The 81,176-nt window shown below is 71.9% G+C and carries 80 protein-coding genes and 1 pseudogene; 49 read left to right on the top strand and 32 right to left on the bottom strand.

Annotated features, from left to right (window positions below; all coding sequences use genetic code 11):
* Window positions 1–52: 52 nt before the first annotated feature.
* Together ACWGH1_RS24500 and ACWGH1_RS24495 are read right to left on the bottom strand one after the other, a co-directional pair.
* Window positions 53–532, bottom strand: coding sequence for a hypothetical protein (locus ACWGH1_RS24500; RefSeq protein ID WP_453352302.1), 480 nt, complete (start codon window positions 530–532; stop codon window positions 53–55).
* A 1,443-nt stretch (window positions 533–1,975) separates the two neighbouring features.
* On the bottom strand, window positions 1,976–3,301 hold the full coding sequence (locus ACWGH1_RS24495; protein WP_453408997.1) for a helix-turn-helix transcriptional regulator: 1,326 nt from the start codon (window positions 3,299–3,301) through the stop codon (window positions 1,976–1,978).
* A 163-nt stretch (window positions 3,302–3,464) separates the two neighbouring features.
* On the opposite strand from ACWGH1_RS24495, the gene ACWGH1_RS24490 reads away from it, so the two are divergent.
* On the top strand, window positions 3,465–3,662 hold the full coding sequence (locus ACWGH1_RS24490) for a hypothetical protein (RefSeq protein WP_453352300.1): 198 nt from the start codon (window positions 3,465–3,467) through the stop codon (window positions 3,660–3,662).
* A 320-nt stretch (window positions 3,663–3,982) separates the two neighbouring features.
* Here ACWGH1_RS24490 and ACWGH1_RS24485 read toward each other — a convergent pair whose 3' ends face one another.
* From ACWGH1_RS24485 to ACWGH1_RS24475, 3 genes are all read right to left on the bottom strand, one after another.
* Window positions 3,983–6,979 carry an AfsR/SARP family transcriptional regulator gene (locus ACWGH1_RS24485; RefSeq protein WP_453352299.1) on the bottom strand — a complete coding sequence of 999 codons (2,997 nt, stop codon included), beginning with the start codon at window positions 6,977–6,979 and terminating at the stop codon, window positions 3,983–3,985.
* A 272-nt stretch (window positions 6,980–7,251) separates the two neighbouring features.
* Window positions 7,252–8,856 (bottom strand): BTAD domain-containing putative transcriptional regulator, encoded by a 1,605-nt coding sequence (locus tag ACWGH1_RS24480; protein ID WP_453352298.1) that lies wholly within the window; start codon window positions 8,854–8,856, stop codon window positions 7,252–7,254.
* Window positions 8,857–8,951: 95 nt separating this feature from the next.
* A complete protein-coding gene (locus ACWGH1_RS24475; protein ID WP_453352297.1) occupies window positions 8,952–9,413 on the bottom strand; it encodes a DUF4258 domain-containing protein in 462 nt (153 codons plus the stop codon).
* 165 nt (window positions 9,414–9,578) lie between these two features.
* Here ACWGH1_RS24475 and lanKC point away from each other — a divergent pair, with 165 nt between their 5' ends.
* The 3 genes from lanKC to ACWGH1_RS24460 all read left to right on the top strand — a co-directional run bounded on the left by lanKC (window position 9,579) and on the right by ACWGH1_RS24460 (window position 12,634).
* Window positions 9,579–12,284: a class III lanthionine synthetase LanKC gene (gene lanKC / locus ACWGH1_RS24470; RefSeq protein WP_453352296.1), complete on the top strand. Its 2,706-nt coding sequence runs from the start codon at window positions 9,579–9,581 to the stop codon at window positions 12,282–12,284.
* 58 nt (window positions 12,285–12,342) lie between these two features.
* On the top strand, window positions 12,343–12,444 hold the full coding sequence (locus ACWGH1_RS24465) for a class III lanthipeptide (protein ID WP_389664836.1): 102 nt from the start codon (window positions 12,343–12,345) through the stop codon (window positions 12,442–12,444).
* A gap of 67 nt (window positions 12,445–12,511) precedes the next feature.
* Entirely contained in the window at window positions 12,512–12,634 is a 123-nt protein-coding gene (locus tag ACWGH1_RS24460; RefSeq protein ID WP_453352295.1) for a class III lanthipeptide, read from the top strand.
* A 597-nt stretch (window positions 12,635–13,231) separates the two neighbouring features.
* Here ACWGH1_RS24460 and ACWGH1_RS24455 read toward each other — a convergent pair.
* From ACWGH1_RS24455 to ACWGH1_RS24445, 3 genes are all read right to left on the bottom strand, one after another.
* Window positions 13,232–13,702 (bottom strand): hypothetical protein, encoded by a 471-nt coding sequence (locus ACWGH1_RS24455; RefSeq protein ID WP_453352294.1) that lies wholly within the window; start codon window positions 13,700–13,702, stop codon window positions 13,232–13,234.
* Between the two features lie 191 nt (window positions 13,703–13,893).
* On the bottom strand, window positions 13,894–14,226 hold the full coding sequence (locus tag ACWGH1_RS24450; protein WP_453352293.1) for a hypothetical protein: 333 nt from the start codon (window positions 14,224–14,226) through the stop codon (window positions 13,894–13,896).
* A gap of 317 nt (window positions 14,227–14,543) precedes the next feature.
* Entirely contained in the window at window positions 14,544–15,335 is a 792-nt protein-coding gene (locus ACWGH1_RS24445) for an alpha/beta fold hydrolase (RefSeq protein ID WP_453352292.1), read from the bottom strand.
* Window positions 15,336–16,144: 809 nt separating this feature from the next.
* Between ACWGH1_RS24445 and ACWGH1_RS24440 the strand changes: the two genes are divergently transcribed.
* Complete coding sequence (locus tag ACWGH1_RS24440) at window positions 16,145–16,294, top strand: hypothetical protein (protein ID WP_453352291.1); 150 nt, start codon at window positions 16,145–16,147, stop codon at window positions 16,292–16,294.
* 134 nt (window positions 16,295–16,428) lie between these two features.
* Here ACWGH1_RS24440 and ACWGH1_RS24435 read toward each other — a convergent pair whose 3' ends face one another.
* The 6 genes from ACWGH1_RS24435 to ACWGH1_RS24410 all read right to left on the bottom strand — a co-directional run bounded on the left by ACWGH1_RS24435 (window position 16,429) and on the right by ACWGH1_RS24410 (window position 22,144).
* Entirely contained in the window at window positions 16,429–17,859 is a 1,431-nt protein-coding gene (locus tag ACWGH1_RS24435; RefSeq protein WP_453352290.1) for a phytoene desaturase family protein, read from the bottom strand.
* Window positions 17,860–17,886: 27 nt separating this feature from the next.
* Window positions 17,887–19,386, bottom strand: a complete 1,500-nt coding sequence (locus ACWGH1_RS24430; protein WP_453408996.1) for a serine hydrolase domain-containing protein — start codon at window positions 19,384–19,386, stop codon at window positions 17,887–17,889.
* Window positions 19,387–19,397: 11 nt separating this feature from the next.
* Window positions 19,398–20,468, bottom strand: a complete 1,071-nt coding sequence (locus tag ACWGH1_RS24425) for an HTTM domain-containing protein (protein WP_453357013.1) — start codon at window positions 20,466–20,468, stop codon at window positions 19,398–19,400.
* Window positions 20,469–20,479: 11 nt separating this feature from the next.
* Window positions 20,480–21,097, bottom strand: coding sequence for a DUF5819 family protein (locus ACWGH1_RS24420; protein WP_453357014.1), 618 nt, complete (start codon window positions 21,095–21,097; stop codon window positions 20,480–20,482).
* A 175-nt stretch (window positions 21,098–21,272) separates the two neighbouring features.
* On the bottom strand, window positions 21,273–21,686 hold the full coding sequence (locus tag ACWGH1_RS24415) for a hypothetical protein (protein WP_453354896.1): 414 nt from the start codon (window positions 21,684–21,686) through the stop codon (window positions 21,273–21,275).
* A 203-nt stretch (window positions 21,687–21,889) separates the two neighbouring features.
* Window positions 21,890–22,144: a hypothetical protein gene (locus tag ACWGH1_RS24410; protein WP_453354897.1), complete on the bottom strand. Its 255-nt coding sequence runs from the start codon at window positions 22,142–22,144 to the stop codon at window positions 21,890–21,892.
* Window positions 22,145–22,477: 333 nt separating this feature from the next.
* Here ACWGH1_RS24410 and ACWGH1_RS24405 point away from each other — a divergent pair, with 333 nt between their 5' ends.
* Both ACWGH1_RS24405 and ACWGH1_RS24400 read left to right on the top strand, forming a co-directional pair.
* Window positions 22,478–22,840: a hypothetical protein gene (locus ACWGH1_RS24405; protein ID WP_453354906.1), complete on the top strand. Its 363-nt coding sequence runs from the start codon at window positions 22,478–22,480 to the stop codon at window positions 22,838–22,840.
* Window positions 22,837–23,541: a nucleotidyl transferase AbiEii/AbiGii toxin family protein gene (locus tag ACWGH1_RS24400; protein WP_453354898.1), complete on the top strand. Its 705-nt coding sequence runs from the start codon at window positions 22,837–22,839 to the stop codon at window positions 23,539–23,541. The genes ACWGH1_RS24405 and ACWGH1_RS24400 overlap by 4 nt, the downstream gene beginning before the upstream one ends.
* 109 nt (window positions 23,542–23,650) lie before the next feature.
* Here the strand turns inward: ACWGH1_RS24400 and ACWGH1_RS24395 are convergent, their stop codons facing one another.
* The gene (locus ACWGH1_RS24395) at window positions 23,651–24,526 is read right to left on the bottom strand and encodes a helix-turn-helix domain-containing protein (RefSeq protein ID WP_453354899.1); all 876 of its coding nucleotides are present in this window, start codon (window positions 24,524–24,526) and stop codon (window positions 23,651–23,653) included.
* A 76-nt stretch (window positions 24,527–24,602) separates the two neighbouring features.
* On the opposite strand from ACWGH1_RS24395, the gene ACWGH1_RS24390 reads away from it, so the two are divergent.
* Window positions 24,603–25,460 carry an alpha/beta fold hydrolase gene (locus ACWGH1_RS24390; protein ID WP_453354900.1) on the top strand — a complete coding sequence of 286 codons (858 nt, stop codon included), beginning with the start codon at window positions 24,603–24,605 and terminating at the stop codon, window positions 25,458–25,460.
* An 18-nt stretch (window positions 25,461–25,478) separates the two neighbouring features.
* Window positions 25,479–25,727 (top strand): FAD-dependent oxidoreductase, encoded by a 249-nt coding sequence (locus ACWGH1_RS24385; RefSeq protein WP_453354901.1) that lies wholly within the window; start codon window positions 25,479–25,481, stop codon window positions 25,725–25,727.
* 282 nt (window positions 25,728–26,009) lie between these two features.
* Here the strand turns inward: ACWGH1_RS24385 and ACWGH1_RS24380 are convergent, their stop codons facing one another.
* Both ACWGH1_RS24380 and ACWGH1_RS24375 read right to left on the bottom strand, forming a co-directional pair.
* Entirely contained in the window at window positions 26,010–26,336 is a 327-nt protein-coding gene (locus ACWGH1_RS24380; RefSeq protein WP_453354902.1) for a putative quinol monooxygenase, read from the bottom strand.
* A 2-nt stretch (window positions 26,337–26,338) separates the two neighbouring features.
* Complete coding sequence (locus ACWGH1_RS24375) at window positions 26,339–26,740, bottom strand: VOC family protein (protein WP_453354903.1); 402 nt, start codon at window positions 26,738–26,740, stop codon at window positions 26,339–26,341.
* A gap of 62 nt (window positions 26,741–26,802) precedes the next feature.
* On the opposite strand from ACWGH1_RS24375, the gene ACWGH1_RS24370 reads away from it, so the two are divergent.
* A complete protein-coding gene (locus ACWGH1_RS24370) occupies window positions 26,803–27,780 on the top strand; it encodes a helix-turn-helix transcriptional regulator (RefSeq protein WP_453354904.1) in 978 nt (325 codons plus the stop codon).
* 11 nt (window positions 27,781–27,791) lie between these two features.
* Here ACWGH1_RS24370 and ACWGH1_RS24365 read toward each other — a convergent pair whose 3' ends face one another.
* From ACWGH1_RS24365 to ACWGH1_RS24355, 3 genes are all read right to left on the bottom strand, one after another.
* Entirely contained in the window at window positions 27,792–28,577 is a 786-nt protein-coding gene (locus ACWGH1_RS24365) for a PIG-L deacetylase family protein (protein WP_453354905.1), read from the bottom strand.
* A 146-nt stretch (window positions 28,578–28,723) separates the two neighbouring features.
* A complete protein-coding gene (locus ACWGH1_RS24360) occupies window positions 28,724–28,996 on the bottom strand; it encodes a hypothetical protein (RefSeq protein WP_453354608.1) in 273 nt (90 codons plus the stop codon).
* Between the two features lie 155 nt (window positions 28,997–29,151).
* Window positions 29,152–29,748, bottom strand: coding sequence for a Tat pathway signal protein (locus ACWGH1_RS24355; protein ID WP_453354609.1), 597 nt, complete (start codon window positions 29,746–29,748; stop codon window positions 29,152–29,154).
* Between the two features lie 160 nt (window positions 29,749–29,908).
* Here ACWGH1_RS24355 and ACWGH1_RS24350 point away from each other — a divergent pair, with 160 nt between their 5' ends.
* Complete coding sequence (locus ACWGH1_RS24350; RefSeq protein ID WP_453408995.1) at window positions 29,909–31,060, top strand: hypothetical protein; 1,152 nt, start codon at window positions 29,909–29,911, stop codon at window positions 31,058–31,060.
* Between the two features lie 62 nt (window positions 31,061–31,122).
* Here ACWGH1_RS24350 and ACWGH1_RS24345 read toward each other — a convergent pair whose 3' ends face one another.
* On the bottom strand, window positions 31,123–31,974 hold the full coding sequence (locus ACWGH1_RS24345; protein ID WP_453354611.1) for a GNAT family N-acetyltransferase: 852 nt from the start codon (window positions 31,972–31,974) through the stop codon (window positions 31,123–31,125).
* 74 nt (window positions 31,975–32,048) lie between these two features.
* Here ACWGH1_RS24345 and ACWGH1_RS24340 point away from each other — a divergent pair, with 74 nt between their 5' ends.
* From ACWGH1_RS24340 to ACWGH1_RS24315, 6 genes are all read left to right on the top strand, one after another.
* A complete protein-coding gene (locus ACWGH1_RS24340) occupies window positions 32,049–32,396 on the top strand; it encodes a GntR family transcriptional regulator (RefSeq protein WP_453354612.1) in 348 nt (115 codons plus the stop codon).
* Window positions 32,393–33,391 (top strand): DUF1648 domain-containing protein, encoded by a 999-nt coding sequence (locus ACWGH1_RS24335; protein WP_453354613.1) that lies wholly within the window; start codon window positions 32,393–32,395, stop codon window positions 33,389–33,391. The genes ACWGH1_RS24340 and ACWGH1_RS24335 overlap by 4 nt, the downstream gene beginning before the upstream one ends.
* A 212-nt stretch (window positions 33,392–33,603) precedes the next feature.
* Entirely contained in the window at window positions 33,604–34,275 is a 672-nt protein-coding gene (locus ACWGH1_RS24330) for a sporulation delaying protein family toxin (RefSeq protein ID WP_453354614.1), read from the top strand.
* Between the two features lie 82 nt (window positions 34,276–34,357).
* Window positions 34,358–34,957, top strand: coding sequence for an SdpA family antimicrobial peptide system protein (locus tag ACWGH1_RS24325; protein WP_453354615.1), 600 nt, complete (start codon window positions 34,358–34,360; stop codon window positions 34,955–34,957).
* Window positions 34,957–35,895: a sporulation-delaying protein SdpB family protein gene (locus ACWGH1_RS24320; protein ID WP_453354616.1), complete on the top strand. Its 939-nt coding sequence runs from the start codon at window positions 34,957–34,959 to the stop codon at window positions 35,893–35,895. The genes ACWGH1_RS24325 and ACWGH1_RS24320 overlap by 1 nt, the downstream gene beginning before the upstream one ends.
* Before the next feature lie 441 nt (window positions 35,896–36,336).
* On the top strand, window positions 36,337–36,642 hold the full coding sequence (locus tag ACWGH1_RS24315; protein ID WP_453354617.1) for a hypothetical protein: 306 nt from the start codon (window positions 36,337–36,339) through the stop codon (window positions 36,640–36,642).
* A gap of 84 nt (window positions 36,643–36,726) precedes the next feature.
* On the opposite strand, the gene ACWGH1_RS24310 is transcribed toward ACWGH1_RS24315, so the two are convergent.
* Window positions 36,727–37,143: a hypothetical protein gene (locus ACWGH1_RS24310; RefSeq protein ID WP_453351578.1), complete on the bottom strand. Its 417-nt coding sequence runs from the start codon at window positions 37,141–37,143 to the stop codon at window positions 36,727–36,729.
* 51 nt (window positions 37,144–37,194) lie between these two features.
* Window positions 37,195–37,899 carry a hypothetical protein gene (locus ACWGH1_RS24305; protein WP_453351577.1) on the bottom strand — a complete coding sequence of 235 codons (705 nt, stop codon included), beginning with the start codon at window positions 37,897–37,899 and terminating at the stop codon, window positions 37,195–37,197.
* 1,866 nt (window positions 37,900–39,765) lie between these two features.
* Here ACWGH1_RS24305 and ACWGH1_RS24300 point away from each other — a divergent pair.
* The 3 genes from ACWGH1_RS24300 to ACWGH1_RS24290 all read left to right on the top strand — a co-directional run bounded on the left by ACWGH1_RS24300 (window position 39,766) and on the right by ACWGH1_RS24290 (window position 42,941).
* Entirely contained in the window at window positions 39,766–40,791 is a 1,026-nt protein-coding gene (locus tag ACWGH1_RS24300; protein WP_453351579.1) for a bifunctional DNA primase/polymerase, read from the top strand.
* A complete protein-coding gene (locus ACWGH1_RS24295; RefSeq protein WP_453351576.1) occupies window positions 40,788–42,347 on the top strand; it encodes a DNA primase family protein in 1,560 nt (519 codons plus the stop codon). Before ACWGH1_RS24300 ends, ACWGH1_RS24295 begins: the two co-directional genes overlap by 4 nt.
* Before the next feature lie 216 nt (window positions 42,348–42,563).
* Window positions 42,564–42,941: a DUF6009 family protein gene (locus ACWGH1_RS24290; protein WP_190187537.1), complete on the top strand. Its 378-nt coding sequence runs from the start codon at window positions 42,564–42,566 to the stop codon at window positions 42,939–42,941.
* A 168-nt stretch (window positions 42,942–43,109) separates the two neighbouring features.
* Here ACWGH1_RS24290 and tpg read toward each other — a convergent pair whose 3' ends face one another.
* The 4 genes from tpg to ACWGH1_RS24270 form a co-directional block, all read right to left on the bottom strand.
* A complete protein-coding gene (tpg, locus tag ACWGH1_RS24285) occupies window positions 43,110–43,670 on the bottom strand; it encodes a telomere-protecting terminal protein Tpg (RefSeq protein ID WP_453351575.1) in 561 nt (186 codons plus the stop codon).
* 6 nt (window positions 43,671–43,676) lie between these two features.
* On the bottom strand, window positions 43,677–45,866 hold the full coding sequence (tap, locus tag ACWGH1_RS24280) for a telomere-associated protein Tap (RefSeq protein ID WP_453351574.1): 2,190 nt from the start codon (window positions 45,864–45,866) through the stop codon (window positions 43,677–43,679).
* Between the two features lie 124 nt (window positions 45,867–45,990).
* Window positions 45,991–46,959 carry a ParB/RepB/Spo0J family partition protein gene (locus ACWGH1_RS24275; RefSeq protein ID WP_453351573.1) on the bottom strand — a complete coding sequence of 323 codons (969 nt, stop codon included), beginning with the start codon at window positions 46,957–46,959 and terminating at the stop codon, window positions 45,991–45,993.
* Window positions 46,956–48,239, bottom strand: a complete 1,284-nt coding sequence (locus ACWGH1_RS24270; RefSeq protein WP_453351572.1) for a ParA family protein — start codon at window positions 48,237–48,239, stop codon at window positions 46,956–46,958. The genes ACWGH1_RS24275 and ACWGH1_RS24270 overlap by 4 nt, the downstream gene beginning before the upstream one ends.
* A gap of 303 nt (window positions 48,240–48,542) precedes the next feature.
* On the opposite strand from ACWGH1_RS24270, the gene ACWGH1_RS24265 reads away from it, so the two are divergent.
* The 4 genes from ACWGH1_RS24265 to ACWGH1_RS24250 all read left to right on the top strand — a co-directional run bounded on the left by ACWGH1_RS24265 (window position 48,543) and on the right by ACWGH1_RS24250 (window position 53,849).
* Window positions 48,543–49,460, top strand: coding sequence for a DUF6891 domain-containing protein (locus ACWGH1_RS24265; protein ID WP_453351571.1), 918 nt, complete (start codon window positions 48,543–48,545; stop codon window positions 49,458–49,460).
* Window positions 49,461–50,166: 706 nt separating this feature from the next.
* Window positions 50,167–51,612: an argininosuccinate synthase gene (gene argG, locus ACWGH1_RS24260; RefSeq protein ID WP_453351570.1), complete on the top strand. Its 1,446-nt coding sequence runs from the start codon at window positions 50,167–50,169 to the stop codon at window positions 51,610–51,612.
* A 157-nt stretch (window positions 51,613–51,769) separates the two neighbouring features.
* Window positions 51,770–52,504, top strand: a complete 735-nt coding sequence (locus tag ACWGH1_RS24255; protein ID WP_453351569.1) for a TetR/AcrR family transcriptional regulator C-terminal domain-containing protein — start codon at window positions 51,770–51,772, stop codon at window positions 52,502–52,504.
* A 115-nt stretch (window positions 52,505–52,619) separates the two neighbouring features.
* Window positions 52,620–53,849 carry a cation:proton antiporter domain-containing protein gene (locus ACWGH1_RS24250; RefSeq protein ID WP_453351568.1) on the top strand — a complete coding sequence of 410 codons (1,230 nt, stop codon included), beginning with the start codon at window positions 52,620–52,622 and terminating at the stop codon, window positions 53,847–53,849.
* A gap of 194 nt (window positions 53,850–54,043) precedes the next feature.
* On the opposite strand, the gene ACWGH1_RS24245 is transcribed toward ACWGH1_RS24250, so the two are convergent.
* On the bottom strand, window positions 54,044–54,814 hold the full coding sequence (locus ACWGH1_RS24245; RefSeq protein ID WP_453351567.1) for an SDR family NAD(P)-dependent oxidoreductase: 771 nt from the start codon (window positions 54,812–54,814) through the stop codon (window positions 54,044–54,046).
* Between the two features lie 249 nt (window positions 54,815–55,063).
* Between ACWGH1_RS24245 and ACWGH1_RS24240 the strand changes: the two genes are divergently transcribed.
* The 4 genes from ACWGH1_RS24240 (at window position 55,064) to ACWGH1_RS24225 (ending at window position 58,312) form a co-directional block, all read left to right on the top strand.
* Window positions 55,064–55,651 (top strand): ScbR family autoregulator-binding transcription factor, encoded by a 588-nt coding sequence (locus ACWGH1_RS24240; RefSeq protein WP_453351566.1) that lies wholly within the window; start codon window positions 55,064–55,066, stop codon window positions 55,649–55,651.
* A gap of 206 nt (window positions 55,652–55,857) precedes the next feature.
* Window positions 55,858–56,724: an AfsR/SARP family transcriptional regulator gene (locus ACWGH1_RS24235; protein ID WP_453351565.1), complete on the top strand. Its 867-nt coding sequence runs from the start codon at window positions 55,858–55,860 to the stop codon at window positions 56,722–56,724.
* Between the two features lie 102 nt (window positions 56,725–56,826).
* Window positions 56,827–57,543, top strand: a complete 717-nt coding sequence (locus ACWGH1_RS24230; RefSeq protein ID WP_453351564.1) for a ScbR family autoregulator-binding transcription factor — start codon at window positions 56,827–56,829, stop codon at window positions 57,541–57,543.
* A gap of 262 nt (window positions 57,544–57,805) precedes the next feature.
* Window positions 57,806–58,312: a DinB family protein gene (locus ACWGH1_RS24225; RefSeq protein WP_453351563.1), complete on the top strand. Its 507-nt coding sequence runs from the start codon at window positions 57,806–57,808 to the stop codon at window positions 58,310–58,312.
* A gap of 12 nt (window positions 58,313–58,324) precedes the next feature.
* Here ACWGH1_RS24225 and ACWGH1_RS24220 read toward each other — a convergent pair whose 3' ends face one another.
* Window positions 58,325–58,867 carry a flavoprotein gene (locus ACWGH1_RS24220; RefSeq protein ID WP_453351562.1) on the bottom strand — a complete coding sequence of 181 codons (543 nt, stop codon included), beginning with the start codon at window positions 58,865–58,867 and terminating at the stop codon, window positions 58,325–58,327.
* Between the two features lie 59 nt (window positions 58,868–58,926).
* Here ACWGH1_RS24220 and ACWGH1_RS24215 point away from each other — a divergent pair, with 59 nt between their 5' ends.
* The 3 genes from ACWGH1_RS24215 (at window position 58,927) to ACWGH1_RS24205 (ending at window position 60,316) form a co-directional block, all read left to right on the top strand.
* Entirely contained in the window at window positions 58,927–59,343 is a 417-nt protein-coding gene (locus ACWGH1_RS24215; protein WP_453351561.1) for an SgcJ/EcaC family oxidoreductase, read from the top strand.
* A gap of 116 nt (window positions 59,344–59,459) precedes the next feature.
* Window positions 59,460–60,107 carry a dihydrofolate reductase family protein gene (locus tag ACWGH1_RS24210; protein WP_453351560.1) on the top strand — a complete coding sequence of 216 codons (648 nt, stop codon included), beginning with the start codon at window positions 59,460–59,462 and terminating at the stop codon, window positions 60,105–60,107.
* Window positions 60,104–60,316 carry a DUF4287 domain-containing protein gene (locus tag ACWGH1_RS24205; protein ID WP_453351559.1) on the top strand — a complete coding sequence of 71 codons (213 nt, stop codon included), beginning with the start codon at window positions 60,104–60,106 and terminating at the stop codon, window positions 60,314–60,316. Before ACWGH1_RS24210 ends, ACWGH1_RS24205 begins: the two co-directional genes overlap by 4 nt.
* A 25-nt stretch (window positions 60,317–60,341) precedes the next feature.
* On the opposite strand, the gene ACWGH1_RS24200 is transcribed toward ACWGH1_RS24205, so the two are convergent.
* Window positions 60,342–60,818 (bottom strand): GNAT family N-acetyltransferase, encoded by a 477-nt coding sequence (locus ACWGH1_RS24200; protein ID WP_453351558.1) that lies wholly within the window; start codon window positions 60,816–60,818, stop codon window positions 60,342–60,344.
* Window positions 60,819–60,870: 52 nt separating this feature from the next.
* Between ACWGH1_RS24200 and ACWGH1_RS24195 the strand changes: the two are divergent.
* Window positions 60,871–61,443 (top strand): annotated as a pseudogene (locus ACWGH1_RS24195) (NAD-dependent epimerase/dehydratase family protein); the annotation flags it as partial.
* Between the two features lie 407 nt (window positions 61,444–61,850).
* Here ACWGH1_RS24195 and ACWGH1_RS24190 read toward each other — a convergent pair.
* A complete protein-coding gene (locus ACWGH1_RS24190) occupies window positions 61,851–62,906 on the bottom strand; it encodes a ScbA/BarX family gamma-butyrolactone biosynthesis protein (RefSeq protein WP_453351557.1) in 1,056 nt (351 codons plus the stop codon).
* Between the two features lie 610 nt (window positions 62,907–63,516).
* On the opposite strand from ACWGH1_RS24190, the gene ACWGH1_RS24185 reads away from it, so the two are divergent.
* From ACWGH1_RS24185 to ACWGH1_RS24160, 6 genes are all read left to right on the top strand, one after another.
* Window positions 63,517–64,218, top strand: a complete 702-nt coding sequence (locus ACWGH1_RS24185; RefSeq protein WP_453351556.1) for a ScbR family autoregulator-binding transcription factor — start codon at window positions 63,517–63,519, stop codon at window positions 64,216–64,218.
* Between the two features lie 104 nt (window positions 64,219–64,322).
* Window positions 64,323–64,985, top strand: coding sequence for a ScbR family autoregulator-binding transcription factor (locus ACWGH1_RS24180; protein ID WP_453351555.1), 663 nt, complete (start codon window positions 64,323–64,325; stop codon window positions 64,983–64,985).
* A gap of 304 nt (window positions 64,986–65,289) precedes the next feature.
* A complete protein-coding gene (locus ACWGH1_RS24175) occupies window positions 65,290–66,123 on the top strand; it encodes an AfsR/SARP family transcriptional regulator (protein WP_453351554.1) in 834 nt (277 codons plus the stop codon).
* A 143-nt stretch (window positions 66,124–66,266) separates the two neighbouring features.
* On the top strand, window positions 66,267–67,088 hold the full coding sequence (locus ACWGH1_RS24170; protein ID WP_453351553.1) for an AfsR/SARP family transcriptional regulator: 822 nt from the start codon (window positions 66,267–66,269) through the stop codon (window positions 67,086–67,088).
* A gap of 168 nt (window positions 67,089–67,256) precedes the next feature.
* Window positions 67,257–67,520 (top strand): acyl carrier protein, encoded by a 264-nt coding sequence (locus ACWGH1_RS24165; protein ID WP_453351552.1) that lies wholly within the window; start codon window positions 67,257–67,259, stop codon window positions 67,518–67,520.
* 85 nt (window positions 67,521–67,605) lie between these two features.
* On the top strand, window positions 67,606–68,577 hold the full coding sequence (locus ACWGH1_RS24160; RefSeq protein WP_453351551.1) for a cyclase: 972 nt from the start codon (window positions 67,606–67,608) through the stop codon (window positions 68,575–68,577).
* Window positions 68,578–68,647: 70 nt separating this feature from the next.
* Here ACWGH1_RS24160 and ACWGH1_RS24155 read toward each other — a convergent pair whose 3' ends face one another.
* A complete protein-coding gene (locus tag ACWGH1_RS24155) occupies window positions 68,648–69,247 on the bottom strand; it encodes a ScbR family autoregulator-binding transcription factor (protein WP_453351550.1) in 600 nt (199 codons plus the stop codon).
* Between the two features lie 249 nt (window positions 69,248–69,496).
* Between ACWGH1_RS24155 and ACWGH1_RS24150 the strand changes: the two genes are divergently transcribed.
* The 11 genes from ACWGH1_RS24150 to ACWGH1_RS24100 all read left to right on the top strand — a co-directional run bounded on the left by ACWGH1_RS24150 (window position 69,497) and on the right by ACWGH1_RS24100 (window position 81,083).
* The gene (locus ACWGH1_RS24150; protein ID WP_453351549.1) at window positions 69,497–70,267 is read left to right on the top strand and encodes a response regulator transcription factor; all 771 of its coding nucleotides are present in this window, start codon (window positions 69,497–69,499) and stop codon (window positions 70,265–70,267) included.
* A gap of 52 nt (window positions 70,268–70,319) precedes the next feature.
* Window positions 70,320–71,156 carry a hypothetical protein gene (locus ACWGH1_RS24145; RefSeq protein ID WP_453351548.1) on the top strand — a complete coding sequence of 279 codons (837 nt, stop codon included), beginning with the start codon at window positions 70,320–70,322 and terminating at the stop codon, window positions 71,154–71,156.
* A gap of 203 nt (window positions 71,157–71,359) precedes the next feature.
* The gene (locus ACWGH1_RS24140) at window positions 71,360–72,829 is read left to right on the top strand and encodes an FAD-dependent monooxygenase (RefSeq protein WP_453351547.1); all 1,470 of its coding nucleotides are present in this window, start codon (window positions 71,360–71,362) and stop codon (window positions 72,827–72,829) included.
* Between the two features lie 71 nt (window positions 72,830–72,900).
* Entirely contained in the window at window positions 72,901–73,566 is a 666-nt protein-coding gene (locus ACWGH1_RS24135; protein ID WP_453351546.1) for a TetR/AcrR family transcriptional regulator C-terminal domain-containing protein, read from the top strand.
* 29 nt (window positions 73,567–73,595) lie between these two features.
* Entirely contained in the window at window positions 73,596–73,928 is a 333-nt protein-coding gene (locus tag ACWGH1_RS24130; RefSeq protein WP_453351545.1) for a TcmI family type II polyketide cyclase, read from the top strand.
* Window positions 73,929–73,965: 37 nt separating this feature from the next.
* Entirely contained in the window at window positions 73,966–75,234 is a 1,269-nt protein-coding gene (locus ACWGH1_RS24125) for a beta-ketoacyl-[acyl-carrier-protein] synthase family protein (protein ID WP_453351544.1), read from the top strand.
* Window positions 75,231–76,448, top strand: coding sequence for a ketosynthase chain-length factor (locus ACWGH1_RS24120; protein WP_453408994.1), 1,218 nt, complete (start codon window positions 75,231–75,233; stop codon window positions 76,446–76,448). Before ACWGH1_RS24125 ends, ACWGH1_RS24120 begins: the two co-directional genes overlap by 4 nt.
* A gap of 109 nt (window positions 76,449–76,557) precedes the next feature.
* Entirely contained in the window at window positions 76,558–76,833 is a 276-nt protein-coding gene (locus ACWGH1_RS24115; RefSeq protein ID WP_453408993.1) for an acyl carrier protein, read from the top strand.
* Window positions 76,834–76,927: 94 nt separating this feature from the next.
* The gene (gene fabG, locus ACWGH1_RS24110) at window positions 76,928–77,713 is read left to right on the top strand and encodes a 3-oxoacyl-ACP reductase FabG (protein WP_453356402.1); all 786 of its coding nucleotides are present in this window, start codon (window positions 76,928–76,930) and stop codon (window positions 77,711–77,713) included.
* A gap of 44 nt (window positions 77,714–77,757) precedes the next feature.
* Window positions 77,758–78,705 carry an aromatase/cyclase gene (locus tag ACWGH1_RS24105; protein ID WP_453356401.1) on the top strand — a complete coding sequence of 316 codons (948 nt, stop codon included), beginning with the start codon at window positions 77,758–77,760 and terminating at the stop codon, window positions 78,703–78,705.
* Between the two features lie 2 nt (window positions 78,706–78,707).
* Window positions 78,708–81,083 carry an SDR family oxidoreductase gene (locus tag ACWGH1_RS24100; protein WP_453356400.1) on the top strand — a complete coding sequence of 792 codons (2,376 nt, stop codon included), beginning with the start codon at window positions 78,708–78,710 and terminating at the stop codon, window positions 81,081–81,083.
* Window positions 81,084–81,176: the final 93 nt, after the last annotated feature.

Genomic DNA, 81,176 nt, shown 5'->3' with positions numbered 1-81,176 from the left:
GCATGGATGCCCTGCCCCCAGGAGGGGGCAGGGCATCCATGCAGTGGGGGGATCAGCCGATGTGGTAGACGGTGACGGTCACCTCTCCGTCTGGACCGGGGATGGTGTACGCACCGGGGCCGTGGAAGGGCTCGCAGCCCTCGGCGAGGACATCGTCGGCGTTGATGCCGGTGTCGTCCTCACCCACGAAGGCACACACCTCGCTGATGAACTGGTCGGCGAACCTGTGCGTGAAGCCGGACTCCGGGTAGCGCGGCACGGTGGGGGTGTTGATGTCCAGGTCCGGGTGCTCCCACAGGGTGGTCTGCCGGAGGCCGCCATCCGTCACGAAGACCTTGCCGTAGGGCTCGGGCAGGTCGTTGTCGTCCTTCTCCTGGGGGTTGGAGAACTCGATCGAGTAGGTGATGAGCCCACCGGGATACCTTGCCTGAGCAGCGGACTGCGCCTGAGCCGATCCGGCACTCACCACACCGGCCAGCAGCAGGGCCGTCGAGGCGATGGCCGCCAGTCGGCCCATGGACGTCGGACGCATCACTGTCCCCTTTCACTGAAAGTAGCCGTGCGACTACTCTTTGAATATAGGTGGGGATATACGGCCGATCGAAGGGTGCACCGGTCAAACCACCCGGGCGTATGGCGCTGAGGCACTGGGCACGGTGAGTGCGCGGGCGGCCACCCTGGCAGCGCAGAGAAGGGCCTGATGCTGTCAGCGGCGTCGGCCGTCACTGGCTTCCTCGGCCAGCTCGGAGTGGCGCCTGCCCGTCTGAAGTCTTGCAAGATTTATTGTTCGATCGGCTGCTTTGGCGAGATCGAGAGTCAAAGCCCGTGTTGCGACCAGCCGGAGGCACCTTGATCACTGACGCTCCGGCGACTCGGACGAGGTAGCGCAAGGTGAAGGCCCCGCAGTCGGCAGCAGCACGCCGCTGACGGTCAGCGCAGCCCAGCCGCTCCCGCGCATCCTGGAAATCGAGCAGTTCGTCCACGACTGGGACGGCCCGGTCACGTTCCTCCAGGCCGGCGCGCCCGGCCTGGTGACCATCCCCGCGGACCCCCGCCGCGTGTATCGCACCGAGTGGCTGCCGACCGAAGCATCCGGAGCGGGCATGAACATCGAGCAGGAGCTCATACTGCCGGACGGCAGCCGCAAGGTGGGGCTCTCGATTCCACTTGATGACGAATCCGGCCTGGTCAGGGCGGTGGGCGCACTCAAGGCAGCAGCTGTCGGCAAGGAGACCGCCATCCACTCCTTCAGCGACGCCGCCGGCCTCCGGCCCGGCCGGCAGCCGTCCCGACCGCGCTGCTCGGCTCGTGGTCAGCCCCGCTGCTCACGGGAGAACGCATCACCTCAGTGCACCTGGACCAGTTGCGCGCCGAGGCCAGAAGCATCCATCGCCGACTCAGCCCGATCTGGCATCGCAAGGTCGGGGGAGAACGGCTGTGGAGCCTGGACCGTGACTTCGGTGACGGGCTTACGACTTACGACGTTCTGAGCGCGGGCCCCGACCCATGCGTCAACGCCGTCCTCGCACATCTCACTCTCCTCGAACGGGCAGTGGCCGTCGCCCACGCCAGTCCCTCGATGCCGACCTGGACCGAGGCCGTGGCCGCTGTCACCGCTACGGCCCCTCACTTGCCAGGTGACATGGACGCAGCCGCACTGGGTGAACGGGTACGCCGCAGACCGCGCCGCCTCGGCATCCGGCATACCGCCCGCAAGGAAGCTGCCGCGGCTCACTACGCCGAGCGGCGCCCAGGGGTGGCCGCGCATGGCGAGCTGTCTGCTGCTGAGGGAGGCCGGTCGTGAAACTGCTCATCGCCGCGCTGCCCGCTTCTGAGGAAGCTCCGCGGTCGATACGAAGCACGCGGCCGGGATTCAGCCGAGTAACAGCGCCTGCCAGTCGTTGATGTGAGGCGAGCATCGACCCCCGTAAGTCAGTGCCGCGGTCCCGGCGGGCGGCTGGCGGTGGAGCGGGGGTTACGTGATGCGGTCGGTGGGTTTCGTGACGCCCGTCGGGGCCGGCCCCGCGCCCTGGCCCTTCATCCGCGCCCGGTAGGCGCGGGAGCGGCAGCGGGGCGAGCAGTGGCGGGGCGGACGGCCTGCGGACCGGCCCGGGGCGGCGGCAGGTGCGCGTACCGGCCCGCCGCAGCCGGGACAGTCCGCCGGCGTCCCGGACCCGGCGTCGTCGGCGGGCGGGCCGGGTGCGGGTCCGTCCGGAGCAGTGGCGGCGGGGGCGGGGGCGGGCAGGTCCGGGTGGGCGGTCAGGCCCTGGCGCTCGGCGATGACCCCCGCCTGGAAGCGGCTGTGCGCACCGAGCACCTCCAGGAGTTCGGAGACGTGACGGCGGCAGGTGCGCAGGGAGATGCCCAGGCGGCGGGCGATGGATTCGTCCTTGAGCCCCTTGGCGAGCAGCACGAGGATGCTCTGCTTCATCGTCTTGGACACGTCGTGCGCGGCCTGCGGCCCCGTCGCGAACGGCGCGGCGTTCTCCCAGTCCCGCTCGAAGACGTCCAGCAGGTAGGCCAGCAGGTCCGGCTCCCGGATCAGCAGCGCACCGCCCGACCGGGCCGGCAGCAGGGCCAGCGACCCGTCCACGATGATCATCTGCGGCAGTACCTCCGGCAGCGTCCGGATCTCGGCGCCCGCCCCGATCAGCTGCTCCGCGTGCAGCCGGGTGGGCTGGTCGAACCGCGTCGCGTGCTGGTACAGGCTCCGCATCCTGATTCCCCGTCCGAGCAGCGCCAGGTCGCGTGGCAGTGCCTCCCGAAGCGCCGCTGGCGGGAACGCCCCGCCGTGCTTGGAGACCAGCACCTCGCTACGGCAGGAGTCGATCACGTCCGACAGCAGCGAGCGGACCGCCAGCTTGTCCGGCAGGTGGTCGATCGTGCCCTGGGGAAAGGCGTGGCGGCGGGCCTGGAGGTAGACCGGCGTCAGCGCGGCCAGCCCGTCGCGCTGCAGTTGGATGCGCCGGCGCTGTTCGCGCAGCGCCTCCTCCTGCGCGCGCAGGGCCGTGTCGCGGTCCGACAGTAGTTGCGCGGTGGCGGCCTGGGGGCTGACCGGCCGCCAGCCGGCCGGCTCCCCCGCCCCGCCGTCGGCGGGGAGTTCCGTGAGGAGGCAGGAGTCGGTCAGCGCCCGCACCGCGGACAGGCACGCCCGCGGGCTGACTCCGGTCTCGGCCGCGGCCTGCGCGAGGGTCGCCGGGGTGAGGCGTTCGTGGACGACCGCCCACCGGTAGAGCATGACCGCAGTGCTGTCGAGGCCGGGCACCGTGACCGCCGTGCCGGGTCCGCCGTCCGTCTCCATCACATGCCTCCTAAACGTGCGTGGCAGGATCATGATCCACCGTCGGGTATGTGTGTACCGTCAAGCGACTGGCAGGCTGGTGCCCACGGCAGGAGCGGCTCCCCGACCAGGACCACCGCCCCGCCGTGGCCGGACTGTCGCATAAACGAGGGGAATTCAGACCATGCGCGCAATCGTGGTGCGGATGCTGTTCGCGGTCGTGCTGGGCACCGGGATGCTGGGGGGCGCAGCCGCTGCGGCCTCCGCCTCCGGGCACGGGACGACCACCACACCGCCGTGGGCCGGCGGCCACGACGACAAGCAGTGCATCGTGACGACGGCTTGGGGCGACGCCTTGTGCCCCGGCCGGCCGCTCAACTGAGCCGCCCGGGAGACCGGGTGCGGGGGCAGCGGACTCCATCCGCTGTCGGTTGGGTGGCTGTGGGCCCGACCCGGTCGTCATACGGGCACGTCGAAGAGCGTCTGGTTTCTCGCGCGGCGCTGTGGACGGCGTACTGATCCGATCGACCACCGGTACCGGCCCTGGCGGATCCGCCGGGTGCCCGGAGCGTGTCGCCCCGTACGGGAATCCGTGCGGGGCGGTGTCGTGCGGTGACGCGGTGGTGATGCGCGCGGGGACGGGTGGGACGTCGGTGCGGGAGGGGCGGCCCGGGGCGGGCCGCTCTCCTGCGTTCCGGAGCTTCAGGAAGCCGACGGGGGACGGTGCGGGTGCCGGGGGTGGGCGGGCGAGGTGAGCGGTTCCCCGGGCCCGACGGGCGGGCGGTCGCCGGCCGTCGCCGCCAGGGCGGTGTCCAGGAGCCGGCGGGCCCGGGCCTCGGCGGCCTGCCAGCCGAGCCGGCCGGTCGCCGCGACCGCGCGTTCGCCGCAGTCCACGGCCTCCGACAGGCGGTTCCCGGCCAGTTGGGCGGCCGTCTCCGACACCAGGTTCATCGCCTCCATCGCGGGAGAGCCGTAGCTCGCTCCCAGTTCGGCGCTCTGCCGGTGCCGGGCCACCGCCTCGTCGGGGCGGCCGAGGTGGCGGGCGGTGAGTCCCTGGTTGTAGAGGGCGTACGCCTCGCCGCCCCGGTCCCCCGCGTCGACGGCGGACGCCAGGGTGGTCCGGCTGAGCTCGGCGGCCTCGTCGCGCCGGCCCAGGCGCAGCAGTGTGCTGACGCGCCCGCCGCGGGCGTTGCGGCCGGCCCAGGCACTGCCGCAGGCCTCACCGGCGGCGACGGCCTCCTGGTGCAGGGCGTCGGCCTGGTGCCAACGGGCCAGGTACTGGCACAGGTGGGCCCGGCGGTTGAGGATTGCGGTGTGCACCGCGTCGTCGCCCACCGCCCGCGCCGCGTGTTCGGCGACGTCCAGCATCCGGCCCGCCTCGTCCAGCCGGCCCAACTGGCCCAGTGCGCTGGCCAGCACGTAGCCGGCCCGGCCCGCCGCGCGCAGGTGTCCCTGGTCCTGCGCGGTCCGCAGGATCGTGCGGAGCGGGTCGAGGGAGCGGGCCCACAGGTGGGAGTCCTCCAGGAGCGGTTCGACGGCGAGCGCCAGATCGGCGGCCACGGCCACGGCTGACGGCACGGTTTCGAGGATCTGCGCGGCGACGGTGAGCGCGCCGTCGTGGTCGGGGTCGAGCAGCCGGCGCCGGCTGTCGGGGCGCCCGGGGCGGCCGTCGGGGGGCAGCAGGCCGGGGACGAGGTGCCCCGGGCGCTCGGCGGCGTGGACGGTGCGGGCCTCGGCGAGCAGGTGGTCGAGGAAGCGGGTGAGGGACGCCGTCCGTTCTTCGGGGCGGTCCTGGACGCGGGAGCGTTCGGCCGCGAACGTCCGCAGGAGCGGGTACTGGCGGTACACCCCGGGGCGGGGCGACTCCAGCAGGCCCAGCCCGGTCATCCGTTCCAGGAACTGCCCGGTGCGCGCCGGTGCCAGCCCGCCGAGGGCGGCCGCTCCCGCGACGTCGGTGGCGCCCCGGCCGGGGAGTGCCAGCAGCCGGAACAGCCGGGCCTCTTCGCCGTCGAGCAGGTCGTAGCTCGGGCGGACGCACGCCGTGATGCCGTCCTGGGAGCCGGCCGGCGCGGGAAACGCGGCGAGCGGGGGCAGCGCGGGAAAGGCCGGGTGGCTGCCGTCGAGCAGGTGGACGAAGTCGGACACGGACCACGAGGGCCGGGCCGCGAGCCGGGCCCCGGCCAGCCGCAGGGCCAGGGGCAGTCCGCCGCACCGCTCGGTGAGGCCCGCCGCCTGGCCGGGCTCGGCGGCGATCCGCTGCGGACCTGCGGCGGCGGAGAGCACGGCCAGCGCTTCGGGGGCCGCCAGGGGTTCCAGGCGCACGCGGTGTACGGTCTGCAGCCCGTCCAGCGCGGCCCGGCCGTTGACGAGCACCGCGCAGCCGGGCGAGCCCGGCAGTAACGCCTCGACCTGGGCGGTGTCCCGGGCGTCGTCCAGGAGCAGCAGGAGCCGCCGGTCGGCCACCGTCGTGCGGAAGAGCGCGGCCCGCTCCGGCAATCCGTCGGGGAGCGCGGGCTCCCGGACGCCGAGTGCCCGGAGGAAGCCGGCCAGGACCGCGGCGGGGTCCGCCGGGCCGGCCGAGGTACCGCGCAGGTCGGCGTAGAGCTGTCCGTCCGGGAACCGGTCCCGCAGGCGCTGCGCGACGTGGACGGTGAGTGCGCTCTTGCCGACACCCGCGGTGCCGGTGACCGTGGCGACGGCCAGGACTCCGGGCCGCGGGGCCGTCAGCGCGGCGAGAAGGTCACGTACCGCCTCGGTGCGGCCGATGAGGTCGCCCGGTGGGAAGGGGAGCTGGGCCGGCGTGGGGAGTTCGGCACCGTCCGGGTGAACGGGTGGGCCGCCCGGATCGGCGCACTCGTGGCCGGCGGGTGCCGGGCCGGAGGCCGACACGGGGGCCGAATCGGGGGCCGGGTGCGGGTGGGCGTCCCGCGGGTCCTGCGGGTGCCGGTCCGGTGCCGGCCGGAGGTGGCGGCCGCTGCGGGCCAGCGCGATCCCGGCGAGTTCCCGCAGCCTGCCGTGGAGCGGGTGCTCCGCGCAGAGCCTGGTCAGTTCGGGGACCAGGCGGGCGTGGTGACCCAGTTGCAGGTCGAGTTCGATGCGTTCCAACAGCACCGACAGCCGCAGTTCCGCCAGGCGCTCGCGGTGGATCGCGGCGTGCGGGCCCGGGAGGCCGGCGAGCGCGGGCCCGCGCCACAGGCCGAGCGCCCGGGCCAGCAGTCCGGCCGCCTGGCCGGGCTCCTGTGCGGCGGCGCGGGCGCGGGCCTCGGCGACCAGGTGGTCGAACACGTCGAGGTCCAGTGCGCCCGGGGCGGTGTGCAGGAGGTATCCCTGGCCGTGCGTCGCGATCCGGGAACCGAGCGGGCGCCGCAGCCGGTAGACGTGTGACCTGACCGTACCCACCGCCGTGCGCGGCGGTTCCTCTCCCCAGAGGCCGTCGACGATCTCGTCGAGGTCCACGACGTCGTTGCACCTCAGGAGGAGCATCGCGAGCAGCGCCCGCTGCTGTGGCGAGCCGAGGGGGAGCACGGCTCCGGCCCGCTGGACCCGGAGCGCGCCGAGCACGCAGAAGGAGGGTTCGCTCCCGGCGCCGTCCACGGTGGCCTCCGGCTCCGGACCTGGTGTCGGTACGTCCGCGCGGTGCGTGGTGGGGCGGCTGGTCGGAACCGGTCCGGTCGGGATCCCTGCGGCGATCGTACGCACGCGTCACCTCCGTTTGAGGGCCATGGCCGGGCGGGCCGGCTGGGGGAACCGGCCCGCCGGGCTCGGCACGACCTTGCCAGGCGGGGCGCGGTGGGCCCACTCTCAAAGGATCATGTGAATGCCATGCACGTTTAGGAGGCATGGGGTGGCCTCCGGCCGAGCACGGCCGGATCGGGCCGGTGCTTGCCGCCGGGGGGCCCGGCGGGCGGCCGAGCGTGACGAAACTCCGGCGTGCGTCACGAAAGCCGGGACAGCGGCCGGCCGCCGGTCCGTCAGGGCCAGTTCACCGGGCGGTAGTTGCCCGGTGCGGGAGTGTCGAGAACTCCGGCGTCCACGAGGGCTTCGGCGATGAGTGCCGCGTCCGCGAGGCCGGTGCCGAGTACGGGCGCGAGGGCGTCGACGGACGACAGGCCGGCTCCGGAGCGGGCGAGCCGACGGGCGGCACGGGCCAGGCCGGGCGGCAGACCGGTCGGCAGGCCGGTCCAGTCCGGGGCTCTGGTATCCGGGCCGCCGGGCGGGAGCGTGGCGGGTGGACGTGCGGTGAGCTCCACGGGCGTGGCGGCGGGCAGGGCGGACGCGAGGACGCGGGAGCGGGTGGTGACGAGGACCGCACTGCCGGGAGTGCCGGGCAGCAGGGGCACGACCTGCGCCGCGTCGCGGGCGCCGTGGAGGACGAGGAGGACGCGCCGGACCGCGAGGGCCGACCGGTAGAGCGCGGCGCGCTGGTCCGGGTCGGCGGGAACCCTCGCCGCCGGGATCCCGAAGGCGTGCAGGAGGTGCGCCAGGAGCGGGCCCGCGCCGGCCGGGCCGGGGCCCCAGGTCCGCAGCTCGGCGGAGAACCGGCCGTCGGGGAAGCGGTCGGCCGCACTGTCCGCGAGCCGCCCGGCCAGCGCCGTCTTGCCCGCACCGGCGGGCCCGGCGAGCACCAGGACGGGGACGGCGGCGCGGTCCGCTCCCCCGGTGAGCACTCCCCTGGCTTCGGCGAAGGCCCGGTCCGCCGCGGCCGCCGGGGCCGCCCCCGAGGCCGGCGGCCGGGCAGGGGCAGGGGTGCGGGGCAGGTGGCGGACGGAGGGTGGCGGGTCGCGCGTGAGCAGGCGGGCGTGCAGTGCCGTCAGCTCCCGGCACGGGGCGACGCCGAGTTCCTCGCCGAGGACGCGGTGCATGTCGGCGAAGACGGTGAACGCCTCCGCCTGCCGGCCGCAGCCGTGCAGGGCGCGCATGAGCAGGGCCCGCAGTTCCTCGTCGAGCGGGAACTCCCGGGTCAGCGCGGTCAGGGCGGGGACCACCGTGTGGTGCAGGCCCAGGCGCAGGGCGCAGGCGATGTGCCGCTTGCGGGCGGCCGTGCGCAGGGCGGCGAGCCGGATGCGTTCCGCTTCCGCGAACGGGCCCGGAACACCGGCCAGGGCCTCCCCCGACCACAGGGACAGCGCACCGGCCAGCAGGGCGTGTTCGGCGGCGGTGTCACCGCGTTCGCGAGCTTGGCGGGCGGCCTCGACCCGTTGCTCGAACCGCCAGGCGTCGACCGATTCCGGCGGGGTGTCCAGCATGTATCCGCGCTCGTCGCCGAGCAGGATCCGGGGCGGCTCCCGCGGGGTGCGGCCGGGTTCGAGCAGGGTGCGCAGCGCCCACGCGTGGGTGCGCAGGTTCCCGGCGGCGCTGGCCGGTGCGTCGTCGCCCCAGACGGCGGCGCCGAGTTCGGCCACCGGGACGGGCCGGCGCCGCCGCATCAGCAGCACGCTCAGGACCGCTTGGCGGCGCGGCGGGCCGGGCCGGACCGCCGGACCGCCGGGCAGGCCCACCCGGACCGGGCCGAGCACCCGGAAGAGGGGTGCGTCGTCGCCGTCGGGCGCGCCGGCGGCCGCGTCCCCTGCCCGCATCCGGACTCCTCGGCGGTTTCGAGCGATCTGACGGCGTGTACGACGGTGGGCGGTGGCCTGTCCGGGCGAGGGGGGCCGGGCAGACCACCATCACCTTAGTTCTTCCAGAACGCGGTGACGGCCAGCGGTTCGCCCTTGTTCCAGGCGACGGAAACCGCCAGGGTCCTGTTGCCCACCGGCTCCTGGTACAGGAAGGTCTTCTGGCTGGTCTGGCACCAGCCGTTTCCGGTGGCGACGACGGCCCGCACCTGCGCCTCGGTGATGCCTCGCTCGGCCATCCGTTCGAACATGTGGTCCGACCAGTGGTCGATGGTGGTCGGGGCCCACTCGGTGCCGCACGGGCTCTTGAGCGGGGGGCAGCCCTGGCCGTCGTCGCGGCAGCGCATGAGCGAGATCGGCGAGTCCACCAGGTCGGCGATCTGGACCGTCGTCGCGGCCTGGGTCCGGGCCTGGAGCGGCGGAGCGGGCGTCGCCGCCTGGGCCGGGGCAGCGGTGAACGCCGCTGCGGAGGCGGCGAGGGCGACGAGCGCGAGGCGGAGGCGCTGCGAGTTGATCATGGGGGCTTCTTCCGTTGTTCCGTGACGTGTGCGGCCCTGCGACCGCCTGGAACGAAGGTCGCCGGTGGCCGTCCACGCGTGATGAGCAGCCGATCGTCGGCTGTGATCAGTGCCGATGGCCGTCCGTCCATCCCACGAGGACCGCCCCGCCGCACCGTTGTGGCCATGAACGACGAACTGATCCGCCACCGGGAACTGCCGGCGGACGGCGGGTGGACCACCCACCGCCGCGAGCCGGGGTACCGCCCGCAGCCCCGTGGAGACGTGCTCCGCGAGCGGGGCGGGTCAGAAGCGGATTTCCGGCAGGGGGAAGCGATGAACCTGGAACAGATGTACGCGTTCTGCTTGGCCGACCCGGTGTTCTTCGACGTGCCGCAGCGCATCGCGGACGAGGACGAGCGCTGGACGCCGCCGCGGGTCGGCGACGCCACCCTGGTGCAGGACGACGCGGACGTATGGGTGCGGGTGTTCTTCGGCCGGCCGCTGCCGAACCAGGGCTGGAAGATCCACGTATCGGCCGACGTCCCGGCCGCCCAGGAGGTCCTGGACCGGGCCGCCGCCGTCTGCGTCTCCCACCGCGTCGCCTTCAAGTACCTGCGCAGCGGCCGGCTGCTGTCGGCCTTCAACTCCAAGTACGCCCACCGCGGTTCGTCGGGCAAGTTCATCGCCGTCTACCCGGCGGACGAGGCGGAGCTGAAGACGCTGCTGGACGCCCTCACGGACGCACTGGACGGGCAACAGGGCCCCTACATCCTCTCCGACCTGCGCTGGAGCGAGCGCAGCCCGGTGTTCCTGCGGTACGGGGCGTTCGCCGCGCGGTGGGCCCAGGACGGCGGCGACGTCCCCGTCCTGGCCATCGCCCGGCCGGACGGAACGCCCGTGCCCGATCCGCGCACCGCGGCGTTCACCCCGCCGAAGTGGGCTCCGACGCCCGGCTTCATCCGTGAGCGCATCGAACGGTTCAGCGCGATCAGCCGCGTGGACCTGCCCTACGAGATCGTGCGGCCGCTGCACTTCTCCAACGGGGGCGGGGTCTACCTGGCCAAGGACCCGGCAACCGGCGACCTGGTCGTGCTGAAGGAGGCCCGGCCCCTGGCCGGGCTGGACGCGCGGGGACTCGACGCCGTCGCCCGCCTGCGGCACGAGCACCGCATGCTCACCGCGCTGGCCGGGACCGGTCTCGTACCGCGCGTGCTGGGCTACGAGACGTACTGGGAGCACCACTTCCTCGTACAGGAGTACATCGACGGCGACTCACTGGCGAAAGCCGGCGTGCTGCGCCTGCCGCTGGTGCGGCCCGGGGCGACACCGCAGACGTACGCGGAATACACCCGCTGGTCGCTCTCGGTCCTCGACAAGGTCGCCGCGGCCGCCGCCGCCGTCCACCGGGCCGGGGTCGTCTTCGGCGATCTCCACCCGAACAACATCATCGTGCGCCCCGACGACACCGTCACCTTCATCGACCTGGAAGCCGCCCACCCCGTCGGCGAGGAGCGCACCGGTCTTCTCGGCGCACCCGGCTTCGCGGCGCCCGCCCACGTCACGGGCACCGACGTCGACGCCTACAGCCTGGCCGCCCTGCGCCTGGGCCAGTTCATCCCGCTGACGGCGCTGTCCGGCCCGGATCCGGCCAAGCCCGGCCAGCTCGCCCGATGGGCGCACGAACTCTTCCCGCTGCCGGCCGGGTACGCCCACGAGGCCGCGGCCGCCATGGCGTCGATCACCGGGACCACCACACCGGCACCACCGGGCCCCGGAGCGGTCGGCAAGGACTGGGAGGAGAACCGGGCGGGGCTCGTCGCGGCGCTCACCGCCTGCGCCACCCCCCACCGGGAGGACCGGCTCTTCCCGGGCGATCCCGACGGAGCGCGGGAGGGCGGCGGAACGAACCTCTCCCACGGCGCGGCGGGCGTCCTGTACGCCCTGCACGCCACGGGCCACGCCGTCGACCCCTCGTGGACCGACTGGCTCACCGCAGCGACGCTGCGGGACATCGACCGCGCACCCGTCGGCCTCTTCAACGGCTCCTGCGGGGTGGCCACCGTCCTCGACCTCCTGGGACGGCACGAGGAGGCCACCGAGATCCTGGGCCGGGCCCTCGACCGCACCGGCGAACCGACCAGCCTCGGGCTGCTGACCGGGCTGCCCGGCACGGGTCTGACCGCGCTCGGCTTCCACGCCCGCCGCGGGGACGGCGTCCACCTCGACCAGGCCCGTCGCATCGCCGACCGCGTCGCGGAGCGCATCGAAGCCGCGCTAGACCACCCGGCCGGCAAGAACCCCGGCGCGGGCCTCACCACCGGAGCGGCCGGAGCCGCGCTGTTCCTGGTCCGCCTGCACGAACGCACCGGCGAGCCCGGCTGCCTCGACCTCGCGGAGCGGGCACTGCGCCGCGACCTCGCCCAGTGCGCGGACGTCGACGGCTCCCTGCAGGTCGACGACGGCTGGCGGTCCGTGCTCTACCTCGGCACCGGATCCACCGGCATCGGACTCGCCCTGGCGGCCTTCCTGAAGCACCGCACCGGCGAAGGCCTCGCCGAGGCCCTCGCCGCGATCCGGCTGGCGGCGCGCGGCCAGTTCACCGTCTTCCCGGGTCTGCTCGACGGCCGCGCCGGACTGCTGTACTTCCTGACGGCCGTCGGCGCTGGCGCGGACGACGCCGACGCGCTCGAAGGCCACCGGCGCGACCTGTGGCGGCACGCCGTACCCCACGGCGACGGCCTCGCCTTCCCCGGCAGGCACCTGGTCCGGCTGTCGATGGACCTGGCCACCGGATCGGCCGGAGTGCTCCTGGCGATGGACGGCGCCCGGCGCCGCACCGACCATCTCCTCCCCCTGCTCGGCGGCCCCGTAGCGGCCACCGCCGCCTGAAGCCTGCTGCACCGGTCCCGGTCCAGCGAAACCCCGACGCAGAAGGGAGGTGACCCGCATGTCCGTCCTCAACTTGCAGCAGCTCGAGCTCGCCGAGGAAGAAGGCGCCGCGCTGCTCGCCAGCGCCATCAGCTACGCGTGCCACGGCACCCTCGCCTGAGCCGTGTCCCGCCTCCGGCGGAAGCGTCCGGCCCGGCCGGGACAGAACCTCCATCCAAGGAATCGAGGTGAACACCATGTCGATCCTCAACCTCCAGCAGCTGGAGATCGTGGAGGAGGAAGGCGGCGCGCTGCTCCTGAGCAGCGCCAGCTTCGGCCTCCAGTGCCACACCACACCGGCCTTCCACTGAACCGGGTGACACACCCGCCCACCGGAACGCGGAAAGGAGGTGACCGCCATGTCCATCCTCAACCTCCAGCAGCTGGAGATCGCCGAGGAGGAAGACGGCCTGCTGCTCATGAGCAGCGCCAGCTTCCAGTGCCACAACACCAGCTTCCACTGAGCCACCGGCAACCCGCCCGCGCTCACGAACACCGAACGGAGATGACCGTGATGTCCATCCTCAACCTCCAGCAGCTCGAGATCGCCGAGGGCGAAGACGGCCTGCTGCTCATGAGCAGCGCCAGCTTCCAGTGCCACAACACCAGCTTCCACTGAGCCACGGGTAGTACACCTGCTCGGAAGAGGCAGTGACGATCCGTTCGCGGATCGGGGCGGGCTGCGGGGATTCCCCCGCAGCCCGTCCCGTCATGTTCGGCGGTGGGTGCGATTTCCACCGGCAGTGGGGTGGCGCCCACCGCCGTACTGCCGTTTGCCCCGCCCAGCGCCCGCCGGCCGCACCTGCCCGCACCCGGCCCCGGCCCCGGCGCCCCGGCGATGAACTCCGCATCGCGGCTCCCGGCCCGCACTACCGGGCGGCCGCGACGTCGGCCATGGTTGCCCTGAGTCAGCGATTGTCGGGGGTCAGCAGCGTGGCGGCCGCCGCGATGAAGGCGGCGGATGCCTCCTTGGCCGCATGCCGCCGGGCGTCCAGCTCGGACCGGTCGACGGCCTTGCGCAGCGCGTACGTGGCGTCTGCGGCCTGCTGGGCGGGGCCGGCCAGCTCGGGGACCAGGACCTGAAGCCGGATGTGGGGCGCGGTGATTGCCGCCCGCGTGTCATGGGACCTCGTCTGGGCCTCCAGCTGGTGCTCGGTGCCTGCCTCGGTCCGGGCCAGACGCTCCCGGTGGAACATCGCCGAGCGGTGCGCGTCCAGGGCGGCGGCGAAGTCGGTGACGGCGCCGAGCTGGTCCTGGCGGTGGCTGTCGGCGCGCTCCTCGGCGCGCGCGGTGCGTGCCGAACGGTGCTGGAGGAGGCCGGCGGTCAGGGCACCGGCGAGGGTGCCGAGTACGGCAACGATCGAAGGCCATATGGACATCCGGTGTCGGGTCCTTTCGGGCAGTGGGTTGCGGTGGGTGAGTCCGGCAGACGGCCAGGGGCGCGTCGGCGCCTTCGGCGGCCTGGCCACGCCTGCTGCGGACCCACCCTGGTGGTCGGTTGCGGCTGAGGTTCTTCTCGCTGACGTAGCGTTTCCAACCGTGACCGGCGTCCGGGCTGCGAGGCCGCCGTCTACAGGCCGAGGGCCAACAGGATGGTGAGCGTCGGCGGGACCGGCGCGATCCACCCCGCCCAGCGTCCCGCCGGAGCGAGGGCGGGGTGCCGCAGGGACAACCGGAAGGCCACCGCGAGCAGCGGGGTGGCCGTCCAGGACGCCCACCAGCCGGCCGTTACGACCGCCACGGTCTGAGGGTGGACGTCCGCTGCCATCTGGGCCAGGCCCCCGAAGAGAAAGGCGACCGGGATCAGGGCCACCGACAGCGTCGTGGCCCACATCAACACCTCGTCGATGGCGGGGGTCTCGGCGGCGCGGTCGGTGGTCGGGCCGGGCATTGTCTCGTGCATGGGTACAGCCAATCGGCTCCAGCACCGGTTCGCCTGCGCGGGCGTACTCAAGGCCGGCCGGTCTTCGTACTCATCATGCCCAGGCGTCGGCACCGAGCCGTCAGATGGGGCTTGAGCAGCTCGGCTTGCAGCCGGGCGGCAAGCACCGGAGCGCTGCGGGCGCAGGCGACCGCGAACCGCACACGCCTTCTACGGTTTCCCACCGCATCCGCGGCCACGCGTTCGCTCCTGCGGGCAGATGCTTGCCTTCCGGACATGAAGGCGAGGTGATGCACGCGGTGCCGCGGCGCTCACGACGCCCATCGGACGAGGGTGGTTCAGATATCCGCGAGGAACTCGCGGACCGCGGTGGTGAAGCCCTCGGGGTCGGCCTGTTGGACGAAGTGGTCGCTGTCCAGCGGGCGGTAGACCGTGCCCGGGCGCCTGGAGCACATGGCCCGGGCCTGCTCGGCGGGCAGGACCTGGCTGCGCAGCCCGTGGATCAGGAGCGCGGGGCAGTCGGTGGCGAGCCACTGCTTCCGGTGGTCGCCGTGGACGAGGTTCTCGGAGTCGACGGTGTCCTGCGGGTGGAAAGGCAGCCGCCATCCGGCGCCGCCGGGCAGCGGGCGCAGGACGGGGCCGAGAGCGGCGGCGAGGGGTCCGCAGGCGGCGGCCAGTTCCTCGCGGGTGGCAGCGGTGTAGGGGAAGTCGAGCACGAAGGCGAGGGGGCTGGTTCCGTGGTCGGGGAGGTCGACGGCGGTGTCGACATTGATCAGGGCCTCGACCAGGTCCGGGCGTTCGGCGGCCAGGTGGCAGGCGTTGATCGCGCCGAGGGAGTGGCCGAGGAAGACCGCCCGGCCGATGCCGAGGTGGTCGAGCAGGGCGAGGAGGTCGGCGAGGTAGCCGGTGCGCGTGTAATCGGGGGCGCGCTCGGAGTCGCCGTGGCCGCGCTGGTCGGGGGCGATCACCCGCCACTCGGGGCCGAGGGCTGCGGCCAGAGCGGTGAAGGACGCGCCCTCGGAGAGGTGGCCGTGCAGGGCGACGAGAGGGCGGCCGGCACCTCCGAAGTCCAGGTAGGACAGGACGCGGCCGTGGATGGTCAGGGTGGAACGCGTGGGCCGGACGGACATGGCGGCGTACTCCTCGGTTCGGCGGTTGTCGGTGGCGGGCCGTCACCGAGACGAATCATACGCACGTCTATGACGTATGTTCAATACGGTTGTATGGATAGCTTGTTGGGGCGGGAAGTCGTGCGGATGCGGAGAGCAGGAACTGGAGTCGGGCCCAGATCCCATCGGGCCCGGGACCGACAGGCGCGCCTCGATTCGGATGGGCGGAGGGCCCGGGCGGTGGCGCCAGGTGAGCTGGTGATGGTGGACTACTGGGCTCGGACAGGCGGCTGAGCCCGGAACACCTGCCCGTGCCGGCTCGATGCCGCTTTCAGCTGCCTCATACCGCTTCTTGCTGCTTCCGTTGACCGTTCGGAGGGCCGTTCGGCGCGGCTCCGTCGGTCGAGCGAAGCAAGAGCCGCACGAATCCGCCCGCGAGCATCAGCAGGGCACCGGCGCACAGAAGACTCCGCGCCGAACTCGGCGACTCGCGGAACCCGCGCGGCTGGTGGACGAGGTGTGCGAGTCGCTGCGCGGGGCGACCGGCCCACTGGCGGCCCAGGCGCTCTGGAACGCTGCGACGGTTGCCGTCCGGCAGGGCAACGACGCCCGCGCCGCCGATTGCCTGACGCAGGCCATGGTCGCCATCGACAGCCGCGACGACCTCACTCTGTGGATGCGTCTCAGGCTCGCCGGCGCGTCCCTGTCCCTGGCGTCCGATCCGCCCCGCGTGAGCGATGCCGAGGAGTACCTGGCGGCGGCCGAGCCCGCGATGAAGCTCATCGGCAGCCCCCGCCACCAGCAACGGGGACGGCAAGGCCGACGTCGGTGTGCTGTACGACTACGGCCAGGAGGACGGCGGCGCCTTCCATTCGGCGCTGTGGACGTACACCAGCACCGCCGGCGGCGGCTTCAACAACCCGGTCAAGAAGTGGGAGAGCACCAGCTCCTGGAACTGGTTCCGCAGCGACCTCGCGTAGCGGTGTCTGTTTGACTGGTCGACGCCCTGTGTCCTCGCCGGCGCGAACCGGCCCGTTGCAGCCGGCCCCTGGCTGCACGGCTGGGTGCCGTGCTCTGCCACGGGCACAGGCCGCAAGTCCAACTTGCCGCCGTCTCAGTTGTCCGCTCGGCCGTACAGGGCGCGGAGCGCGGCCATCGCGGCGTGGTGTCCGCACATCCCGTGCGCCGACGGGCCGGGCGGGGTCGCCGAGGAGCACAGCCAGGTGCCGGGTAGGGGGATTCTGTAGGGGTTCCACCGGGCCACCGGGCGGGCCAGCGTCTGCCACAGGCTCATCGCACCGGAGCCGATGTCACCGCCGACGTAGTTGGTGTTGTACGCGCCCAGCTCGGCCGCCGACACGCCGCGTTCGGCGAGTACGGTGTCCCGGAAGCCTGGCGCATGCCGCTCGATCGCGCCGCGGATCGTGTCGAGGGGGTCGCGGGGGTCGCCGTTCGGCACGTGGGCGTAGGCCCAGACCGGCCTGCGACCGCGTACGGCCCTTCCATGATCCGCGGCGGCGGGGTCGACCACGATGATGTACGGGTGTTCCGCACGCAGGCCCTTAGCGGTGAGCGTCTCCGCCCGCGCCACCTCCTCGGCCGTTCCCCGTGCGCCCGCCAGGTGCACGGTCGCCGCCTGGGAGAGGCGGCGGTCGGTCCAGGGAATTTCCCCGTCGATGAGGAAGTCGGCCTTCGCGGCGCCGGGGCCGTACCGGTACCGGGACAACTGGCGGAGGTACCCGGCGGGCAGGGGCGCGATGCGGGCAAGCTCACGGGGGGAGACATCGAGCATGGTTACGCGTCGGCCGGCGGGCAGTTCGTCCAGGTTGTCGACGCGCACCCCCGTGTGGAACCGTCCGCCGAGAGCCCGGATCTGTTCGGCCATGACGTCCGCGATGGCCCCCGAGCCCCCCTTGGGGACGGGCCAGCCTGTTGTGTGGGCCAGGTGTCCCAGCAGTAGGGCGACGGCGGCGGCCGTCGGCGAGGGGAGCCGGCCGATGCCGTGAGCCGCCACGCCCGCGAGCAGGGCCCTGCCTTGCACGGTGCTCAGACCGCCTCCCAGCCGCAGGGAGTGGACGGGCATGCGGGGGGCCAGCGTCGTCAGGGAACGTAGGGACGGCACGTTCCGCTGGGTGGACAGCATCAGGTCGACCACGGCGGAGGAATGCTCCATCAAAGGCCCCATGAGGGCTCGCCACCGCTTCCCGTCTTTCCCCAGACCGGCACATGTGCGTTCGAGGTCGCCCCAGGCCATGGCGGCTGGTCGGCCCAGCAGTGGGTGCGCGTAGGCGGCCGGCGAGCGTGTCAGGCGGACTCCGTGCTCCTCTAGCGCGAGGGATTTCATGAAGGGGGACACGGGGGCCATCGGGTGCACGGCCGCGCAGATGTCGTGAAGCACCTCCGAGTCGAACAGGGCTTCACTGCGCAGACCGCCCCCGATGCGCTCGTGGGCCTCGAACACCTCGACGGTGAGCCCTGCACGGGCAAGCGTCAAGGCGGCCGCGAGACCGTTGGGACCTGACCCGACGACGACGGCGTCTGTCATTCGATGGCTTCCTTCAGCGGGTTCGGCTCATAGCTGGGCGGTGAGCAGGACGGCCAGGCATCCCGTCCATAGGGCGACGGTCCCCACCAGCGGGCCGGTGGGGGCGGGTGGCGGGGGCGGTTGCTCCGCCAGCGGGCGGGGACCCGTTCCCGCGACGCCGAGGAGGAACGCCCAGAGCAGGACCCCGGAGCTGACGGCCCACAGTTCCGGCGGGACGCTCAGCCAGCTCCCGCGGCGCCAGGCGAACGCCAGCGCGGCGGCCCCGAAGAAAGCGTGCACACAGATGAGCCCGGCCCTCCCGCGGCGGCCGGCAGCGGCCCGCGGCCGCAGCCATGCCACCAGCAGCGGCACGGGAGCGCCGAGGGCCGCGAGAGCGGTGACGTGGACGGCGGTCCGGCCGGCGGCATGAGGAACCGTCGGCGGTAGGCCGAGCAGACGTTCGCCGATGGCGTCGACGGGACGGTCGGTGTTGCCGAGCACGACTACGCCGCGTTCCGCCGCGCCGTCGAAGGCCATGTAGGAGGTGAAGCCACCGGTCGCCCCGTTCTGCCAGGTGATCTCCCGGCCGCCGATGGCGCTGGTGAACCAGCCCAGGCCGGTGCGGCCGCCCCGTCCGGCTTCGTGCGTCGGGATCGCTGCGCGGGCGCCGGGCGCCGTCTTCCCGATGACGGCGCGGAGGAAGACGCCCAGGTCCCTGCCCGACGTCCAGATGTCGCCGGCCGGGGTGTACCCGGAGGCGAACCAGTGGTCGACGGCGGGGCCGGTCGCCTGCCGGCCTTCGGCCGCGCGGGGTGGAAGAGGGTCGCCGGCCGTCATGACGCGCGAGTCCCGCATGCCCAGCGGGCCGAAGAGACGGGCGGAGAGGAGCTCGGAAAAGGGTTGACCCGCGCGGCGTGCCGCCGCGTGGCCGGCGAGCGCCATGCCGAGGTTCGAGTAGAGGTACCTGCCGGGGGTGCCGGCGGAGGCCGACTCGGCTGCGCTCAGGACGTCGTCCTCTCCAAGACCGCGGTACGGGTCTTCGCCGAGCAGCATCAGCCGCAGATTGCGGCCCACCATGCCGAGGTCGTCGGGCATCTTTTCCAGGCCGGCCCTGTGGGTGGCGAGATCCGTCAGGGTGGCCTGGCCGATCAGGGGGTCGGAGAAGCTGCGCTCGGGCAGCAGGCGCTCCAGAGGGGTGCCGAGGTCGAGGAGCTTCCGGTCCTCCAGATCGGCGAGGAGCATGCCGGTCATGGGCTTGCCGATGCTGCCCGCCTCGAACACCGTCGACTCGTCGACGGCCCGGTGTGCAGGGTTGCCCGAGTCGCCCAGCCCGGCGTACGTCAGTTTCCCCTTGTCAACGAAGGCAACCGCGATGCCCCGGTGGCCGAGGCCGTCGCCCGCCGCCTCGCGCACGCGCGCCGCAAGATCCGCGTCGCCGGTCGTCGCATTGCCCAACCGTGCCGGGGCCGGGGCGACAACGCCTCCCGCCCCGGCACAGACGCCAAGCAGCAGGGCGAGCCCCATTGCCCTGATCGTCCTGCGCGGCATCCGGACGCTCCTCACGAGGAGACGAGGGCAGGGTCGGGCGCTGCCGGTGCGGCCGTTTTCTCCCCGGGATCCGGGGCCGTCGGCCCGTTGGCGCCGGCCGTTCCGGGTTCCGCGGTCCGCGGGCGTCCCTCGAGGCGCCGGACCGCCCGGGCCAGCCGGAGGTAGTGCGCGTCGCCCATGATCACCAGCTCAACGGCCACCACGGTGAGCGAGAAGTTGACGAGTCCGGCCATGTGGACGGCGATCCCCAGATGCATGAGGATGCCGCCGGCCACGGCGAAGACGCGCCACTTTCCATTCAGCAGGAGGAAGGTGAAGGCCAGCTGGAAGAAGACCGTCGCATAGGTGATGGTGACGACCAGGGTGGCACTCTCGTAAATGAAACGGTTGACACCGGGCCAGCCGAATTCGTTGGCGCGCAGGATGTAGTACAGCGCCGTACCGTTCTGCCATTTCCGGCCCTGCACCTTGTACATGCCAGAAACCAGGTAGACCGTGCAGATCTGCAAAATGACCGCCAGGACTCCGGCATTGTGCAGCAGCGAGCCGATCCGAAAATGGAAGGGATTCGGATCCGCCACCTTCTTCGATTTCCGACGGCGGGCGTCTAGGGAAAATCGTGCGCCCGAATCGATGAAGACGAAGAAAACCAGCACGATGACGGTGACGTTGTCCCCGCCGTCAAGGAGCACGGGATTTCGCTGATGGAGTGACCATAGGAAGACGTAGTGGAGGACGTTCATGGCGCGGGTCTTCCAGCCGAGCATGAAGAGCAGCGCGAAAATCATGCCCAAGTGGAAGACAATGTCGAACCACGCACTCGATCTGCTTACCGAGTACAGGGAGAATCCCTGCTGTCCGTCGGGCGCCGTGAAGTTCTGCCACGGCCATGCCCCGTCGGGTCCCCAGAGGTATGCGCGCTGCGTGTAGTCCCGTGCGTAGAGGTAGAACCCGAGGCCGCCCAGGATGATGCGCGCGAGTGCGGAGCCGATGAGGGCGTGCCGGCTCAGGCTCAGCTCGTCGAGCGCAGCGTGGAAGCGCGTCCGGACGCGGAGAACAAGGGAGCGGACTCCTGTACGCATGACACCTGAATTCATTGGGAGACCTTGAGCGGCTGCATCCAGGGGACGTCGTAGTAGGAGACTTCGCCCTTGTTGGTGCGGACCGAGCGCTGCGAGAAACGGGGGAACTTGTTCACCACGATGCGGACTTGTATCGCGCTGATGCCGTTGCCCCACAGGGCTTTCGCCTCGCCGCTCGCGACGGCGCGCGTGTACAGCAGGGCGCTGTCTCGAGCGGCCAGCTCGCCGGGGGCGAGCGGGGGGTCCAAAGGCCGCGCCTCGCCGCTGACGTCGGCGTTCTTGGGTGCGGCGGGGTCCTTCTCACGCCGGAGCGCGTCGAGGTCCTGATCGTGCCAGCCTTCGAGCCGCTGACGCACTGCGGGGGCCAGCCGCTCGACGCGGGAGGGCCAGAAACGCTGGCGCTGGACCTTGTCGATGTGCGGCGTGGTCACGTCCGCCCATTGCGTGGTCTCCACCGACCCGTCGGGCTTCTTCACCTGTGCGCGCACCAGGTATCCGGAATCCTCGGAAACCGGCTCGGGGGCGAACAAGTGCCAGTCCTGCTGGAAGTAGGGCGCCATATAGGCGCGTATCTTGTCGTCGTGCCTCTCACGAATCGGATTGAAAGGGGTGTGGTGCAGTGCCGTCATGGAGAAATGAAAGAACACCACCCCCGCCACGAGTACTCCGATGAGAGACAGAGCGGCCCGCTGGCCACCGCTCAAGTCCACGAGAGGCCGATGCCCGGCTTTTTCCGTCACTGTTTCAGTTTTCGTCTTCCCCGTGCGGTGGGCGCGGTTCAACCGCGCCCACCGACCTTTCTACCTACTGGTCGAAGGAGCGCGAGAGGTCGATTTCGCTCTGGACCTCGACGCCCACGTCACCGCGACGGAACGCGGCACCCTCCCGCTGCGGAATGGCGTTCGAGGCCTTGACGTAGTCGTATGCCGCACTACCCAGGGCCGATCCCGCGGCCTTCTTCAGGACGCTCGTCCACGCACCCATGGGCGCGGCATTGACGTCCCGCAGCTTGTCCGGCTGACCGCCGGCCTCGGCGAAGGTGACGGCCGTGGTCTCGGCCGGCGGGGAAACAGAGTCGGCCGATGCCGACGATGCGAAGACGACGCCGATGGTCAGGCCGGCGACACCGATTGCAAGTGCGCGAAGCTTACGCACAATAAACCCCCATGAATATTTTCTTTCGATGTTCGTCACCAATGATGCGAACTCGATAAGCATACACAGACATTTCGAACCATGATCATCAAGTGAGCCACGCCACAAACATCTAAATTTACGAATCAATCATTCCGCTTTTATTTCACGGTTGAAGAAGTCTCCGGGTGTGGCCGTGCCCCCCAACGGTTGACGCCGCGGTTTCTCGCCACGCGGCATCCGCCTGTCAGCGGCCTCACTTCTACCAGTCGGCGTACGCCCTAGCGTCAGCGGAGGGAGCTGCCGCCGCAGCGCCGTTCCCGGAGGTGGTTGACGATGGTCGCTGCGACACCGAAAGCGAACGTCACTGCCACGACTGCGTAGACCGCCCGCAGCCAGCCGGGCCGCTCGTCACCTGAGAGGGCCAGGAAAGCGAACCAGACGGTTCCCAGCAGGTAGCCGAGTGTCTGGACGGACGGCGAGTACTTGTTCCGGCTGGGAGCCGGCCCTTCGTGCCGGCCTGCCTCTGTGCGGATGTTCATCGGTATCGGTTTCTCCCTGCCGCGGCGCGGGTTGGCCCGTGCGAACGTGGTGTGCGGGTGCTGCCGCCATGGTGTCAGGCGCTGTCACGGGCAACGTGTGGCGGGTCGCCGAGGACAACGGCGTCGGCCGTCAATACGTGAAGGCCTTCATTGTGATCAGGTGTGTGGGTCAGAGCACACAACCAGCCGAAGGGCACCGGGGGTTCCCCGAAAACCTGGAAGGGGACGACTACCTGGCTGCGGCTCCCCGGATGCGCGGGGTGGCCGTCGGGCCGGGTGTCGCGTCTGCGGTACCGGAGACGGGCGGGACGCGCGATAATCGGGTCCATGGTCATGCAGCTCTCCTCCAGCAGTGCGGAGCCCTCCGCGGCCGAGGTGCTCCATGCCCGGTACGCGAGCCGGCTGCCCGCCTCCCTGGAGAAACTCGCAGGTCCGCGGCACGGTGTGGTCGAGCTGCCGCTGCATGTGGCCTGGTCCGGACTGCGCGCCTACGACCTGGACCGCCCGCGCCTGCGCATGGGCCTGTACCGCACGGTCCTGGCCGAGGGGCAGCACGAGGACCTCGTGACCCTGCTCGACCGCGACCTGCTGCTGGAGCAGTGGCCCGTGCTGTGCACCCTGGTCAGCCGGCACGTCCGGCAGGTCTGGGAGGAAGCGTTCCCCGAGCTCGCGAGAGAGCGGTCCGCCGCCGCGTGAAGCTGAGCGGCCTGCACCGCCGGCTCCTGGCCGCAGTGATCGACATCGGTGCCCCGTACCCCCTGGTGCTCACCGGCGGGTACGCCGTCCAGGCCCACGGCCTCGTCGACCGCCTCAGTCAGGACCTCGACGTCGCCACCGAGAACCCCGCTCCCATGGCGGAGATCGTCGCCGGCCTCGGACAGGGCCTGGCCGGGCGGGGCTGGCGGGTCCGCGTGATCGACGTGGATGCCCTCTCGGCCCGGCTGATGGTCGCCGACCCTGCCACCGGCGAGGAGTGCGAGGTCGACGTCCTCAAGGAGCACTTCTGGACGCCGCCCGCCCAGACCGAGTACGGGCCGGTCCTCGCCTTCGACTCCGTCATCGGCACCAAGGTCCGCGCCCTGGCCGACCGGGGCGCCGTACGCGACCTCATCGACGTGCACGCTGCCTCCCGCCACCGCACCACCACCGAACTCGAAAGCCTCGGCGAACGGCACGGCCGCGACGAGTTCCGGCTCCACGACCTGCGCGACCGTCTGGCCGGCGCGGACTGGGCCGACGACGCCGAGTTCGCCGCGTACGGCCTGACCGAGGCCGAGACGGCCGAGCTGCGCACCTGGGCCCTGCACTGGGTCAGCGACCTGGACGGGCGTCTGCACGAACACGACGAGGAGCCGGACCACGGCGTGGACGAGGACCGCGACCCGAGAGAGGACTGAGCCGCCACGGGCCGCGCCCACCGCCGGCCATCGCGGTTCGGCCGGTACGGGGCTTCCTTGACCGCGGAGCGCCGCCGAAGACGCCCGGCGCCGGTGACCGGGGCGGCGTTCACAGCGGTGGCCGACTCCCGCAGGCGTGAGGCCCGGCCGGTGTTCCGCGGCTGGGCCATGCGATGTGGTCAACGGCGAGGAAGAGCTCGCCGGCCACGGTCGCGGGGGTCGCCCCGGTGAACGCCATGACGTCACGGTGCAGGTGGGACTGGTCGGCGTAGCCGGCGTCGGCCGCGACTCGGGCCGCGCCTTCGCCCGCGACCAGGCGGTGGGCGGCATGGTCGAAGCGGACCAGCTTCACGGCGCGCTTGGGCGGCAGCCCGAGCTGCGACCGGAACCGGGACCACAGGCGCTTACGGCTCCATCCGGCCTCGGCCGCGAGCCCGTCGACCCGGACCAGGCCACGACTGGCGACGATCCGCCGCCAGGCCCAGGCCACCTCCGGGTCCACCGGCGGCCCCGCCTCGTACCGGCGGGTGAGCAGCGCGTCCGTCAGCGCGAAGCGATCCTGCCACGCCGGGACTTCGCCCAGTCGCTCGCGGATCCGGAACGCCTGCCGGCCCCACAGCTCGTCCAGGGGCACGACGGCGCCGTCGAGGTCGGCAGGGGAGACACCGAGAACCGCGCGTGCGATCACCGGGGACAGGCGCACCTGCACGCACTCGACGTTCTCTCCCCGCGCCCGGACCGCGCCTCCGGACCCGAGCCCGGGCCCGGCCACCATGCTTCCCCGCTGCTGCCGCCCGGCGGCACAGTCGAGTACGGGCGAGCCGGCGCCGAACTCCAGGAGCAGCGTCACGGCCGGGTGCGGAACCATCCGGAGGGCGGCCAGGTCGCGAACACCGAACCCGGCCATGGTGAGACCGGCCACCCTGCTGGGACGCTGCGGGCTAGCGACGTCCCACACAACCGCACCGTGCGTGAAGGTCGGCACCGTCCCATGCTACGTGTGCGGGCTGGGGGAACATTCGTCCAATCCGCCGGTGGGTGCCGGCGGCGACAGTGGGCTCATGACTGCTTCTGACTGCGGACCGCAGGTGAATGACGGCGCCGAGGCCACCGGGAGTGCGATCCTGGCGCTGGACGACGGCGACATCCACGTCTGCCAGGACGGCCCCCGTGACGCCCCCGCGCTCCTGCTCATCCACGGCTCAGCGTCCTCGACCCGCTCGTGGGACCCGCTCGTGCCACTGCTGACCAGGTATCACCGCGTCATCCGGATCGACCTGCTCGGGCACGGCCGGTCGGCCAAACCGGCCGACGGCAGCTACGCGATCCCGGACCAGGCACGCCGGGCCGGCGTGGCACTGGACCGGCTCGGCGTCGAGCACGCCGTGATCGTCGGTCACTCCAGTGGCGGCGTGGCCGCCACCGCCGTCGCCGAACAGCGACCCGACCTGGTGACCGCGCTCGCGCTCGTCAACACCGGGCCGAGCCTGGACGCCTTCATCGCACCGCGGTCCGGGGCGACCGGACTCTCGCAGTGGCCGCCGACCGACGCGCAGATCCGCCGGTTCGCGAGCACCGCTTTCAGCCGACCGGGCTACCGGATCCCGGCAGAGCTGCTGGACGACGTGCGCTGTATGACCCTCCACTCGCTCACCGCAACGATGCAGGCCACCCGCGACTTCCTTGAGCAGCAGGCGCTCCCGGCCCGCCTGGCGCCCCTCGGCAAGCCGCTACTGGTGATCTTCGGCGCGGACGACCGCAGGTGGCGCTCGTCATCCGCCGCTGACTACCTCGCCGTGCCGGGCGCGAAGGTGGAACTGCTGCCCGGTCTCGGCCACTCCCCCATTCTCGAGGATCCGCCGCGCACCGCCACGCCCCTGTTGGCCTTCACCACGATCCACGCCGTACGGGCGGGCTGAATGACGAAGAGGGGTGCCATGCGCATTCCCGTCTCCGGCGCCGGCATTTCCGGTCCGGTGCCGGCGTACTGGCTCGCCCGGCACGGCTTGCGTGTCACCGTCGTCGAGCGCGCGTCGACCGCGCGCAAGACCGGCGGGCACGCGGTCGACCTGTTCCGGCCCGCGATGAACATCTCGGAGAAGATGGGCGTACTCCCGTGCGTCGAGGAACCGGCGCGCGACAACGCTCACCGCCGGGCTGCAGCCCGCGATCGGCAGCGCGGGTAGGCGGTGGTGAGCCGGAGTTGTCGACGGCTGCGACGCCCGCACCGGCCGGGCAGCGGCCCACCATCGGCGTCCGGGCCAGCTCGGAGCAGGTCACCAGCGCCGGCGCGTCCGGGCGCGGATCGGCCGGGTCCTTGCCGATGCCGTAGGGGTTGGCATGGACGAGGGCCAGGCCCCGGACGCCCGGGACCTCTTGGATCCCGGTGAGCAGCCGCGCCGAGCAGCGGTCATCCTCGCTCGCGACCGCACCTCCGAGCAGGCCGTTCCTGCGGCCCGCGGCGTGTGTCAGAGCGGGCCGGCGGCAGGGGGGAGGCCGACTCCGCCCAGGACCTTGAGGTCCCTGCGGTGTGGTGGGGACGACAGCAGCGCGAGGACGGCCGCGGGGTCGGGAGCGCCGGCGGTCGCCGGAGCGGTGAGAGCCGCCCGGGCACTGGCGTCGTCCCGCCAGACCTCGGTGACGTGCACCGTGTCCGGGTCGGCGGCGTCCTGGCTGATCAGGTAGATCTCACAGCCGGGGAATCCGCGCAGCCGCGCCGCCACTCCCAGCAGGACGTCGGCGAGTTCGCCGCCTCTGCCGGTGTGCGCCGTCATGGTCATCAGTCTGCCGATCATGCTCAGACCAGGGTGGTGATGCAGAACGGGTGGCCGGCGGGGTCCAGCAGGACCCGCCACCGGTCGGGTTGCGGCTGGACGGCGGGTTCGACTGCCCCGAGGGCGAGCAGCCGGGCCTGGGCGACCTCCAAGTCGTCGACGCCGAGTTCGATGTGCGCCTGCTTCTCCTGGGAAGGGTCCGGCCAGCTGGGACGTCGGTAGTCGGCCAGCCGGTTGAACCCCAGCCCGGCCGAGCCCTCCCGGCCGAGCAGGACGAAGTCGTCGGTGGAGTAGGCGACGGGCAGGCCGAGGGCGTCGCCGTAGAAGCGGGCCAGTTCGGCGGGGTCCGGGCAGTCGAAAGTGACGGCCGCGTAGCGGATCGCGGGTGCGGACGTGTCCGCGGTGCTCACAGGTGCGGTGCTCATGGGAGAGACGCTATGACGGGACCAGGACAGGTCCGGTCCTGGTCATGCGGGACACTGCGGAGGTGATCAGCACATCCGCCCGCCTGCTGCGACTGGTCTCACTGCTGTCCGCGCGGCCGTCGTGGACCTGCGGCGAGCTGGCCGACAAGATGGCGGTCACCCAGCGCACGGTACGGCGTGACGTCGCAAGGCTCCGAGAACTCGGCTACGGAGTCGAGTCCGACCCCGGCCCGTGGGGCGGCTACCGCCTGCGTGCCGGAGCCCGGGTGCCGCCGTTGGTCCTCGATGACGAAGAGGCACTCGCGGTGGCCGTCGGGCTGCGCGAGGCCGCGCTCAGCGGCGTTCTCGGCGGCGATCAGGCGGCGCTGTCGGCCCTGTTGAAGCTGCGCCAGGTGCTGCCGCGCCGGATCGCGGACCGGCTGGGTGAGATGGACGCCGCCTTCGTTCAGACCACCAGGCCCGACGAGCCGCAGATCCCGCCCGGCATGCTGCTGGAACTGGCCTCCGCATGCCGCCGGGGCGAGCGCAGCCGCCTGTCGTACCGCGATCGGGAGGGGAAGGCCACGGTCCGGGACGTCGACCCGTACCGCCTGGTGCACACGGGACGCCGTTGGTACTTCGTCGCCCGGGACGTGACGCGGGACGAGTGGCGTACTTTCCGCGCCGACAGGGTGGGCCGGATACAGCCGACCGGGCGCCCGGCGGAACTCAGCGGTGCACCCGACCCGGCTCTGCTCGTATCCCGCTCCATCGCGACCGGTGCCTACCCGCTCTACGTGACGGTCCGCCTCCTCCTGCCCTTGGAGCAGGTGCTCCGGCTGATCCCGCCGACGGTCGGTACTCACCGGCCGGAAGGCCCCGACGCCACGGTCGTGGAGATCGGCGGCCCGGACGCGGACGGGCTCGCCAAGTACCTCCTCAGCCTGGCCACACCACTGCGGGTCCTGTCGCCGGACGCCGTACGGGCTGCTCTGCTGCGCCGTACCCGGGAACTGTTCGAGGACAACGACTGTTCCGGGAACACCCCCGGACGCAGCTGAGCGCGGACTGGTCACTCCTCGGCGGTCAGCTGTTCGGTGCGCAGGGCCGAGGGTCGGGTGTCGAGGCGGGTGAAGTGCTCGGTGGCGATGATCCGGTCCCGGGTGTTGGCCGGCAGGCGGGAGAGGATGCCGGGCAGGGAGCGCTCGCGCGCCGCTTCGCTCCGGTGTGCGCTGATGGCGGCCCACTTCTGCTCCAGCCACGGCGTTACGTCGACCGTCGCGTTGACGTGCTCGTCCGGCACGCTCAGGGCCCTCTTACCGACCCGGGCCATGAGCGGGCCCAGCTCCCCCACCCCCGAGTGCGGGTGCGTTGCCAGGTAGAGGGCGACCGGCCGCCAGGGCGCTCCGGCGTCCGAACAGAGGTGTTCGAGCCCGGCGGCGTGCACTGCGAGCATGGTCAGTTGGTGCGTGCGGACGTGGTCCGGGTGGCCCGTCAACTGGCCGTATCCGTCGTGAGTGACGACGATCTGCGGGCGGAGCGCGCGCATGTGTCGCACGAGCAGTTCGACAACCTCATCGAGCGGCGCGTCGCACAGCCGCGGCCGTCCGGGCGCCGACTCGGGGATGCGTGCGTCGGCGAATCCGAGCATCCGCGGGGCCCCGGCCCCGAGGACGGCGAGGGCGTCGGCGAGTTCGGCGGCGCGATGGCTGTCCGGGGCCCAGGTGGCGGTGACGACGGCCGTACGCGCGCCGGTGGCGGCGTGCTGGGCGAGCACGCCGCCGGCGAGAAGGGATTCGTCGTCGGGGTGGGCGAACACCGCGAGGAGGGACGGCCTTGAAGGGCGGGGCGCGGTCACGGCGGCGGACCTTTCCGTAGGGCAGCGACAAGCCTGCGTACAGGCCTGAGTCAGTGGCCGACAGCGGGCCGGTGGGCCATGGCGTGCTGAGGGCGCCCCTCGCCGCCCGCGCAGGGGCGGGCGGCGAGGGGCCGGGGCGGTACACCTCAGGGGTGTATCTGTTCGATGAGGCGGATGTTGCACGAGGCGAGGCCCTTGCCGTTCTTCGGCAGCACCCAGAAGGAGCCGTCGGCATCCCGTCCCACCAGGCGTGGGACGCCTGCCAGCGAGTCGGGCACGTAGCTCTTGGCCACCTTGTACAGCTCGGCGAGGGCCTCCTCCCGGGACTTGTTCCCCGGCACGGGCCTGATGACCCTGGTCTGCCGAAGCAGCACTTCCTTGTCGGCCGTCTCGTCGGCGATGATCAACCATGTGGACATCGGCTCGTCTCCTTCTGACTGCTGCCTGCGGCTCGCGCATCGTGAGCCGGGTCGTTCGCACGTGGTACGGGGCCGGGCGGGACACTCCGCACGCGTGCCGTAGGGGGAGGGTGGGGGCCGGCGGCCCGCACCCTCGGGGCCGATGAGCGGGCCGGTCAGTACGGGCGGGCGTGCTCCCAGCCGGGGGCGTCGTTCAGCACGCGGTAGAAGTAGTACTTGGGAGCGATCTTCTGGCCGTCGGGCAGGTGCTTGCCGCTCAGCGCCGGGCTGTACTTGCGGAAGATCGCGATGGCCTTGGTGAGGCAGTTGTTGTAGAGCACCTGGTAGCCGTTGTCCTTCATGTTCCGATAGGTGCGCTGCGCCGCCGGGAGGTCGCCGCCGGCGGTGTTGACGCAGCGGTAGGACTCGTAACTCCGAAGGCTGATCGCTTTCTTGCCAGCGGTCTCACCGCGCAGCTGCTTCCAGGTCCCGCTCTGGGACCAGCTGCCGTTGTCGTGGCCCGGCAGGGTGGCGGTGTCGCCCTCGGCGTTGTCGGTCGAACCCCAGACCCAGCGGCCGGCGTTCTTCGGATCCCGGACCGCCCAGGCGACGTGCCCTGCCCCGTGGGCGCCCTGCTCGTCCAGGAAGAAACAGACCCGGCCGGCCGGTGCGGCCTCGGCCTGGGAGGGCAGCGCGACGGGCAGGGCGGTCGCCAGTGCGGCGGCTGCCAGAACGGCCAGGGTGGTGCGCTTGGGCATGCTCTTCTCGGCCATGACGGCCCCTTTCTCGGTCTGCAAGCCGCTGGTCCAGCGGTACGGTCGACGACCGTCGGAAAGCACGCTCCCCGGCCCGGTCGAGCGGGGCCACAGGCACGGGGCCGGTGAAACTTGCAGTGCAATATGCACCGCGCTGACCTGCGGTTTCAGTGTTGTAGTGCAGAAAGCAAAGGGGCAGGGAGTGGTGGGACAGCCGAGTCCGGTGTTCGAGGAGCTGGTCGCGGGGCTCGCCGACGCCCTCGACGCCTGGTCTCACACGGTCAGAGATGTGCTCGACGGTCGCCCGCAGAAGGTGCTCGCCAACGGACTGGACGCCAACCAGGGGAACGTTTCCAGGTGGCTGAGCGGGCGGGCCCAGATCTGGAAGGGGCAGGCGGCCCTGCCCGGCGTAGGGCTGACGCGGGACGTCGTGCGGGTCCTCCGGCCGCACGGCCCGGATGCCGACCTCCTGCTGCGGCTGGCCAACCGGGTGGACGAACTGCAGAAACAGCTGATGGAGCACAAGGGCTGGCGGAAGAGGGCCGCTGAACACCTGCAGAGCAGTCCCGATGCCGTGGCGCCGGCCGACGGCGCCGTGTCGAGGGCCGCGTCGACAGCTGTTTCCACGGGCGTGCCCCTGGTCGTGTTGGCGGACCCGCCCGGCACCCCTCTCCGGAACCCGCCGAGATGGTCATGGCGTGACCGGCCGAGGTGGGTCAAGGCTTCCTTGGGCGGCTCCCTTGCTGTGGTCGTCGCCGCCACGGCGGTCATCGCGACCGTGGCGGTGGGCAGGCCGAGCGGCGAGGGGAAGGCGGGAGACGGTCCTGAAGGTCCCGGCCCCCGGTCGTCGGCGTCAGCCCGGGTGAGCTCCGCCGTAGGAGGGGGGCCGGGGGCAGTCGCATCGGAGGCGCCGGGCTTGGAGAGGGGGATCCTCGGGGAGGACAGCCGGTGCAGCGCTCCCTTCCCGGGACCGGGCGCGGTGGTCTGGAGGGTGTGCGCACGCGTCGAAGCGGAGCGGGTCTCCTTCGCCCTCAAGGTCACCAATCACGGGGACAGGGCGGCGGCGGTGAAAGTCCGTCTGCAGTACGCACGAGCCGAGGTGTTCCACCCGTGCCCGAAGGCGCCGGCCACCCAGGTGCTCAGCGTCCCCGCCGGGGAGAGCGTCATCACGGATCCCGCGCAGTGCGCCGGGACGAGGGAAGACCGCCCGTTCGCCTATCAGGGGGTGGGATGGGTGCTCGCCGAGGACGCCACCGACGGCTCGTACCGGCTGTCCCCGACCGCACACGTGTATCCCACCCGGGTCATCTGGCAGCCGGACCTGGTGTGACGGTGACCGGGAGGAGCGGTGCGGCAGCTGGGGGGTGTCGGTGGATCAGGGTCGGATAGCTCCTAGAGGTCGATCGAGCGGTGCTCGTCCAGCACGGCGAAGCCGGTGCTGTCGTACAGGTTCATCGCGATCTCGTTGCCGCCGAAGACGTTGAACATCATCGCCTCGTCGCCGCCCTGGCGGGTGGCCCACTCGCCGACGCTCATCGCGGCCCGGCCGTAGCCCTTGCCGCGGTGCTCCTCGTGCACCTCCAGTGAGAAGCCGAAGGTCACGCCCGGCAGGAAGCCGTGGTTCAGCCAGCCCGTGCCGACCACGTGGCCGTCGGCCTCCATCGCGTAGAAGGCGTGCCCCGGGGTCAGGTAGCCCTGGGGGAGGTGGCGGGCGAAGTCCTGGTCGGACTTCGCCTTGGCCTGCTCCGGGGTCAGCGCTCCGGCCCGGACGATGTCCGCGATGTACGCGGCTTCCTCACCGGCGTACCAGTCCCGGTACTCCGCCTCGGTCAGCCGGCGTACCGTCAGGCCCGCTGGCAGCTCGGGATGCTCGGCGGCGGCACGCATCCGGTTCTGGCCCCGTACGGGGTAGCCGGCGAACGCTCCCGGTCCGCCGGTGAGCCGGACCGCCACCCGCTGTGCGCCGTGTCCGGCGCACCAGCGCTCGGCCCACTCGCGCCCCCGCGCCGCCGTGAGGTCGTGGATCCGGCCCACGGTCGCGCCGTTGTCCTCCGTCACCCCGACCGCGATCCACCCGGTGCCGTCCGTGGCCACCGTCCAGCCGTCGATACCCTCCGCCGCCCGTTCCAGCAGGGCCCGGGCCAGCGGTTCCGAGCACCCCGCGGCCCGGTACCCGGCGAGCACCCGCTCCTCGAACCCGCCCCGCCACTCGGTCTGGTCGGCGACGATCCGTATCCCGTTCATCCGCCCAACTTAGAGGTTCCCTGATCCCGGGCACCGGGATCCATGAAAGGAATGGTGCTATCTTAATTAGCACCATGCTGCTGAGACTGGACACCACGGACAGCCGCCCGCTCCACGAGCAGGTGGCGGGGGCGATTCGGCGCGCCATTGCCGAAGGTGAGTGCGCACCCGGCGAGCGACTCCCGCCGGCTCGCGAGCTCTCCCAAGCGCTGGGCGTGAACGCCAACACGGTCCTGCGGGGCTTGCGCGCCCTACGGGACGAAGGAGTGTTGGAGTTTCGGCGCGGTCGCGGTGTCACCGTCGCCGAGGGCGCTGATCAGCGGGCGGAACTGCTTGGCAGAGCAAGCCAGTTGGTGGCCGATGCGGCACGTCTGGGGTACAGCAGGAACGATCTCATTGACCTGATCAGGGGGCTGTCGTGACCGTCCGTACGAACTCGAAGCGAAGGCTTGGCGACCGTTGGGGCGCCGGGATCTGGGCAGTAGGCGTACTTGCCGCGCTGGCCGCTCTCCCACCCGCCGCGAGCAGTCGGCTGCCGGAGCGCCTCGCCACCCACTGGGGCAGCGAGTCCCCGGACGGCTCACTGCCCATTTGGGCGGCGGCTCTGTTTCCCGCGCTGCTGTGGGCGGCCTTGGTGACCTCGCTCGCGTTTGCGGGCCGACGAGGCGGCGCGCCCGTGCGGGCCTGGGCCGGTGCCGTACTGCTGTCGGGTGGAATTTTCCTGGCCGGCGTTCAAGCCGCCATCGTGCGCGCCAATCTGGACCGGCCCGACTGGCGAGACGCCGGGCCGGTGGGAGCCGGGGTCGCGATCACAGCCGCAACCGCGGTGGCCGCAGGCGTGCTCGGCTGGCTGGCCGGGCGGCGTGGGGCGCACAGTGTCCCGGCCAGTCGGGCCGAGGCCGGCAAGGCGATGGAGATCCCCGCGGGGGAACGCTTCGTCTGGCTTTCCCGCACCGCCAACCCGTGGCTCCACCTGACCGCCGCCATCACAGGCCTGGTGGCCGCGGCCGGCGTCCTCGCGGCCGCCTGCGGTCTGATCGGCGTCCAGTGGACGCTGATCGCGCCGTTCGCGATCGCCTCCCTCCTGGTGCTCTTCTGCTCCTCCGTGCAGGCGCACGTGACGGACTCCGGCCTGGAGGTGGCCTTCGGGCCGCTCGGCTGGCCGCGACGACACTGGCCGGTGCGGGACATCGCCTCGGCCCGGATGGAGGTTCGCACTCCCGCACAAGTGGGCGGCTGGGGCTACCGGCTCAGCGGGCTGGGCACGACCGTCATGCTCCGTGCGGGCGAATGCCTCGTCATCCGCCCCCGCAAGGGGGTTGAGTTCGCAGTGAGCGTCGACGACGCCGAACGGGGTGCCGCTCTGCTCAACACCCTTTCCCAGCGCCATGCGGATCGCACGATCAAGCCAAGCTGACCGAAACAATCCGCCAAGCAACCTGCCCGGCACTAGCCGCGAGATCATCGGAATATTCAGTTCCGAACCGAGCCGACTGTGAGTGCCGTCATATCCGTTCGACAGCTGATCATTTCTTGTGCGAATATCCCTGAGGCAAGTTCGCGTATCGGGGGATCGGGCGAACACTGACCATGCCGACCCCTGCGCGCACCCAAACGAGGGGAAGAAAGATGAACGTCAAGCAGCGCGGGATCCTGCTGGTGGCCGGCCTGACCGCGACCGCCCTTTGCGTGGCCGCAGCACCGTCGGCAATCGCGGACTCCGGACCGAAGTCCGCGGTGACCGCAGCAGCGAGCCCGTCCGTATCGGCGAAGGCCGACGGCGAGAAGGTCTTCCGCGGCCTGTTCTTCGGGCAGGGCCAGGTCGGCACCAGGCTTTCGCAGCTCGACCTGTTCGCGGAGGCGCGCCAGCACCTCGACAACGATGACCTCGAAGAGGTGCGGGCTTCGAACGCCGTGATCGACCTGATCAACAAGCGTTCTCCCGGATTCTTCGCGGAGCTCAGCACGCAGACCCGCAGCGGGGACCCCCGCAAGGTCGAGAAGGCCGTGACGGACGCGCAGAACATGCTCCTGTCCGTGGCGCAGAAGGACGACAAGGCCACACCGGTGGAGAACGGCCAGCTCTGCGGCGTCACTGTCGCGGTCGGTGCTGCGGTCGTCCACATCGCGGCCGTCGTGACGGCGGCCGGCGCCGTGGTGACGGTCACCGTCGCGGTGGGTGCCAACTTCGTCAAGGGCAAGAACTGGTTCTGGAGCCCGCAGCCCACCACCGGTGACGGCACCCCGCTGTCGAAGGACGAGGCCGTCGCCCAGGTGACGAAGGCCCTGAAGGCCGCGTAAGCGGTACAGGGGGGCGGAGAGGCTGCAGACTCTCCGCCCCCGGTGCTGCGTTCCCGTCCCAGCGGCAGAAAATCCTCACCACATGAACAGCAGAACCCGAACGGCCTGCGCTGCCTTCACCCGCAGCGGATCAGGCACCGTATCCGTTCCCTTGAGATCGATCGTGCTCGTGTGCGCGGCCTGGATGGTGGTCGCCCTCTATGTAGTGCAGGAACAAGTCCCGAAAAACGTTCTCACTTTGCCTGCGCAAAATGATGTGAAACACACGGTTGCCAATATCGCTCCCCAGGGATGGGCTTTCTTCACGAAGTCGCCACGCGACCCTGAGGTCGTACCGTACGGGAAAACCTTCGATGGCTGGCGCGCACTTTCCCTGACTCCTCACGCTGCACCACACAACGCCTTTGGACTCGATCGGGAATCGCGTGCACAGGGCGTGGAGATTTCCATGCTTCTCGCAGCTGCCCAGAAGTCCGACTGGCGGGATTGCACCGACACCGGCGAAACCTGCCTGGCGAACGCGGCAGCACCTGCTCGCCGGGTGGAGAACACTTCCCCGCATCCGACTCTGTGCGGAACTGTCGGCCTCTTGCAGGAGCGCCCCACGCCCTATGCCTGGCGCGACCTCGTACCTGAGTCCCACTCCACTGAACGCGTCATGGTGTTGGAGGTGACGTGCTGATGCGCCGCCGCACCATCACCCTGCCGTGGGCTGCCGGCTACGGCCTGGCCCGCACACTCCTCGCCGTCGGCACCCTTGGCACTCTTGCCTTCAGCGACAGTGCGACCCTCTTCCGGGAAGTCGCCACTGTCGGCCAGTACCCGCTGTGCCGGGGCGTCACCGCAGCAGGGGCCTTCTGCATGGTGTCCCCCGGCCACTTCGAAACCGTGCGCTGGATGTGCTGCGCCGTCCTGGTCCTCGCCGCCAGCGGCTGGCGCCCCAGATTCACTGCCCTCCCACACGCCTACGTCGCCTTCAGCGTGTTCACCGGCATCTCCATCCCGGACGGTGGCGACCAGGTCACCTGGATACTCACACTGCTTCTCGTCTTCGTCGCCGTCGGCGATCCCCGTCGCTGGCACTGGCAGCCCCAGCCGTCCGAAACCCCGCGAGGCGCCACCCTGGCCCTACTCGGAGTCAGCGCGATCACTCTGGCCCGCATTCAGATGTCCGTCATCTACTTCCAGTCGTGTGTGGCCAAACTCCCCCACGCGGAATGGGCCGACGGCAGCGCTCTGTACTACTGGATCAACAACTACGCCTTCGGCGCGCCCGACTGGCTCCACCCCGCCCTCGACCTCGTGGTGGACAACCCACTGGGCGTCGCCGCACTGACCTGGGGCCCGCTCGTACTGGAGATCACTCTCGCCGCCGCGCTGCTCATGCCACAGAGGGTGCGGTGGGCGCTCCTGCCCGCCGGCGTGCTCTTCCACCTCGGAATCGCGATCATCATGGGCCTGTGGAGCTTCGCCTTCGCCATGTGGGCCGGGCTGCTGCTGCTCCTCGCCCCCTACGGGCATGACCCCCGGCTCACCCGCTCGTGGCGTCGGCGGCCCCAACCCGCCGAGCCGGAACCCATCGCGGACGAGACCCCCGCCGAAGAACCCGTCCGCGCCTGACAGCGGTTCGGCTGCCCGTGTGGACCGACCAGTGGACGGACCATCCTGAATGAGTTCCCACACCCTCAAATTCCTCAGCGTCGCCCTCGCCTCGGCCAGCGCGATCCTGGGCCGGGACTCCGTCCTCGGCAGCCGGCGTTCCCTGGTCGGTCAGTTACGAGACCGCTACGGCCGACGGCAGCCGATGGCTGGAGAAAGGGGGCGGCACCTTCACTTCCACCCTCTCCGTCCAAGGCGAGCTGCGGAACACCGGTTCCGGGTGCTCCTCCTCGGTCGGTCAGCGCACCGTCAGACGCGGCGGCTCGGGCTACGCGGCCCCGTCACGCATCCGGTTCTGCCTCCGTAGGGAGCGCCCGGTGCTGTTCGTGGCCATCGTCCGAAATGCCGTTCATTCGCCACCCTGGGCCGGGGCACCGACAGGGCCGGATCTCCGGACGCATCATGCTGCTGGGGCTGGACACCACGGACGGCCGCCCGCTCCACTGGCAGGCAGGAGGCGATTCGGCGCGCCATCGCATTGGCCCAGGCCTGCTCGGCTGGCCGGCAGTGCGGCGTGGGACGCACAGCGTGCCGGAGGGCCGGGCCGAAAACGGCAAGGAGATGGAGATCCCCGCGGGTGAACGCTTCGTCTGGCTTTCCCGCACCGCCAAGCCGGCTGCCGTGCACGCAGGTGATACCCGCACGGGTGGGGACACGGTGGTGTGTGCGGTCGATGACCACTGTGCCGTGGGGGCCGGCGCCGGTTAGACTCGGGGCACCATCTGTTACTCAGGCGCGGAAGGCCCCCCACTTCGTGGGGGGCCTTCCGTCTTGTGCGGGGATCGTCCCGGTTCAGGCGACCTGGAGCTTCGGCCGGCCCGTGGGGGCGGGCGGGGCCTGGTGGTAGGCGGGCAGCTTGAGGTTGGGCAGGTCGCCCGCCTGGATCCGGGCCAGGGACGCGCGGAACGCCGCTTCCATCGCCTCCGGGCTCTCGTACTTCGCCGCGAGCGGGTGCAGGCGGTACGAGTTGCCGTTGCGCTCCTCACTGCGCGGCCGCAGGACGATGTTCAGGTCGCACAGCGGCGCCATCAGCCCGCTGACGGCCTGGGGGGTGACTCCGTACTCGGCCGCCATGTCCTTCTGGCGTACGGGCAGGGTTCCCCCGAAGTCGCTGCGGGAGACGAGGTACTGCAGGAACTTGACGGCGGAGCCCGACAGCGGCAGGGCCCAGATGCGCTCCGCGACGATCGGAGACATGACGTTAGCCATGGGATGGCCTTCCTCGTGAAAGGTCGCCCGTGCGCGGGCCTGACATCACTATCACCCGGTACGCCTTCTCTTGGGAGCGGGTACCTGGACACCGAAGTCGAGATCCAGCTGTTCCTGGTGTGCTCCTTCGGGTCCGACCGCGTACGGGAAGGACTCGGGGTCGTTGCCGTGCTTCTCGGCGATCTCCGCGAGGACCTCCTGCTGAGCGGTGCTGTTGCCCTGGAACCACAGGCGCACGTTGATCTGGATCCGGCCGTTGCCGGCCTTCTCGACCCAGTTGTAGCCGCAGAGGGCCTGGACGGCACGGTTGACCGTGGAACGCGTGATCATCTTGCCGCCCTTCTGGGCGGCGATCTTGTTCAGCCCGTCCGTGATCTCCTGCTGCGTGTACTGGGTGATGCCGGTGCCCGGCACCTGGCCACCCGCCACGAAGAGGAACACGCACAGCTGGGACTTGGTGATGCTGTTCGCGACCGCGAGCTGGGCCAGGAGCTGGGTGAACCAGTTGCTGGCCAGGCTGTAGCCGGCGCCTCCGGCCATGTCGTGGACGGACTTGGGGTCCGCCGCGTACTCGAGGTGGACTCCTTTGAGACGGCGACGTCCGGTGGGATCGGCGGCGTTGGCCACCTGCTCCCCCAGCTGCTGGCCGAGGACGGCCAGGATGTCCCCGTACTCGGCGTCGCTTCCCGTGGCGGTGGGAACGGGGACAGGCCCGGGCCCGCGCTGTCGACGACGGGCGGGCGGATCAGATGTCACAGGACCTCCTTGTTACTCAGGCGGTCCGAGACTATCCAAAAAATCAACGGGTGCTTGTCTTTTGCCGCGTCGGCGCGCCGAAACCCAACCACGGGACGCGCCACTGCGGGGTATGCGCCAAAAGTACGCGGTACGTGTAGTTATCTCGCCTCCAAGCCCCGGAAGTCCACGGCTGCTTGAGTTCGGTTGTCGCGTAGCGGCACATCTTGTTCGAACGGCCCGGCCCCGGGACGGGCGTTGCGGGTTCCTGGGCGTCTCTCTGACCTGCGGCGATCCGAAGCGTGGCGGCCCTGCGGAAAAGTACACGGCTGCTTGAGTTTCTCGCCAAATGTGCTCGCCGGGTACACATTTCGCGGAGCCGAATGTGTCCTGGGGGACACATCACCTCGGAAGAAGCACCAGGTCAGAGGGGTGTGCGGGCGCCGCTCTCTTACTACAAGAGCAACCGGCCGCCGCCTGTTTCCCGCGCACCGTTCTGAGGGTTCGTCACTCCCGGGGGCCCTCGGCCGTCCACCCGTCCCGGGCAGAACGGGGCTCGGCCACCACTCCCCCGTCGATGCATCAGCCGGCGCACCTCGACCCACCACTCGCTCGCGTCTGCGCACCGGCGGGAGGCTCCCGGCCCGGCCGGGGCTCTGAGCAACCCGACGGGTGTCTCAGGCCCCCGCGCCCACTGAGGGCGCCCAGCGCCCGAGGGGTGCACCGCCGACCGTCAGGGAGGCGGGGCAGGGCGTGGGGGTGAGCGGGTCCAGGGCGCCCTAGCGCCTGGCGAGGGGGTCTGGGGGGCGAGCAGCCCCCCATGCCAAGGCCGGTCCAGCGCGGCCAGGCGCTGGCGGGGTCCAGGGGCTGGCCCCTGGGATGCACGGTCCGCAGTCGGCGCGGGACAAGAACCCCTACCGGGAAGGGTCCGGCTTCGGTGCGCACGTCCTGCCGGGGCCTGGGGCGGCCTGCGGGGCGCTGCGGCTCCCCGGGGCCGGGCCGGTCGGATTGGGGGGCTCCAGGGGCTTCCAAGGGCCTCCGCGGGGCTCGGACTTCGCGTGGGTGGCTGACCGGAGTGGAGGGGTGGTGGGCGGAGGCCCCCTCCCTCGGTACCCGCTCCCCCCGGACAAGGTACTGAACGCCGGTGCGCACCCTTCGGTCCCTGTCCCTTCAGTCACTGCATAAACCTGCAGGTCAGGGGCCCTCCCCCCGGTGGACAGGGACCGAAGGGACTGAAATTGCCAGTTATGAGCCACACATGCTTCCAGAGGCTTTTACATACGCCCGCGCATACACGCACACACATGAGAAGTGGAAGAGTCACTTCTGAGTCCCTTCAGTCCCTGTTCACCCTTCTTCACCCCTTTGACCTGCGGTTTTCCTCAGGGACTGAACAGGGAGGGACCGAAGCGGAGTCGGGGCGCTTTCAGACCCTGGAGCGGGGTCCGGCCGCGGCGGGGCCCGCAGGCGGCGGTGACGTACTGGACCGGGGCAGGGCCGGGCTGGGGACCCACTCGAGTTCGCCTCGGGACAGAGCGCACCCATGAGTCAGGTTTCGGCCAGAAGCGGCGACACGCCCGGGCGTCGGTAGGTGGCAGAAGAGGAGCTTTCCCGGAGGAACTGGTCCATATCTTCACGTAGTGAGGGACCGAAGGGACTGAACTGGCGATACAGCAGCTATATGAACCCGAGACGCCACGACCTCTGAGGTAACCTCCGGAATAGTGAATCTTCAGTCCCTCTGGTCCCTGAGCTGCAGGTGGAAGCCACTCAAGGAAGCAGCACAGGGTCGGGAGCAGCCGTCCCTCACACCGCGTCAAGGAAGAGCCAGTGCCCGTGCGTTACGAAAGCCCGCCACACGAGGTGCATGGCGGGACCGCACTGGACGTGGCCACGTGGATGGCTCTGCGCGGCTACCCTGTGCACCCCCTCGCGCCAGGGACCAAGACGCCTGCTCCGAACTGCCCCGACTGCCGGGAGGGCCAGCACCCGCCGCACGCGTGCCCCTGCCACTCCAGGGGCCGCTGGTGCCACGGCTTCCACGCGGCCACCACGGACGTCGAAACGCTGCGGCAGTGGTGGCGGACCGAGCCGGGATTCGGCATCGGCGTCGCCTGCGGTCCGGCCGGGCTGGTGGTCATCGACGTCGACGCCCACGCGGTGCCGCTGCCCGACCGGCAGCGGCTGCTGCCCGGCATCCCCGTCGACGAGCGCGTCGACCTGACCGGACTCAGCAATGGCTTCGACACCTTGGCGCTCCTGGCCGCGTACAGGTCCGTACCCGACCCGTGTCAGGACACCTCGACCCTGCGCGTCCGCACGCCTTCGGGGGGCATGCACATCTGGTACCGGACGCCCCCGAACGGCCCGCGCTTGCGGTGCTCCAGCGGCTCCAGCTCCAAGGTCGCGCTCGCCTGGCAGGTCGATGTCCGCGCGGTGGGCGGTTACATCGTCGCGCCCACCACCCGCACGGCCGCCGGTACGTACGAGCCGCTGCGCGGTGCGCGGCTGCCCGCCGTCCTGCCGATGTGGCTCACCGCCGAACTCGTGCGCACCGGGCACGGGGTGGACGCCCCCGCCCCCGCCGAGCGCCCCGCGCCACGGCCGAAGGCCCGGGGTACCCGCGGTCCACGGCAGGCCGGTCGGCGGGTGCTGGGCCCGCTCCTCGAAGAGGTGCGCTCCTGCGGCGCCAGTCCCGCGGGAACGGCCTTCAGCGAGAAGCTGAACCGGGCCGCCTTCACCGCCGGAGGACTAGCGGCCGCAGGCCACCTCACCGAGGCGGAAGCACGGCAACTGCTCCTCGAAGCGGCAGACCAAGCCCGACCCCACCAGTCACGCCGAAACGTCCTCATCGTCGACACAGGGTTGCGCGCCGGCAGTGATCGGCCGATCCACCCCAGGGAGCGCCCATGAGCAGCGCCGGAAGCACGGGGTTCAACGCCCAGGCGGCGGCGGAACAGCTCGCCGCGTTCGCGACGGACGGCACGGCTGCGGACACCACGGCTCAGGGCCGGCGCCTGCCCGCACAGCAGAGCGGGACTCCCCTGGCCGCCGGGACGGCGGACTTCATCCAGGCGGGGCTGCTGCACAACCTGACCGACCGCGGCAACGCCAAACTGTTCGCCTACCTCCACCACGACCGGTTCCGGCACGTCGAGGGACTGGGCTGGTACGTGTGGGACGAGTACCGGTGGAAGCGCACCGGCGGGGAGAAGGCGGCGATCTGGGCCGCCGGCGACATGGCGGAGGACCTCCCCGCCCACGACCCGCGCGGGGTCTTCACCGACCGGGAGCTGGCCCAGCACCGCAAGCGCACCATGTCCACCTCGGGCGTCAAGGCCATGCTCACCCAGGCCAAGGCGTCGCCCGAACTGGCGCTGGACCCCGACACCCTGGACGGCGACAAGTACGCGCTGTGCACCCCCGCCGGCGTGGTGGACCTGCGTACCGGCGATCTGCACAAGCCCAATCCCACCCGCGACCTGCACTCGCGCGCCACCCACCTGGCGCCCGAGGCCATGCCGACCCCCAGGTTCCACACGTTCCTCAAGCAGACCTTCGGCGATGACGACAAGGGCAAGGAGATGATCCACTTCCTTCATCTCCTGCTCGGCTACTCCATCACCGGCGACGTCGGCGGCCAGGTGCTCCCCTTCCTCTACGGCGTCGGCGCCAACGGCAAATCGGCCCTGCTCGATGTCGTCATCAAGATCCTCGGCGACTACGCGGACGTGGCGCCGCCCGGGTTCCTGATGGAGCGCGGCAAGTTCAACGAGCACTCCACCGAGCTGACCGAACTGCACGGCAGGCGCCTGTTCGTCTGCAGTGAGCTCAAGCCGCACGACAAGTTCGACGAGGCCCGGGTGAAGCTCCTCACCGGCGGCGACCGGCTCAAAGCGCGCCGTATGCGGCAGGACTTCTTCAGCTTCGAGCCGACCCACAAGCTCTGGCTCCTGGGCAACCACCGCCCGGAGGTGGGCACCGGCGGCCACGCGTTCTGGCGCCGCATCCGGCTCATCCCCTTCGAGAAGGTCGTCCCCGACCACCGGAAGATCGACAACCTGGCGGAGGCGCTCGTACAGGAAGAGGGTCCCGGCATCCTCCATTGGATGATCCAGGGAGCCAAGGCCTACCTCGCCGACAAACCGCCCCTGACGGGGCCCAGCGTCGTGCGCACCGCCACCCAGGCCTACGCGACGACCGAGGACCACATCGGGCGTTTCCTCGCGGAGTGCTGCACCACCGGCGCGGAGCTGCCCGATCCCCGTGACCTCAAGGTCGAACAGGGAGCCCTCTACCGCGCCTACAGTGCCTGGTGCCTTGATGGTGAGGGTCTGAGGCCGGCCACCACGCGCGCGTTCGCCACGCGCATCCGTGCCGAGGTGGGCGTCGCCTCGCCCAATGAGATGCTCCGTTCGAACGGGCAGAAGTTCTATCCGGGGTTGGCCCTTCTGGCCGACGAAGAGTAGGTCCCACGTGACGCGAACAGTGCAACTACGGCGTGACTGGCCGATGCGTGCTGCGGTCCTGGAGCGGGCACACCTACGATGGACAAGGATGATGAACAGATCCACCAGCCGGCGGGAGCCCACGGGGCTCCGTCCCATACCGGCACCGGCGTCGTTCGCGGCGCGGAGAAACCAGGGGCCCCGCAGGGCCGACGTGCACGAGGAAGGGTCCAGGCCATGAGCTCGCTACTGACAGCAAGCGATCTCGCCCACGAGGTCAAAGTGGTGTGGCTGGAGGATCCCGAAGAACTCGACTACGTACGGCAGGCCCTGGACAAGACGCCGCGCCGTCGGGGTAAGCCGCGCTACCACCGTGACGGGCGCATGATCGGTTTCACCGAACTCGGCGACACCGCGGAAGCGGACCCGGACAGCGGCCTGCAGAAGCGACGCGTCTTCTACCTCCTGCCGCACGACCGGGACGCCCAGCCCGAGGGCCTTTACCGGGAGGGCGCGCCGGGCGAGGCCGTCGACCCGCGCACCATCCAGCCGAGGCAGGTCGGCAGGAAGACCGAACGCTCGCAGCGAGGGCTTTCCGCTCCCACCGTCGCCTGACCGGATCCCTGCGGGCACCGATGGGAACCGCACCGTTGTTCGTCCGGCGTACGCGTGCCCGCACGGTGGAGTGGCACGGAGGGGTGTGGCTGAAAGTCGCCGCACCCCTAATGGCGAATTCCAGTCCCTCCAGTCCCTCCAGTCACTCTTCGGTCCCTTTGCGGCACCTCAGAAGGCGACGTCGACGTAGTCGATGTCGGTGAACTCGACCAGGAGACTGGTGGCGCGGGTGCCGTTGTCCTTGAAGTAGACCTCCTGGAGGCCCTCCGCCGCGATGGCGCGGAGCTGGGCTTCGGTGGCGCCCGCCTCCTGGGCCGCGAACAGGCGGCTCGCGTACTCGGGGGGAAGGTGCTGGGTGATGCGCCGCATACGGCCGTCGTCGGTGGTGCCGGGGGCCGCGGTGAAGCCGAAGCGGGCACGGGTTTCGATGACGAGTCCGGTGGTGCGGGCGGCGCGGTCGCGGGCGCGCTTGCGGACCACGGGCTGCCAGCGTCGGCGTACCTCATCGGCCAGGCGGGTGGCCAGGGCCGGTTTGGGGCTCTTGATCTGGTTCTTGACGTAGCGCTCGACGGTGCGCTGGGAGATGCCGAGCAGGCGGGCCGCGTCCCGGGTGGACTTGAGCTGCTTGACCAGGAAGCGCATCTGGGCGCCCGCGGACTTGGGGATCGGGCGGGTGAAGTTCTGTGCGTCGGCGCGGACGAGGCTGTCGTCGATGTCGGAGGGGGGCATGGTTTCTTACTCTCCGTCGGCCGCTGCGTCGTGGCCCTTGATGTGGCGTGCGGGATTGAGCTGTGAGTCGAGCATCTCGACGGCCCAGAGGAGGGGCTGGGTGCCCTCGTGCTTGACCATGCCCGGGCTGACCCCGAGACGGAAGCCGCCGGGGACGGGCTTGCCTTCGGGGGTGCGGGGGAGGAAGTCGAGCGGGCTGGGACCGGGGGAGAGGTACACGGCGCAGTCGGAGAGGACCGCGATGGGGTACTCCCCGGCGGCGGTGGCGAGCTTGTGCATCTTGCGGTGCATGTTGACGCGGGCCGTGGCGATGACGGCGGCGCGGATGTCGGGCCGCCAGGTGGGGCGTTCGAGGGCCGGCCAGGGTTCGCCGGGGCGGTAGCCGGCGCCTTGGGGGCGTTCGCGGAGTTTGCCGATGCCGCCCTTGACGGTGGATTTGATCGCCGAGAGGACGGAGGTGGCGATCGGATCGTGCTGCTTGTACGTCTCCATGGCCGTCAGGAACTCGGCCTCCGGGAGGGCGGGGGTGATGCCCAGGTCAGCCATCGTGGCCATGTAGGCGTCGCGGAGGCGGGTGTACCAGGCGTCGAGGTAGGAGCCGCTCTCGGGGCGGATCCAGGCCTCGGTGGGGTGCACGGGGTGGCCGAGTTCCCGGGCGTAGGCGAGGGTCGGGGTCGCGTACCAGGCCGGGCCGGTGGGGGGCCGGCCGTGGGGGGTGAAGGGGCTGGGGAGGCGGGGGTCGTGGGGGAGGGAGGAGAGGTCCGCCAGCCAGCAGCCGGGGGTCTTCGGGTCGAAGCGGGGCGCGGTGGTGTGGGTCGCTGGGCCGAGGCCCACGGTGAGGCGGTTGGCGGCCGCGGCGAAGGCCATGTTCACGTCGATGCCGACGGCATGGGTGCGGGTGCACTCGTCGTCGGTGAGGAGCTGGGGGTCGCGGATCCAGTCGTACGCCTCTTCGTCCAGGACCTGTTCCGAGGTGCGCTGGTGGGCCCGGGGGTAGAGGGCGGCGACGACGGGGTGCTCGTCCGGGGCCTCCGGGGGCGCCGGGTCGACGGGACGGGTGAGGGAGCCGGGGACGGGGGCGGACTCCCAGGCGTTGGTGACGGGGTTGCGGGCGGCGCGGGTGGGCGGGCGCAGGGCCGTCATGAGTTCGAGGCCGGTGACCGCCGTGGAGCCGCGGGGGGTGAGGACGCGGGCGGCGTAGGTGGTGAGCAGCTCGGCGAGTTCGGGGGCCGGGAGGTCGGCGGTGTCCTCGCCCCAGGCGCGGGGGTCGAGGGCGCCCCAGGGGAGGATCGCGAGCTGGACGCACTGACGGCCGGTGGTGGGGGTGGCGGGGCGGTAGACGCGGGCCCAGGGGCCGAAGCCGCGGCGGGTGAGCTGCCACTTGTGCTTCGCGAGGAGCTTGAGGACGGGGTGGTGGTCGGGCAGGCGCAGGGCGCGGCGGTCTTCGAGGGCGAGGGGGAGGCCGAGGGCCTCGGTGGCGGCGGCGGTGAGGACGAGGAGGGGGTCGCCGTCCTTGCCGTTGCGGTGGAGGCGGGGGGAGCGGAGGTTGGCGTCGGGGCCGAGGGCCCAGGTGATGAGGGCCGGCAGGTCGGTGGTGGGGTGGCTGAGGACCTGGCCGCCGGCGGTGTGGGCATGGCCGTCGCCGTCGAGGACGGCGAGGGGGCCGTTGCCTGCCAGCGCGGCCGGGGGCGGTGCCGCGTTAACGGCGTTAACGGCGTTAACGGTGCCGCGGGAGTTGAGGGGGGAGCGGGGCTTCGGGCCTCGGGCGGTGGGGGCGGGAGCGTTAACGGCGTTAACGCCCTCGGGGTGGGGGGGCCGTGGCGCGGCGGAGGTGCCCGCTTCGTGGCGGGCCTGATGCTCCGGGGCCGGGGCCGGGGTGACGGGCTCGGTGGCCGGGGGCGGTGTCGCGTTAACGGCGTTAACGCCGTTAACGGGGTGGAGGGCGGAGAGGCCTTCGAGGAGGCGGGCGTAGGCCGCACGCTTCGGGGGGCGGGGCGCGGTGCGGCCGGTTTCCCAGGAGGTGACCGTTTCGCGGCGGACGAAGAGGGCCTTGGCGATCTGGTCCTGGCTCAGTCCGGCGGCTTCGCGCAGGCGCTTGCGCTCGTCGGGGTGCGGCAGGGCGTCCTGCGCGGCTGCCTCTTCGAGCAGGGCGTCGACCGCTGCGAAGAGCGTGGTCTGTTCAGGCTCGTTGCTCATGGCTCTCGTCGGTCTCTGGTCGGTGTCTCGTTCTCGGGGTAAGGCTATGCGAAGCGCACCTCTAAACGCACATGAAACGCACGTGGGGCGTTAACGGCGTTAACGCCCCATCGGAAGTGGTGCCTCAGATGCGGGTGAGCAGGAGCTCGGTGACGGCCTTGAGGTCTTCTGGGGTGAGGTGGGCGGTGAGGGCGTCCGCGATGGTTTCCGGGGAGTCCGTGGAGATGGTGATGCGCGGTGAGGCGGCGGGGAGCGGGGGAGGGGTGAACGCGGTGGGTGCCGGGGGTGCCGGGGGTGCGGTGGGTGCCTTGAGTGGCGGTGGGGGGGAGAGCGGGGTGTTAACGGCGTTAACGGCGTTGACGCGGGTGCGCTGGCGAGGGGGGTTAACGGCGTTGATGGTCTCGTCGGCTGCTGCCGCCTGGGCCTCCTGGGGGAGCCGGCCGATGCGGCGGGCCGGTTCCACCTTGAGCTCTCCCGTATCGACCTTTTCCTGGAGGGTGGGCGTCAGGTTGAGGAGGGCCAGGCGCTGGGAGACCCAGGCCGCCGTCTTGCCGAGCCGCTTCGCGACCTGGGCCTGGGAGCCGTGTACGTCGACCAGTTCCTGGAGCGCACGGGCCTGGTCCATCGGGGCGACGTCGACGCGGTGGACGTTCGCGATCAGGGCTGATTCGAGGATGTCGGCGGCGGACGCGGAGAGCGCGTCGTTGACGTGGATGTGCATCGTCTTGAGACCGGCCAGCTGGGCGGCCGCGAGGCGCCGGTTGCCGTCGATGACGACGTAAGGAGCGCGGCCCAAGCCGTCGGTCTGGCCCGGGTGGGCCTCCATGAAGGCCATGCGGGTGGCGACCGCGAGGGGCTGGAGCTGGCCCCGGGAGATGAGGGACTGGGCGAGCTCGTCGAGTTCGGTCAGGTCCTCGCGGAGGTTGAAGGGGTTGTGGGCGAGGGCCTCGATGGGCACCTCGGAGGGCGGGACGATGCCGGAGGTGGGGGCGCCGGTGGCCTCGGCGATCGCGGCGCGGCGGGAGCTGACGCCGACCGGCTGGGCCCGGGCGAAGGAGGCTGAGACTCCGAGTTTGTCGGCCTTGCTGCTCATGAGATCTCCCGGGCGAGGGCGCGTAGGGCTACGGCTTGGTCGCCCTTGGGTGCGTAGACGAAGAGGGGCTGCTTCACGCGGACGGCTTCGCGCTGTTCCTTGAGGTCGGGGACGATCGCCACGACCCGCGGATCCTTTATGTCCATCCACGCCTGGAGGGAGGAAGTGGCGATGTAGCCGCGGCGGCCGTCGTAGAGGTTCACGACGAGACCGAGGTAGTCGATGTCGAGGCTGAGGTCGTCGCGCAGATCGTTGATCTGGGAGGTGAGCAGGTCGTAGGCGTCGGCGGACGAGTCCTCGGCCTGTACGACGATCAGCGCGCCGGAGGCGCCCGGCTGTTCGGTGTCGCGGCGGCGGCCGTAGTAGATGGCCGCGTCCATGCTGAGCCCGAGGCTCGGGGGGCAGTCGATGAGGATGACGTCGTACTCGGACTCGACGGGGGCGAGGGCGCGTTCGAGGGCGGCTTCGCGGGCCCGGACGGTGGAGAGGCGGACGTCGAGGAGGAACGCGTCCGTGCAGGCGGGGAGGAGGTGCAGGCGGTCGCCGAAGCGGTCGTCGGGGATGGGGACGATCAGGTCGCCGAGGGGGCCCTTGGCTTCGCCGGCCATGTGGCAGGTGAGGCTGTCGCCGCCGATGGGGAGGGGCTGCTGGCCGAGCTGCTTGGTGAGGTGGCCCTGGGGGTCGAAGTCGACGAGCAGGACGCGCATGCCGAGGCCGGGGAGGTCTTCCAGGTCGACGGGGGGTGTCGTCGTACTCGGCGCCGTCTCGGGGTGGCCGGCGGCCCCGTCCGGGTCCTCGGGGGAGGGGGCGAGGCGTGCCAGTTGGCGGGCGACGCGGACCGGGTGGAGGGTCGAGGGGTCCTCGGCGAGGGCCTCGGCGGTGCCGGCGGTGATGGCGGTCTTGCCGACGCCGCCCTTCTGGTTGCACACGACGATGCGGCGTACGACGGAGGGCCGCTTGACGGTGGGGGCGGGGTTCATCTCAAGCCAGAGGTGGACGGCTTGGGCGAGACCCTGGATGAGGGAGACGCCGCGGTCTTTGGAGTCGGCGCGGAAGGACTCCCACTGGCCGACGGGCAGCCAGGTGGAGAAGGACTCGGCACCGGAGGTGTCGACGGGGGAGGGGGCGGAGGCGAGGGCGCTCCAGTGGGCGATGCCGTGGTGGACCGCGTCCTGGATGTCGACGCGCAGTTGGGCGGTGCGGACCTTCAATTCCTGGCGGAGCCACGGGGGGAGCTTGGAGACGACCTTCTCTCGGTCGCTCTGGGAGGGTGAAGTCATGGGAGGGACTTTACTAACGTTCCGGGGTGGATGTGAGCGCCACGCTTGGGTTTTGCTAACGAAGTGACGTCAGCTGCCCGGGGGGGCGGGGCGTTAACGCCGTTAATGCTCTGGGGGACTGGGGGCGGGGCGATGAGCTGTCGGCTGTCGGCTGTCGGCTGGCAGGCCGCGGGAACAGGGGCCAGGGAGCATTAACGGCGTTAACGCCGTTAACGGTTCTTCGCCCGGGGACGGGCCGTTGCAGTGGGCTGCGTCGCGGGGCCTGGAAGGTCTGCTGTCAGGGGGGCGTGTCAGAGTCTGTGGATGCTCGAAATAGTGGTGAAGACGGAGAACGGGGAGCGGCACGTTCGTGTGTCCGCCGAGGAGTTGGCTGGGCTGGTCCGGCGAATCGGTGGTGATGGCGACCGGTTTTTGGTGGTCCATCGGATACCCGACCTGCCCGACGTCTTCGCCCAGGTCTGGCACGAGGACGGCGGGGACTACACGCTGGAGCACCGCGACGGTGCCGCCGACCGGCACTTCCAGGTGATGGTCGACGGTTCCGAGGCCGTGGTTGAGGCGATGACCGGCTGGGCCCGCCAGGGGCCCGGATGGAGCACTGACCCGGCCTGGTCCCTGCTCCCTATGGGTCTCACTCGTGAGGTGCCGCCGCTCGGCCTGGAGGAAGCCGAGCGCGAGGAGTTGGTGAAGCGTGTCCGCGAGGTGCTGGTCGGCGGCTACGCCGGCCGTGCCGCACTGGCGGAGCTCGCCGAGGAGTACCTGGTCACCGCGGATCGTCGGCCGGTTTCGCGCGAGCAGGCGGAGGCGCTGGCCGACCGGATGTGGCTGGAGCGCGTCGCGGAGCAGGCCACATGGCAGGGCGAGACCGACCCGGAGCGGCTCACCCGCGCGTTCACCGCCCTGCAGGAGACCGGTATCACCGCCCGCGAGAACTTCACCTGCTGCCGCAGCTGCGGCCAGTCCGAGATCGGCGGGGAAGGAGGGACCGAGGCCCGTGGCTTCGTCTATTTCCACTCCCAGTGCACGGACTCCGCCGTGGCCGGCCACGGAATGACGCTCCTCTACGGAGGCTTCGACGGCTCGTCCGAGACCACGGCAGCCATCGGCCACGAGGTCGTGGCCGCCCTGGAGGCAGCAGGTCTCCAGGCCGATTGGGACGGTGACCCCGGCCGGGCCATCACCGTCATCCCCCTGGAGTGGCACCGCCGCTTGATCGGCTAGTGCTGTGGCCGGGAAGGTTTGCCGGGTTGCGGTGTTCGGTGCGGTGCATCGCACGGCGGAGGGCCGCGGCTCGTACTGGACGTACTTCCGTGGTCCGACAACGCTGGGGGTACCTCCCAGCGGTAGCTGGGGGACGAGGTGCAGTGCCGGGCGCCGCGACCCGGTGGACCTTTCCGGTCACAGCACTGAGAAACGACAAGCCGAGCCGGGCGGAGGGTCGGCCATGCGCCGGTTCGAAGTGAGCCGGGAACGGATCGGGCGGGGCAGCGTTAACGGCGTTAACGGGTCGGCGGCGGGTGGAGGCACCGCCAACGCCCTTCCACGGGAAGACACCGCCCCGCCCGGATACGGGCCGCCCGGATATGGAACGCCCGGATGCGGCCCGCCCCGATGACCGGCCCCGCCGGAGACGCGCCCGACGACGGTTGCGAGCGGCCCGTGGGCGGTGCGGCGCGGATACCGGGCCCGCGCTGGGCCGCCGACGACCTCGAACCGCTGCGGGGCCCGAAGCCGGTGCCGGAGCCCGTGAACGTACCCGCGCCGGAACCGGTAGCCGCGCCGGAACCGGTAGCCGCGCCGGAACCGGTAGCCGCGCCGGAACCGCCGCCCGCCGGGTCCGCGGGCCGTGACGGGAGCAGGGCGTTAACGGCGTTAATGGGGGGGGTCGGGTTTTGCATGATCATGCGGAGGAGTGCATACTCTTCCTATGTCTAAGGTCCTCACCTCCCTCCCCGCCGGCGAGCGCGTCGGCATCGCCTTCTCAGGCGGGCTCGACACGTCGGTCGCGGTCGCGTGGATGCGCGACAAGGGCGCGATCCCCTGCACCTACACCGCCGACATCGGCCAGTACGACGAGCCCGACATCGGGTCCGTGCCCGGGCGGGCGAAGGCCTACGGGGCCGAGATCGCGCGGCTCGTCGACTGCCGGGCCGCGCTGGTCGAGGAGGGTCTGGCCGCGCTCACGTGCGGGGCGTTCCACATCCGCTCGGGCGGGCGGGCCTACTTCAACACCACGCCGCTCGGCCGCGCCGTCACGGGGACGCTCCTGGTCCGGGCGATGCTGGAGGACGACGTACAGATCTGGGGTGACGGCTCGACCTTCAAGGGCAACGACATCGAGCGGTTCTACCGGTACGGCCTGCTCGCCAACCCGCACCTGCGGATCTACAAGCCCTGGCTCGACGCCGACTTCGTGACCGAGCTGGGCGGCCGCAAGGAGATGTCGGAGTGGCTCCTCGCCCACGACCTGCCCTACCGGGACAGCACGGAGAAGGCGTACTCCACCGACGCCAACATCTGGGGCGCCACCCACGAGGCCAAGACGCTGGAGCACCTGGACACCGGCGTGGAGACCGTCGAGCCGATCATGGGCGTGCGGTTCTGGGACCCCTCGGTGGACATCGCCGCCGAGGACGTGACGATCGGCTTCGACCAGGGCCGTCCCGTGACCATCAACGGCGCGAAGTTCGCCTCGCCCGTCGAGCTGGTGATGGAGGCGAACGCCATCGGCGGCCGGCACGGCATGGGCATGTCGGACCAGATCGAGAACCGGATCATCGAGGCCAAGAGCCGGGGCATTTACGAGGCGCCCGGCATGGCGCTGCTGCACGCGGCGTACGAGCGGCTGGTGAACGCGATCCACAACGAGGACACCGTCGCCCAGTACCACAACGAGGGACGGCGCCTGGGCCGGCTGATGTACGAGGGCCGTTGGCTGGACCCGCAGGCGCTGATGGTGCGGGAGTCGCTGCAGCGCTGGGTCGGCGCGGCGGTGACCGGCGAGGTGACGCTGCGGCTGCGGCGCGGTGAGGACTACTCGATCCTCGACACCCGGGGCCCCGCGTTCAGCTACCACCCGGACAAGCTGTCCATGGAGCGCACCGAGGACTCGGCCTTCGGCCCGGTGGACCGGATCGGTCAGCTCACGATGCGCAACCTGGACATCGCCGACTCGCGCGCCAAGCTGGAGCAGTACGCGGCGCTCGGCCTGATCGGCACCGCCAACCCCGCGATCGGGGCGGCCCAGGCGGCAGCGACCGGGCTGATCGGCAGCATGCCGGAAGGTGGCGCGGAGGCCATCGCCTCCCGCGGCGAGGTCTCCGGGGACGAGGAGATGCTGGACCGCGCGGCGATGGAGTTCGGAACGGACTGACCGGCGGTCCCAGGCAGAACGAGAAGAGGTCGGCTCGGCGCCCATGGCGCGGGGCCGACCTCTTCGCCGTCCGGGCCGGACCTTCATGCCGTTAACGCCGTTAACGCCGTTAACGTGTACGGTGGACGCAATTTCGTGGGCGAGGTGGAGGGAACCGATGGACGGCGAGTGGGGCGCGGTGGTGGGGCTGCTGTGGGGGCCGTCGGTGCAGCCGGCGAGGGGGCCCAAGCGGGGGCTCACATTGGCGGGCATCGCGGCGGCCGGGGTCGCCATCGCCGATGCGCAGGGGCTCGGCGGGGTCTCGATGCAGCTCGTGGCCGGGGAACTCGGGGTCACCAAGATGGCGCTGTACCGCTACGTGCCGGGGAAGGCCGAGCTGGTCGCGCTGATGGTGGAGGCGGCGATGCCGGATCCGGCCGGGCTGGACGCGGAGCTGGCCGCCCGGGACGGGTGGCGTGAGCGGCTCGGCGGGTGGGCGCGGGCGTTGTACGCGGGGTTCCGGGCGCACCCCTGGCTGCTGGAGGCGACCGTCGGGGCTCGGGTGATGGGTCCGCGGGAGGTGGGCTGGATGGAGCGGGCGCTCGCGGCGATGGAGGAGTGCGTGCTGAGCGGAGCGGAGGCGATGGACGCGGTGGTGCTGGTGTCCGGCCACGTACGGGGGATCGCCGAGCAGGAGCGGGCGATGGGCGGCACCGCCGCCGGGCCGGACGCGGACCTCGGGCGGGTACTGGACGAGGTGATGCGGGAGCACGGGGCCGGGTACCCGGCGCTGACGGCCGCGCTGGCCTCGGTCGCGGCGCACGGGGGACAGGACCAGGCGTTGGAGTTCGGGCTGGAGCGGATCCTCGACGGGATCGGCTTGCTGGTGGAAGGGCGGCGGGGCGCCTCCTGACTTCCGGGGGCGGGGGCGGGGGACCTTCGGAAGTCCCGGCGTTGTGGCGTCGGCCCGTTTCCGGTGCGGGGAGCCGGGGGGAGGTGGCCGGGGACGCCGTCTTCGGGAGGGGCTTGTGGCGGGTGATCCGCTGCCGGGGGTGCTGGTCGCGGTGCCGGTGGTCCTGCTCCTGTGCGGGGCGGCCGCCGTGGCGGCGCGCAGGTGCGGGCAGCCGGCGGTGGTCGGGGAGATCGCCGTGGGGATCCTGCTCGGGCCCTCGCTGCTGGGGTGGGTGTGGCCGGCGGGGCAGGGCTGGTTGCTGCCGGTGGAGGTGCTCCCGTACCTGGGGGTGCTGGGGAACCTGGGCCTCGTCGTCTTCATGTTCCTCGTCGGGCTGGAGCTGGAGCCCGGTCTGCTGCGCGGGCGCGGCCGGGTCGTGGCGGTGGTGAGCCAGGCGAGTGTGGCCGTGCCGCTGCTGCTGGGCGGGCTGCTGGCGGCGGTGATGTACGGGTCCTTCGCGCCGGACGGGGTGGGCCGGGGGGAGTTCGTACTGTTCGTGGCCGTGGCGATGAGCGTGACGGCGTTCCCGGTGCTGGCGCGGATCCTGACGGAGCAGGGGCTGTACGGGACGCCGGTGGGGGCGGTGGCGATGGCGTGCGCGGCGGTCGCGGACGTGGTGGCGTGGTGCCTGCTGGCGGTGGTCGTGGCGGTGGCGGACGGGGGCGGGGGCGGCGTCGGCGGGGCGGTGCTGACCGGGGTGCTCGCCGGGGGGTTCCTCGGCGGGATGTGGTTCGGCGTACGGCCGGTACTGGCCCGGTGTGCCGAGCGGTGGGGTGACGGCGGCGGGGTGGTCGGGCTGTTCGCGGGGCTGTGTCTGGCGGCGTACGCGACGGACGCCATCGGGGTGCACGCGCTGTTCGGGGCGTTCGTCTTCGGCGCGGTGGTGCCGCGGGACCGGGCGTCGGTGGAGCGGGCGGCCCGGCGGATGCGGGAGGTGGTGGTGCCGGTGCTGCTGCCGCTGTTCTTCGTCGGGAGCGGGTTGCGGACGGACATCGGGCTGCTGGGCGGCGACACGGGGGCGTGGCTGTGCGCGGTGGCGGTGCTGGTGGTCGCGGTCGCCGCGAAGTGGGGCGGGGGAGCGGGGGCCGCGTTGGCGGCGGGGCAACCGGTGCGGGACGCGGTGCTGCTGGGGGCGCTGCTGAACTGCCGGGGGGTGACGGAGCTGGTGGTGTTGAACGTGGGGCTCGGCCTCGGGGTGATCGGGCCGCAGTTGTTCACGATGCTGGTGCTGATGGCCGTGGTGACGACGGCGCTGACGGGGCCGGTGGTCCGGCGGATGGCGGGGCGGCGGTCGGGGCGGCGTTGACGCCGTTGACGCGGGCTGGCGGCGACCCTGTTGGGCGTTAACGGCGTTAACGCCGTTAACTCGGGCGCCCGGTGGTCCTTTGCCCGTTAACGCCGTTAACGCGGGCGCGCCATGATCCCGTTGAGCGTTAACGCCGTTAACGCCGCGCTGTGGTGGACCCGTTGGCCGTTAACGGCGTTAATGCCCGGGGTGTCTCAGCGGGTGGTCCAACCGCCGTCCACTGAGAGGGTGGTGCCGACCACGAACGAGGCGCGGTCGCTGCACAGCCAGACGGCTGCTTCGGCTATCTCGGCCGGATCGGCGATCCGGGGGAGCGGCGCCGCCTGGAGGAGTACGTCCTCCATCTCCGGGTTGTTCTTGAGCCAGCCGTCGATCATCTCGCTGCGCGTGGAGCCGGGAGCCACGGCGTTGACGCGGATGCCGTGGGGTGCGTACTCGGTGGCGGCGGCCTTGGTCAGGCCGATGACGGCGTGCTTCGAGGCGATGTACGGGGCCGACACCGGGGTGGCCACCAACCCGGCGGTGCTGCTGTTGTTGACGATCGCACCGCCCCCGGTGAGCAGCATCGCGCGGATCTCGTGGCGCATGCAGTTCCAAACGCCGCGGACGTTGGTGTCCATGGTGCTGTCGTAGGCGTCCTCGTCGAGGAGGTGCATGGGCTTCGGCTCGACGCCGATACCGGCGTTGTTGAAAGCCGCGTCCAGCCTGCCGTACGTCTCCACGGCCGTGGCGACGGCGCGGGCCACGTCCTCGGCGTTGGCGACGTCGGCGACGACGTACTGGGCCCGGTGCCCGGCGGCGCGCAGTTCCTCGGTGAGCGCCGCCAGTTGCGGCTCGCGCCGGGCCACCAGGGTGACCGCCGCGCCTTCACGGCAGAACACCCGGGCGGCGGCAGCCCCAATGCCGGCACTGGCACCCGTGATCAGGGCCGACTTGCCTTTGAGAACACCGTTGTCACCGCTCATGGAGGTTGACAGTAGCAGCGGGTACCCGGCTTGGGCCCGGGCCGTCACGGTGATCGTTCCTGCCGGGCGCGGAGCAGCGGGTGGACGGGTTGTGTGGAGGGTGCGTGGAGCGGCCGGCGGGGACTGGAAGCTGTGACTCCACTGGGAGTCCGCCCGGACTCGGTTGCGGGCGCCGACTGTGGCCGCCCGAACTCGTCACACCCCCTCAGGTGTACCGCGCATGCGGCGCATGCGGTTTGTGGAGCCCCCATGGATAAGCAGGAGCGTGCGGCGCGCACGCGGGAGTCACTCGTGCGCGCCGCGGCGGAGGTGTTCGCGGAGGAGGGGTTCGCCGCCGCGTCCGTCGCGACGATCAGCCGCCGGGCCGGCGTGACCACCGGGGGGTTCCACTTCCACTTCGCCGGAAAGGCCGCGCTCGCCCGGGCCGTCGAGGACCGGTCCGTGGACGCGGTGCGGCGGATCATCGACACCGCCAGGGCGGCCGGGGAGGCGGCGGCGGACCCATTGCGCGTCTTGTCGGACTCGACGTCCGCGCTGATGGTGCTGCTGGCCGAGGACGTCGTGGTGCGGGCCGGCTTCGGGCTGGCCGCCGACGTCTCGCGCGGGGGCCGGATCGACGTGTGGGGGAGGTGGCGGTTGTGGGTGGACGAGTTACTGGCGGCCGCCGAACGCGGCGGGGCGCTGGCGGAAGGCGTGTCGCGGCGGGACGTGGCGCGCGCGGTGGTGGCCTCGACGGTCGGGCTGGAGGTGATGGGCGCAGCCGAGCCGGGCTGGGCTGCGCCGGAGACGGTGGCCCGGATCTGGACGCTGATGCTGGGCAGGCAGGCGCCGAGGTAGCGGAACAAGACCGAACGGTTTGAAAAATAGGGGATGGCGAGGAGGGGAGGATTGCGGGCAATGGGAACGTTGCAGGTGGGGCTGGTGGGAACGAGGGAGGTCAGGGAGGGCTGGCAAGAAAGCGCCTGGCGTGATCTCGGTTGACAAACCGTCTGTCCCGTTTTTTACTGGCTCCTGCGACTCATCCAAGGACAGGGGAGTACGACGTGGACATCGATGTACTGGGCGCACTGGCCGTACGGGAGAACGGGATCTCCATAACGCCGACCGCCCCCAAGCCCCGGCAGGTCCTGGCGCTCCTGGCCCTCCATGCCGATCAGGTGGTACCCGTATCGGCGCTGATCGAGGAGCTGTGGGGCGGTCTGCCCCCGCGTAGTGCCCGTACGACGTTGCAGACGTACGTACTGCAGTTGCGCTCGCTCATCGCGTCCGCCCTGGAGGGGAGCGACGGCTCACGGACGGCGAAGGACGTGCTGGTCACGCTGCCGGGCGGGTACCTGCTGAACAGCGGGGGCGGCACGAGCGACGTGCGGGAGTTCGACCGGCTCTCGGGGATGGGCTACCGGGCGATGGACGCCGGCGACCATCCGGGGGCGGCGAGGCTGCTGCGCGAGGCGCTGGCGCTCTGGTCCGGTCCGGCCTTCGCCGACGTGCACGGCGGCGTCCAGCTGGACATGGAGACGCGGCGGCTGGAGGAGACCCGGCTGTGCGCCCTGGACCAGCGGATAGAGGCGGACCTGCGGCTGGGGAGGCACCGGGAGCTGCTGGCGGAGCTGACGGTGCTGGTGAGCCGGTACCGCACGCACGAGAACCTGCACGGGCAGTTCATGCTCGCGCTGCACCGGTCGGGGCGGCGGGGCGAGGCGCTGGACGTGTACCAGCGGCTGCGGACGACGCTGGTACGCGACTTGGGCCTGGAGCCGTCGGCCGCGCTGCGGCGGTTGCAGCGGTCGATCCTGATGGCGGGGCCGGACGGGGTGGCCGCGGGACGGGTGGTCGGTGCCGGGGCCGGTGTCGGGGTTGGTGCCGGGGCCGGCGTGGCGGACGTGCGGGAGCGGCTCGTACGGGCGTGAGGTACGGGCATGAGGTACGGGTGTGGTGCGCGGGCCTGATGTGCGGGTCGGGTCGGAGCGGTGTGGTGCGTGCGTGGCGGCGCGGGCGAGAGGAGACGAGCGGTGCAGGAGAGGTCGGAGCGGACACGTAGGCGGTTGGTCTTCGCCGGGGCCGAGTTGTTCCACCGCCACGGCTACGCCAACGCGACCCTGGGGGACATCGCGCGTGCGGCGGGTGTCACCAAGGGGGCGCTGTACTTCCATTTCGCGTCGAAGGACGACCTGGCCGACGCCGTGCAGCGCAGGGGGTGCCGGCTGTTGCACGAGGCGGTACGAGGGCTGCGGGAGGGTGGGGCCTCGCCGTTGCAGGTGCTGATCGACACGACGCACTGGCTGGCGCGGACGCTGCACGAGGACGCGGCGATCCCGGCGAGCTTCCGGATCACCAAGGAGTGCGCGGGCCAGCAGCCGGCGGTGATGGACTTCCACGGGGCGTGGTTGGCTTCGGTGTGCGGGTTGCTGCGGATGGCGCGGGACGCGGGGGAGCTGGCCGGAGCCGGGTTCATCGGGGACGCGGGTCTCGGTGGGGACGGAGGGCTCGGCCGGGAGCGGTGGGAGGAGGCGGAGGCGTTGGTCGCTGCCGCGCTCTCGGGGATCGAGGTGCTGTCCGGGACCGGGTTGTCGTACGCGGAGCTGCGGCGGAAGGTAGCGGCGTTGTGGGGGCTGCTGCTGCCGAGCCTGGTGGGAGGGGCGCGAGTGGCGGAGTACCGGACGGGCGGAGTGGCGGAAGCGGATGAGGCTGCCGGTGCCGGTGCCGGTGCGGTGGCCGGCGTCGGGTGAGGTGTCCCGCGCGTACTGCGAGCGAACGGTCGGCTCATGGCGCCGCCATCGCCCGCGGGGATGGGAGTGCCGGCGCCGGGAGGCACCGGCACCGGCTGGGCGCGGGGCGCACCGCGACGCGGGAGATCACCCTCTTCGACGCCTCGGGGTTCCGCTTCCGGGTGGCGGCCGAGGCCGGCTTCGACCGGGCGCTAGCACGTCGGGCGGCTGCCGGGCGGGGAAGTGCGTGGCTTCTGCCGTGGGTTGCGGTGATCATGGAGTGGTGAACGATGAGAAGAGGACGCCGCCCGAGCAGGACGGCGATGAGCGGGCCACACTGACCAGCGTGCTGCAGTGGCAGCGCGACACCCTGAAGATGAAGTGCGCCGGCCTGACGGACGAGCAGCTGCGGCGCAGGGCCATCGCCCCGTCGGGGCTGAGCCTGCTGGGGCTGGTGCGCCACCTCGCGGAGGTCGAGCGGGGCTGGTTCCGCAACGTCGTGAACGGTGAGGACGTACGGGGCTACTTCCCGAGGAACGCGGCCGGGGAGTGGACGGAGTTCCACGTCGAGGACGCGGACCCGGCCGAGTCGTTCCGGATCTGGGAAGAGACCTGCGCCCGGTCGCGGGCCATCGTGGACGCGGCCGGATCGCTGGACGCCCAGGGGCGCTTCGGGGACGAGAAGTACTCGCTGCGCTACGTCCTCGCCCACATGATCGAGGAGTACGCCCGGCACAACGGGCACGCGGACCTGTTGCGCGAGGTGATCGACGGGGTCACCGGGGAGTAGCCGGACGCCCGGCTACGGGGCCGGGCGGGCCGTCGCCCGGTCCACGGCGTCCAGGGCCGGCGCCCACGGGAAGGGTGCGGCCTCGCCGGGCAGGGCGGGCGCGGCGCCGTTCTCGCCGTACAGGAGCTCCACGCCGGCGCCCCGCAGCACGCTCAAGGACAGCTCGAAGCGCGGGTGCGCGGCCAGGGCGGCGTTGAGGCAGGGCACGGCCACGGTCGGGGTGCCGCTGCCGATGGCCTCGGCGGCGAGACCGGCGACGAACCGGTCGGTGAGCCCGAGGGCCCAGGCGTTCAGCGAGTTGAACGTGGCGGGGGCGAACAGCACCGCGTCGGCGGCCGGCCAGACGTCGGGCTCGCCGGGCAGCGGGTACTGCCACCGCACCGGGTTCCCGGTGAGCGCGGCCAGTCCGTCGAGGCTTCCGGACACCCAGTGCGCGGCGGACGGGGTGAGACCGAGGCAGACGTCCCAGCCGCGCGACTGGGCGTCCTCGACGACATGCGCCACGTCGAAGACGGGCGGGGCGGCGGAGCAGAGCAGGTACAGAGTCCTCGTCATACCGCCATGTGATCATATTCTTTGACCTCAACCATGCTTGAGGGTGCACCGTGGTCGCCATGGACAACGCCAGCGGATCCCGCAACGCCGACCTCAACGCCATCGCGGAGGTGGTCGCCACCGTCGAGCGCACCCAACGGGCCAAGGACGCAGAGGGCTTCCTCGAGCTCTTCCACCCCGAGGCGATATGGACCACCGCCCACGGCAAGGTGCTGATCGGCTTCGAGGAGATCGCCGCCTTCACCCGCGCCGTGCTGCCGGCCGCCGACTGGGACGGCGAGGTGACGTACGAGGTGACCCACACCCTGTTCCTGCGGCCGGACGTGGCCGCGGTGAAGGTCCGTCAGGTGTACGCGCCGACGGAGGGAGACCGCAGCGCGGGGGCGCCGCTGTACGTGATGACCCGGCAGGGCGACGGGCGCTGGCTGCTGACGGCCTGCCAGAACACGGAGGTGCGGGCCGGGCAGGGCGGGTGAACCGGCCGGCCGGGAGCCGATGAGTTTCGGGCGCCCCGTGCCCACGCCTCGCGCTCTGCCTCGCCTTCGTCGCCCTGGGCCGCAGTGTCGCCGCCCGCGGCCGGCGCGGCCGGGCCGTGACCTCCCGGCCCGTCCCCGTGGCCGTGGTCGGCGGCTTCATGGCCTCGGCCGCCTCCGTCCTGGCCGTCACCTGCGGCGCGCTGGGCCTCGGGTGGCTGGCCGCCGTGAGCGCCGGACCGGCCGGTGACGGCGGCTTCGGCCACGGCGGCTGGTCGCACCCGTTCTTCGACCCCGAGGTGGTCGGCGGTCCCTTCACCGACACCCTGGCCGCCGCCGATGCGCTGCTGTTCGGGCGCCGGACGCGGCAGACGAAGGCCGCGGCGTGGCCCGAGCGGGCCGGCGACCCCTTCGCCGACCGGATGAACTCGCTGCCCAAGTACGTGGTGTCCGGCACGCTCGGCGAAGCCGAACTGACCTGGGAGAACACCCGGCTCGTCCCGGCCGCCGAGGCCGTCGCCCGGATCGGGGAGCTGCGCGCGGCCGACGGGGGCGACGTGGTCGTCATGGGCAGCCCGACCCTCGTCCGGAGCCTGCCGAGCGGGGGCCTGGTCGACGAACTGCGGCTCGTCGTCATGCCGGTGCTGCTCGGCGGCATAAAGTTCGTCTTCCCGCAGGACGGCGGCCTGCGCACGCCGGAGCCGGTCTCGGTGGTCACCGGGTCCACGGGCGTGAACGTCTGCACCTACCGGCCGGTGACGGCGTGAGCGCCCCGGTGAAGGGGCCCGCGAGCTACTTCCCCTCGATCGAGCGGAAGTACGGCCGCCCGATCGCGCAATGGCAGGAGCTGCTGTGGACCTCCCCGCTGAGCAAGCACACGGAACTGGTCTCCTGGCTGAAGGCAGAGCACGGACTGGGGCACGGCCACGCCAACGCCCTCGTGGCCCACCACCTGGCCGGGTCTGCCGCCCCGTAGCGGGCCGTGCGCCGGCGAGCCGCCGCTACGCGGACGGCGGCAGGTCGAGGACACCCACCCGCTGGCCGCCGCTGAGTTCGCCCGTGGTGCGGAAACCGAGCCCGAGGTAGAACGGCTCGGGACCGCCCTCCCCCGGGTGCCAGGTGACGTAGAGGCGCGATCCGCCCGAGCGGCGGATCTCCTCGGCGACGGCCCCGACCGCGAAGCGCCCGTACCCCTTGCCCTGGTGGTCGGCGGAGACGTTCAGGCGCCACAGGCCCGAGCGCCGGTCGGCCGGGTTCCCGTCCCACGGGAAGTCCAGGAACGCCATGACGAACCCCACCACCTCGTCCCCGTCGACGACGGCCCGCGGCCAGGCGAGCGGCCCGTGAACGTACGCCTCGGCAAGCGATTTCAGGACAGGGGAGACGAAGTGCTCCTGATGCGCGTGGAGCCGGATCGCGCACACGGCATCGAAGTTATCGGGGGTCACCGGCGTCAGACGGGGAGTTGAGCTGGTCATATTCTCAGCCTACTTTCTCGCGGCCAGGTGATCGTCGGGCCGGGCATGGGGTATGACAGGACGAGAACCCCAGCTCCCCGGCGAAAGGCTGTCGTTGATACCCGAACGGATCCTCGTGACGGGCGGCACCGGTTTCGTCGGCTCCCACGTGACGCAGCGGCTGCGGTCCACGGGCCCGGACGCCCCCCTGCTGCGGCTGTTCACCCACCGCCGGCCCACGCCCGGGGACGGCGCCGGCGCACCGGCCGTGGAGAGCGTCACCGGCGACCTCACCGACCCGGCCTCGCTGCGCGGGATCTGCGACGGCGTCACCACCGTCGTGCACCTCGCGGCCCGGATCGGCGGAACGCAGGAGGAGTGCCGGGCGGTCAACACCGAAGGCACCCGGGCCCTGCTGGCCGAGGCGGCGCGGGCGGGCGTACGGCGCTTCGTGCACCTCGGCACCGCAGCCGTGTACCGGGACGAGCCGCACCGGGGCGCGGCAGAGGGGGTCCTGGCGGAGGAGCCGTCCTCCTCGACCAGCATCACCCGGCTGGCAGGCGAGCGGCTGGTCCTCGCGGCGGGCGGCACCGTACTGCGGCCGCACCTGGTCTACGGCCGCGGGGACACCTGGGTGATCCCCGCGGTCGCGGACCTGGTGGGCCGGCTCCCGCACTGGGTGGACGGCGGCCGGGCGCGGATGTCGATGATCTCGGTGGACGCCTTGGCCGGGGCGGTGGCGGACCTGGCCCGGCTGCCCGGACTGCCCGCCGGACAGGTGCTGCACGCCTCCCACCCGGAACCCGTGAGCTGCCGGGAGCTGGTCACCGCCGTCGCCCGGGCGCTGGACCTGCCGCTGCCGGAGGGCGAGGTCACCCTGGAGGAGGCGCTGGCGCTGCTGGGCGGCGCGGACAATCCGCTGGTACGCCGCAGGCTCTCGCTGCTCGCCGTCGACCACTGGTACGACAGCGGGCGGCTGTGGAAGCTGGTGGGGGCCGGGCCGGGACCGCGACTGGCGGAGGCGTTCGAGCGGTACGCCGCCTGGTACCGGGATCAGAGGGCGGCGAGCGCCGGTGCGGTGACCGGTGCGGCGGGGAAGGCGGCCGGGGGCAGGATGCCGGACCCGGATCCGGCGGCGACCGACACCGTACCGGTGACCAGGGCCTCGAAGACCTTCACGTCGCCCTGACGGCCGACCACCTGCACCGTGCGGACGCCGGGGTCCGATGAAGGGGCCACCTCGGTCTCGATCCAGCACGGGGCGTCGAGTTCGGCGTAGTTGAGGAAGGACGACTCGATGCCCGTGAGGCTGAACGAGTCGGTCGCGAAGGTGCTGTACGCGGCCTGCCGGGCCGCCTCGATCAGGACCATCGCGGGGTGGTGGTCGTTGGCGTGCTCGAACAGGATCGGGTGGCTCAGGTGCGGGCTGAGCAGCCAGCGGTCCGGGCCCTCGGCGGGGGCGAGGACGACGTCGATCGGCAGGATCCGGCCGGCCTGGACCGCGGGGATCGGTGTCGCCCGCGGCACGGGCGCCGCGGCGCTGCTGGTGCATTCGCCGCGCAACCGTCTGTAGACCGCCGGCGGGACGAAGCTGAAGAACGCGGTGCCGGTGGCCGTCACCCGGCCGTCGCGGCGGACGCTCACCTCCAGGAAGCCGGAGAACCGGTTGCCCTTCCAGCCGAAGTCCCGGCAGGAGGCGATCAGTTCCAGGTCGGTGGGGCGGGTTCCTATGAACAGCTGCGCGGGATCGGTCTTGAAGCCGAGGTTCCACAGCAGGGCGTTGTGCCCGAGCGGTACGCCGTACTCGGCGTGGCACAGCAGCAGCCCGGCCTGGCGGATGGTCTCGCCGGCCTGGACCGGGTCGTGGCTCATGCCGTCGGCGGTGGTGAAGAAGGTGTGGGCGCGGGGCCACTGGCCGTTGAGCAGGAAGAGGTCGTCACCTATGCGCCGGTAACCGGTCAGGAACACCTCCGCGACGGAACTCCGGTGGACGTATTCCCTCGGTACCGTGCTCGTGAGCTCTGGAAGGTCGTTGCAGCGCGCCCAAGGTGCCCCTGTTCCAGACAGGGGCTGCACCTGGGCGTCGGTCTGGAACGTCAGCAGGGTCATTGACCTCTCCACAGAGTCGTGACGACGGTTGGGGCGCTCTCCTGATCACGCAAGATACGTACTCTCCGGTTTTGTTTGCAAGGTAGTTCGGACGCCCAGTTGTTACATGGCCCGGGCCGCGGGGGTGCGCCGAACGTGCCGCTGGAGCCCCCCATCCCGACCCCTACCAGGCACGTTACGAACTGATCGCACTGCGTGGGACCCGGAGGTCCCGTCCCAAGTGGGAGGCAGTGTTCCGCTCATTGGGGCGCACTGCGCGGGGGTGCCCACGGCAAATGTCCGTACCCCCTGCCGCCTGCGAAGAACGGTTCCGGCGACCTCGGCGGCGGCGCCGGGCCGTGACTCGGCAGGCCGTGAACAAACCGATCAAGCGGTTTAGTATTTTCTTCAACGGTACGGATAGGGGTCCGGGCCCGGAAGAGGGTGGCCCGTCGCCGTGTGAACCGAGTCGACGGGAGGAGACGGCACGGTGAAAGCGCCTCCAACTCCAGGTTGTTACCTTCTTGGGGTTGATAAAATACGGACCTTCTGGTTCTTTTTAAGGTGGGGGAGAGGGGGATCTCCGTAGAGAGCCCCTTGGTCGGTTTTCCCACACACCATCGGAGGCATCGTGGCACGGCAAGAGCGTGCGGTCCGCACGCGGCGCGCAATCTTGGAGGCGGCGGCCGCCGTCTTCGACGAGCGGGGCTACGAGGCGGCGACGATCGCGGACATCCTCGCCCGGGCGGGCGTCACCAAGGGTGCGCTGTACTTCCACTTCTCCTCGAAGCAGGAACTGGCGCAGGGCGTACTCGACGAGCAGATGGCCGAAGGCGGTGTCCCCCCGCGCGAGAGCAAGCTCCAGGAACTCTTCGACGTCGGCATGGTGCTCGGCCACCGGATGCGGCGCCACCCCATGCTCAGTGCCGGCGCGCGGCTGTCCCTGGGGCCCGACATGCGGGAGATCTTCGGCGGCGGATCGGTGCCCGCCTGGATCGACGTCACCGAACAGCGGCTGGCGCAGGCGAAGGCCCAGGGCGAACTGCTCCCGCACGTGGAACCCGCGGAAGCCGCCTGGATCATCTCCGCCGGCTGGGCCGGCGTGCAGCTCTACTCCCAGACGCTGACCGGCCGGGCGGACCTCGAATACCGGGTGGCCTCGCTCTACCAGCACATCTACCCCAGCATCGCGACTCCCGCGGTGCTCGCCCGCCTGGACATGGCGGCCGACCGGGGGGACCGGGTCGTGGCGGAGATCCGGGAATTGGAACTGTCCCTCGGGGAAGAGGCGGAGGCGACGCAGGCCCCGGCCGTGGAAGCGGTGGTTCCCTGATCCGGCCGAGCCGGCCGGGCCGGAAGCCGGGCCGGCCGGCCCGGCCGCGATCACGATCCACACGTTCCCCGGGGCAAACCGCTGATACGGTTTGTGGAGATGCCATGGTGAAGCAGGAGCGCGCGGCCCGTACGCGCGAAAGTCTGGTCCGTGCCGCCGCAGAGGTGTTCGCGGAGGAGGGGTACGAGACCGCCTCCATCGCCAACATCAGCAGGCGGGCCGGAGTCAGCACGGGCGGGCTGCACTTCCACTTCGGGAGCAAGTCCGCCCTGGCCGACGCGGTGGTCGACCGGGCGGCGGAATCCCTGCGGAGGATCACCGTCTCCCGGCTCGCCGCGGGCAACTCCCTCCAGACCCTGATCGATTCGACCCACGAACTGGTCGCCGTGCTGGCCCGGGACGCCGTCGTCAGCGCGGCCTTCGGGCTGGTCGCGGGCAACGGCGCCCGTTCGGCGGTGGGCCGCGAGCGCGGCTGGGCGGTACGCCGGCAGTGGCAGCGCTGGGTCGAGGCCATGTTCCGGGAGGCGGCGGCCGAAGGGCTGCTGGCCGACGGGGTGTCGCCGCAGGATGCCGCCGCGGCCGTCGTGGCGGCGATCGTCGGCTTCGAGGTGCTCGGGGCCGACCGGCGCGAGTGGTCCTCGCGGTCCTCGCTCACCCGTTACTGGGGGCTGATGCTGCCCCAGTTGACGGCCCGGCACCGGCTCGGTGACGTGACGGCCGGCGGGTCGGGCGCGCCGTCCTCCGTCCGGTCCGCCCGCGCCTCCTGAGGCCTGCCCCGGTGCGCCTCCCCGCTCCCGTCGCCGGACCGTGACCGGACCACGCGGTCGGTTCCGGGGCACTTCCGCCTCCCCTCGGGCTTCGCCCCGAGGGGATTTTTTTGTGGGCCCCAGCGGTGCCGAGAGGCCTCCCGAAGGGAAGAGTCGCAGGTCGGAAGCCAGTTGAGGCAATTCAAGACACTGTCTCGAACGAAACAGTACGAACGGTCTGGTATTGACAAACCGGCGATGCTGTTTTTTCCTCATTCCAGTGGGACTCAAGGAAGCATCCAGGACCAAGCAGGGGGAGCACGTCGTGGACATCGAAGTACTGGGCGCACTGGCGGTACGGGAGAACGGCACATCCATCACCCCGACCGCCGCCAAGCCCCGGCAGGTCCTGGCGCTGCTCGCGCTGCACGCCGACCGGGTGGTCCCGGTGACCGCGCTGATCGAGGAGCTGTGGGGCGGCGAACCGCCGCGCAGCGCCCGCACCACCCTGCAGACGTACGTGCTCCAGCTGCGCACCCTCATCACCGCGGCACTGGAACAAGGCGGCGACCGTACCCGCACCGCCAAGGACGTCCTGCTCACGCTGCCCGGCGGCTACCAGCTGAACAGCGCCGGCGGCACCAGCGACGTCCGCGAGTTCGACCGGCTCGCGGGCCTCGGCTACCGGGCCATGGACGCCGGCGACCACCGCGGCGCGGCGCGGCTGCTGCGCGAGGCGCTGGCCCTGTGGTCCGGGCCCGCGTTCGCCGACGTGACGGGCGGCGTGCAGCTGGACATGGAGACCTGGCGGCTGGAGGAGACCCGGCTGTGCGCCCTCGACCGGCGCATCGAGGCGGACCTGCGGCTGGGCCGGCACCGGGAACTGCTCGCCGAACTGACCGTGCTGGCCAGCCGTTACCGCACCCACGAGAACCTGCACGGCCAGTTCATGCTCGCCCTGCACCGTTCCGGCCGCCGCGGCGAAGCGCTCACCGCCTACCAGCGGCTGCGCACCAACCTCGTCGAGGAACTGGGCATCGAACCCTCGGGCGCGCTGCGCGCGCTCCAGCGGTCGATCCTGCTGGCCGACCCCGAAGCCGCCGACGCGCAGGAGGAGACGGCGCGCCCGGCGCGCAAGCGGCTGGTCCCGGCGGGCTGACGGGCCGGCCCACCGCCCGCGGAGCGCCGCTCGACAGCGGCTCGAGATTTCGGGGACACCGCACACCGCGCCGCTACCGTGCTCGCGTCGAATGCTGACAGCCGTGAGCATCTCGACCCATTCCGGAGGGGAGACGGGAGACCGTGAAGATTCAGGTTCTGGGTCCGTTGAATGCCGAAGTCAACGGGGGATCGATCGTTCCTACGGCGGGCAAGCCGCGCCAGATCCTGGCGCTCCTCGCGCTCCACCCCGGCAAGGTGGCGCCGATCCCCACCCTCATGGAAGAGATCTGGGGCACCGAACCGCCGCAGAGCGCGCTCACCACGCTGCAGACGTACATCCTCCAGCTGCGCCGGCGCCTCGGGACGGCCATGGGTCCCGGCGGCCCCGGCTCGGCCAAGGACGTGCTCACCACCCGGCACGGCGGCTACTTGCTCCAGATCCCGCCCGAGAGCGTGGACGTCCACGCGTACGAGAGCCTCGTGGCCGGCGGCCAGAGCGCCTTCGAGGCCGGGGACGACGAGCGCGCGGCCGACCTGCTGCGCAAGGCGCTCGCACTGTGGGAGGGGCCGGCGCTGGTCGACGTACGGGTCGGACCGGTCCTGGAGATCGAGGTGCTGCGGCTGGCGGAGAGCCGGCTGGTGACCACCGAGCGGCGCATCGACGTGGACCTGCGACTGGGGCGGCACACCGAACTGCTCGCGGAACTCGCCGAACTGATGGCCCGGCACCCGCAGCACGAGGGCCTGCACTCCCAGGCCATGGTGGCGCTGTACCGGTCGGGCCGGCAGGCCACCGCGCTGGACGTCTACCGCCGGCTGCGCACCCGGCTCATCGACGACCTGGGCGTGGAGCCCTCGCACCAGCTCCAGCGCCTGCACCAGGCGATGCTGCGGGTGGACCCGGCCCTGGACGTGGTCGCGGGCCCGCGCCGCACTTCGACCTTCGACCTGTACGCGGCCTGACCCGCACGGCCGCCGCACGGCCGCCGCACGGGGCGGCGCTGCTCGAGCGGCGCCGCACGCGCGCTCAAGGAGGGTTTGAGCGCGCGCGGCCAGACTCTGCTCGGCCCGGCGCGCCGCGTCGGGCCGCGGGGGCGGCGGACCGCTCCCGCAGGAGGAGAAAGGTAGGCCATGGACCGGCTGGAGCTCACCGACCTGTCCCGCGTCCTGCGGTTCTGGGGAGGCGAGGAGGAAGGCGTCGTACTGGACGAGGACGCCCTCGACCTCTACTGGATGGAACTCGGCTACGACTGTCTCTCCGTCCTGCAGACCACCGGCTACATCGAGCGGAAGTTCGACATCCTGCTGGACGGTGAGCTGCTCGAACTGGCCGACACCCCGCGGCGCTACCTCGCCCTCGTCAACAGCGTGCTGGGCGCCCGCGCCGCCGTGTGATCCTCCAGCGGGACTCCGGCACGGCTCCGGCGGGATTCCGGCGGCGTCGGACATGGTCTGCGTCAAGCGTTGGAGGAGGTGTCCGATGTCTTTCGGGCGAGCACACCGGGTGTCGTGCGCGGTCGACGCCGCCGCCCCGGCCGGCGTCCTGTACGCACTGGTCGCCGACACCACCCACTGGCCGCTGTTCCTGCCGGACGCCCTGCACGTGGAGCCGCTGGACGCCGACGGCGACCGGGACCGGTTCTGCCTGTGGTCCGCCCCCGAGGACGGCGCCGTGGCGTCGTCGCGGTGGCGCCGGACCCTCGACGCGGGGGCGCTGCGGGCCGGCTTCCGCCAGGAGGATCCGCAGGCCCCGTTCACCTCCGTGACCGGCGTTCTGAGCGTCACGGAACTGGCGCCCGGCTGGTCGAGGCTGACGCTGGAGCAGGAGACGACCGTCTCGGGGGCCGGGACGGCGCGGACGGACCGGGCGCTCGCCGCCGCCGGACGGGGCGCCCGCGCCGCACTGGACGGACTCAGGGCGGCCGCCGAGCGCTGGACGGCGCTGGACGGGCTGCTGCTGACCTTCGAGGACCGCGTGCGGCTGCCCGGGCCCGACGAGCGGCTCCTGGACCTCCTGTACGGCGTGGGCTCCTGGACCGGCCGGGTCGCGGACGTCGTCCGCGCCGAGGCCACCGAGGAGCGGCCCGGCGTACAGCGCGCCGCCGTGGTCCGGATGAACGGCGACGGCCGCGCGTACACCACCGAGTCGGTACGGGTGTGCTTCCCGGCGGCCGGACGCATCGTCCACAAGCAGACCCGGCCGCACCCCTTGCTGGCCGCGCACACCGGCGAGTGGTCGGTGCTGCCCGAACCGGGGGCCGGGTGCACGGTGGTGTCCCGGCACACCGTCCTGCTGGACGGGCGCGCGGTGGAGCGGGTGCTGGGGCCGGGTACGGACCTGGCGTCGGCGCGCCGCCACGTCCGCGAGCTGCTCGGGCGCGAGAGCGCGGCGCTCCTCGGGCCGGCGCGGCAGTACGCGGGTGAGCCGGGCCGGGCGCTGCGTTCGGTGTGAACCCCGCCCCCGTCCGAGGCGGGGCTCGGGAAGCCGTTCGGAGCGCTCTCAGAGCGCCCGTGGAGATGCCTCAGAGGTCGAGTTCGCGCAGCGCCTCCGGGTCGGCCAGGCAGGGCAGGAGCACCTGCCAGAAGCCGGTCAGGGTACGCGGGGAGAGCCACTGGGGGTCGTCCCGGCCCAGTAGCTCGAAGCCGATGGTCGCCGCGACGACCATCGCGGCGGTGTGCCGCCGGCACAGGCCGGGCAGCAGCGTGTCCTCGGCGTCCGCCTCCTTGAGCAGCCGGCGGACGTAGGCGTGCCATTCCTCGCGCAGGTCGTACACGGTCGGGTACAGGGCCTCGTGGCCGAGCTGGAAGCCGGCCCGGGCCACCACGTCGGAGAGGAGCGCGTGGGCGAGGGCCAGCGAGCTGTCGGCTAGGGCCTGGAGGGCCGAGGTCCGGCGCGCGTAGACCTCGTGGGCCACCGTGCGCAGGCAGCCGGCCGCCGCGGATTCGACCGCGGCCGCCACCGCCGCCTTGTTCTCGAAGTGGAAGTGCAAGGCGCCCGGGGTCACTCCCGCTCCCGCGCTGATCATGTTCAGCGTCGCCTCCGCGTATCCGCGCCGTCCGAACACCGTGGCAGCCGACTTGATCAGCGCCTGGCGGGTCCGGAGGGCGCGCTCCTGTTTCATCACGCTTGCTCCTATGACAGTTACTCCCTTATTAAACCGTCTCGTTGGTATTGTCCAGCGGTTCGCGCTCCGGCAAGGTGAGTGGGTTATCGGGGAAGCCAGTGGAGTTCGCTGGTCTCCCCACCCCCTTTAACCCCTTTGTGGCGTGTCTCGGCAGGGTTTGAGGGGTAATCAGATCTTTGACAAACCGACGAAGCGGTTTGTATGTTCGTTGACGTTGACTCAACTGAGCTTGAGGACGGGGGGCAGATGAACCAGCGTTCCATGGCTGTACTGGAACCTCACACGGTCGCTGCGGGAGTGAACGGAGGGCACTCCCTGGCGGAGGGTCTGAGAACGCAGCCGAGCGGACCCGCCCAGTCGGCGCTGTGGCGCATTCTCATCGTCGAGAGCAACGCGGTCGAGGCCGAGACCCTGGCGCGCGGTCTGCGCCGCCACGGGCACGAGGTCGACATCGTCGCCACCGGCAGCGAGGCCCTGCGCAGCTACACCGACGCCGACCTCGTCCTGCTCGACCTGGAACTCCCGGACCTGGACGGGCTGGAGGTCTGCCGGGGGATCCGCGCAGCCCACGAGATCGCCGTGATCGCGGTGACCGCCCGGGGCAGCGAACTGGACCGCGTGCTCGGCCTGCAGGCCGGCGCGGACGACTACCTGGTCAAGCCGTACGGCTTCCGCGAACTGATGGCCCGGATGGAGGCGGTCATGCGCCGTGCGCGCCCGCCGCGCCCGATGGCCGCCGCCATCACCGCCGGACCGCTGCGGATCGACGCGGGGACCCGCGAGGTCACCTTGAACGGAGAGCCCGTCGAGACCACCCGCAAGGAGTTCGACATGCTCTACCTCCTGGCCTCCCACCCCGGCACCGTCATCCCGCGCAAACTCCTGATGGAGCGGGTCTGGGGCGACTCCTGGTCGCGCCGGACCGTCGACACGCACGTCAGCACGTTGCGCAACAAGATCGGCGCCGGCTGGATCATCACGGTCCGCGGCGTCGGGTTCCGGTTCGGCCAGGGCTGACCCCGGTCCGCGACAGGACACGGACCGGCGCACGAGCAGAAGGGGGAACGACATGACGGTGACGGCTCTGTGCCACGGCGAGGGCTGCCGCGGCGGCGGCACCCGGCGGCGCACGTCCGCGGGCACCCGGCTGTGCCGCCGGTGCCGGGACCACTTCACCGCGGGGCTCGCCGAACTGGCGCACCTGCACGCCGAATGCGGCCGGATCCTCGGCGGCGGCGCCCCCGGCAGCCTGCGCGAGCGCACCACCGGCGGTGACCTGCCGGGCCTGCCGTTCAACGCCGCCGCCGCCGACGTACGGGCCCGCATCGTCTCCGTCCTCGGATCGTGGAGCGGCCTGGTCGCCCAGCAGCGCGGACTCGCCGCGCCGCCCCGTACCGCTCCCGCCCTCACCGCCTTCCTGCTGCGCCACACCGACTGGCTCGCGGCGCATCCGGCCGCAGCCGAGGCCAGCGAGGAAATCGCCCGCCTGGTACGGGCCGGGCGCCGCGCGGCCTTCCCCGACCCCGCCCGCAGCATCCGGCTGGGCGCCTGCCCCGAGCCCGGCTGCGCCGGAGCCCTCGCCTTCGCCGGCCGGGCGGGGGAGCGGGCCGCCGGTCCCGCGATCGCGTGCGACACCGATCCGGGGCACCGCTGGACCAGCGACCGGTGGAGCGAGCTGAGCGACTCCATGGACTCCGCGCGGCCGGCGGACGAAGGCGCCGCCGCGCCGGTCACCGAACGCTGGCTGGCCGGGGCCGACATCGCGCAGCTGTGGCAGGTGCCCATGGGCACCGTCTACCGGCTGGCGAGCGAGGAGCGGTGGCGCCGCCGCAACCGGGCCGGGCGCACGTACTACAACGAGAACGACGTCCGTTCCTGCTTCAGCCGCCGCGCCGCGCGCCGCTGACCACACCGCCCGCGCAGGGGTCCGGGGCCGTGCCCCTGACCTGTCCTTGACGTGCTCTTGGCCGTCCGCCAAGGCTGTGGACCGGCTCTTGTGGAACCTGACCGAGTCCTGAATCCACCGCCATTGAATGCCCGTTCGCATCCGAAGAACCTTGTAGTCAAGATCCGGTGCACTGTCTCCGGAGGCGAATTCAAGGAGACGTGATGGACGCACCGGTCATCGTCGTCGGCGCGGGACCCACGGGAATGATGCTCGCCGGCGAACTGCGCCTCGCGGGAGTCCACGTCGTCGTGCTGGAACGGCTGGAACGGCGTACGGGGGAGTCGCGCGGCCTCGGCTTCACCGCCCGCACCCTGGAGACCTTCGACCAGCGCGGCCTCCTGGCCCGCTTCGGCGAGCTCGAGACCAGCACGCTCGGCCACTTCGGCGGCCTGCCCCTGGACTTCGGCGTGCTCGGGGAAACCACCTGCCGCGCCGCCAAGGCGGTGCCGCAGTCCCTCACCGAGACCCGCCTGGAGGAATGGGCCACCGGCCTGGGGGCCGACCTCCGGCGCGGTCACGAGGTGCTCTCGGTGCGCGACGACGGCGACGGCGTCGAGGTGGGGGTGCGCGGCCCCGGCGGGACGCACACCCTGCGCGCCGGCTACCTGGTGGGCTGCGACGGCGGGCGCAGCACCGTGCGCAAGGCGGCCGGGTTCGACTTCCCCGGCACGGCCGCCACGATGGAGATGTACCTCGCCGACATCAAGGGCGTCGACCTCAAGCCCCGCATGATCGGCGAGAGTCTGCCGGGCGGCATGGTGATGGTGGGCCCGCTGCCCGGCGGCGTCACCCGGATCATCGTCTGCGAACGCGGCACACCGCCGCGCCGGCGTGAGGGCCCGCCGCCCTTCGAGGAGGTCGCCGCAGCCTGGCAGCGGCTGACCGGCGACGACATATCCGCCGCCGAGCCGGTGTGGGTCAGCGCCTTCGGCGACGCGGCCCGGCAGGCCACCGAGTACCGGCGCGGGCGGGTGCTGCTGGCCGGCGACGCGGCCCACATCCACCTTCCGGCCGGCGGCCAGGGCATGAACACCGGCATCCAGGACGCCGTCAACCTGGGCTGGAAGCTCGCCGCCGAGGTACGCGGCCACGCCCCGCCGGCCCTGCTCGACACCTACCACGGCGAGCGGCACCCGGTCGGCCGCCGGCTGCTGATGAACACCCGCGCCCAGGGACTGCTGTTCCTCAGCGGCGCCGAGGTGCAGCCGCTGCGCGACACGCTCGGGGAACTGATGGCGTACGAGGACGTGGCGCGCCACCTCGCCGCCATGGTGAGCGGCCTGGAGATCAGCTACGACGTCGGCAGGGGCAGCCACCCGCTGCTGGGCCGGCGCATGCCGCGCCTGGAGCTGGCCGGCCCGGGCGCCGCGGCCTCCAGCACGGAACTGCTGCACCCCGCCCGCGGTGTGCTCCTCGACCTCGCGGACAACGCGCGGCTGCGGCAGCGGGCCGCGCCCTGGGCCGACCGGGTCGACATCGTCACCGCGAAGCCGCGGGGGGTGCCGGCGGACGCGGAACTGCGCGACACCACGGCCCTGCTGATCCGGCCCGACGGCTACGTGGCCTGGGCAGCGCCCGGCAGCCACCACGACCTGCCCATGACGCTGGAGCGCTGGTTCGGCACTCCCTGACGCGCCCCGCACCATTTGCCGGCCGGCGGACCCGCCGGCCGGTCGAGCACGTCACGAGGAGGAACCCGGACATGCCCCTGCCGCGAGCGACGTCGGCCACCCTTGAGCGCACCTCCCGGCCGCCGGACGAAGCGGCCGACGAGCGTCGCTCCATCGTCCGGGCGGCCCGCACCGTACTGGCCCGCGAGGGCTGGAGACGCTGCACCGCCGAGGCGACGGCCGTCGAGGCGGGCGTCCCGGCGGACACCGTGCGGCGCTGCTTCCCCGACCACGAGCAGCTGCTGGTGGGTGTGCTGCTGGACAGCTCCGGCTCGGTGGCGGCCGCGCTCGCGGCGGTCGCCGAGAGCTGCCCGGCGGAGATCACCGACCTGGAGCAGGACCTCATCGCGCTGGGCCGGGCCTGGCTGGCGCCGCTGGAGGCCTTCCGCGAGCACTTCGCCATCGTCCGCCACGTCAGCGCCGAGGTGGCCCGGCTGCCGGCCGAAGCCGTCGAGAAGTGGCAGGCGGCCGGCCCCCGCCAGGCCCGTCGGGCGCTGGCCCGCAGGCTCCGGGGCGTCGCGGCCCGCGGGCTGCTCGACATCCCCGACGCCGACCAGGCGGCGGAACGTTTCATCCTGCTGGTCCCCTCCGGCGTGGTCCAGCGTTCCTTCCTCGGCGCCCTGCCCGTGCCGCGCGCCGAGGCCGACGCGCTGATCGCCGACGGCGTCGCGGACTTCATCCGGCTGTACCACCCCTGACCCCCCGACGCACGGAAGAGAGAGACCAGATGACGCACAGCAACCTGATCGTGGCCCGGATGGACAGCATGTCGAGCGATCAAGTGGCCCGCCTGTTCGCCGAGTTCGACAAGACCGACATGCCCGAGCGGATGGGCACCCTGCGCCGCCGGCTGTTCATGTACAAGGGCCTCTACTTCCACCTCCAGGACTTCGCCGAGGACGACGGCGGCCAGCGCATCCAGGAATCCCGCAACGACCCCCGCTTCATGAAGATCAGCCATGACCTGCTGCCGTTCATCCAGCCGTACGACCCGGCGACCTGGCGCACCCCGGCCGACGCCATGGCCACCCGCTTCTACGACTGGACGGCGTCGGAGTGAACCGCCGCCACGCCGACACGAGGGGAGGGCCGTACCGGTGGCTCGCCGGGTAGTGATCACGGGGGTCGGAGTGCTGGCGCCGGGAGGCACCGGCACCGGCGCCTTCTGGCGCCTGCTGAGCGCAGGGCGCACCGCGACGCGGCAGATCACCCTCTTCGACGCCTCGGGGTTCCGCTCCCGGGTGGCGGCCGAGGCCGACTTCGACCCGCGGGCGCACGGGCTGACGCCGCGGGAGATCTGCCGGATGGACCGCGCCGCCCAGTTCGCCGTGGTGGCGGCGCGCGAGGCGTTCGCCGACAGCGGGCTGGCCCTCACCGGGCTCGACCCGCACCGCACCGGTGTCAGCCTGGGCACCGGCGTCGGCGCCCCGGGCGCGCTCGACCGCGAGTACCGCGCCGTGAGCCACGACGGCCGGCTCGGCGTGGTCGACCACACCTACGCCTCGCCCGGCCTCTACGACCACTTCGTGCCGAGCTCCTTCGCCGCCGAGGTGGCCTGGGCCGTCGGCGCGGAGGGCCCCGTGACCACGGTCTCCACCGGCTGCACCTCGGGGATCGACTCGGTCGCGCACGCCGCGGACCTGATCCGCGAGGGCAGCGCCGACGTCATGGTCACCGGCGCCACGGACGCGCCGATCACCCCGATCACCCTGGCCTGCTTCGACGCCATCAAGGCGACGACCACGTACAACGACGAACCGGGCACCGCCTCCCGCCCCTTCGACGCCTCCCGCAAGGGTTTCGTCCTCGGCGAGGGCGCCGCGGTGTTCGTCCTGGAGGAACTGGCGGCCGCCCGGCGGCGCGGCGCGCACGTCTACGCCGAGATCGCCGGACACGCCGCCCGGTCCAGCGCCTTCCACATGACCGGCCTGCGCCCCGACGGGCGCGAGCTGGCGGAAGCCGTCACGGTCGCCCTGCACGCGGCGGGCCTGCACCCCGCCGACGTCGACTACGTCAGCGCCCACGGCTCCGGCACCCGGCAGAACGACCTGCACGAGACGGCCGCCTACAAGCTGGCCCTCGGCGACCACGCCTACCGGATCCCGATGAGCTCCATCAAGTCGATGATCGGGCACTCGCTCGGATCGGTCGGCTCGATGGAGATCGCCGCCTCGGTCCTCGCGATGCGGCACCACGTGGTGCCGCCCACCGCGAACCTGCGCACCCCCGACCCCGAGTGCGACCTCGACTACGTCCCGCTCCGCGCGCGGCAGCACCGTACGGACGCCGTCCTCACCGTGGGCAGCGGATTCGGCGGTTTCCACAGCGCGATGGTGCTGACCCGCCCCGACAGGAGGACCGCATGAGTGCCAGGACCCTGGTCACCGGCATCGGGGTGGCCGCCCCCAGCGGGCTCGGCGTGGAGGACTTCTGGGCGGCGACCCGGATCGGCAAGAACGCGATCGGCCCCGTCACCCGCTTCGACGCCGCCTCCTACCCCTCCCGGCTGGCGGGCGAGATCCACGGCTTCGACGCCAAGGAGCACCTGCCGGGACGGCTCGTACCGCAGACCGACCGGGTCACCCAGCTGGCCCTGGCCGCTGCCGACCACGCCTTCGCCGACGCGGGAGTGGCGTCGGGGGACATCGACCCGTACCGCATGGGCGTGGTCACCGCGGCCGGCTCCGGCGGCGTCGAGTTCGGCGGCAACGAACTGCGCAAGCTCTGGAGCCAGGGCGCCAACCACGTCAGCGCCTACCAGTCCTTCGCCTGGTTCTACGCCGCCAACAGCGGACAGATCTCCATCCGCCACGGCCTGTACGGGCCCTGCGGCGTCGTCGTCAGCGACCACGCCGGCGGCCTCGACGCCCTCGCGCACGCCCGGCGCCAGATCCGCGCGGGCGGCAGACTGACCGCCGCCGGCGGATTCGACGCCCCGGTCTCCTCCTGGGGCTGGGCGGCCCAGCTCGCCGGCGGCCTGATGTCCGCCGGCACCGAACCGGAGCGCGCCTACCTGCCCTTCGACGAAGCCGCGACCGGCTACGTACCGGGGGAGGGCGGCGCCCTGCTCGTCCTGGAGGACGAGGACAGCGCCCGCGCCCGCGGCGCCCGCACCGTCTACGGCGAGCTCGCCGGATACGGGGCGACCTTCGACCCCCGGCCCGGCAGCGGACGCGAGCCGGGCCTGCGCCGGGCCATCGACACGGCGCTCACCGACGCCGGCTGCCACCCCGCCGAGGTCGACGTGGTCTTCGCCGACGCCGCGGGCACCAAACGGCTCGACCGCGAGGAGGCCGAGGCCATCACCGGCGTGTTCGGCCCGCGCGGCGTGCCCGTCACGGCCCCCAAGACGACGACCGGACGGCTGGGCGCGGGCGCCGCGCCGGTGGACGTCGTCTCGGCGGTGCTCGCCATGCGGGAGGGCCTGATTCCGCCGACCACCAATGTGGAGCTGTCGCCCGCCTACGACCTCGACCTGGTCGCCGTACGCCCGAGGACCGCCTCGGTGCGCACCGCCGTGGTCCTCGCCCGCGGCCGCGGCGGCTTCAACTCCGCGGTGGTCGTCCGCGCCGTCGACTGACGGCCCCCAGCCGGCGCCCGCCGCCGTCACCTCCCCCTGACGGCGCCGGGCGCCTTCCCCGCCACCCCGCCGGATCCGCCGGATGCGGCCACCCACGAAGGGACCCACCTTGTCCAAGACCGAGTTCACCATCGACGACCTCAAGCGCATCCTCCTGGACGGCGCCGGCGCCGACGAGGAGATCGACCTCGACGGCGACATCCTCGACACCGACTTCGAGTCCCTGGGCTACGAGTCGCTGGCACTGCTGGAGACCGGCGGCCGGATCGAGCGCGAGTTCGCGATCACCCTGGACGACGACGTGTTCGCCGACAACAGCACGCCCCGCGCGCTGATCGCGACCGTCAACGAGAGCCTTCGGGCCGCGGCGCTCGTCGACGCGTAGACAGATCGCCTCCGCGGCGGCCGACCGCCTCCGTACCGGCGGCGGCCGCCGCCCCCACCCGGATTTGACCCAGCTTCCCTTGGAGAACAGACACATGTCGGATCAGGACCGGAAGGTCGCCGTCGTCACCGGTGCCACCAGCGGGATCGGCCTGGCCGTCGCCCGGCTGCTGGCCGCCCAGGACCACCGGGTGTTCATCGGTGCCCGCAGCGCCGACAACGTCGCCGCGACCGTCAAGCAGCTCCAGGACGAGGGCCTCGACGTCTCCGGGGCCGTGGTCGACGTCCGCTCCACCGACGAGGTCCGCGCCTGGATCCAGGCCGCCGTCGACCGCTTCGGCCCCATCGACGTCGTCGTCAACAACGCCGGCCGCTCCGGCGGCGGCGTCACCGCCGACATCGACGACGAGCTGTGGCACGACGTCATCGACACCAACCTCAACAGCGTCTTCCGGGTCACCCGCGAGGCGCTGACCACCGGCGGCCTGCGCGAGAAGAACCGCGGCCGCATCATCAACATCGCCTCCACCGCCGGCAAGCAGGGCGTCGTGCTCGGTGCCCCCTACTCCGCCTCCAAACACGGCGTGGTCGGCTTCACCAAGGCGCTCGGCAACGAACTCGCCCCCACCGGGATCACCGTCAACGCCGTGTGCCCGGGGTACGTGGAGACGCCGATGGCGCAGCGCGTGCGGCAGGGGTACGCCGCCGCCTACGGCTCCACCGAGGCCGCCATCCTCGAGAAGTTCCAGGCCAAGATCCCCCTCGGCCGGTACTCCACCCCCGAGGAAGTCGCCGGTCTCGTCGGCTACCTGGCCTCCGACACCGCCGCCTCCATCACCTCGCAGGCCCTCAACGTCTGCGGCGGCCTCGGCAACTTCTGATCCCGCACCGCCCCAACCGGCCCGAGCCCCAAGGAGCCACCAGCATGTCGCAGCCCGGCCTGCGCGAAGTCGAGCACGAGATCACGGTCTCGGCCCCGGCCACCGCCGTCTACCGCTTGATCGCCGAGGTCCGGAACTGGCCCCGGATCTTCCCTCCGACCATCTACGTCGACCACATCGCCGAAGGCGTGGGCGAGGAGCACATCCGCATCTGGGCCACCGCCAACGGCGAGGCCAAGAACTGGACCTCCCGCCGCACCCTGGACCCCGAGGCCCTGCGCATCACCTTCCGCCAGGAACTCCCGGCCCCGCCGGTCGCCGCGATGGGCGGCGCCTGGGTGATCGAGGCGCTGTCCGCCGACGAGTCGCGGGTCAGGCTGCTGCACGACTACCGGGCCGTGGACGACGACCCCGCCCGCCTCGCGTGGATCGACGAGGCCGTCGACCGCAACTCCCGCTCCGAACTCGCGGCGCTGAAGACCAACCTGGAGCTGGCCCACGCCGCCGAGGAGCTGACGTTCTCCTTCGAGGACACGGTCCAGGTCGACGGCTCGGCGAAGGACGTCTACGACTTCGTCAACGAGGCCGGCCGGTGGCCCGAAAGGCTGCCGCACGTGGCGACCGTACGGCTGACCGAGGACACCCCAGGACTCCAGGAACTGGAGATGGACACCCGCGCGAAGGACGGGTCGCTGCACACCACCAAGTCCTACCGGGTCACCTTCCCGCACACCCGGATCGCCTACAAGCAGACCGCCCTCCCGGCCCTGATGACCCTGCACACCGGGTACTGGACCTTCACCGAGAACGCCGCGGGCGTGGCCGCGTCCTCGCAGCACACGGTGACCCTGAACACCGCGAACATCGCCGCGGTGCTCGGCGAGGGGGCCAGGGTCGAGGACGCCCGGCAGTACGTGCGCACGGCGCTGAGCACCAACAGCCTGGCCACGCTGGGCCATGCGAAGGCCCACGCCGAGAAGAACAGGGACTGATCATGGCTGGGGACTACACCGACACCCAGGTGATCGTGGTGGGCGCGGGACCGGTGGGGCTGCTGCTCGCCGGGGAGCTGCGGCTGGCGGGCGCGGACGTGGTGGTCCTCGAAAAGCTCACCGCGCCGACCACCGAATCGCGGGCCTCCACCCTGCACGCCCGCACCATGGAGATCCTCGACACCCGCGGCCTGCTGGACCGGCTGGACCCGCTGGACGAGATCCCGCACGACCTCGCCGGCCACTTCGGCGGGATCCCCCTCGACCTCCGCCTCCCCTCGCCCTACCCGGGCCAGTGGAAGGTCCCGCAGACCCGCCTGGAGGAAGTGCTCGCGGCGTGGGCGGCCGGCCTCGGCGCCGACATCTGGCGCGGGCACGAACTGACCGGGCTGACCGCCACCGCGGACGGGGTCGTCGCCGACGTGCGCACCGACGACGGGACGCGGCTCACCGTACGGGGCGCGTACGCGGTCGGCTGCGACGGCGAGAACAGCGCCGTGCGCCGGCTGGGCGGCTTCGCGTTCCCCGGCACCGACGCCGGCCGGGAACTGCTGCGCGCCGACGTCGCGGGCATCGACATCCCCGCCCGCCGCTTCGAACGCCTGGAGCAGGGCCTCGTCATCGCCGCCCGGCGCCCCGACGGGATCACCCGCGTCATGGTGCACGAGTTCGGGACCGCGCCGCGCGCCGGACGGCCCACCTTCCAGGAGGTCGCCGACACCTGGAAGCGCATCACCGGCGAGGACATCGGCTCCGGCACCCCGCAGTGGGTCAACTCCTTCGGCGACGCCTCCCGGCAGGCGGCGCAGTACCGCCGCGGCCGGCTCCTGCTCGCCGGGGACGCCGCGCACCAGCAGCTGCCCGTCGGGGGCCAGGCCCTCAACCTCGGCCTCCAGGACGCCTTCAACCTCGGCTGGAAGCTCGCCGCGCTGCTGGCCGGACACGGCAGCGAGGCACTGCTCGACAGCTACCACGAGGAACGGCACGCCGTCGGACAGGCCGTCCAGAGCAACGTCAGGACCCAGGCGCTGCTGCTGCTCGGCGGCCCCGAGGTCGACGCCGTCCGGGAGGTCTTCGCGGAACTCACCGGACACGAGGACGTACGCACCCACCTCGCCGGAGCCGTCAGCGGCCTCGACGTGCGCTACGGGGCGGGGCCCGGCGGCGGTGCGCTGCCGGGGCTGCGCGCCCCGCAGGCCGGCGCGGTCTGCGGCGACGGCCCGACCACCACCTTCGAGCTGCTGCGCCCGGGGCAGGGGCTGCTGCTCCTCCCGCCGGGCGACGAGGCCCGCCGGGAGCAGCTGCGCGCCGCGGCGCGGCCCTGGGCGGACCGGGTGCGCCTCGCCACGGCCACCCCCGACCCCGGCGCGGCCGGTGCCGGCGGCGCGCTGCTGATCCGGCCGGACGGCTACGTCGGCTGGTCGGACGGCGCCGGCGAAGCGGGCCTCACGGCCGCCTTGGAACGGTGGTTCGGGCCCGCGCAGCCCCGTACCGCCCGCCCGGCCGCCGACCGGGCACACCTGCCCGCGCCGTCGGCGGCGCCATCGGAGCCGGTGCCGTCACGGGCGACGGCGACGGCGACGGCGGCGGCGGCGGTGACGAAGCGGAGGAACGGCACGGAACGGCTCACCGGCCGCACCGCGCTGGTCACCGGGTCCAGCCGGGGCATGGGCCGCGCGGTCGCGGCGCGGCTCGCGCAGGAGGGCGCCCTCGTCGCCGTCCACTACGCCACCGAGGAGGCGGCCGCCCACGAGGTCGTCGCCTCGGTCGAGCGGGACGGCGGCCGCGCCTTCGCGATCCGCGCCGAACTCGGCGTCGACGGGGACGTCGAGGGCCTCTTCGCCGGCCTGGAGGAGGGGCTGCTGGACCGCACGGGCAGCACCGACCTGCACGTCCTGGTCAACAACGCGGGGGTGATGGGCGGCACCAGCGCCGCCGAGATCACCCCCGAGCACTTCGACCGGATCTTCGCGGTCAACGCCAAGGCCCCGTTCTTCCTGATCCGGCGGGCGCTGCGGAACATGCCCGACGGCGGCCGGATCATCAACATCTCCTCCGGCCTGACCCGGTTCGCGAACCCGGAGGAGATCGCGTACGCGATGAGCAAGGGCGCACTCGAACAGCTCGCCCTGCACTTCGCGAAGTCCCTGGGCCCGCGGAACATCACCATCAACTCCGTGGCCCCCGGCATCACCCGCAACGGAAACCCGGTGTTCGACATCCCCGAGGCAGTCGAACAGATGGCGGCGCTGTCCGCCTTCAACCGGGTCGGAGAGCCGGAGGACATCGCCGATGTGGTGGCTTTCCTCGCGACCGACGAAGCCCGCTGGATCACCGGGTCGTTCGTCGACGCCACCGGCGGAACGCTGCTCGGCTGACCACCGCCGCGTACCGCCTCCCAGGACCGCCGGCGTGAAACACCCACGCCACGCCGGCGACGGGCGGCCCGGCCGGGGAACCCTCCCCGGCCG

This window comes from Streptomyces sp. NPDC054883 (assembly GCF_053610645.1).
The sequence above is the reverse complement of the archived record's forward strand: the minus strand, read 5'-3'. Positions and strand labels throughout refer to the sequence as shown.

What these genes read in the sequence shown, in the direction of transcription:
- ACWGH1_RS24500 (WP_453352302.1), bottom strand. Translation starts at nt 532, where the DNA reads ATGCGTCCGACGTCCATGGGCCGACTGGCGGCCATCGCCTCGACGGCC.
- ACWGH1_RS24495 (WP_453408997.1), bottom strand. Translation starts at nt 3,301, where the DNA reads ATGGAGACGGACGGCGGACCCGGCACGGCGGTCACGGTGCCCGGCCTC.
- ACWGH1_RS24490 (WP_453352300.1), top strand. Translation starts at nt 3,465, where the DNA reads ATGCGCGCAATCGTGGTGCGGATGCTGTTCGCGGTCGTGCTGGGCACC.
- ACWGH1_RS24480 (WP_453352298.1), bottom strand. Translation starts at nt 8,856, where the DNA reads ATGCGGGCAGGGGACGCGGCCGCCGGCGCGCCCGACGGCGACGACGCA.
- ACWGH1_RS24475 (WP_453352297.1), bottom strand. Translation starts at nt 9,413, where the DNA reads ATGATCAACTCGCAGCGCCTCCGCCTCGCGCTCGTCGCCCTCGCCGCC.
- lanKC (WP_453352296.1), top strand. Translation starts at nt 9,579, where the DNA reads ATGAACGACGAACTGATCCGCCACCGGGAACTGCCGGCGGACGGCGGG.
- ACWGH1_RS24465 (WP_389664836.1), top strand. Translation starts at nt 12,343, where the DNA reads ATGTCCGTCCTCAACTTGCAGCAGCTCGAGCTCGCCGAGGAAGAAGGC.
- ACWGH1_RS24455 (WP_453352294.1), bottom strand. Translation starts at nt 13,702, where the DNA reads ATGTCCATATGGCCTTCGATCGTTGCCGTACTCGGCACCCTCGCCGGT.
- ACWGH1_RS24450 (WP_453352293.1), bottom strand. Translation starts at nt 14,226, where the DNA reads ATGCACGAGACAATGCCCGGCCCGACCACCGACCGCGCCGCCGAGACC.
- ACWGH1_RS24445 (WP_453352292.1), bottom strand. Translation starts at nt 15,335, where the DNA reads ATGTCCGTCCGGCCCACGCGTTCCACCCTGACCATCCACGGCCGCGTC.
- ACWGH1_RS24435 (WP_453352290.1), bottom strand. Translation starts at nt 17,859, where the DNA reads ATGACAGACGCCGTCGTCGTCGGGTCAGGTCCCAACGGTCTCGCGGCC.
- ACWGH1_RS24430 (WP_453408996.1), bottom strand. Translation starts at nt 19,386, where the DNA reads ATGCCGCGCAGGACGATCAGGGCAATGGGGCTCGCCCTGCTGCTTGGC.
- ACWGH1_RS24425 (WP_453357013.1), bottom strand. Translation starts at nt 20,468, where the DNA reads ATGCGTACAGGAGTCCGCTCCCTTGTTCTCCGCGTCCGGACGCGCTTC.
- ACWGH1_RS24420 (WP_453357014.1), bottom strand. Translation starts at nt 21,097, where the DNA reads ATGACGGCACTGCACCACACCCCTTTCAATCCGATTCGTGAGAGGCAC.
- ACWGH1_RS24415 (WP_453354896.1), bottom strand. Translation starts at nt 21,686, where the DNA reads ATGCTTATCGAGTTCGCATCATTGGTGACGAACATCGAAAGAAAATAT.
- ACWGH1_RS24410 (WP_453354897.1), bottom strand. Translation starts at nt 22,144, where the DNA reads ATGAACATCCGCACAGAGGCAGGCCGGCACGAAGGGCCGGCTCCCAGC.
- ACWGH1_RS24405 (WP_453354906.1), top strand. Translation starts at nt 22,478, where the DNA reads ATGCAGCTCTCCTCCAGCAGTGCGGAGCCCTCCGCGGCCGAGGTGCTC.
- ACWGH1_RS24390 (WP_453354900.1), top strand. Translation starts at nt 24,603, where the DNA reads ATGACTGCTTCTGACTGCGGACCGCAGGTGAATGACGGCGCCGAGGCC.
- ACWGH1_RS24385 (WP_453354901.1), top strand. Translation starts at nt 25,479, where the DNA reads ATGCGCATTCCCGTCTCCGGCGCCGGCATTTCCGGTCCGGTGCCGGCG.
- ACWGH1_RS24380 (WP_453354902.1), bottom strand. Translation starts at nt 26,336, where the DNA reads ATGATCGGCAGACTGATGACCATGACGGCGCACACCGGCAGAGGCGGC.
- ACWGH1_RS24375 (WP_453354903.1), bottom strand. Translation starts at nt 26,740, where the DNA reads ATGAGCACCGCACCTGTGAGCACCGCGGACACGTCCGCACCCGCGATC.
- ACWGH1_RS24360 (WP_453354608.1), bottom strand. Translation starts at nt 28,996, where the DNA reads ATGTCCACATGGTTGATCATCGCCGACGAGACGGCCGACAAGGAAGTG.
- ACWGH1_RS24355 (WP_453354609.1), bottom strand. Translation starts at nt 29,748, where the DNA reads ATGGCCGAGAAGAGCATGCCCAAGCGCACCACCCTGGCCGTTCTGGCA.
- ACWGH1_RS24345 (WP_453354611.1), bottom strand. Translation starts at nt 31,974, where the DNA reads ATGAACGGGATACGGATCGTCGCCGACCAGACCGAGTGGCGGGGCGGG.
- ACWGH1_RS24340 (WP_453354612.1), top strand. Translation starts at nt 32,049, where the DNA reads ATGCTGCTGAGACTGGACACCACGGACAGCCGCCCGCTCCACGAGCAG.
- ACWGH1_RS24330 (WP_453354614.1), top strand. Translation starts at nt 33,604, where the DNA reads ATGAACGTCAAGCAGCGCGGGATCCTGCTGGTGGCCGGCCTGACCGCG.
- ACWGH1_RS24325 (WP_453354615.1), top strand. Translation starts at nt 34,358, where the DNA reads ATGAACAGCAGAACCCGAACGGCCTGCGCTGCCTTCACCCGCAGCGGA.
- ACWGH1_RS24320 (WP_453354616.1), top strand. Translation starts at nt 34,957, where the DNA reads ATGCGCCGCCGCACCATCACCCTGCCGTGGGCTGCCGGCTACGGCCTG.
- ACWGH1_RS24315 (WP_453354617.1), top strand. Translation starts at nt 36,337, where the DNA reads ATGCTGCTGGGGCTGGACACCACGGACGGCCGCCCGCTCCACTGGCAG.
- ACWGH1_RS24310 (WP_453351578.1), bottom strand. Translation starts at nt 37,143, where the DNA reads ATGGCTAACGTCATGTCTCCGATCGTCGCGGAGCGCATCTGGGCCCTG.
- ACWGH1_RS24295 (WP_453351576.1), top strand. Translation starts at nt 40,788, where the DNA reads ATGAGCAGCGCCGGAAGCACGGGGTTCAACGCCCAGGCGGCGGCGGAA.
- ACWGH1_RS24290 (WP_190187537.1), top strand. Translation starts at nt 42,564, where the DNA reads ATGAGCTCGCTACTGACAGCAAGCGATCTCGCCCACGAGGTCAAAGTG.
- tpg (WP_453351575.1), bottom strand. Translation starts at nt 43,670, where the DNA reads ATGCCCCCCTCCGACATCGACGACAGCCTCGTCCGCGCCGACGCACAG.
- tap (WP_453351574.1), bottom strand. Translation starts at nt 45,866, where the DNA reads ATGAGCAACGAGCCTGAACAGACCACGCTCTTCGCAGCGGTCGACGCC.
- ACWGH1_RS24275 (WP_453351573.1), bottom strand. Translation starts at nt 46,959, where the DNA reads ATGAGCAGCAAGGCCGACAAACTCGGAGTCTCAGCCTCCTTCGCCCGG.
- ACWGH1_RS24270 (WP_453351572.1), bottom strand. Translation starts at nt 48,239, where the DNA reads ATGACTTCACCCTCCCAGAGCGACCGAGAGAAGGTCGTCTCCAAGCTC.
- ACWGH1_RS24265 (WP_453351571.1), top strand. Translation starts at nt 48,543, where the DNA reads ATGCTCGAAATAGTGGTGAAGACGGAGAACGGGGAGCGGCACGTTCGT.
- argG (WP_453351570.1), top strand. Translation starts at nt 50,167, where the DNA reads ATGTCTAAGGTCCTCACCTCCCTCCCCGCCGGCGAGCGCGTCGGCATC.
- ACWGH1_RS24255 (WP_453351569.1), top strand. Translation starts at nt 51,770, where the DNA reads ATGGACGGCGAGTGGGGCGCGGTGGTGGGGCTGCTGTGGGGGCCGTCG.
- ACWGH1_RS24245 (WP_453351567.1), bottom strand. Translation starts at nt 54,814, where the DNA reads ATGAGCGGTGACAACGGTGTTCTCAAAGGCAAGTCGGCCCTGATCACG.
- ACWGH1_RS24240 (WP_453351566.1), top strand. Translation starts at nt 55,064, where the DNA reads ATGGATAAGCAGGAGCGTGCGGCGCGCACGCGGGAGTCACTCGTGCGC.
- ACWGH1_RS24220 (WP_453351562.1), bottom strand. Translation starts at nt 58,867, where the DNA reads ATGACGAGGACTCTGTACCTGCTCTGCTCCGCCGCCCCGCCCGTCTTC.
- ACWGH1_RS24215 (WP_453351561.1), top strand. Translation starts at nt 58,927, where the DNA reads ATGGACAACGCCAGCGGATCCCGCAACGCCGACCTCAACGCCATCGCG.
- ACWGH1_RS24200 (WP_453351558.1), bottom strand. Translation starts at nt 60,818, where the DNA reads ATGACCAGCTCAACTCCCCGTCTGACGCCGGTGACCCCCGATAACTTC.
- ACWGH1_RS24190 (WP_453351557.1), bottom strand. Translation starts at nt 62,906, where the DNA reads ATGACCCTGCTGACGTTCCAGACCGACGCCCAGGTGCAGCCCCTGTCT.
- ACWGH1_RS24180 (WP_453351555.1), top strand. Translation starts at nt 64,323, where the DNA reads ATGGTGAAGCAGGAGCGCGCGGCCCGTACGCGCGAAAGTCTGGTCCGT.
- ACWGH1_RS24165 (WP_453351552.1), top strand. Translation starts at nt 67,257, where the DNA reads ATGGACCGGCTGGAGCTCACCGACCTGTCCCGCGTCCTGCGGTTCTGG.
- ACWGH1_RS24160 (WP_453351551.1), top strand. Translation starts at nt 67,606, where the DNA reads ATGTCTTTCGGGCGAGCACACCGGGTGTCGTGCGCGGTCGACGCCGCC.
- ACWGH1_RS24155 (WP_453351550.1), bottom strand. Translation starts at nt 69,247, where the DNA reads ATGAAACAGGAGCGCGCCCTCCGGACCCGCCAGGCGCTGATCAAGTCG.
- ACWGH1_RS24150 (WP_453351549.1), top strand. Translation starts at nt 69,497, where the DNA reads ATGAACCAGCGTTCCATGGCTGTACTGGAACCTCACACGGTCGCTGCG.
- ACWGH1_RS24145 (WP_453351548.1), top strand. Translation starts at nt 70,320, where the DNA reads ATGACGGTGACGGCTCTGTGCCACGGCGAGGGCTGCCGCGGCGGCGGC.
- ACWGH1_RS24140 (WP_453351547.1), top strand. Translation starts at nt 71,360, where the DNA reads ATGGACGCACCGGTCATCGTCGTCGGCGCGGGACCCACGGGAATGATG.
- ACWGH1_RS24135 (WP_453351546.1), top strand. Translation starts at nt 72,901, where the DNA reads ATGCCCCTGCCGCGAGCGACGTCGGCCACCCTTGAGCGCACCTCCCGG.
- ACWGH1_RS24130 (WP_453351545.1), top strand. Translation starts at nt 73,596, where the DNA reads ATGACGCACAGCAACCTGATCGTGGCCCGGATGGACAGCATGTCGAGC.
- ACWGH1_RS24120 (WP_453408994.1), top strand. Translation starts at nt 75,231, where the DNA reads ATGAGTGCCAGGACCCTGGTCACCGGCATCGGGGTGGCCGCCCCCAGC.
- fabG (WP_453356402.1), top strand. Translation starts at nt 76,928, where the DNA reads ATGTCGGATCAGGACCGGAAGGTCGCCGTCGTCACCGGTGCCACCAGC.
- ACWGH1_RS24105 (WP_453356401.1), top strand. Translation starts at nt 77,758, where the DNA reads ATGTCGCAGCCCGGCCTGCGCGAAGTCGAGCACGAGATCACGGTCTCG.
- ACWGH1_RS24100 (WP_453356400.1), top strand. Translation starts at nt 78,708, where the DNA reads ATGGCTGGGGACTACACCGACACCCAGGTGATCGTGGTGGGCGCGGGA.